The 115,343-nt window shown below is 66.0% G+C and carries 91 protein-coding genes, 2 tRNA genes and 2 pseudogenes (2 of these 95 running past the window's edge); 57 read left to right on the top strand and 38 right to left on the bottom strand.

Annotation, left to right across the window (positions count from 1 at the left end):
- From HT578_RS04650 to HT578_RS04615, 8 genes and pseudogenes are all read right to left on the bottom strand, one after another.
- Positions 1-3: the start of a VOC family protein gene (locus tag HT578_RS04650; RefSeq protein WP_213502352.1), read on the bottom strand. The gene continues 483 nt to the left of window position 1, outside the view; only the first 3 of its 486 coding nucleotides appear in the window; it begins with the start codon at positions 1-3; the stop codon falls past the left edge of the window.
- A gap of 192 nt (positions 4-195) precedes the next feature.
- Positions 196-1,410, bottom strand: coding sequence for an aromatic ring-hydroxylating oxygenase subunit alpha (locus tag HT578_RS04645; RefSeq protein WP_039392741.1), 1,215 nt, complete (start codon positions 1,408-1,410; stop codon positions 196-198).
- A gap of 168 nt (positions 1,411-1,578) precedes the next feature.
- Positions 1,579-2,841, bottom strand: coding sequence for an MFS transporter (locus HT578_RS04640; protein ID WP_239026479.1), 1,263 nt, complete (start codon positions 2,839-2,841; stop codon positions 1,579-1,581).
- Positions 2,842-3,126: 285 nt separating this feature from the next.
- Positions 3,127-5,529: a TonB-dependent receptor gene (locus tag HT578_RS04635; RefSeq protein ID WP_213502351.1), complete on the bottom strand. Its 2,403-nt coding sequence runs from the start codon at positions 5,527-5,529 to the stop codon at positions 3,127-3,129.
- Positions 5,530-5,827: 298 nt separating this feature from the next.
- Positions 5,828-6,474: pseudogene (gene istB, locus HT578_RS04630) on the bottom strand (IS21-like element helper ATPase IstB).
- Positions 6,475-6,588: 114 nt separating this feature from the next.
- Positions 6,589-8,075, bottom strand: a pseudogene (gene istA / locus HT578_RS04625) (IS21 family transposase).
- Between the two features lie 187 nt (positions 8,076-8,262).
- Entirely contained in the window at positions 8,263-9,684 is a 1,422-nt protein-coding gene (locus tag HT578_RS04620) for a sensor histidine kinase (protein ID WP_213502350.1), read from the bottom strand.
- Positions 9,681-10,346: a response regulator transcription factor gene (locus HT578_RS04615; RefSeq protein ID WP_213502349.1), complete on the bottom strand. Its 666-nt coding sequence runs from the start codon at positions 10,344-10,346 to the stop codon at positions 9,681-9,683. The genes HT578_RS04620 and HT578_RS04615 overlap by 4 nt, the downstream gene beginning before the upstream one ends.
- A gap of 115 nt (positions 10,347-10,461) precedes the next feature.
- On the opposite strand from HT578_RS04615, the gene HT578_RS04610 reads away from it, so the two are divergent.
- Genes HT578_RS04610 through HT578_RS04600 form a run of 3 tightly spaced genes read left to right on the top strand, consistent with a single transcriptional unit; the run spans position 10,462 to position 15,932 of the window.
- Positions 10,462-11,580 (top strand): efflux RND transporter periplasmic adaptor subunit, encoded by a 1,119-nt coding sequence (locus tag HT578_RS04610; RefSeq protein WP_213502348.1) that lies wholly within the window; start codon positions 10,462-10,464, stop codon positions 11,578-11,580.
- 4 nt (positions 11,581-11,584) lie between these two features.
- On the top strand, positions 11,585-14,689 hold the full coding sequence (locus tag HT578_RS04605; protein WP_213502347.1) for an efflux RND transporter permease subunit: 3,105 nt from the start codon (positions 11,585-11,587) through the stop codon (positions 14,687-14,689).
- The gene (locus HT578_RS04600; RefSeq protein WP_213502346.1) at positions 14,682-15,932 is read left to right on the top strand and encodes a TolC family protein; all 1,251 of its coding nucleotides are present in this window, start codon (positions 14,682-14,684) and stop codon (positions 15,930-15,932) included. Before HT578_RS04605 ends, HT578_RS04600 begins: the two co-directional genes overlap by 8 nt.
- Positions 15,933-15,949: 17 nt before the next feature.
- On the opposite strand, the gene HT578_RS04595 is transcribed toward HT578_RS04600, so the two are convergent.
- Entirely contained in the window at positions 15,950-17,239 is a 1,290-nt protein-coding gene (locus HT578_RS04595; protein ID WP_213502345.1) for an MgtC/SapB family protein, read from the bottom strand.
- Between the two features lie 203 nt (positions 17,240-17,442).
- Here HT578_RS04595 and HT578_RS04590 point away from each other — a divergent pair, with 203 nt between their 5' ends.
- Positions 17,443-20,229 carry a DUF3857 domain-containing protein gene (locus HT578_RS04590; protein ID WP_213502344.1) on the top strand — a complete coding sequence of 929 codons (2,787 nt, stop codon included), beginning with the start codon at positions 17,443-17,445 and terminating at the stop codon, positions 20,227-20,229.
- Here HT578_RS04590 and HT578_RS04585 read toward each other — a convergent pair.
- Positions 20,222-21,343 carry a zinc-binding metallopeptidase family protein gene (locus HT578_RS04585; RefSeq protein WP_213502343.1) on the bottom strand — a complete coding sequence of 374 codons (1,122 nt, stop codon included), beginning with the start codon at positions 21,341-21,343 and terminating at the stop codon, positions 20,222-20,224. The two genes, HT578_RS04590 and HT578_RS04585, sit on opposite strands and share 8 nt — an antisense overlap.
- A 246-nt stretch (positions 21,344-21,589) precedes the next feature.
- On the opposite strand from HT578_RS04585, the gene HT578_RS04580 reads away from it, so the two are divergent.
- The 4 genes from HT578_RS04580 to paoC all read left to right on the top strand — a co-directional run bounded on the left by HT578_RS04580 (position 21,590) and on the right by paoC (position 27,979).
- Positions 21,590-23,866, top strand: coding sequence for an FdhF/YdeP family oxidoreductase (locus tag HT578_RS04580; protein ID WP_213502342.1), 2,277 nt, complete (start codon positions 21,590-21,592; stop codon positions 23,864-23,866).
- A gap of 317 nt (positions 23,867-24,183) precedes the next feature.
- Positions 24,184-24,828 carry an aldehyde dehydrogenase iron-sulfur subunit PaoA gene (paoA, locus tag HT578_RS04575; RefSeq protein WP_213502341.1) on the top strand — a complete coding sequence of 215 codons (645 nt, stop codon included), beginning with the start codon at positions 24,184-24,186 and terminating at the stop codon, positions 24,826-24,828.
- Positions 24,825-25,781: an FAD binding domain-containing protein gene (locus HT578_RS04570; protein ID WP_213502340.1), complete on the top strand. Its 957-nt coding sequence runs from the start codon at positions 24,825-24,827 to the stop codon at positions 25,779-25,781. Before paoA ends, HT578_RS04570 begins: the two co-directional genes overlap by 4 nt.
- Positions 25,778-27,979, top strand: coding sequence for an aldehyde oxidoreductase molybdenum-binding subunit PaoC (gene paoC, locus HT578_RS04565; RefSeq protein ID WP_213502339.1), 2,202 nt, complete (start codon positions 25,778-25,780; stop codon positions 27,977-27,979). Before HT578_RS04570 ends, paoC begins: the two co-directional genes overlap by 4 nt.
- A gap of 197 nt (positions 27,980-28,176) precedes the next feature.
- On the opposite strand, the gene rlmN is transcribed toward paoC, so the two are convergent.
- On the bottom strand, positions 28,177-29,502 hold the full coding sequence (rlmN, locus tag HT578_RS04560) for a dual-specificity RNA methyltransferase RlmN (protein WP_213502338.1): 1,326 nt from the start codon (positions 29,500-29,502) through the stop codon (positions 28,177-28,179).
- A gap of 241 nt (positions 29,503-29,743) precedes the next feature.
- On the opposite strand from rlmN, the gene HT578_RS04555 reads away from it, so the two are divergent.
- Positions 29,744-30,415 carry an outer membrane protein gene (locus tag HT578_RS04555; protein ID WP_039392752.1) on the top strand — a complete coding sequence of 224 codons (672 nt, stop codon included), beginning with the start codon at positions 29,744-29,746 and terminating at the stop codon, positions 30,413-30,415.
- A gap of 81 nt (positions 30,416-30,496) precedes the next feature.
- Here the strand turns inward: HT578_RS04555 and HT578_RS04550 are convergent, their stop codons facing one another.
- Together HT578_RS04550 and HT578_RS04545 are read right to left on the bottom strand one after the other, a co-directional pair.
- Positions 30,497-31,006 (bottom strand): hypothetical protein, encoded by a 510-nt coding sequence (locus HT578_RS04550; protein ID WP_338422166.1) that lies wholly within the window; start codon positions 31,004-31,006, stop codon positions 30,497-30,499.
- A complete protein-coding gene (locus HT578_RS04545; RefSeq protein ID WP_039392753.1) occupies positions 31,003-31,497 on the bottom strand; it encodes a GreA/GreB family elongation factor in 495 nt (164 codons plus the stop codon). Before HT578_RS04545 ends, HT578_RS04550 begins: the two co-directional genes overlap by 4 nt.
- A 124-nt stretch (positions 31,498-31,621) precedes the next feature.
- On the opposite strand from HT578_RS04545, the gene HT578_RS04540 reads away from it, so the two are divergent.
- Positions 31,622-33,046: a glycoside hydrolase family 27 protein gene (locus tag HT578_RS04540; protein ID WP_213502337.1), complete on the top strand. Its 1,425-nt coding sequence runs from the start codon at positions 31,622-31,624 to the stop codon at positions 33,044-33,046.
- Positions 33,047-33,193: 147 nt separating this feature from the next.
- Here HT578_RS04540 and HT578_RS04535 read toward each other — a convergent pair whose 3' ends face one another.
- Positions 33,194-35,170: a lytic transglycosylase domain-containing protein gene (locus HT578_RS04535; RefSeq protein WP_213502336.1), complete on the bottom strand. Its 1,977-nt coding sequence runs from the start codon at positions 35,168-35,170 to the stop codon at positions 33,194-33,196.
- Positions 35,171-35,273: 103 nt separating this feature from the next.
- Here HT578_RS04535 and dapA point away from each other — a divergent pair, with 103 nt between their 5' ends.
- Both dapA and ltrA read left to right on the top strand, forming a co-directional pair.
- Positions 35,274-36,155 (top strand): 4-hydroxy-tetrahydrodipicolinate synthase, encoded by an 882-nt coding sequence (gene dapA, locus HT578_RS04530; protein WP_039392755.1) that lies wholly within the window; start codon positions 35,274-35,276, stop codon positions 36,153-36,155.
- A 630-nt stretch (positions 36,156-36,785) separates the two neighbouring features.
- A complete protein-coding gene (gene ltrA / locus HT578_RS04525; RefSeq protein ID WP_213502335.1) occupies positions 36,786-38,087 on the top strand; it encodes a group II intron reverse transcriptase/maturase in 1,302 nt (433 codons plus the stop codon).
- 64 nt (positions 38,088-38,151) lie between these two features.
- Here ltrA and HT578_RS04520 read toward each other — a convergent pair whose 3' ends face one another.
- Complete coding sequence (locus HT578_RS04520) at positions 38,152-40,140, bottom strand: alpha/beta hydrolase family protein (RefSeq protein WP_213502334.1); 1,989 nt, start codon at positions 40,138-40,140, stop codon at positions 38,152-38,154.
- Between the two features lie 279 nt (positions 40,141-40,419).
- On the opposite strand from HT578_RS04520, the gene smpB reads away from it, so the two are divergent.
- From smpB to recA, 5 genes are all read left to right on the top strand, one after another.
- Positions 40,420-40,902 carry an SsrA-binding protein SmpB gene (gene smpB / locus HT578_RS04515; protein WP_213502333.1) on the top strand — a complete coding sequence of 161 codons (483 nt, stop codon included), beginning with the start codon at positions 40,420-40,422 and terminating at the stop codon, positions 40,900-40,902.
- Positions 40,899-41,021: a hypothetical protein gene (locus HT578_RS22370; protein WP_277884191.1), complete on the top strand. Its 123-nt coding sequence runs from the start codon at positions 40,899-40,901 to the stop codon at positions 41,019-41,021. The genes smpB and HT578_RS22370 overlap by 4 nt, the downstream gene beginning before the upstream one ends.
- 47 nt (positions 41,022-41,068) lie before the next feature.
- On the top strand, positions 41,069-41,620 hold the full coding sequence (locus tag HT578_RS04510) for a DUF2062 domain-containing protein (RefSeq protein ID WP_052322448.1): 552 nt from the start codon (positions 41,069-41,071) through the stop codon (positions 41,618-41,620).
- Positions 41,617-44,082 carry a hybrid sensor histidine kinase/response regulator gene (locus tag HT578_RS04505; RefSeq protein WP_239026478.1) on the top strand — a complete coding sequence of 822 codons (2,466 nt, stop codon included), beginning with the start codon at positions 41,617-41,619 and terminating at the stop codon, positions 44,080-44,082. Before HT578_RS04510 ends, HT578_RS04505 begins: the two co-directional genes overlap by 4 nt.
- A 398-nt stretch (positions 44,083-44,480) precedes the next feature.
- The gene (gene recA / locus HT578_RS04500; RefSeq protein ID WP_039392757.1) at positions 44,481-45,554 is read left to right on the top strand and encodes a recombinase RecA; all 1,074 of its coding nucleotides are present in this window, start codon (positions 44,481-44,483) and stop codon (positions 45,552-45,554) included.
- Between the two features lie 294 nt (positions 45,555-45,848).
- Here recA and HT578_RS04495 read toward each other — a convergent pair whose 3' ends face one another.
- The 4 genes from HT578_RS04495 to HT578_RS04480 are packed head-to-tail and all read right to left on the bottom strand — an operon-like array spanning position 45,849 to position 48,986.
- Positions 45,849-46,103 carry a hypothetical protein gene (locus tag HT578_RS04495; protein ID WP_213502332.1) on the bottom strand — a complete coding sequence of 85 codons (255 nt, stop codon included), beginning with the start codon at positions 46,101-46,103 and terminating at the stop codon, positions 45,849-45,851.
- 16 nt (positions 46,104-46,119) lie between these two features.
- Positions 46,120-47,097 (bottom strand): threonine ammonia-lyase, encoded by a 978-nt coding sequence (locus HT578_RS04490; protein ID WP_213502331.1) that lies wholly within the window; start codon positions 47,095-47,097, stop codon positions 46,120-46,122.
- A 16-nt stretch (positions 47,098-47,113) separates the two neighbouring features.
- Entirely contained in the window at positions 47,114-47,752 is a 639-nt protein-coding gene (locus HT578_RS04485; RefSeq protein ID WP_213502330.1) for a class I SAM-dependent methyltransferase, read from the bottom strand.
- 4 nt (positions 47,753-47,756) lie between these two features.
- Positions 47,757-48,986: a BtaA family protein gene (locus tag HT578_RS04480; protein ID WP_213504033.1), complete on the bottom strand. Its 1,230-nt coding sequence runs from the start codon at positions 48,984-48,986 to the stop codon at positions 47,757-47,759.
- 235 nt (positions 48,987-49,221) lie between these two features.
- On the opposite strand from HT578_RS04480, the gene HT578_RS04475 reads away from it, so the two are divergent.
- The 4 genes from HT578_RS04475 (at position 49,222) to HT578_RS04460 (ending at position 53,815) form a co-directional block, all read left to right on the top strand.
- Complete coding sequence (locus HT578_RS04475; protein ID WP_213502329.1) at positions 49,222-50,433, top strand: saccharopine dehydrogenase family protein; 1,212 nt, start codon at positions 49,222-49,224, stop codon at positions 50,431-50,433.
- A 17-nt stretch (positions 50,434-50,450) separates the two neighbouring features.
- Positions 50,451-50,981: an O-acetyl-ADP-ribose deacetylase gene (locus HT578_RS04470; RefSeq protein ID WP_213502328.1), complete on the top strand. Its 531-nt coding sequence runs from the start codon at positions 50,451-50,453 to the stop codon at positions 50,979-50,981.
- 6 nt (positions 50,982-50,987) lie between these two features.
- The gene (locus HT578_RS04465; RefSeq protein WP_213502327.1) at positions 50,988-52,190 is read left to right on the top strand and encodes a carboxynorspermidine decarboxylase; all 1,203 of its coding nucleotides are present in this window, start codon (positions 50,988-50,990) and stop codon (positions 52,188-52,190) included.
- Between the two features lie 395 nt (positions 52,191-52,585).
- Positions 52,586-53,815 carry a type III PLP-dependent enzyme gene (locus HT578_RS04460; protein ID WP_039392764.1) on the top strand — a complete coding sequence of 410 codons (1,230 nt, stop codon included), beginning with the start codon at positions 52,586-52,588 and terminating at the stop codon, positions 53,813-53,815.
- Positions 53,816-53,892: 77 nt separating this feature from the next.
- On the opposite strand, the gene HT578_RS04455 is transcribed toward HT578_RS04460, so the two are convergent.
- The 3 genes from HT578_RS04455 to murI form a co-directional block, all read right to left on the bottom strand.
- Entirely contained in the window at positions 53,893-54,990 is a 1,098-nt protein-coding gene (locus tag HT578_RS04455; protein ID WP_213502326.1) for an NADH:flavin oxidoreductase/NADH oxidase, read from the bottom strand.
- Between the two features lie 155 nt (positions 54,991-55,145).
- Positions 55,146-56,360, bottom strand: a complete 1,215-nt coding sequence (hemA, locus tag HT578_RS04450; RefSeq protein ID WP_213502325.1) for a 5-aminolevulinate synthase — start codon at positions 56,358-56,360, stop codon at positions 55,146-55,148.
- A gap of 361 nt (positions 56,361-56,721) precedes the next feature.
- Entirely contained in the window at positions 56,722-57,567 is an 846-nt protein-coding gene (gene murI, locus HT578_RS04445) for a glutamate racemase (protein WP_213502324.1), read from the bottom strand.
- 161 nt (positions 57,568-57,728) lie between these two features.
- Between murI and plsY the strand changes: the two genes are divergently transcribed.
- From plsY to HT578_RS04425, 4 genes are all read left to right on the top strand, one after another.
- Entirely contained in the window at positions 57,729-58,310 is a 582-nt protein-coding gene (gene plsY, locus HT578_RS04440; RefSeq protein WP_213502323.1) for a glycerol-3-phosphate 1-O-acyltransferase PlsY, read from the top strand.
- Positions 58,311-58,329: 19 nt separating this feature from the next.
- Positions 58,330-59,481, top strand: coding sequence for a DNA-processing protein DprA (gene dprA / locus HT578_RS04435; RefSeq protein WP_213502322.1), 1,152 nt, complete (start codon positions 58,330-58,332; stop codon positions 59,479-59,481).
- Positions 59,482-59,659: 178 nt separating this feature from the next.
- Entirely contained in the window at positions 59,660-62,350 is a 2,691-nt protein-coding gene (topA, locus tag HT578_RS04430; protein ID WP_213502321.1) for a type I DNA topoisomerase, read from the top strand.
- A gap of 117 nt (positions 62,351-62,467) precedes the next feature.
- Positions 62,468-62,647 (top strand): hypothetical protein, encoded by a 180-nt coding sequence (locus HT578_RS04425; protein WP_213502320.1) that lies wholly within the window; start codon positions 62,468-62,470, stop codon positions 62,645-62,647.
- Positions 62,648-62,804: 157 nt separating this feature from the next.
- On the opposite strand, the gene HT578_RS04420 is transcribed toward HT578_RS04425, so the two are convergent.
- From HT578_RS04420 to lepB, 4 genes are read right to left on the bottom strand one after another with little or no spacing between them, the layout of a single operon-like run.
- Positions 62,805-63,839, bottom strand: coding sequence for an SGNH/GDSL hydrolase family protein (locus HT578_RS04420; RefSeq protein ID WP_239026477.1), 1,035 nt, complete (start codon positions 63,837-63,839; stop codon positions 62,805-62,807).
- A 46-nt stretch (positions 63,840-63,885) separates the two neighbouring features.
- The gene (gene era, locus HT578_RS04415; RefSeq protein ID WP_039392766.1) at positions 63,886-64,797 is read right to left on the bottom strand and encodes a GTPase Era; all 912 of its coding nucleotides are present in this window, start codon (positions 64,795-64,797) and stop codon (positions 63,886-63,888) included.
- A complete protein-coding gene (gene rnc / locus HT578_RS04410) occupies positions 64,794-65,462 on the bottom strand; it encodes a ribonuclease III (RefSeq protein ID WP_039392767.1) in 669 nt (222 codons plus the stop codon). Before rnc ends, era begins: the two co-directional genes overlap by 4 nt.
- 3 nt (positions 65,463-65,465) lie before the next feature.
- A complete protein-coding gene (gene lepB / locus HT578_RS04405; protein ID WP_213502319.1) occupies positions 65,466-66,341 on the bottom strand; it encodes a signal peptidase I in 876 nt (291 codons plus the stop codon).
- A 167-nt stretch (positions 66,342-66,508) separates the two neighbouring features.
- Here lepB and pgi point away from each other — a divergent pair, with 167 nt between their 5' ends.
- The 14 genes from pgi to HT578_RS04335 all read left to right on the top strand — a co-directional run bounded on the left by pgi (position 66,509) and on the right by HT578_RS04335 (position 83,038).
- The gene (gene pgi / locus HT578_RS04400; RefSeq protein ID WP_213502318.1) at positions 66,509-68,029 is read left to right on the top strand and encodes a glucose-6-phosphate isomerase; all 1,521 of its coding nucleotides are present in this window, start codon (positions 66,509-66,511) and stop codon (positions 68,027-68,029) included.
- A gap of 274 nt (positions 68,030-68,303) precedes the next feature.
- On the top strand, positions 68,304-69,650 hold the full coding sequence (gene gor, locus HT578_RS04395; protein WP_213502317.1) for a glutathione-disulfide reductase: 1,347 nt from the start codon (positions 68,304-68,306) through the stop codon (positions 69,648-69,650).
- A gap of 347 nt (positions 69,651-69,997) precedes the next feature.
- On the top strand, positions 69,998-71,524 hold the full coding sequence (locus tag HT578_RS04390) for an acyl-CoA carboxylase subunit beta (protein WP_213502316.1): 1,527 nt from the start codon (positions 69,998-70,000) through the stop codon (positions 71,522-71,524).
- A gap of 90 nt (positions 71,525-71,614) precedes the next feature.
- The gene (locus HT578_RS04385; protein ID WP_213502315.1) at positions 71,615-72,796 is read left to right on the top strand and encodes an acetyl-CoA C-acyltransferase family protein; all 1,182 of its coding nucleotides are present in this window, start codon (positions 71,615-71,617) and stop codon (positions 72,794-72,796) included.
- Complete coding sequence (locus HT578_RS04380) at positions 72,796-73,236, top strand: VOC family protein (RefSeq protein ID WP_213502314.1); 441 nt, start codon at positions 72,796-72,798, stop codon at positions 73,234-73,236. Before HT578_RS04385 ends, HT578_RS04380 begins: the two co-directional genes overlap by 1 nt.
- Positions 73,233-73,682, top strand: coding sequence for a methylmalonyl-CoA epimerase (mce, locus tag HT578_RS04375; protein ID WP_213502313.1), 450 nt, complete (start codon positions 73,233-73,235; stop codon positions 73,680-73,682). Before HT578_RS04380 ends, mce begins: the two co-directional genes overlap by 4 nt.
- A 147-nt stretch (positions 73,683-73,829) precedes the next feature.
- On the top strand, positions 73,830-74,459 hold the full coding sequence (locus tag HT578_RS04370; RefSeq protein WP_338422165.1) for an enoyl-CoA hydratase-related protein: 630 nt from the start codon (positions 73,830-73,832) through the stop codon (positions 74,457-74,459).
- Position 74,460: 1 nt separating this feature from the next.
- Positions 74,461-76,608, top strand: a complete 2,148-nt coding sequence (scpA, locus tag HT578_RS04365; RefSeq protein ID WP_213502312.1) for a methylmalonyl-CoA mutase — start codon at positions 74,461-74,463, stop codon at positions 76,606-76,608.
- A 27-nt stretch (positions 76,609-76,635) separates the two neighbouring features.
- Entirely contained in the window at positions 76,636-77,439 is an 804-nt protein-coding gene (locus HT578_RS04360; protein WP_213502311.1) for a heme-dependent oxidative N-demethylase subunit alpha family protein, read from the top strand.
- A gap of 20 nt (positions 77,440-77,459) precedes the next feature.
- Positions 77,460-78,734 carry an O-acetylhomoserine aminocarboxypropyltransferase gene (locus HT578_RS04355; RefSeq protein WP_213502310.1) on the top strand — a complete coding sequence of 425 codons (1,275 nt, stop codon included), beginning with the start codon at positions 77,460-77,462 and terminating at the stop codon, positions 78,732-78,734.
- 2 nt (positions 78,735-78,736) lie between these two features.
- Positions 78,737-79,789 (top strand): biotin synthase BioB, encoded by a 1,053-nt coding sequence (bioB, locus tag HT578_RS04350; protein WP_039392776.1) that lies wholly within the window; start codon positions 78,737-78,739, stop codon positions 79,787-79,789.
- Positions 79,790-79,854: 65 nt separating this feature from the next.
- Positions 79,855-81,876 carry an acetyl-CoA carboxylase biotin carboxylase subunit gene (locus HT578_RS04345; protein WP_213502309.1) on the top strand — a complete coding sequence of 674 codons (2,022 nt, stop codon included), beginning with the start codon at positions 79,855-79,857 and terminating at the stop codon, positions 81,874-81,876.
- Between the two features lie 3 nt (positions 81,877-81,879).
- On the top strand, positions 81,880-82,251 hold the full coding sequence (locus tag HT578_RS04340; RefSeq protein WP_213502308.1) for a tRNA-binding protein: 372 nt from the start codon (positions 81,880-81,882) through the stop codon (positions 82,249-82,251).
- A gap of 4 nt (positions 82,252-82,255) precedes the next feature.
- The gene (locus HT578_RS04335; protein WP_213502307.1) at positions 82,256-83,038 is read left to right on the top strand and encodes a thioesterase family protein; all 783 of its coding nucleotides are present in this window, start codon (positions 82,256-82,258) and stop codon (positions 83,036-83,038) included.
- Positions 83,039-83,044: 6 nt separating this feature from the next.
- Here HT578_RS04335 and HT578_RS04330 read toward each other — a convergent pair whose 3' ends face one another.
- The 4 genes from HT578_RS04330 to HT578_RS04315 all read right to left on the bottom strand — a co-directional run bounded on the left by HT578_RS04330 (position 83,045) and on the right by HT578_RS04315 (position 86,711).
- Positions 83,045-84,439, bottom strand: a complete 1,395-nt coding sequence (locus HT578_RS04330; RefSeq protein ID WP_213502306.1) for a peptide MFS transporter — start codon at positions 84,437-84,439, stop codon at positions 83,045-83,047.
- Between the two features lie 97 nt (positions 84,440-84,536).
- On the bottom strand, positions 84,537-84,722 hold the full coding sequence (locus HT578_RS04325; protein ID WP_039392781.1) for a DUF3008 family protein: 186 nt from the start codon (positions 84,720-84,722) through the stop codon (positions 84,537-84,539).
- 307 nt (positions 84,723-85,029) lie between these two features.
- Complete coding sequence (gene aroB / locus HT578_RS04320; protein ID WP_213502305.1) at positions 85,030-86,145, bottom strand: 3-dehydroquinate synthase; 1,116 nt, start codon at positions 86,143-86,145, stop codon at positions 85,030-85,032.
- Positions 86,136-86,711: a shikimate kinase gene (locus tag HT578_RS04315; RefSeq protein WP_039392783.1), complete on the bottom strand. Its 576-nt coding sequence runs from the start codon at positions 86,709-86,711 to the stop codon at positions 86,136-86,138. Before HT578_RS04315 ends, aroB begins: the two co-directional genes overlap by 10 nt.
- A 58-nt stretch (positions 86,712-86,769) precedes the next feature.
- Between HT578_RS04315 and HT578_RS04310 the strand changes: the two genes are divergently transcribed.
- Genes HT578_RS04310 through HT578_RS04300 form a run of 3 tightly spaced genes read left to right on the top strand, consistent with a single transcriptional unit; the run spans position 86,770 to position 89,754 of the window.
- On the top strand, positions 86,770-86,922 hold the full coding sequence (locus HT578_RS04310) for a hypothetical protein (protein WP_159108079.1): 153 nt from the start codon (positions 86,770-86,772) through the stop codon (positions 86,920-86,922).
- The gene (locus HT578_RS04305) at positions 86,919-88,838 is read left to right on the top strand and encodes a hypothetical protein (RefSeq protein ID WP_213502304.1); all 1,920 of its coding nucleotides are present in this window, start codon (positions 86,919-86,921) and stop codon (positions 88,836-88,838) included. Before HT578_RS04310 ends, HT578_RS04305 begins: the two co-directional genes overlap by 4 nt.
- A gap of 22 nt (positions 88,839-88,860) precedes the next feature.
- A complete protein-coding gene (locus HT578_RS04300; RefSeq protein WP_213502303.1) occupies positions 88,861-89,754 on the top strand; it encodes a tyrosine recombinase in 894 nt (297 codons plus the stop codon).
- A gap of 157 nt (positions 89,755-89,911) precedes the next feature.
- Here HT578_RS04300 and HT578_RS04295 read toward each other — a convergent pair whose 3' ends face one another.
- Entirely contained in the window at positions 89,912-90,082 is a 171-nt protein-coding gene (locus tag HT578_RS04295) for a Flp family type IVb pilin (RefSeq protein ID WP_084592196.1), read from the bottom strand.
- A gap of 126 nt (positions 90,083-90,208) precedes the next feature.
- Complete coding sequence (locus HT578_RS22125; protein ID WP_255352667.1) at positions 90,209-90,382, bottom strand: Flp family type IVb pilin; 174 nt, start codon at positions 90,380-90,382, stop codon at positions 90,209-90,211.
- Between the two features lie 59 nt (positions 90,383-90,441).
- Here HT578_RS22125 and HT578_RS04285 point away from each other — a divergent pair, with 59 nt between their 5' ends.
- From HT578_RS04285 to HT578_RS04275, 3 genes are all read left to right on the top strand, one after another.
- Entirely contained in the window at positions 90,442-90,969 is a 528-nt protein-coding gene (locus tag HT578_RS04285; protein WP_338422164.1) for an NUDIX domain-containing protein, read from the top strand.
- 37 nt (positions 90,970-91,006) lie between these two features.
- Positions 91,007-91,083 (top strand) — tRNA-Arg (locus HT578_RS04280).
- 49 nt (positions 91,084-91,132) lie between these two features.
- Positions 91,133-91,209: transfer RNA gene (locus HT578_RS04275), tRNA-Arg, on the top strand.
- 114 nt (positions 91,210-91,323) lie between these two features.
- Here the strand turns inward: HT578_RS04275 and HT578_RS04270 are convergent.
- Both HT578_RS04270 and HT578_RS04265 read right to left on the bottom strand, forming a co-directional pair.
- A complete protein-coding gene (locus HT578_RS04270; protein ID WP_213502302.1) occupies positions 91,324-92,628 on the bottom strand; it encodes a chloride channel protein in 1,305 nt (434 codons plus the stop codon).
- Positions 92,629-92,912: 284 nt separating this feature from the next.
- Positions 92,913-93,491 carry a hypothetical protein gene (locus HT578_RS04265; protein ID WP_213502301.1) on the bottom strand — a complete coding sequence of 193 codons (579 nt, stop codon included), beginning with the start codon at positions 93,489-93,491 and terminating at the stop codon, positions 92,913-92,915.
- 490 nt (positions 93,492-93,981) lie between these two features.
- Between HT578_RS04265 and HT578_RS04260 the strand changes: the two genes are divergently transcribed.
- Positions 93,982-95,544: a phospholipase D-like domain-containing protein gene (locus HT578_RS04260; RefSeq protein ID WP_213502300.1), complete on the top strand. Its 1,563-nt coding sequence runs from the start codon at positions 93,982-93,984 to the stop codon at positions 95,542-95,544.
- Positions 95,541-96,149, top strand: coding sequence for a GTP cyclohydrolase I FolE (gene folE, locus HT578_RS04255; RefSeq protein ID WP_039395128.1), 609 nt, complete (start codon positions 95,541-95,543; stop codon positions 96,147-96,149). Before HT578_RS04260 ends, folE begins: the two co-directional genes overlap by 4 nt.
- 87 nt (positions 96,150-96,236) lie before the next feature.
- Here folE and HT578_RS04250 read toward each other — a convergent pair whose 3' ends face one another.
- Positions 96,237-96,716 carry a peroxiredoxin gene (locus HT578_RS04250; protein ID WP_213502299.1) on the bottom strand — a complete coding sequence of 160 codons (480 nt, stop codon included), beginning with the start codon at positions 96,714-96,716 and terminating at the stop codon, positions 96,237-96,239.
- Positions 96,717-97,093: 377 nt separating this feature from the next.
- On the opposite strand from HT578_RS04250, the gene ahcY reads away from it, so the two are divergent.
- The 8 genes from ahcY (at position 97,094) to trxA (ending at position 110,122) form a co-directional block, all read left to right on the top strand.
- Complete coding sequence (gene ahcY / locus HT578_RS04245) at positions 97,094-98,500, top strand: adenosylhomocysteinase (RefSeq protein ID WP_039392789.1); 1,407 nt, start codon at positions 97,094-97,096, stop codon at positions 98,498-98,500.
- 152 nt (positions 98,501-98,652) lie between these two features.
- Positions 98,653-101,010 (top strand): sensor histidine kinase, encoded by a 2,358-nt coding sequence (locus HT578_RS04240; protein WP_213502298.1) that lies wholly within the window; start codon positions 98,653-98,655, stop codon positions 101,008-101,010.
- Positions 101,007-101,471, top strand: coding sequence for a tRNA (adenosine(37)-N6)-threonylcarbamoyltransferase complex ATPase subunit type 1 TsaE (gene tsaE, locus HT578_RS04235; RefSeq protein WP_213502297.1), 465 nt, complete (start codon positions 101,007-101,009; stop codon positions 101,469-101,471). Before HT578_RS04240 ends, tsaE begins: the two co-directional genes overlap by 4 nt.
- Positions 101,468-102,466 carry an aminoglycoside phosphotransferase family protein gene (locus HT578_RS04230; RefSeq protein WP_213502296.1) on the top strand — a complete coding sequence of 333 codons (999 nt, stop codon included), beginning with the start codon at positions 101,468-101,470 and terminating at the stop codon, positions 102,464-102,466. Before tsaE ends, HT578_RS04230 begins: the two co-directional genes overlap by 4 nt.
- Positions 102,463-103,188, top strand: a complete 726-nt coding sequence (locus HT578_RS04225) for a nucleotidyltransferase family protein (protein ID WP_039392793.1) — start codon at positions 102,463-102,465, stop codon at positions 103,186-103,188. The genes HT578_RS04230 and HT578_RS04225 overlap by 4 nt, the downstream gene beginning before the upstream one ends.
- Positions 103,181-106,225 carry a double-strand break repair protein AddB gene (gene addB, locus HT578_RS04220; RefSeq protein WP_239026475.1) on the top strand — a complete coding sequence of 1,015 codons (3,045 nt, stop codon included), beginning with the start codon at positions 103,181-103,183 and terminating at the stop codon, positions 106,223-106,225. Before HT578_RS04225 ends, addB begins: the two co-directional genes overlap by 8 nt.
- The gene (gene addA / locus HT578_RS04215) at positions 106,222-109,722 is read left to right on the top strand and encodes a double-strand break repair helicase AddA (protein ID WP_213502295.1); all 3,501 of its coding nucleotides are present in this window, start codon (positions 106,222-106,224) and stop codon (positions 109,720-109,722) included. Before addB ends, addA begins: the two co-directional genes overlap by 4 nt.
- A gap of 79 nt (positions 109,723-109,801) precedes the next feature.
- Positions 109,802-110,122: a thioredoxin gene (gene trxA, locus HT578_RS04210; RefSeq protein ID WP_039392795.1), complete on the top strand. Its 321-nt coding sequence runs from the start codon at positions 109,802-109,804 to the stop codon at positions 110,120-110,122.
- A 67-nt stretch (positions 110,123-110,189) separates the two neighbouring features.
- On the opposite strand, the gene HT578_RS04205 is transcribed toward trxA, so the two are convergent.
- From HT578_RS04205 to argJ, 3 genes are read right to left on the bottom strand one after another with little or no spacing between them, the layout of a single operon-like run.
- The gene (locus HT578_RS04205) at positions 110,190-110,999 is read right to left on the bottom strand and encodes an inositol monophosphatase family protein (protein WP_213502294.1); all 810 of its coding nucleotides are present in this window, start codon (positions 110,997-110,999) and stop codon (positions 110,190-110,192) included.
- Positions 111,000-111,022: 23 nt separating this feature from the next.
- Positions 111,023-111,646: a glutathione S-transferase family protein gene (locus tag HT578_RS04200; protein ID WP_213502293.1), complete on the bottom strand. Its 624-nt coding sequence runs from the start codon at positions 111,644-111,646 to the stop codon at positions 111,023-111,025.
- Between the two features lie 13 nt (positions 111,647-111,659).
- Positions 111,660-112,886, bottom strand: a complete 1,227-nt coding sequence (argJ, locus tag HT578_RS04195) for a bifunctional glutamate N-acetyltransferase/amino-acid acetyltransferase ArgJ (protein WP_213502292.1) — start codon at positions 112,884-112,886, stop codon at positions 111,660-111,662.
- A gap of 83 nt (positions 112,887-112,969) precedes the next feature.
- On the opposite strand from argJ, the gene HT578_RS04190 reads away from it, so the two are divergent.
- Positions 112,970-113,290 carry a hypothetical protein gene (locus tag HT578_RS04190; protein WP_239026596.1) on the top strand — a complete coding sequence of 107 codons (321 nt, stop codon included), beginning with the start codon at positions 112,970-112,972 and terminating at the stop codon, positions 113,288-113,290.
- Positions 113,291-113,426: 136 nt separating this feature from the next.
- Positions 113,427-115,343: the 5' portion of a preprotein translocase subunit SecA gene (secA, locus tag HT578_RS04185; protein ID WP_213502291.1), read on the top strand. 831 nt of this gene lie beyond the right edge of the window; only the first 1,917 of its 2,748 coding nucleotides appear in the window; its start codon is at positions 113,427-113,429; the stop codon falls past the right edge of the window.

Here is a 115,343-nt window from a genome sequence, read left to right as displayed (position 1 = left end):
CATGTGCCGGTATGCTCCCCTTGGCTGGCATGTCGTGGCCTCGTGGGTAGCCAGAGGTCACGTATGAAGGCTGGAGCGGGCACGCACGAAAGCTTGATCGGCAGCGACCGGAGCCTGTCTTGGTCCGCAAAGAAAACGGCGCCCGGACAGGCCGGACGCCGCAAAGTTGGGAGGGTATCCAGTGAAGGATCAGGTTCAGCCGGACGATCCGGCACGAAGGCGGGTGACGGGCGCGGAGGGGCCGCGGCGGCGGTCCCATTCGGCCCAGTAGCGATCGACCAGCCAGACGTTGAGGAGGCGTTGGGCGCCCTCCTGCCAGGAATAGCGGCCGCGCGGTGCATGGCGTGAGCGCAGGCCCTGCTGGACGAGCTCGTCGACGTGGAAGTCCTGCGCGACGATGCGCTCCACCGCCTCGTCGGTCATTTTGACCTTGAGGTCGTAGAGCGGGTCCTCCATCGCCTCGGGCGCCATCAGCGTACCGATGGTGAGCGCGTGCGAGTTCGCAGACCTGGGGTCCATGATGAGGTAGATGACGCTGTCGTTCAGCACGACCAGGCTGAGGCTGGGCGGCAGGTTCACGAAGAGCAGGCGGTTCTGCTCCTCCTCGGTCAGCTTGGGGAAAACCGGGAAGATCGACTTCTGCGTTGCGTTGAACCCGGCGTTCTTGTGGAGCGTGCCGTTGAGGCGATAGTAGCCCGCGCTGTCGGCCGGGACTTCGGGGAAGGTGGCAAGGCCGCTCGGGATGAAGTCATGGAGCGGCCCGGCATGAAGACGGCTGGCGTGGTAGCCGTCGTTGTTGTTCTCCAGCATGACCTTCCAGTTCCAGGGGAACACGGTGGGTTCTTCGGGCCGGGGGCCGCGCAGCGAGGCGAAGTCGTAGTTGGCCACGACATCCTCCAGCGCGGCGAGACGCGGGGTGAGGGGCTCGGCTTCGGGATCGAGGTTCACGAAGATGAAGCCGTGCCAGATTTCCATGCGAATCTCGGGCAGCGAGGCGGCCTTCTTGTCGAAATTGCAAGTGCGGCTCATCGCGGGCGCGCCGACCAGCGTGCCGTCGAGGTCGTAGGTCCAGTGGTGGTAGGGGCACACGAAGGCGCGGGTGTTGCCGTGGCCTTCGGCGACCAGCATGGCGCGGTGCTGGCAGACGGAGGAGAGCGCCTTGATCGTGCCGTCACGCGTCTTGCACACGATCATCGGTTCATCGGCGCGGCTGACGGTGAAGAAGTCGCCGGGCTCCTCCAGCCATTCCGCGCGCCCGACGCAGAGCCATTCGTGGGCGAAGACGGCTTCCATCTCGAAGTCGTGGAATTCCTCGCTCGCGTAGCATTCGCGCGGCAGGGTCTCGGCCTCCAGCGTATCCAGCTTCGAGCTGGCGAGGCTGTCGAAGAACTGGTCGGTGAGGAGTGTCATGCGTGCCTGTTCCCGTCGTTGTGGTCTGGTGCGGCCTTCATCTGGCGCACGAGGGCGCCGGGCCGATACGAGGGAGACTAGAAAGGCAAGGGCGCGCAGGCTTTACCCAGCGCGCCCTCATTCTTGGCAAATGTGATCCTGGAGACAGGTCCGCGTCGAGGGGGCGCCTTATTCGGCGGGTTCCAGCTTGAGTGCGGGCGCGTCCTGGGTGTCTTCGCTCTGCGCGGCGCCCAGCGGGCGCGGGGCCTTGAGGAAGAGCAGCGCGATGATCGCGGCGGCGAGGAGGAGCCCGGAAAAGACCACGATGGCAGGCGCATAGGTGCCGGTGACATCGGCGACGCGTCCCGCCCCGATGGGGCCGAAGACGGCGAGTGTGGAGGCGGTCGTCACCATGGCGGTCATCGTGCCCGCGAGCCGTGCGCCGAAGTAGCGCAGCAGCAGGATGTGGCCCGAGAGCCAGGCCATGCCCCAGCCCGCGCCGAACACGATGGCCGCGGCAATGGCGATGGCTACGCCGGGCGCGTAGGAGAGGAGCGCCATGGCAAGCGCCTGGAGGACAAGGCCGCCGATCAGGATCAGGCGCGGCGAGACCCGCTCGCAGATGGCGCCGGTCACGCCCTTGGTGCCGGTTCCGGCAAAGGCCAGGAGGCTCATCGCGATGGCGCCCGGCGCCGCGCCGTGTCCCAGGTTGGCAATGTGCGCGACCAGCAGCGAGTGGGTCGCGGTGACGACCGTCTGCACGACGGTGAGGATCACCGCGAGGATGAGGAAGGTGCGCGTCAGCAGCGCCTGGCGCACGGTGTATCCGCTGTCCGCGATAGTGCCGCTGGCCTCGGTGTCTTCCTGCGTTTGGGCTGTGGTGGCGACGGCCTCGGTGTCGCGGATGCAGACAAAGCAGATGAGGCCAAGGACGGCGGCGGCCACGGCCATGACCATCCAGTGCAAGCGCCAGTCGCCGGTCGCCCCGGCAATGGCGCTGACGATGAGGGGCCCCGCGATGCCGCCCGAGGAGCCGACCATGAAGTAGAACCCGATCATCCGGCTGGAGGTGCGCGGAAACCAGTTGGCGAGGAGATAGACCGCAGGCGAGGGCGCCAGCAGGGTGAAGCCGGCCCCCATCAGCGAGGTCGCGACGAAGAAGAAATTGAGGTCGTTGATGACCGAGGCCATCGCGAAGCCGCCTGCCAGCACGAGCGCGCCCAGGACCATCGTCAGGCGCGTCCCGATGGTCTTCATCAGGTAGGGTGGCAGCGGGCTGGCAAGCCCGCAGGCAAGGCCCAGCAGGGCAAAGCTGAAGCCGGCCGCCGCCGCCGACCAGTCGAGCTGGTCAACCATGATGTAGAGGACATAGCCCAGCGAGGTGAAGGTCGTGGCCGTCACGAAGAAGAACGCCAGCGAGGCGGCAATCATGACCTGTGCGTTGCGGGGCATCGTATCTCCTGCTTACAGCTTCGTCCCGGCTTCGTGGCCGGGATTCGTGTGGCAGCATGTTCCCGAACTGGCGGGGTGCACTCTTGATGGTGTGCGCCTCAACACTTGATCCGGCAGTGGTTTCAGCTCTGGTGTCCTTGCGTGCGACAGGGGCGGGGCGCCTAGGCGTGTTTCCAGCCCCATGACGCGCTGCAGCGTCTTATGCCGCACTTGCGCACAAAAGGGAACGGGCGCGAGGAGTCTTGCTCCCCGCGCCCGCAGACCGGCCATTGCGGACGGTCTGGATCAGAAGGTGTAGCCGAACGAGAGGATGAACTGGCGCGGGGGAATGTAGGTCTCCATCACCTGCGCGCTGCCGTAGGGATCGGAGAAGCGCGAGTTCACGCCGTTCGTGTCGAACAGGTTGATGACGCGGAACATCATCGAGAAGTTCGTGTCCTCGGGCTCGTACTTCACCATGGTGTTGACCTGGGTGTAGGAGGAGGCGAGGTCGGTGCTGGCATCGTTGAAGACGCGGTACTGGTACTTGCCGCGGTAGATCGCCTGGGCGCGGGCGGTCAGGTTACCCGGGCCGACCTTGTTGGTGTAGGTCGCGGCCAGCGTGCCCTGCCAGCGCGGCAGCTTGGGAATGCGGTTGCCGTTGATGTTGGCGCGCGCGCCATCGCGCACGACCGAGGCGTCGTAGTAGTTGTTCCAGAACAGCCAGTCGCCGTAGCCCGCTGCGTTCTGCGCCGCCGCCGCCGCCGCCGGATCGAGCGCGTAGTAGTCCTCGGTGAATTCACCCTCCAGCCACGAGCCAGAGGCATCGACGCGGAAGTGTTCGGTCGGCGCCCACTGGGCTTCGAGTTCGATGCCGTAGACGCGCGCCTTGGGCGCGTTGGAGATGCCCTCGCCATAGAGCACGGGGTCTTCCTCGAGGAACTGCATGTCCTTGTAGAGATAGAGGAAACCCGATGCGTTCAGCTGGAGCGTGTCGTTCGCGAAGCGGTTCTTGGTGCCGATCTCAAAGCTGTCGACAGTCTCCTTGGTATAGGTGGGCTGGACCGAGTCCATGAGGCCCAGCGCCAGGCCGCTGCTGCCCGCCGAGGCCGCCGAGTTGATGCCGCCCGGCTTGAAGCCGCGCGTCCAGCTGGCGTAGACCATGTTTTCCGGCGTGATCTGGTAGTCGAGCGCGACCTTGCCGGTCCAGGCCTTGGTCTTGCGGTTGCCGGTGTAGGCGGGCTGGAGATAGGCGCCCGAGGACTGGCTGGCAGAGCCGCCCGACACGCTGTCCGACATGCCCTGTGCCTTGTCGTGGTTGTAGCGCACGCCAGCGGTGAGCGCGAGCTTGTCGGTCAGGTCGTAGGTCGCCTGGGCGTAGACGGCCCAGAGGTCACGCTCGATCGAGGAAAGTTCCGCATAGGCCAGGTTGCCCACCAGCGGGTCGTCCCAGGGCGTGGTCAGGGGCAGGGCGGGCTGGATGATGTTGTCGTCGGCCGCGCGGTACTCGTTGATGTACTGCTCGTTGTCGGAATGCAGGTAGACACCGCCCGCAACCCAGCTCAGCGGACCCGAGCCGTTGGAGGTGATGTTGAATTCCTGGCTCCAGCTTTCCGTGTCCGACTGCCACAGGGGCACGTGGTCGTAGTTGGAGTAGGTCCAGCTGTCCGGGTTGTAGGTGACGGCCGAGAAGGTCGCGGCATCGAGGCCGTCGGCGTCCCAGGCCTGGATCGAGTGCAGCTTCTGGTAGCCGGTGATCGACTTGAACGTGGCGAACGGCGCCTCGTAGCGGATCGTGCCGGTGTAGAGCTCGGTTTCGACCAGCGAGCGGCCCGGGTAGTCCTGGGTCAGGATGCGCGGATCGTCTTCGGGGTCGAGGATGTTCTTCTGCGCCGGGCCGTTGGTGTCGGAGTGGAAGTTGATCGCGTTGAGAGTGATCGAGAAGTTGGCCGTGGGCGCCCACTTTGCGCCGAGGCGCCAGCCGTACTCGTCCTGATCATCGAGATCGTAGCTGTCCGTGCCGGGGACCTTGGTGGCCTTGGCATAGCCATCGTGCTTGGTCATCTGGAAAGCGCCGCGCACGGCCAGCGTGTCGGTGAGCGGCACGTTGAGCGCTGCGCTTGCTTCCTTGTAGGCGTAGTTGCCGAAGCCACCGTTGGCATAGCCGGTGACCGCATCCATCGTCGGGTCGACCGAGACGACGTTGATCGTGCCGCCGGTGGAACCCTGCCCGAACAGCGTGCCCTGGGGCCCGCGCAGGACTTCGACCTGGGCGACGTCGATGAAGGCGGCCGAGGCGGCGATCGAGTTGAAGATGTAGACGCCGTCGATGTGGTAGGAGACGCCGGGCTGGGTGTTGGTGTTCTCGGGTGTTTCCGAGCCGATGCCGCGGATCGAGATGATGCGCTCACCACCGCCCGAACGCGCAACGACAAGGCCCGGGACCGAGCCGTTGAGGCCCGTGATGTCGGTGATATTGGCGGCCTTGAGGTCCTCGGCGCTGATCGCCGAGACCGAGAGCGGTGCGTCCTGGAGGCTGACCTCGCGGCGCTCGGCGGTCACGATAATGTCGTTGAGGCCGGTCGTGGCCGGTGCCGCGGCGGGCGCTGGTGCCGGCGCGGCCTCGTCGGCCTGCGCGGTCCCGGCCGTGAAGGCCATCAGCGAAACACTGCAGGCCAAGGCCCTGGCGAAATGCATCTTCGTCAACATGAAAGCTCCCCAAACCATGAATCTAATGGCAGTCCCGTGGTGGCGGCCGCTGGTTTTGTGGTTTGGCCGCTTACCGGGGAAGCTGGCGAGAATTGGCCCGTGCGGTCTTGTGCGCGTGCGAATAAGTAGTTGACTGTAGACCCTCGTGGAGATGTCGTTTCGGGCATCCCTCGGGTGTCAACGGCGGAGCAAAAGTCGGCCATGGGGCGGCGTAAAACCAGGCCATCGTGTTACACGCCGGGGGGAGTGGCGTGAGGGCGTAGCCCGAGGGCCACTCCCCCCGGCATTGGCTTGCTTTTCAGGGTCTGATTTTGGCCTTGCGGGCCCGGCTGTGAGCGAGGCGATAGCTTTCGCCGTTCATCTCGAGGATGCTGACGTGATGGGTCAGGCGATCGAGGAGCGCGCCTGTGAGACGCTCGGATCCGAAGGTTTCGGTCCATTCGTCGAAGGGCAGGTTGCTGGTGATCAAGGTGGAGCCGCGTTCGTAACGCTGGGAGATCAGCTCGAACAGCAGTTCGGCGCCGGTCTTGGAGAGCGGTACGAAGCCCAGTTCGTCGATGATGAGCAGTTTGTATCCGACCATCTGCTTCTGGAAGCGCAGGAGACGCCGCTCGTCGCGCGCCTCCATCATTTCGCTGACCAGCGCCGCCGCAGTGGTGAAGCCCACCGACAGCCCTTTCTGGCATGCTGCCAGTCCGAGCCCCAACGCTACGTGCGTCTTTCCGGTGCCCGATGGCCCCAGAGCGATGGCGTTCTCACGCCGCTCGATCCACTCGCAGCGCGCCATCTCGAGCACCTGCATCTTGTTGAGCACGGGATGACGGTGAAGTCGAAGCTGTCGAGGCTTTTGACGGCGGGGAAGCGCGCGGCCTTGATGCGCCGCTCGACCATACGACGCTCCCTGTCGATCATCTCCATCTCGACAAGGCGGGCGAGGAAGCGGATATGATCGACGCCTTCAGCGGCACATTGCCGGGCGAGCTTGTGGTGCTCTCGCAGGCACGTAGGCAGCAGGTGCCTTGAGATTGTGAGCGAGAAGAAGCTCCGGGGTCTGATCGCTCATGCGGCCTCCTGCTGGTCGGAGAGCAGGCTCAGATAGGCTCTGGCAAAGGTCTTCTCGACCGTTGTGCGTGGCAGGAAGGGATAGACGTCCGTGTCCAGCCCGGCGGTACGCGTTCGACCCGGCACAGGGCGAGGTGCTTGACGGCATCGAAGCCGATGGCGCCAAGATCAATGGCCTGTTCCACCGCCGCACGGAGATCGGCGAGGGTGAACGTTTCCAACAGGCGCAGCACCTGTACATATTCACGCCTGCCATGCTTGTGCATGCGGCCTTCCATCAACCGCTGCAGTGTCGTGAACGCTTCGGGCAAATCCCAGCCCTGCAAAGGCGCGGCACGGTCGAATGCGTTGATCTTCTGCTCGATCAGCGGGAGATAGTGGAGCGGGTCGAAGATAACCTCCTCGCGGGCATAACAACGAGGATGACGGGCGATGACTTCGCTGCGGCAGCCGACCACCACCTCATCGACATAGGCCCTGATCCAGACCTCCTGATGGCCCAGGCCACCGGAACCGAATAATCGTTGGTCCTGTAGCGCACCGGGATTGCGAGGAGACCCGCCCGCTCGTCTGATCGCAGGCCTCGAAGGGTGTAGCGGGCAGAGGCTGCATGGCTGCCAGATCGCGTTGCAAGCGCTCACCGATCGTCTCGCTCTGTCCGCGCACCTTGTCCTGCTGGCGCTTGCGGCATTGCTCCTCCAGCCATAGGTTGAAGGCCTCCCAGGTCGGGAACTTCGGGATCGGCACCATGAAATTGCGGCGGCAGTAACCAACCAGCCCTTCCACATTGCCTTTCTCGTTCCTTGCCCGGGCGGGCATAGCGGTCGCGGATCACGTAATGCGACAGGAAAGCGCTGAACAGCGTGGCACGCTTACGCGTGCCGTCTGGCAGGATCTTCGCCACAAGGCAGCGATCGTTGTCATAGACGATCGAGCGCGGCACCGCGCCGAAGAACGCGAAGGCATGAACGTGTCCGTCCACGGGCCTCCGCCACCGCCGCCGGATAGGCCCGCACATAGCAGGCATCACTGTGCGGCAGATCGAGTGCGAAGAAGTAGGCCTTCTGCTGCACCCCGCCGATCTCCACCAGCGCTTCCCCGAAATCGGCCTGCGCATCCCCCGCCGGGTGGGCCAGCGGCACGAACATCTCCCGGCTGCGTTGCTCACGCTCGCGGATGTAATCCTTGATGATCGTATAGCCGCCGGTGAAACCATGCTCGGCGCGCAAGCGGTCGAATACCCGCTTCGCCGTATGGCGCTGTTTGCGCGGGACGCAGCGGTCCCCTTCAAGCCATCCATCAATGATCGCCACAAACCCGTCCAGCTTCGGACGCTGCGGGACAGATTGACGCCGGTAACCCGGTGGCGATGAAAACGACAGCATCTTGCGCACCGTGTCGCGCGACACATTGAAACGCTTCGCCGCCGCCCGCTGGCTCATGCCATCCGCGCAAGCCAAACGGACCTGAAGATAAAGTTCCACGCTGTAGATCCCCACACCTCCCTGACTTGGCAGAAAGGCTTCAAGGTGGACGACTTTTACGCCGCCCGCAGCAGGACTATCCCGCCGCTAGCGTGGTCGAATATTGCTCCGCCGTTCTCAGGTCAATGGGGCGGGGAAATGCGCGACAAGACGCGCAGTGTCCCGCCCCCGGACAGGCAGGCCTGCGTCAGTCGGTGTCGCCCGGGACGGGAATTTCCACGCGCGCTTCGAGGCCGCTCGGGGCATCGCTGCGCGGGGAAAGGGCAAGGTCCAGGCCATAGGCCCCGGCGATGTCGCGTGCGATGGCAAGGCCAAGGCCAGAGCCCGCCATGGCCGGATCGAAGCGCGAGCCGATTTCGAAGGCCTGCGCGATCTGTTCGGGCGTGAGGCCCGGGCCATCGTCCAGGATGCGCACCACGAGCAGGCTTCCCGTCGCCGTACCCCGTTGCTCGACGGCGACGAAGACCTTGCGCGCAGCCCACTTGCCCGCGTTGTCGAGCAGGATCGCGAGCAGCTCGGAAAGGTCCACCGGGTCGACCGGGAGGGCAAGGTCGGTCTGCTCGGACATGGCGACGGAGAAGGCCGTGTCGCGGTGCAGCCGCTGCATCGCGCTGACCAGCGGAGGGAGGACCTTGCCGATGCGGCTTACTGTTCCGGGACGCCGTGCGCTGGCCGTCGCGCGGGCGCGGGCGAGCTGATACTCGATCTGCTGGACCATGATCCGGCTCTGCTCCAGCAGCGTTGCGCCTGCCGCCTGCGTCGCCGGATCGTGGCTGAGGCGTTCGGCCTCGTCGGTCATCACCGCAAGCGGGGTACGCAGCGAATGGGCGAGGTTGCCCGCCTCCAGCCGCGCGCGCTCGACCGCGCCCTGGCTGTGCTCGATAAAGACGTTGAGGTCCGAGACAAGCGGGGCGATTTCGGTGGGGTAGGTCCCTTCCAGGCGTGCGGCCGAGCCCTCGCGCAGCCGCGCGCTGGCCGCGCCCAGCCGGTCGAGCGGACGCAGGCCGACGGCGACATACACGACGCCGGTCGTGCCCAGCAGCGCGGCGAGCAGCCCCAGCCACAGCCGCAGCTCGTGGTCGAAACGGGCGATGATGTCGTCAAGGATGCGCTCATCGGTGGCGATCACGTAATGGACATCGCCCACCCCCTTGGCCTTGCGCACGAAGCCGTAAGTGATGGTGGGGCCCGTGGGGCCGCTCTCGACGTGGTGGTGGATCGAACTGTCATGCGCGATGGAGGTGTCGAGCTCGCCGTGGGTGAGCGAGGCCGAGCGCAGCGGCGGATAGCCGTCCAGGCTGACCTGCCAGTAGAAGCCGCCATCGGGCACCGCGAAGCGCGGATCGGACAGCGGACGGTCGAGCCGGATGGTGCCGTCGGGCTCGATCCGCACAAGGCGGCCCAGTTCCCGGACGTGGACCTGGAGTTCATCGTGGTAGTTCTGCTCGACGTGCTTGGCGAAGAGGCGGGTCGCCGAATACCAGATCCCGGCGATGCCAAGCGCGATCCAGGCCAGCGAGGCGAGGAGCAGGCGAACCCGCAGCGAGCGCCAGTTCCAGCGCCCGCGCCTCGGGGTGTGCGCGGTGGTGCAGGCGGGGGAGTGGCTCATGCGCCGAACCTGTAGCCAAGCCCGCGCATGGTGTGAATGCGGCTCTTGCCGATCTTGCCGATCTTGCGGCGCAGGCGCGAGACCAGGACCTCGACCGAGTTGAGATCGTAATGGCTGGACAGATCGTAAAGGTGTTCGCCGATATCGGCCTGCGAGAGGATCTGGCCTGAACGGCGCACGAACAGGCTGAGCAGGCGGAATTCCTGTTTGCTCAGCGCAAGCGGCTCCCCGTCGCATTCCACCACGCGGCCGACCGGATCGATACGGATGCCGCTGTCCTCCAGCCAGGTTTCGCGCGCGCCATTCTCGCGCCGCAGGAGCGCGTGGAGGCGGGCGAGCAGTTCCTCGAAGCGTACCGGCTTGACCACGAAGTCGTCCGCGCCGGCATTGAGGCCGGCGACCTTGTCCTGCCAGCTGCCGCGCGCGGTCAGGATCAGGATCGGGCAGGTCACCTTGCGGCGGCGCCAGTAGTCGAGAAGCTCCATGCCCGAACCGTCGGGAAGGCCCAGGTCGAGGATGATGACCGCAATCTTGTCCATGTCCGGCCAGTCCTCGCCCTCGCTGCGCGAGCGCGCAACATCCACGGCAAAGCCAGCCGAGCGCAACCGTCCGGACAGGCGCTCGCTCAGTTGGTCATCGTCTTCCACCAGAAGTGCGCGCATGGCCGCTGTTCTCCCTTGGCTGGGCTACGGCCTCATCGGCCTGTCCTCGTGAACCTGTCAATACGCCGCGAAACTGACAGGGTCCTGTCAGGTTGGAGGCGCATTTCAGGAGACCATGAACAGGACCACTCTTGCCGGCCTCGCCGCCGCCGCGCTTGCCCTTGCGGGCGGTGTCTATTTCGCCTTGCGCCCGGACTCCCGGGTCGAGGAGCGCTCCGAGGCGGCGCAGGATGGCCCTGCGGGTGCCCTGAGTGCCGCGCAGGTCAAGGCGCTGGGGGTTCGGACCGAGGCGGCCGTGCGCGCCGAGGGGGTGCCGCTGGGGACGGTCCCGGCGCAGGTGACGCTCCCGCCGCAGGCGAAAGTTGCCGTGACGACGCCGTTCACCGGCACGGTCGCGCAGCTCTTCGTGCTCGAAGGCGAGAATGTCGCGCGCGGGGCGCCGCTCGCGGTGGTGCGCGCGGCCGATGCGGTCCAGTTCAGCGCGGCCTTGCAGCGCGCCCGCGCGGATCTCGCGCTTGAACGGGCGCGGGCGCAGCGGCTGGAAACACTCGCCAAGGAAGGCGTCGTGGCCGGAGCCCGCGCGGACGAGGCGCGGGCCAGCCTGCGCCAGTCGCAGGCAACCGTCTCGGAAAACCAGCGTCTCCTCGCGCTCGCCGGGGCTGGGGCGGATGGCACCGTGACCTTGCGCGCGCCGATTGCCGGGCGCGTCGCCCATGTCGGCGTGGAAACCGGCGGCGGTGTCGGCGGCGACGAGGCCCCCTTCGTCATCGAGAATACGGCGGCGTTGACCCTCGATCTCCAGTTGCCCGAGCGGCTGGCGGGCAAGGTGCGTCCCGGAATGGACGTCGAAGTGGCTGTGCGCGGTGGGGAAGGTCTGCCGATTACCGGACGCATCGTGTCGGTTGGCGCCTCGCTCGATCCCCAGACACGCTCGATCCTGGCCAAGGCGCGGCTGGACGATACGACTGGCCTGGTGCCCGGGCGCGGGGTCATGGCGGTTATCCGCGATCCCGGCGGCGCGGGAGAGGGGGTCTCCGTCCCCGTGTCCGCCGTTACCCGGATCGGCGAGGCGGACGTCGTCTTCGTAGCGCAGAAGGGTCGTTTCGTGCGCCGTGATGTGCAACTGGTCGCCGAGGCCGGTGGGCGTGCCCTCGTGGCCGAGGGGCTGAAGGCCGGAGAACAGGTCGCGACGCACGGCGTGGCCGAACTCAAGTCCCTTCTGGCGGAGCAGTAAGGCCATGTTGCGCACCCTCGTCGAACGGGCGCTGGCCTGGCGACTTGCCATGCTCGCGCTTGCAATAGCGCTGGCCGGGCTCGGCACCTGGTCGTTCCTGCGCCTGCCTATCGATGCCTTTCCTGACATCTCCAGCACGCAGGTCAAGATCATCATGAAAGCGCCGGGCATGACGCCCGAGGAGGTCGAAAGCCGGGTCATCACGCCTATCGAGATGGAGATGCTGGGCATTCCGAGCCAGGCCACCCTGCGCTCGGTCGCCAAGTACGCCATCGCCGACATCACCATCGACTTCGACGACAGCGCCGACATCTACTGGGCGCGCACGCAGGTGGCCGAGCGGCTGAACGGCATCATGGGCGACCTGCCCGAGAACGTGTCGGGTGGGATGGCGCCGATCTCCACGCCGCTCTCGGACATGTACATGTTTACGCTGGAGGGGCCGCAGAGCCTCGCCGAGAAGCGCCGCACGCTTGACTGGGTGATCCGCCCGGCATTGCGCACGGTGCCCGGCGTTGCCGACGTCAACGCGCTGGGCGGCCGGGTCGAGACGTTCGAGGTTGCGCCGGACATGAGCGCGCTGGCCGCGGCCGGGCTCACCATTTCGGATCTTGCCGAGGCCGTCGAGGCGTCCAACCGCAACGATGGCGCGGGCCGCCTCGATACGGGCGAGGAGGCGCTGATCGTGCGCTCCACCGCGCGGGTGGAGACGCTGGACGATCTCGCCGCCGTGGTCGTGCGCAGCGACGGGCAGCGCGTGGTGCGCGTGAGCGATGTCGCCGATGTGCGCACCGGCAGCCTGACCCGCTACGGCGCGGTCAGCAAGAACGGCACGGGCGAGGCGGTGGAAGGCCTTGTCATCGGTCTTCGCGGGGCCGACGCGGCGCAGGTTGTCGACGGTGTGAAGGCGCGCTTCGAGGAACTTCAGCCGAGCCTTCCCGAGGGCATGAAGGTGGCGGTCTTCTACGACCGTTCGGACCTCATCGAACGGGCCGTCGGGACGGTCGAAAAGGCGCTGCTGGAGGCAACCATCCTGGTCGTCATTCTCCTCCTCCTGTTCCTGGGCGATGTGCGTGCCTCGCTGATCGTGGCGCTGGCGCTGCCCATGGCGGTGCTCCTCACCTTCATCTTCATGCGCGCGATCGGCCTCACCGCCAACCTCATGAGCCTTGGCGGCATCGCGATCGCGGTGGGCATGCTGGTGGATGGCGCGGTCGTTGTCGTCGAGAACGTGGTGGAGCGGCTTTCCGACCCGAAGCATGCCAAGAACGGCAAGCTTTTCAACGTGCTCGTCGCGTCTGCCGAAGTGGCCAAGCCGGTCGCCTCGGGCATGGCGATCATCGCGCTGGTCTTCCTGCCGCTCCTCACGCTGCAAGGCCTGGAAGGCAAGCTTTTCGCGCCCGTCGCCATGACCATCGTGCTCGCGCTGCTGTCCGCGCTGGTGCTCTCGCTGACGCTGGTGCCGGTGCTTGCCTATTTCGTCCTCAAGGTGAATGCCGAGGGGCATGCGCACGAACCCTGGCTGATGCGCAAGCTCAGCCCGCGCTACCATGGCCTGCTGGCAGGCGCCTTCGCGCGGCGGCGGCTGGTTTACGGGGTGGCGGGGCTCTCGCTCGTGGTCACCGTCTTTGCCTATAGCCTGACCGGCAAGACCTTCCTGCCGACGATGGACGAAGGCTCGGTCATCGTGCAGCTGACCAAGCTGCCCTCGATCTCGCTCGAACACAGCGTCGAGGGCGACATGAAGGCGCAGCGGGTGATCCTCGAAAAGGTGCCCGAAGTGCGCGCGGCGATTGCCCGCGTGGGCTCGGACGAGCTGGGTCTCGACCCGATGAGCCCCAACGAGACCGACACCTTCCTGGAACTTGCCCCGCGCGAGGAATGGCGCGTGGCCGACAAGGAGTGGCTCATCGGCGAGATCCGCACCGCGCTTTCCGCGCTGCCCGGCATCGAGCCCAGCTTCACTCAGCCCATCGACATGCGCATCTCCGAAATGCTCACCGGCTCGCGCGGGGACCTTGCGATCAAGGTCTTCGGGCCGGACCTGGCCGAGCTCTCGCGCATTGCGGGCGCCATCCAGGGGCGCCTCGAAGCCATCCGCGGGACCAGCGAGGCGATGACGGTCGCGAACGACAGCGTCGACTACCTCCAGCTTGCCGTCGACCGCGTCGAGGCGGGGCGCGTCGGCATGCCGGTGAGCGACCTGCAGGACGCCATGCGCGCCCAGATCGAGGGCGTGCACGCGGGCGTGGTCGCGCAAGGCATCCGCCGTGTCCCCATTGTCATTCGCGGCGAAGGCGAGGGGCTGACCGCGCAGACATTTGCCGACACGCTCTACCGCTCCCCCAGCGGCCATCTCGTGCGAGCGAGCGATGTCGCGCACGTCGCCCGTGTCGAGGGGCCGGTGAAGCTGGAGCATGAGAACGGCTCGCGCTTCGCGCTTGTCCAGGCCTTCGTCTCGGGCCGCGACCTTGTCGGCTATGTCGAGGAGGCCAAGGCCGATATCGCGCAGAACGTACCGCTTCCCCAGGGCTACCGCATCGTCTGGGGCGGCCAGTTCGAGAACCAGCAGCGCGCTTCGGCCCGGCTGATGGTGGTGCTGCCGATCTCGCTGGTGATGATCTTCGTGGTTCTCTACGCGACGCTCCATTCGCTGCGCGCTTCGCTGCTGATCCTGGCGATGATCCCCTTCGCGGTGGTGGGCGGCATGGTCTCGCTTGCGCTCTCGGGCGAGTATCTCTCGGTGCCCGCCTCGGTCGGCTTCATCGCCCTGCTCGGTATCGCGGTGCTGAACGGGCTCGTCATGGTCAGCTACTTCCGGCAACTGCGCGAGGAGGGCGTGCCTCTCGCCGAGGCCGTCCGGCGCGGTGCGGAGCGGCGCCTGCGCCCCGTTCTTATGACCGCGACGATTGCGGCTTTCGGTCTTGTTCCGCTGCTCTTTGCCAGTGGTCCGGGTTCGGAGATCCAGAAGCCGCTCGCCATCGTTGTCATCGGCGGGCTCGTCTCCTCCACGCTGCTGACGCTGATTCTCCTGCCCATGCTCTACGAACGCTTCGGGGAGAACCGTGCCGAGAGCCGCGCCGAAGAGGAGGAGAACGCCCATGCGTAAGCGTCTTACCATGACCGCTGCGCTGGTCCTGACCCTGGCTGCACCAGGGGGCCACGCGCAGGAGGCAGGCCTGCCCGACCTCGCCCAGGTCCAGGCCGCGCTCGATGCACACCCCTCGGTCCAGGCCGCGCAGGCCCGCAGCGGAGCCGCGCAGGCCCAGGCCCGCGCGCTTGCGCGCGGCAGCCATGAAGTGACCTTCCAGGGCAGTTACATGAACCGCTCGGTCACACGGGAGGGGACATACGACGAGTTCGACGCACAGCTCATGCGGCCCTTCCGTCTTCCCGGCAAGGCGCGGCTCGACAAGGAGATCGGCAGTTACGGCATTGTCGCGGCCCAGAACCGGGCCGAGGATGCGCGCCATCAGGCCGCAACGCTTCTCAACGACAGCTGGTGGGACTGGCTGGGCGCGGCCGAGGAAGTGCGCATCGACCGGCAGGCCGTGGCGAACTACGAGACGCTGCTGAAAGCCGTGTCCCGGCGCGTGGAACTGCGCGATGCGGCCCAGCTCGAGACCGATCAGGCCGAAGCGAGCCTGGGCGCGGCGCGGCTCGCCCTCCAGCAGTCGGAAGGGCGCGCGGCGCTTGCCCGCACGCGCCTGAGGGCCCAGTTTCCCACGCTTGCTCTGGAGGGCGAGGCGCCTTCGGTTCCCGTGCCGGTGCTGCCCGAAGCGGGCATTGCCGCGCTCGGCCAGAAAGTGATCGAGCACAGCCACGAGATCGCGGCGGCGGACGCGGCGGCGGGCGGCGCGGACGCTTCGGCGGCGCGCGCCCGGGCCGAGCGCACGGCGGATCCGTCGCTGGGCTTTCGCGTCTTTTCCGAGCGCAGCGGCGAGGAGCAGGGCGCCGGTGTCCTCTTTCAGATGCCTCTGGGCGGCGGGCATCGTCGGGCGCTCGCCGATCAGGCGGAGGCTGAGGCCAGCGCCGCGCGCGCCGATGCCATGGCAACCCGCTTTGCCGTCACCGGGATGGCCGAGGCGGACATGTCCGAGGCGCGCTATCGGCACGCGGCCTGGCAACGTGCGCGCGAGGGCTTGAAGGCGCAGATGGCGGCGCTCCTGAAGCTGCGCATCGGCCACAAGGCGGGCGAGATAGACCTCTCGGACGAGCTTCTGGGCGAGCGGCAGGTCCACGACGCCCTGCGCCAGGAAGTCCAGGCACGGGCCGAGGCGATGCGCGCGCTGACCCGGCTGCGGCTCGATGCCCACGCGATCTGGATCGGCGATCCGGCGGAACGCGACTAGAGGCGGGCGCGGCCCGTTCAGCGAAGGAGCGGGATTGCGCCCAAAACCAGCGTGACCAGCAACACGGCCAGGCTAGCGAGGAGCGCCAGCCCGGCGCGGCGCCCGGCGCGAGGACCTGCGTTGACGAAGACGAGGACGGTCTTGAAGGCCATGTTGCTGGCCACGGTCCCGGCAAGTGCGAGAGAGGTAATGGCCGAGGCGACCGCGCCTTGTGGCAGCGTGGAATAGGCCACCATCGCCGCATCGACGTCGAAGCTTCCCGCGAGGAACAGCGAGAGCCCTCCGCCCGCTTCGCCGAACTGGTCCTGCGCCCAGCGCACCAGGAGCGCCGCGCCTGCAACGGCCAGAAGAAAGCCGAAGGCGGGGAGCAGTTCGAAGGGCTTGCCCCCTTGCGCGGGGCTGCTCGCGCCCGAGCTCGTCTCGCGGCGCCAGACAAGACCCGAGACGAGGAAGGCGACCAGGAGAGCAGGCCCGAGCAGCCCGGCAAGGCGCATCAGGATGTCGGGCGCGAGGACAGCGGCGAGGATCAGCACGCGCAGGTACATCACCGCCGAGGCCAGCGCGATGCCGGTTGCGAGCGGGCCCTCGCTCCCCTTGCGCAGCTGGCTGGCGAAGGCGGCGGTGACCGCGGTCGAGGAATAGGCTCCGCCGATGAGCGCCGTCGTCAGCGTCCCGGCCGAGGCGCCGATGGCGCGCCGCGCGATGTAGCCGGCAATCGAGAAGCCGGTGATGAGGATCACGACGAGCCAGAGCTGGAACGGGTTCCAGGCGGCATAAGGACCCATGTTGCGGTCGGGGAGGAATGGCAGGACGGCCACCGCGATGACCGCAAAGCGCACCAGCGCGCGCATTTCCTCCGGGCTCAGCGCGCGCAGCAGGGCATGGGCCTGCTGCCGGGCCGAGAGGAGAAGCGTGGCGATGGCGGTCAGGGCCAGCGCAAGGGCGGGGTATCCCGCTCCTGCAAGAAGCCCGAGGGCGATCGTCATCAGGGCGGCGACGGGCGTGGTCGCATCGAAAGTGGGGGCGGCCCGGCGCGAGACGAAGAAGGCGCCGATGAGAAGGGCGAGGAGGGCGCTGAGAAGCACGGCGCCCAGGATCGCGGAAACCGCGAGAGAGATCGCTGCGACGAGGCCCCCGCAGGTGCCGATCAGCGCGAAGGTGCGTACTCCTGCGACCCGGCTGCCATCAGCGGCTTCGCGCTGGCGCCAGCCGCGCTCGATGCCCACCAGCAATCCCGCGGCGAGCGCCGCCAGAAGGTGGCTGGCAAGATCCAGCTGGCTGTTCCAGTCCACGGTCTCGATTGGCACGCGCATTCTTCCCTGGTGACTGTCTGGAACGATCCGCTTCCCCTAGGCCGGATCGGACCTGGGTGAAAGCGTCCTGTATACTTGGCGAAATAGTCCTGTAGTCCTGTGACTTGTGCAATAGTTTAACCCCAAGTTGGAGGTGAGCCGCCTTGCCTTGGCGCGGCGTTCTTGCCACTCTTCGTCCGAGTAATTCTTGAGGGGGTATGATGCGGTTTGTTTCTCTGTGCCTGGCCGGGGTTTCGTTGCTGGCGGCAGGTACGGCCATGGCGGGTGAAGAGGTGCTCTATGCGCCCGCGCCCGATTGGGTCGAGGAAGTCGATGCAGACGTCATCGATACCTCGTCCTCGACCCCGCTGGCGCTCTACGACATGCAGCAACGCATCGAGGATGGCACGCTGTCGATCTATGTCGACCGGGCCTTCAAGCTCGATGCGCCCCAGGCGCTGACCCAGGCAGGGACGAGCACCGCCTCGTGGCTCCCGGACAAGGGCGATCTCACCATCCACAGGGTCGAAATCCTGCGTGGAGACAAGCGCATCGACGTGCTGGAAGGCGGCGCGAAATACACCGTTCTGCGCCGTGAGACCCAGCTGGAAAAGCGCACGCTCGATGGCGCTCTGACCGCCACGCTCGCGGTGCCCGGGCTTGAACTGGGCGACGTGCTGCGCATCGCCTTCACCCAGTCGGTCAAGGACCCCACGCTCAAGGGCGAGGTCCAGATGACCAACGTGCTGTTCGCGGCTCCCACCGAGGCGGGCTTCGCGCGCGACATCGTCTCATGGCCCGAGGATGAGGACGTGCGCTGGAAGACCGGTCCCGTCGACGTCGCGGTGGAGGAAACCAGCAAGGGCGGCGAGCACCGTCTCACCGTCGCACTTCCGCTCCCCGAGCCCGAGGACATGCCCTCCGATTCGCCGGTCCGCTACCGGCGCCCCGCGCTGATCCAGGCCGGGACCTTCTCGTCCTGGGAGGACGTCTCGAGCATCTTCGCGCCGCTCTACGATCCGGCAGGGCGTATTGCGCAGGGCAGCGCGCTTGCGGGCGAAGTCGCGACGATCCGCGCGGCGAGTGCCGATCCGCTGGAACGCGCCGCGCTCGCCACCCGCCTCGTCCAGGACAAGGTCAGTTACCTGATGAACGGGATGGCCTCGGGCAACTACGAGCCCCAGGCCCCCGACCAGACCTGGCAGCTGCGCTACGGCGATTGCAAGGCCAAGACGCTGCTCCTGCTTTCGTTGCTCCATGAACTGGGTATCTCCAGTGAAGCCGTGCTCGTCCACTCCTCGGCCAGCGATGCCATTCCCGACCTTCTGCCCATGCCCAGTGCCTTCGATCACGTGCTGGTGAAGGCGAACATCGGGGGGACCGACTACTGGCTCGATGGCACGTCGGCGGGCACGCGCATGAGCAACATTGCCGACACCCCGCCGTTCCGCCACGTCCTGCCGATCCGGGCCGAGGGGACGGGCGTGATGGCTCTGGCCCCGCGTGTCCCTGCGACCCCGCAGGCCTTCGTCAAGCTGACGTTCGACGAGCGGGGCGGGATCGATCTGCCCGTGCTCGTCACCGCCCGGGCGACGCTGTCGGGGCCGGTGGGCGTGGGTCTTGGCGCTGTCATCAAGCAGGTTGGAGAGGACCAGAAGGACGAATTGATCGACCAGTTTGCCTCCTCGACGCTCGAAGGTCTGGTCGTGACCGAAGGTTCACTTTCCTTCGATGAGGAGCAGGGCATCGCCCATGTCGATGTCAGCGGCATCCGCACCACCGCATGGAGCCGGCAGGGCTCGCGCAAGCGTCAGGACTTTGCGGACCTGCCAAGCCAGGACGTCGACTTTTCGCCCGACCGCGCCCGACCGGCCTGGCGCGAGATCCCGGTCGATACCGGCGCGCCGACGCTGCAGGTGACCGAACTGACCGTGCTGTTGCCCGAGGATGAGGACGGCTATCTCCTGCGCGGGCGCCCCGAGCTCGACATGAGCTATGGCACCACCCATTTCGTGCGAAGTGCGCAGCTGGAGGGACAGACCCTCACCGTGACCGAGCGGGTCGAGGGGCTGGGCGGCGAAGTGCCGAGCGAGGCCATCGCGGCCGAGAAGGGCAAGGCCGCCCGGATCTCCAATTCGGCGATCTTCCTCCTCGCGCCCGGCGATGCGGTGCGCCAATGGCAGCTGCCCATGCCCGCCTACGAGGGACGGCTGAAACCGTACGAAGAGGCCTACGCCAAGGTGATCGCGCGCGAACCGGACAAGGCGTTTGGATATATCAACCGCGCGCTGTTTCGCTGGCGCACGGCGAACCTCGAAGGCGCACTGGCCGATTATGACAAGGCCCTGGAACTCGACCCGGCTGCGGAAACCTACCGTTCGCGCGGTTCGGTCCTGTTCGCCATGGATCGCTTTGAAGATGCTCTGCCCTCCTACCGCCAGGCGTTTGAAATCGATCCGTCCTCGGCTTCCGCACTTGGCCTCGCCGGTGCACTGGGACGCAACGGCAAGGTCGAGGAGGCGCTGGCGCTGCTGGACGAGTACGATGATTACGGCACCCAGCATCCCCAGTTCGTGGATCTGCGCGCCGAGGTCCTTGCCTATGGCGGCCGCGCGGAAGAAGGTCTTGCCGCCATCAACGAGTTGATCGAGGAGCGTCCGGGGCAGGGGTACCTCTACAACAATTCGTGCTGGTACCGTGCGCGCTTCAAGGTGGGTACCGAGGGTATGATCGAAACGTGCGACAAGGCGGTCGAACAGTCCTCGAGTGCCGCCGCCGCGCTTGATAGCCGGGCCCTTGCCTGGTTGCAGTTGGGAGAGCCTGCCAAGGCTCTCGCCGATGCCGATGCGGCCATCAACCTTGCGCCTGACCAGACGTCAAGCCGGTACTTCCGTGCCGTGGCCCAGCAGCGGCTGGGCGATGACAGCGGCAAGGACTTCATCGCCTACATGGATCGCTTCTGGCCCGGCCAGGCCCGCGATTTCGCGTTCTACGGCCTCAAGTAGTCGTCACGGACCGGGGCTTTACGCCCGCCGTGACGCGGTTCTTCGCAACGAGGCGGGCGATGAAGTCGAGCTTGGCGACGATGGTATCGGACAGGCGGAAGGGGTAGAGGTCCCCGGTCCCCATGGCGCGGTTCATGGAGTTCAAGGCGAAGGCGATCGGCTCCATGTGCCGGGCGAGCGTTGCGGCGTCGGCGCGGTAGGGATCGAAACGGACCTCGATATCGTTGCCGGGCGCGGCATTGGTGCTTTCGCCGGGCAGGTGCAGCGAGAGGTCGAAGCTCTCGGCCGTCGCCTGCAGGTCCACCATGTGGAGATAGTGCGCCCAGGTCTCGGCGAAGTCTTCCCAGGGGTGCGATGTCGCGTAGTAGCTGACATAGGCGTCGGTCCAGACGGTGTTGCCGTTGCCGTTGTAGTGCTCGGCCAGTGCCTGCTGGTAATCGATCCGCTCATCGCCGAAGATCTCGCGGAATTCGGCGAGGCAGTCCGGATCGGTCTCGACCAGGCGCGACCAGTAGTGGTGGCCGACTTCGTGGCGGAAATGGCCGAGCAGCGTGCGGTAGGGCTCGCCCATGTTCTGGCGGATGCGTTCGCGCTCGGCATCGTCCGCCTCGATCAGGTTGAGCGTGATGAGGCCCGAGGCGTGCCCTGTCATGACCTGTGGTGCCTCGTCGTTCTCGGCCGCCGGGTCGTAGAGGAAATCGAAGGCGAGGCCCTGGCGCCCGGGCGCTTCTTGCGCCTTGGTCTCCAAGGGCAGGCCCAGCTTCAGAAGGGTGTGGACCATGCGCCGCTTGGCCGCCTCGATCCGCGCCCAGCGCGGCGGCACGGAGGGTTCGGCAAGATCGGGGATCGTGCGGTTGTGACGGCAGGCCCGGCACAGGTGCGAGGGCTCGTCCGGTTCCACCAGCCAGTTGCAGATCGCGTGCGCATTGTTGTTCGCGCAGACCACCACCTCGCGCGCGCCGCCGTCCTCGCCGCGCCAGCGCGTGGCCCCGTCGGTCAGGTGGCGGAAGGCGTCTATGACCGGATCGTAGCCCAGCGTGGCCTGGCAATGTGGGCACAGGCGCGCCTCGAAATGGATCGGCTGGTGGCAGTTGGGGCAGGCAAAGGCGTGCATGGACACTCTCGTTCCCGAAACAGGGCGTCTTGAAAAGCGGCGGGGCGCCGTCTCGTGGCTCGCATAACGCATGGAAGGCGCGTAAGGTTCGCGAAGAGATGAAGGGCGACGCGGCAGAGCGTTCTGCGCGGCAAGGTGGCAGTTCCTATACCATTGGAATGCTTACCCCTTGCGGGCTCTTTGCGAAACGTGGAACCAACGCTAGGCATCGCGCATTGCGCGCACAGGACGATCGGGAGAATACGAATGACGAAGGCCCCCAAAGTGCAGGGTTACAAGGGTTCGGCAGGGGGCTGGGGATCGCTCAAGGGTATCTCGCGCATCGAGCGCTCGCAGAAGGCGGGGCCTTCCGTGCTCGACACTCTGCGCCAGCTCAACAAGCCGGGCGGCACGATGTGTACCTCGTGCGCGTGGGTGAAGTCGGAGAAGCCCAAGCCCTTCGAATTCTGTGAAAATGGCGCCAAGGCCACCTTGTGGGACCTGACCACTGACCGCTGCTCGCCCGAATTCTTCGCCCGGCACACCGTCAGCGAACTGGCGATGTGGTCGGACTACGAGCTGGAGATGGAAGGGCGCCTGACGCACCCCATGCGCTACGAGCCCGAGGTTGATCGCTACGTTCCGACCAGTTGGGAGGAGGCGTTCAAGGCCATCGGCGCCAAGCTGCGCACGCTCGACCCCAAGGGGGTGACTTTCTACGCCAGCGGCAAGGCCGCGCTTGAGCCCAGCTACCTCTACGCGATCTTCGCGCGCATGTACGGCCACAACAACCTGCCCGACAGCTCCAACATGTGCCACGAGACGACCTCGGTCGCGCTCAAGAAGGTTGTCGGATCGCCGGTCGGCACCTGCCAGATGGAGGATTTCGAGCACTGCGACGCGATCTTCTACATGGGGCAGAACCCGGGGACGAACTCTCCGCGCATCCTCCATCCCTTGCAGAAGGCGGTGAAGCGCGGGTGCAAGATCGTCGTCTTCAATCCCTTGAAGGAAAAGGCACTTACCGAGTTTCGCAGCCCCCAGAACCCGCTGCAGATGACCTTCGGCAAGGCCACGAAGATGAGCCAGCTCTACCTGCAGGTGCGCCCGGGCGGCGATATCGCGGCGCTGATGGGCACGATGAAGCGCGTTCTCGAACGCGACGAGGAAGCCAAGGCGCGCGGAAGCCGGCGCGTTCTCGACACTGCCTTCCTCGAACAGCACACCAACGGCCTTGAGAGCCTGCTGGAGAAGCTGGCCGCCACGAACTGGGATGAACTGGAAGAGGCCAGCGGCGTCACCCGCGCCGAGATGGAAGCCGCTGGCGACATCTATGCCGATGCCACGAAGGTCATCGGCATCTACGGCATGGGCCTGACCCAACATGTCCACGGCAACCAGGCCATCGGCATGCTGGTCAACCTGCTGCTGCTGGGCGGCAACATGGGCCGTCAGGGCGCCGGCTGCTCGCCGATCCGCGGGCACTCCAACGTGCAGGGCCAGCGCACCGTCGGCATCACCGAGAAGGTCGCGCTCGCCCCGGTCGCGAAGTACCGCGAGGTGCTGGACCTGGAGACGCCGCAGGAAGACGGGCACACCACCGTCGAGTTCCTGGAGGCGCTGCTGGCGGGCACCAACACCGGCTTCATCGGGCTGGGCGGCAATCTGGCACGCGCAATCCCCGATCATGACCGGGTCTATCCGGCCTGGCGCAACATGGAATTGACCGTCCACGTCGCGACCAAACTCAACAAGACGCACTGCATGCCGGGCAAGGAAGCCTGGCTGCTGCCCTGCCTTGTCCGCGCCGAAGAGGACATCCAGGCGACCGGCAACCAGTGGGTCTCGATGGAGGACAGCTTCAGCCACGTCTCGGCCTCCAAGGGCAAGCGCAAGCCCGCCAGCGAGCACCTGATGAGCGAGACCGCGATCATCTGCGAGATCGCCAAGGCCACGCTCGATCCGAACCCGAAGTGGCAATGGGACGCCTGGCGCGGCGACTATGCGCGCATCCGAGACCTCATCGCGCGGACCTATCCTGATCAGTTCTACGAGATGAACACGCGCATGCACGAGCCGAGCGGCTTCTACCGGGGCAATCCGGCGCATGAGCGGATCTGGAAGACCGAAAGCGGCAAGGCCGAGTTCACCACGCCCAGCGTTCTCAACGCCTGCGGCATTCGCGGCAATCCGGGCGGTATGCACCTTGTCACGCTGCGCTCGAACGACCAGTTCAACACCACGATCTACGGCTTCTCCGACCGCCTGCGCGGGCTGGAAGGCAACCGCATGATCGTGCTGGTCAGCCCCGAGGAAATGGCACGCCTGGGCCTTCACGAATACCAGCAGGTCTCGCTCGTCACCGAAGTGGACGACAATATCGAGCGCCGCGTTTCGGGCTTGTCGGTGCGCGCTTACGATCTGCCCAAGGGGGCGGTGGTCGGCTACTTCCCCGAGCTCAATCCGCTGGTGCCGCTGTGGTACCATGACGAGCTGGCCAAGGTCCCCGCAAGCAAGGGCATTCCGGTCCGTATCGAGCCCTGAGGGCGCCCGTGCGCCGCCCCGGTGCGGGCGACTCATCGCTGCGATGAAAAATTTGCAGTGTCGTTTCGCGCGCAATTGCGGAACGAAGGCGCCTCACGCGCATTAGCACATGCGAGGGGCCCCGGACCTTGATGGGGTTCGGAGCCCTTTCGTTTTTTGGCACCGGAGCCACGTGCTTGCGATGCCTGCGGGCACACAGACAGGAAAATACGCGCATCGGGCGCATGAAGACGGGTCGCCTGCGCCTTGCAAGGAGGCGTGGACCGGGTTTCGCTCCCGAAAATACGTGCGCGGCACAGGACGGAGAAGCTTTCCCGATGGATCAACCCGACTATTTCTCGGTGTCCCGGCGCGGCGTGCTCGCCAGCGGCGCGGCAGGGCTGGCAGCCGGATCGATTTCGCCACAGGTCGCCTTTGCGGCCTCCACTCCCGTCGCGGAAAGGGCTATCGCGATGCAGACCGTTTCAATGCGGATCAACGGCAAGAGCGAGACGCTCGAACTCGACACGCGCACCACGCTGCTCGACGCTCTGCGCGAGCACGTCAAGCTGACCGGCACCAAGAAGGGCTGCGATCACGGCCAGTGCGGGGCCTGCACGGTGATCGTGAATGGCGAGCGCATCAATTCCTGCCTCAGCCTTGCGGTCATGCACGAGGGCGATGAGGTCACCACCATCGAAGGCCTCGGTACGCCTGAGAATCTCCACCCCATGCAGGCTGCCTTCGTGAAGCACGATGGCTACCAGTGCGGATACTGCACCCCGGGCCAGATCTGCTCGGCTGTCGCGGTCCTCAAGGAAATCACCGATGGCGTTCCCAGCCACGTCAGCGCCGAACTGACCGGACCGATGGAAGCCAGCAACATCGAGATGCGCGAACGCATGAGCGGCAACATCTGCCGCTGCGGCGCCTATTCCAACATCGCCGAAGCCATGGCCGAAGTCGCAGGAGCGCGCGTATGAAGCCCTTCAGCTACGAACGCGTTTCGAGCCCCGCCGAAGCGGCCGCCGCAGCGGCGCGGGCAGGCGGCGCCAAGTTCATCGCCGGGGGGACCAACCTCCTCGACCTGATGAAGCTCGAGATCGAAACCCCGCGCCATCTTGTCGACGTGACGGGAACCGGGCTCGATGAGATCACCGAAACCGACGAGGGTGGCCTGCGCATCGGTGCGCTTGTCAGCAACACGGCGCTGGCCAGCGACGAGCGGGTCAAGCGCGACTACGCCGTCCTTTCGCGCGCCATTGTGGCGGGTGCCTCGGGGCAGCTGCGCAACAAGGCGACGACGGGCGGCAACCTGCTCCAGCGCACCCGCTGCCCCTATTTCTACGACACCAACCAGGCCTGCAACAAGCGCAAGCCCGGTAGCGGCTGCGCGGCCAAGGAGGGCGTCAGCCGCCAGCTTGGCATTGTCGGTGTCAGCGATGCCTGCATCGCGACCTATCCGGGCGATATGGCCGTGGCGCTGCGCGTGCTCGACGCGGTGGTGGAAACGGTCAAGGCCGACGGCACGACCCGCGCCATCCCGCTGGGCGAATTCCACCGCCTCTGGGGCGACACCCCGCACATCGAGACCGTGCTGGAGCCGGGTGAGATGATCACCGCGGTAACCCTGGCCAAGCCCCTTGGCGGCACGCATATCTACCACAAGGTGCGCGACCGCCGCTCCTACGCCTTCGCGCTGGTTTCGGTTGCCGCCGTGCTTGACGCGGATGGCAAGGGCCGGGTGGCTATCGGTGGCATCGCTCCACGCCCCTGGCGTGTCGAGGCGGCCGATGCAGCGCTGCCTGATGTGAAGGCTGCCGCGCGCGCGCTAACGCAGGGGGCCAGCCCCACCGATCAGAACGCGTTCAAGATCGCCCTTGTCGAGCGCACGCTCGCGGGCGTCATGGCCAAGGCACGAGGAGAGGCGGCATGAAGTACACCACCCCCGCAGGCGACACCGTCATCGACCGCCAGCGCGTTGTCGGTCAGCCCACCACCCGTATCGATGGCCCGCTCAAGGTGACCGGCCACGCGCCCTACGCCTATGAGCGCCACGACGTCGCGGCGAACCAGGCCTATGGCTATATCGTGCCCTCGGCCATCGCCAAGGGCCGCGTGCGCAGCATGGATCTGGCCGAGGCCAAGGCGCAGCCCGGCGTCATCACCATCCTGACGACGACCGAGGTCGACGAACTTCCGCTGGGCATGGGGCACACCGTGCCGCTGTTCGGCGGTTCGGAAATCCGTTTCTACCACCAGGCGCTCGCGCTCGTGGTGGCCGAGACCTTCGAGCAGGCCCGCGCGGCGGCCAAGCTCGTGCGCGTCGATTATGAGCGCACGCCTGGCAACCACGATTTCCACGCACTTGCCCCCGATGCCCCGCTCGTCGAAGGCTCGGACGGTCCCGACGTCAGCAAGGTCGGTGACTTCGAGGCGGCCTACGCCTCGGCGCCGGTCACGATCGACGTGACCTACGAGACCCCGCACGAGAGCCACGCGATGATGGAGCCTCACGCCAGCATCGCGGCGTGGGAGGGTGAGAAGCTCACCATCTGGACGTCGAACCAGATGATCGCCTGGAGCAAGCAGGCGGTTGCCGAGATGCTCGATCTCGATCCGGCCAATGTCCGTCTGGACAGTCCGTTTCTGGGCGGCGGCTTCGGTGCCAAGCTGTTCGTGCGTGTCGATGCGGTCGTGGCCGCGCTGGCCGCGAAGAAGGCGGGCCGTCCGGTCAAGGTCATGCTCGACCGTCCGCTGGTGTTCAACAACACCACGCACCGTTCGGCCACGATCCAGCGCCTGCGCTTTGGCGCCGAGCGCGATGGGCGCCTGACCGCGATCTCGCACGAGTGCACCTCGGGCAATCTCGCAGGCCAGGAAGGCGAAAACGGCGTTGCCCAGACACGCCTTCTTTATGCCGGGGCTAACCGCTACACCGCGCAGCGCATTGCCCGGCTCGATCTGCCCGAAGCGAACGCGATGCGCGCGCCGGGCGAGACGGCGGGTCTCATGGCGCTGGAAGGCGCGATGGACGAGCTGGCCGAAAAGCTGGGCATGGACCCGGTCGAACTGCGCATCGTCAACGACACACAGGTCGATCCCGAGACGCCCAACCGTCCCTATTCGAGCCGCATGATGGTCGAATGCCTGCGCCGCGGCGCCGAGGCTTTTGGCTGGGACATGCGCAACACGACGCCGGGCGGCATGCGCGAAGGGCGCTGGCTGATTGGCCACGGCATGGCCGTGGGCTTCCGCAATTCGGTCCAGATGAAGTCGGCGGCGCGCGTGCGCCTGTCGGGCAACGGCAAGCTGACGGTCGAGACCGACATGACCGACATCGGCACCGGCTCCTACACCATCCTTGCCCAGACCGCGGCGGAGATGCTGGGGCTGCCGCTGGAGGACGTCACCGTCACGCTGGGCGATTCCGACATGCCAGCCTCGTGCGGTTCGGGCGGCCAGTGGGGCGCGCAGAACTCGACCTCGGGCGTCTATGCGGCCTGCGTGAAGCTGCGCGAGGACATCGCGGAGCGTTTCGCGATGGACCCCACCACGGCGGAATTTGCCGATGGCGAAATCCGCGCCGGGGGTGAGAGCTGCAAACTCACCGAGGCCACCGCCTCGGGCGAGATCGTGGCGGAAGATTCGGTCGAGTACGACGAACTTTCCCAGAAGTACCAGCAGTCGACCTTTGCCGGGCACTTCGTGGAGATCGCGGTCGATGCCTACACGGGGGAGACCTACGTGCGCCGCATGCTGGCGGCCTGCGCAGCCGGGCGCATCCTCAACCCGATCTCGGCGCGCAGCCAGGTGATCGGCGCGATGACGATGGGCGTGGGCGGCGCGCTGACCGAGGAACTGGCGGTCGACACCCGCTTCGGCTTTTTCGTCAACCACGACCTTGCCGGGTACGAAGTGCCGGTGCACGCCGACATCCCGCACCAGGAAGTGATCTTCCTCGACGAGCTCGACGCCATTGCCTCGCCGATGAAGGCCAAGGGCGTGGGCGAACTGGGCCTGTGCGGCGTAGGCGCGGCGGTCGCCAACGCGCTCTACAACGCAACCGGCGTGCGCGTGCGCGAGTACCCGCTGACGCTCGACAAGTATCTCGACAAGCTGCCCGCTGTCTGAGAGGGCAGAACGTACGAAAAAGGGCGGTCGGAGTGATCCGGCCGCCCTTTTTGCATGGCTGGGGAATAGATCCGAGGGCCATCGCCCTCGGGCTCCCCAAACTGTCTAGCTCACGGCCCGCGCGCCACCTTGGCCGAGACTGGTGAGGTCGCCCATTTTGGGGTCAAGGGGTGATGACCCCTTGAATCCTGTCTTCATTACTCGGGAAGCTGCGCCAGTTCCTCGACCACTTCCTTGTCCTTTTCGGCGTAGAGGCGGTCGATCTCGGCGCGGCTCATCTTCTTGGCGGCGGTCTTGAGCTGGCCGCAGGCCGCGTCGATGTCGCGCCCGCGCGGGGTGCGCACAGGTGCCGAGATACCCGCCTCGAAGACGATGTTGGAAAACGACTTGATGCGCTCGGGCGTCGAGCATTCATAGGCCGCGCCCGGCCAGGGGTTGAACGGGATGAGGTTCACCTTGGCGGGCAGCTTGTACTTCTTGAGCAGGCGGACCAGTTCGCGCGCGTCCTCGTCGCTGTCGTTCTTGTCCTTGAGCATCACGTATTCGAAGGTGATGCGCCGCGCGTTGCTGGCGCCGGGGTAGTCGGCGCAGGCCTGCAGCAGGTCCTCGATGCCGTACTTCTTGTTGATCGGCACGATCTCGTCGCGCACTTCCTTGGTCACCGCGTGAAGCGAGACTGCAAGGTTGACGCTGATTTCCTGGCCGCAACGTTCGATCTGCGGGATCACGCCCGAGGTCGAGAGCGTGATGCGGCGGCGCGAGAGGGCAAGGCCATCGCCGTCCATCACGAGCTTGAGCGCATCGCGCACGTTGTCGAAGTTGTAGAGCGGTTCGCCCATGCCCATCATCACGATGTTGGTGAGCAGGCGCCCGTCCGCGCTGTACGAGCCTTCATCCTCGTCCTCGTCGAGGCCTGCCATGGTGGCAAGGCGCGTGTCCGAGGCGGACTTGGGCCATTCGCCCAGCGCGTCACGTGCGAGCATGACCTGACCCACGATTTCGCCCACCGTCAGGTTGCGCACGAGGCGCATCGTGCCGGTGTGGCAGAAGCGGCAGTTCAGCGTGCAGCCGACCTGCGAAGACACGCACAGTGTGCCGCGGTCCGCATCGGGAATGAAGACCATCTCGTAATCGTGGTTGTCGGCGGTGCGCAGCAGCCACTTGCGGGTGCCGTCACTGGAATGCTGGGCCTGCACGATTTCCGGGCGGCCGACCACGAAACGCTCGGCCAGCCAGGGGCGCATGGTCTTGGCGATGTCGGTCATCGCCTCGAACTCGGTCACGCCGCGGTGGTAGAGCCAGTGGTAGACCTGCTTGGCGCGCAGCTTGGCCGCCTTCTTGTCGAGACCGGCGGTCTCGAACAGTTCGGCGATGCGGGTCTTGGGCAGGCCGATGAGATCGGTGCGGCCATCTTCGCGCGGGGTCACCCCGTCGACCAGCGTCGGGCGCGGGACGGGCATCGGTTCGTTCGGGCCGGGGATCGTCATGATCCCCCCGGAGGGCAGGGAATTCGTGTCTGTCATGATTGAGCCCGCCTATACCCGATTTGGGGCCCGAGCGAAAGATGGCCTCGCGAACGCCGCTTCTGCCCCTTCCGTTCCCGGAATCCATCGCGCCCAAAATGCGTCTCGTCGATCCAGTGTGGCCTAAAAACATCAGTGATTTCGTTGTCTTACGTTAATGAAACTGCCTGGCTCGCTCTCGCATTTGACAGGTCCATGCGGGTCGCAACCTGCAACAGGACAACAAGACTGGAGTTTGAGAATGAAGAAGATCGTGTTTGCTCTCGCCGCCGGAACCACCGCGCTCGCAACCCCCGCGATGGCGCAGAATGTCGGTCCGGTCGGTCCCTTCGAGGGTTTCCACGTCGAGGCTCTGGGCGGCTATGACCGCGTGGAAGCCGGCAGCAGCATCGATGACATGCCCCAGTTCGACAACGACGAGGGCATGGATGGCTTCAGCTACGGCGTGGGCGCGGGTTACGACCTCAAGATTGGCGAACGCTTCGTGGTCGGCCCCGAGGCGGAAATCACCTGGTCGACCGGCGACACCGATTTCGAGGACGGCAACTTCGGTGGCTTCGGCATCGGCGATGTCAGCGCCAGCCGCGACATCTACGCGGGCCTGCGCGCGGGTTACATCGTCAGCCCTTCGACCATGATCTACGCCAAGGGTGGTTACACCAACGCCAAGTTCGACGTGAACAACGCGTTCGAAGGCACCCGCTACGAGCGCGATGTCGACGCCGACGGTTGGCGCATCGGTGCCGGTGTCGAGCAGGCGGTGACCAACAACGTCTTCGCGAAGGTCGAGTACCGCTACTCCAATTATGGCCGCGCCGAGATCGACTATGGCGCCGACATTCCCGACAGCTCGCGCTTCGATGTCGACTTCGACCGTCACCAGGTCATGGCCGGCGTGGGCGTGCGCTTCTGATCTGAACCGGTTTCACGACCACCGAGCGGAAAGGGCGGGATCGAAAGGTCTCGCCCTTTTTCGCTTTGGGGCGTCCCGGCATCAGCGCAGGCGCGCGCAGCCCAGCAGAGCGGAGTCGATGGCCGAGGCGGCGCCCTGAAGCTCCCAGGTATTGGAGAAACGCCCGCCCTTCGCGCCGGTCGCGCTCAGCGTCATGCGCGGCGCGGCGCGCATGGCCGCGATGATCGCCGCGTTCTCGGCATCGTCGACAGGCCAGGCATCGCCGCCGCCGCCGATCAGGCGAAAGCGCTCCGATCCGATCCGAAGCGAGATCGCGCTGTCCTTGGCCATCGCGCGCGAGACGCGGAAATGCAGCTGGTTGCGCTGTCCGCGCTTGGGCCAGGTGCCGATCGCGGCAAACGGCTCGTAATCGCGCCAGAGCTGGCTGGGTGCGGCCTTGGCAATGGCATAGCAGCGCGGCACCACCGGATCGCGGAACACGCCCCAGTCGCCATAGAGCCCCAGGCTCTCGCGCGCCGAGGCCGGTGTGGCGAGCGCTGCGCCACAGACCGCCCCCAACAGAGCCAGGACCATCGACCTGGCGCGTGTCACGGCAGCCGGTCTTCGGGGTAAGTGATGGTCATGACTTCCCATTCCTTCGCGCCCGACGGCAGGCGCACCGTGCGCAGGTCGCCGATGGCCGCGCCGCGAAGCGCCTTGGTGAGGGGGGCGCTCCAGCCGATGCGGCCCTGGCTGGCGTCCTGCTCATCGTCCCCGACAAGGGTCACGACCATGCGTTCGTCGTCCTCATCGGCCAGTTCGACAGTCGCGCCGAAGAAGACCTTGCCCCGCTCGACCTGGCGGGCCGGGTCGATCACGCGCACCTTCTTCATGCGCCGGGCGAGGTAGCCCAGTTCGCGGTCGATCTCGCGCATGCGCTTGCGGCCGTAGAGGTAGTCCCCGTTTTCCGAGCGGTCGCCGTTGCCCGCGGCCCACGAGACGATCTCGACGATCTCGGGGCGCTCCTTACCCAGGAGGTGGTCGTAGCGCGCGCGCAGGGCGGCAAATCCGGCAGGGGTGATCGGCGGGCCTTCGGGTTTCATGGGCCCCGTCATACGGCGCGGGAGAGGCGGGGCCAAGATGGCTTGCGATCTTCGTCCCCGGCTTGCGATCCGGTTATTAGTCGGACAAAAGGTGCGGGAGAGTTCACGGGAGCAAGGACCGGACATGACGAAGACGAGCATCGACCTTTCGCGCCGCAAGGCCCTCCAGGCCGCAGCGGGCCTTTCCGGCGTCGTCGCGGGCGCGGTGTCGCTGTCTGCCCTCGCAGCGACAGGGGCAAAGGGGCAGGCGAAAGGTGGCGCGGGTGCGCAGGCGGGCACGCTGGCCCCGGTCACCGATCTCGCGCCGAGGCCGCCGATGGGCTGGAACAGCTGGAACAGCTTTGCGGGCACGATCAACGAGGAGCAGTGCCTTGAAACGGCGGCCATCATGGCCGAGAAGCTGCTGCCCTTCGGCTACGATGTCTTCACCGTGGATATCCAGTGGTACGAGCCCGACGCGACGAGCTACTCCTACAATCCCAACCCGGTGCCCGCGCTCGATGCCCATGCACGTCTCCAGCCTGCACCCAATCGCTTCCCGTCCGCCAGGGAGGGGCAGGGCTTCGCGCCGCTGGCCGCCAAGGTCCATGCACTCGGTCTCAAGTTCGGCATCCACGTCATGCGCGGGATCGCGCGCCATGCCGTGAAGCTGGACCTGCCGATCGAGGGCACGCCCTACACCGCACGCGACATCGCCGATACCTCCAGCGTCTGCCCATGGAACCCGGACATGTACGGCGTCGACATGACCAGGCCCGGCGCGCAGGAGTACTACGACGGGCTTTTCCGGATGTACGCGAGCTGGGGCGTCGACTTCATCAAGATGGACGACATGAGCCGCCCCTACGATGCCCATGCGCCCGAAATCGAGGCGGCGGCCAAGGCCATTGCACGTTGCGGCCGTCCGATGGTGCTCAGCCTCTCGCCGGGCGAGACGCCGGTGCCGCGTGGAGGCCATGTGCGCCAGCACGCGCAGATGTGGCGCATCTCGGACGACTTCTGGGACGATTGGGGCCTGCTTGCCGCGCAGTTCACCCGGCTCGAGAACTGGAACATGTGGATGGGGCCGGGCTCCTGGCCGGATGCTGACATGCTGCCGCTCGGGCGCCTCGCGCTGGGTGACCGGGACACCAAGTTCACGCCCGACGAACAGGCCACGCTGATGACGCTGTGGTCGATCGCCCGCTCGCCGCTCATCATGGGCGGGGACCTGCGCTATCTTGATGCGGCGACCCTGGCGCTGCTGACCAATCCCGAGGTGCTCGGCGTCAACCAGAACTCGACCGCGAACGCGCCGCACTTCCTGGAGGACGGCCTCAAGGTCTGGACGGCGCGGGACGAGCGCGGTTTCGCGATCTACCTGGCGCTCTTCAACCTCGCGCCCGAAGCGCGCGAAGTTTCGGTCCCGCTCGACAGGGTGGGGCTTGTCGGCAGCTTCGTGCTGCGTGACCTCTGGGAACGCCAGGATAGGGGCGATGTGAAGGGCGCGGTCTCGGCGCAGCTGCCGGGGCACGGGGCGAAGCTTTATAAACTGACGCCGCTGGTTTGAAGACGAAAAGGATCATTCCGAGGGCCATCGCCCTCGGCCTCCCCAAACTGTCGACCTCACCTTTTGCGGGCCGCGCTGGCTGAGATTGGTGAGGTTCCCAGTTATGGGGTCAAGGGGCGATGGCCCCTTGAATCGTCCTTCTTTTTCTTAACCCGGCGTACGCTTGCCCATGAGCTTCGAGGTCAGGTTGGGGCCCCGATAGTCCGCCTTGTCCGGGTACATGGCATCGTAGACGGTCGCGTTCTCGAGCACGCGCATGACGTAGTTCTTGGTCTCGTAGAACGGGATCTGCTCGATCCAGTCGACCCATTCGATCTCGCCCTTGCGTGGATCGCCGTTGGCGCGCAGCCACTTGTTCACGTTGCCCGGCCCTGCGTTGTACGCGGCAATCGCCAGCGGACGGGCGCCGCCGTAGTAATCCATCATGCGCGCGAAGAAGCCGGTGCCCAGCTGGATGTTGTAGACCGGATCGGCCGTCAGCTTGTCGACCGAATAGGAAAGGCCCAGCTTGCCCGCGGTTTCGCGCGCGGTTGCGGGCATGAGCTGCATCAACCCGCGTGCGCCGGCATGGCTGATTGCGTTCTGGGCAAACTGGCTTTCCTGCCGGGTGAGGGCGTGGGCCATGGTCCAGTCCGCGCCCGAAGGGATTGGCATGGTCGGGAAGGCGACGGCGCCGAAGGCATCGTGGCCTTCGCCGTGCGCGCTCTGGCCCAGGATCACGGCCAGGTCGCGCCGGCCGATCTCGCGGGCAAGGTCGGCGACGAGCTTGTGCTCGACCTCGGTCTCGGCCTGGCCTGCGATCTCGCGGAAGAACTGGACGCCGGTGCGCCACTCGGCGCTGCGGGCCACGTCACGCACGGCCTTGGTGATGGGCCTGGCGTTGAATTCGGCGCGCTGGGCCGGTGTGGGCTGCGCGCTGGAGCGGGTATCGAGATCGGGCAGCGGACGGCCAAGGCGTTCGAGCGAGAGCTGGCCGTAGAAATAGTGCGGGTACTGCGCGGCCATCTCGAAGTAGCGGCGTGCGCCGCTTTCATCGCCCGCCTTGGAGAGCGCGCGTCCGGCCCAGTAGAAGCCCTTGGAGCGGGTGCCGGGTGTCTGCGCGGCTGCACCGTATCGGTAGAACAGCGGCGCGGCGCGGCGCGCATCGCCCAGCGACCACAGCGCCTTGGTTCCGCCCAGCCATACCAGCGAAGTGTAATCGTCGCGCAGGCGGTAGGAGAGACGGGAGATGTCGGTTCCGGGCGCGAAGGCATCGTCGATCGAGGCGGCGATGGCGACCGCGTTCGACGGGCCGGTGCCGCGTGCGGCGGTCAGAAGTTCGCGCACCCATTTTTCGGGCTCGGGCACCGGCCCGCGCAGCTTGGGGCGATCGACGAGAAAGGCGATCGCGCCGGGCAGGTCGCCGTTGCGACGCGCCTGCGAGACGCGGTTGAAGGCGTAGCCGGGATCGGTCGTGACATCGCTGGGAAGATCCAGGCCGAGCGTGCCGGGCGCGGTTCCCTGGAGCAGGGCGAGGCGCTCCATGAAAACGGCGCGGCGCGCAGGGGAGACGAACGAGATCTGCCGTTCGGCCTGCGGTGTCTGGCCCTGCCACAGGAGCGCATCCATGCGCGCGTCGTGATCGGCCGGGGTAAACTGGTTCCGGTAGAGGGAGAGCAGGGTGGTTTCCGCGTTCTCGGTCAGGTCGCCGCCGCGCCAGGCCGCGCGGGCCTTGTCGAGAGCGTCGTCGCGGCGCACGGCGGCGAGCGCGGTGGCATAACGGCCAGCCGCTTCGTTGCCGAGCGGAGGGAAGCGGTCAAAGAAGGAGAGCACGGTGCGCGGCTCAGGCGATTCGCGCAGCATCGCCTTTTCGGCGTAGCCGCGAATCTTCTCTTCCTGCGGATAGCCCGGATAGGTGAGCAGGAAGCTGGCGTAAGTCCCGAAATCGAGTCGGTCGCTGGCCACCACGCGGCGCCAATCGTCGATTGATTGGTGGACGCGAATGTCGATGTCCTGGGACTGGCGGGCCCGCGCAAGGTCCCATTCCCGGGCCTCCTGGGCCGTTTCCTGGGCCATGGAGGGCGAGGGGAGTGCGCCGAGCGCAACCGTCGCCAGGAGAGAAGAAACTCGCAACATACTGGACATCGTGGAGGGTGGCTCCTTATCAGGCCCTGAACGTAAGGCTTGGCGGCGGGACATGTTCCCGCTGGCTGATCCGAACACTTGCGCATCACTAGGGGTAAAGTCCATGTTCTCGGGGTCCATACCGGCACTTGTCACACCGTTTCGCGACGGTGCGTTCGATGAAGCGGCGTTTCGCCGCCTGGTCGACTGGCAGATCGAAAGCGGTTCCTCGGCGCTCGTGCCGTGCGGCACGACGGGTGAGAATTCCACGCTTTCCAACGCCGAGCACCACCGCGTCATTGAAGTCTGCATCGAGCAGGCCGCGGGCCGGGTTCCGGTCATTGCGGGCTGCGGCAGCAACGACACGATGAACGCACTTCTCCACATGAATTTCTCGAAGAAGTGCGGGGCCACCGCGGCCCTCGTGGTCGCGCCCTACTACAACAAGCCGAGCCAGGAAGGCCTCTTCGCGCACTTCGCCTATCTGGCCGAGCATGCCGAGCTGCCGATCCTGCTCTACAACGTGCCGGGCCGCACGGTCTCGGACCTCAAGCCCGAGACCGTGTGCGAGCTGGCGCGCCGCTATCCCGGCAAGATCATCGGCATCAAGGATGCAAGCGGCGACCTCAGCCGCGTGACCGACCACCGCATGGGGATCGGCAAGGACTTCTGCATGCTTTCGGGCGATGATGAACTGGCGCTGCCCTTCAACGCGGCGGGCGGTTCGGGCTGCATCTCGGTGACGGCGAACGTCGCACCGGCCCTGTGCGCCGAGTTCCAGGCGGCCTGTGCGGCCAATGATCTGGCCCGTGCGCGCGAACTCAACGACAAGCTCTACCCGCTGCACTACGCCATGTTTGAGGACAGCTCGCCGGGGCCGTGCAAGTATGCGCTGGCGCAGGTCCACGACTGGATGGAGAACGAACTGCGCCTGCCGCTCGTCCCCTGCAACGACACCGCCCGCAAGGCCGTGGACGAAGCGCTGGTTCACGCCGGACTGCTCTGAGCCTACAGGCCAGACACTGAAAATGAAAAAGGGGGCGCCGCAAGGTCGCCCCCTTCTTTGTGTGCCGGGCACGGCGTTGATGCAGGAGGTGTAAGTCCTTTGCAGGCCTGCTGGTGGGAACTGCTAGCTGAAGGCAACTGCGTCGCCGCGAGGCGGGGTGGGGAGGAAGCCGGAGGCAAAGCTCGGAGCTGACGAACAGGAATCGGATAGAAGGCCGGTGCGGCGGGATAACCCAGCAATGGATGGGGATGTCCGATAGCCAGACAGACGCGCGCATTGGTAAATCCGGCAGCGACCGAGTGAAGGATCAACGTCTTACCCCGGGAGATCTCCTGGCCTCTCCGGACGATCCGGAGAACAGCGGCAGTGATGTTGCTGGATGGGCCCGGAGAAGTCAGCAGCGGTCATAGTAGCGGGCGCAAGCCGGCGAAGGACCAAATTCGGTACCCAAGGAGCAAGACTGGGCACATTCGATGGGTGTGGAGCGGCAGCAAGGTAGCGGGAAGCAGCAGGACTTCTTCGATGAAGCCCTGAAGGCATCGCTTGGCCACGACGTCACCGGCAAAGGCGGAACTGGCGCTGGGACGATCGAGGAGCGGCAATCACCCACGGCATGGGCCGAGCCTCGCCTTGACGCGTTACGTGATGGAGGAGGTGGCCAGCTCGGCCAACCTGAACCAAGCCTACAAGCGGGTGAAAGCGAACAAGGGGGCGCCGGGCGTGGACGGGATGACCGTCCCCGACCTGCGTGACTGGATTGCAGGAAACCGTGAGAGGCTGATCGCCTCGTTACTCGACGGTACTTACCGTCCAAGCCTGGTGCGCGGAGTTGAAATTCCCAAACCCGGCGGGAAAGGTGCGCCAGCTGGGCATTCCGACGGCTGTCGACCGGCTGGTACAACAGGCGATACTGCAAGTCCGGATCCCGTCCTTGATCCGACATTCTCGGCATCGAGTTTTGGGTTCCGCCCCGGACGCGGCGCACACGATGCGCTGCGTCAGGCCCGGGACTATGTGCGGGACGGCTATGCGATCGTCGTAGACCTCGACCTGGAGAAATTCTTTGATCGGGTGAACCACGACATCGTCATGGCCCGTCTGGCCCGGCACATCGCCGACCCACGCCTGCTCGTCATCATCCGCCGGTTTCTACAGGCCGGGATGCTGTCGGGTGGTGTGCACGTCGAACGGCAGGAGGGGACCCCGCAAGGCGGCCCTCTCTCGCCGCTGATCGCTAACCTCATTCTGGATGACCTCGACAAGGAGCTCGAACGCCGGGGCCACCGGTTCTGCCGCTACGCCGACGACTGTAACATCTATGTACGGTCACAGGCAGCGGGGGAGCGCGTCATGGCTTCGGTTACCGCCTTGCTGGAAGGCAAGCTCCGACTCCGCGTCAATCAGGCCAAGAGCGCGGTTGCACACGTCCGGGAACGTACCTTCCTCGGCCACCGTCTGACAGCGGGAGGCTTTTTGAGCATAGCGAACAAAAGTCTCACGCGGCTGAAGGAGCGGCTCAGGGCGATTACGCGCCGCAACCGAGGCATCAGCCTCGCGGCGATGATCGCACAGACCAATGCCTTCACTACAGGGTGGGTCACCTACTACCGACACGCCCGGGCTCAGACGGTTTTGCGCGAGATCGACAGCTGGCTCCGGCGCAAGCTTCGCTGCGTCCGGCTCAAACAGTGCAAGCGCACCATGACGATCGCCACTTTCTTAAGGGAAAACGGCGTCCCAGAATGGCAGGCTTGGATCTTCGCGCTCTCGGGAAAGGGCTGGTGGCGCCTGTCGGGCAGCCCTCAGGCCGCCCACGGCATGCCCAACGCATGGTTCGATCAGGCAGGTCTCTCAAGCCTCGCTCTCCAACATGCCGCCTTAAACCGTACCGGAAACCGCCGTGATACGCAGTACGTACGTCCGGTGGTGTGAGAGGGGGGCGCCGTGAGGCGCCCCCCTACTCGATTTCGGGATCAGTCCGCCGGCTTTTTCGGGATCAGTCCGCCGGGTTGTGCCTGGCCACGAAGCCGACCACGGCTTTCAGCATGGCCTTTCGGGTCTCGGCGCGCGAAAGCCAGTGGTCCTCTTCGTCGAGCACCACGACCTCATGGGGTTTGCCCGCATCCTTGAGCGCATCGGCCATCTTGCTGCTCTGTTCGAAGGGTACGACTGTATCGTCCTTGCCGTGCACAAGCAGGATCGGGGCGTCGGCATCCTCGGCATGGCGGCGCGGCGAGATCGCATCGAAATCGCCCCTGTCGCCCAGGTCCTCCTGGAGGGAATTGCGTACCATGCGCGAGCCTCCGCTCTCGTAGACGTCGGTGCGGTACATGAGAGAAATGTCCGAGACCCCCGCGACCGAGGCCGCGCAGCGGTAGAGGCCCTGTTGCAGCGTGACCCCCGCGAGCGCGGCATAGCCGCCGTAGCTTGCGCCCACGATGCAGGCCCGTGTTGGGTCGATGATCCCTTTCTCGGCGAGCGCTTGTACGCCATCGGAAATGTCGGTTTGCATGGCGCGGCCCCACTGGCCATGTCCGGCATTGCGCAGTTCGGCCGTTCGGCCGGTCGAGCCTCGAAAGTTGGGCTGGAATACGGCATAGCCGCGTGAGGCGAAGGCCTGGGCCCACCAATCGAAGCCGACCTCGTCGCTGGCGTGCGGACCGCCGTGGGGCAAGACCACAAGCGGCAGGTCGCGCGCCTCGCGGCCCGGAGGCAGGCTGAGCACGCCATCGAGCTTTAGGCCGTCCCCCGCGGTGTATGCGAACGCGGAAACCGGGCCGACCTGCGCGGTGTCGATTGCGGGGCGGTCGTTGCCAATGGCTTCGGCCCTGCGGCCGGGAACGTCGACCCAGTACCAGGTGCCGCTGTCGGCGTTGCCTTCGGTATGGACAAGCACCTGGTCGAGGTTCGCCGTCCAGTCCTGGAGGCGAGGGTTGCGACCGGGAAAGGCCTTGAAGATCAACGCCAGCTTGGTGTCGAGCTGGGGATCGAACATGACCGTCTTCGCGCTCTCGCCCGCTTCGCGGTAGCCCATGATCTGTCCGTTGCGCGGATCTGTGTACAACCGTTCGATGGCGATATTGGGCAGGTATTCGACGGGTTCGCCGCCTGCGAGGGGAACCTCGAACCAGCGGTCGCGGCCTTCCTGGTCACGCAGCCCATAGACGATGGTGCGCCCGTCCTTGCCAAAGGCGATGAGGCCCGCGCCATGGGTCGGATCATTGCCCCGGGCCAGTTCGTCGCCCTGCGCATTGACGATGTCCCAGGCGCCGGTGCGGGTATTGATGTCGAGCGTGGCTGCGACCACGCCCTGGCCGTCGACCAGCCAGTCGCGCCGGTGATCCTCACTGGCTGCGCGCGCGGCAAGGTCTACCCGGTTGCGAGCCAGATCCACGGCGTAGAGTGTCGGGCGGCCGTGGAGGAACTGCGGATCGCCCATCCCGCGTACACCCAGTTCGATCCCCCCGTAGTAGCCGATGGTCCTGCCATCGACCCGGCGGATGCCATGCGCCCCGCGCGTGGTGTCCGCGACCCTGCGCGTGTTGCCAAAGACAAGCCCGGTGGCGTTATCGGGATTGAGCGGAACGATGATCGTGCCGGTCATCTCGTATTTGGACGCGGTGAAATTCATGCCCAGCGACACCGTCGCCGAGTTGGTGATGAGGATCGTCTCGTCGTCGGCCCAGGTCAGGCCTCGAAACTTGTTGGTGCCCATCGGTACGCGCTCGATCGGCTGGATCTGCGAATCGAGAACGACCAGCCAGAACTGTCCGCCGGAGTAGCGGATCGAGGCGGTCCGGGTGCCGTCCGGCGATATGGCGATGTCGACAACAGCGGGAAGGTCGCCATAGGCATCGAGCGCGGGCGGCTCGGGCGCTGCGGCGAGGGCGGACGCGGAGCCCAACGTCGGCACGGCGGCGATAAGAAGACCGGCGCCCACGAAGCGCGCCACCGTGCACCGAATCTGACGGCTGTATGCTGGCATATCGAAAAAAGATCCCCCTGGCCGGTCCCCCATGGCCGCCACGGTCAGATTAGCCTGGCCCTTTCTGAAATCCAGTCTCACTTTCATGAGCTTGATAGAGCGGCGGAGGGGGGGGCTCTTCATGTGGGGAAGGGCGTGCCCTGTCCGCCAGGCGAGAGGCTGCCGGCCTTGCCCCGGGCAATTTTCGGCAGGCGCGTGAGGGGCATGTCCTCCCAAAGTCGGGCTAATCGTTTTCAGCCGTTTCTTTTTGCCGCGCGCATCACTACATGCGCCTTCACCATGGCACGTCCGCAACGCACTACATTCGACAAGACCAAGACCGTCGCCGAAAACCGCCGGGCCCGCTTCGATTACCATATCGAGGAAAAGTTCGAGGCCGGAATCGCGCTGACAGGCACCGAGGTGAAGTCCCTGCGCTTTGGCGAAGGCTCGATCGCCGAATCCTACGCCGAGATCAGCGGCGGGGAATGCTGGCTGATCAACGCCAACGTGCCCGAGTTCAGCCACGGCAACCGGTTCAACCACGAGCCCAAGCGTCCGCGCAAGCTCCTGCTGCACGAGCGCGAGATCGCGCGCCTGCAGGGCGCGGTGGAGCGCAAGGGCCTGACCCTGGTGCCGCTCTCGGTCTACTTCAACAGCCGGGGGCGTGCGAAAGTCGAACTCGCGCTCGCCAAGGGCAAGAACGCCGCCGACAAGCGCAACACGGTCAAGGAGCGGGACTGGAAGCGCGAACAGGGCCGCTTGCTGCGAGAACACGGATGATCACCGCCTTCGGGCGCCAGGCACGCCGGTTTGACCGGCAGGCGCCGGCCCAGGATCAGATCGCGGCCATGAGCCGCGCGGACCTGCGCTTGGGTCTTGAGAGCGGTTTGGTCTCGTGAGCCAGGGATCTCTCCTCCACCGGATTTCGGCGGCGCTGCAAAAGCGCATGCCGAGCCGTGAAGACGTGGCGGGGAACAAGTGGCTCGCGCCGGTCGCGGGACGCGCGCTCAGCCCCGAGCTCTGGCGCTTTACCCGCCGTTCGGTGCCACGCGGCGTGGCGCTAGGCCTGTTCGCAGCCTTCATCATCCCGATCGGGCAGATCTTCCTGGCCTGCCTGCTGGCCTTTCCGGCCCGCGCGAACGTGGCGGTCGCCGCGCTCCTCACTTTCGTGACCAACCCGCTGACCCTGCCCTTCTGGTTCGTGGTCGCGAACCGCGTCGGGCACTTCTTCCTGAAGCCGGGAAGCGCCGATGAGGTGGTGCAGGCCGCCGCGCAGGGCAGCAGCGTGTGGAACGATGTCAACTGGTTTGCCCATTCCGCAGGCCAGGCCGCGCTCGGCTTCGTCATCCTTGCCATCGTCAGCTCGGCGCTGGGCTATCTTGTCGCGGGTTGGGTATGGCGGTACTGGATCGGGCATAAGCAGCGCGAGCGCCGCCTGCGCAAGCCGGGCAAGCGTGGGCGCACGCCGCCGGACATGAGGACGGAACAGGACGAGTGATCTCAGCCGAGGATACGCCGCAGCCTGCAAACCGCCGCTCCCTGATCGATGTGCTGGTCGTGGTCGGTGCTCTTGCCGCCAGCCTCGCCCTGGTCTGGGTCCTGGCCCGCGATCCAGTGCTCAGCGCGGTCTTTGGCGGAGCCATGCTCGTTTTTGCAGGACTGGCCTTCGTTCTGTCCCGGCGCGGCGGCGAAGTCGCCAGCCCCGATTTTGCCCAGCCCGACTGGTCGGTGACGGTCGCCGCGATCGAGCGTCCGGACGTGGCCGTCGCGATTACCGACAGGGCCGGGCGGCTGACTTGCGCCAACACCATCTTTGAGAGCCAGTTCGGGGTCGCGAGCGCGCCGCCGATGCTAGCGCTCGATGCGGCCTCGCAGGAGCGCCTCGCCCAGGCGACGCGCATGGCCCTGCGCGACGGACAGGCCACGTGCGATGTCGCGGCCGAGGCCCCGGCTGGGCTCGGTGCTCCGCTCTGGACCGCGCAGCTGCGCCGGGCCGGGCGCGGTGACGATTTCCTGATCTGGACCTTCACGCCCCAGTCCGCGCCCGATCTTGTCGGAGGCTTCGCGCAGCATCTCGAAGGCGGCCTTGGCCGGGGGCTGGCACGGGGGGGAATCGCCGCCGCGCTGGTCGAGCCGGATGGCACGATCCGCGCGGCCAGCGCGCTCTTTGCCGAACAGGCGGCGGGCGATCCCGAGGCAAGCCTTGCCGGAACCGACTTCATCGAACTTCTCGCCCGTGACGAGAACGACACGATCAGCTGGGCCCGCAGCGAAAGCCATGGCGAGCCGATGGTTCTCTACGCCGTGCCGGTCGCCGATCCCGATACGCCCGACCCGCTCGACGAGACGACGACGCCGTCGCTGATGCTGGCGGTTCCCGCCTCGCAGGGGATCGGCGCGCGCGCCGGAGGCAGCGGGGCTTCACCGCACCTGGAAGCGCTTCTGGCGCAGCTTCCGCTGGGGCTTGCCATGGCGGATCGCGATGGCCGCCTGCTCTTTGCCAATTCGGCGTTCATGCGCGCGGCTGGCCGTGAGGGCGAGGACGCACCGACTTATCCCACCGACCTCGTCGTGCGCGAGGACAAGAGGGCGCTCTCCGAGGCGATCCGCCGCTTTGCGCAAGGTCCGTCCAGCGCAGGCGACATTGCCGTGCGCCTGTCCGCACAGGCGGAGGATCCGGTCTCGCTCAGCCTTGCCGGTGTGCGGGGGCTGGGCGATGCGGCGGTTCTCCTGGGGCTCACGGATACCTCGGAGGAAACCCGGCTCAAGCGCCAGGTCGCGCAGGCGACCAAGATGCAGGCCGTGGGCCAGTTGGCGGGCGGTGTTGCCCACGATTTCAATAACGTGCTGACCGCTATCCTGGGCACCTGCGATCTTATGCTGATGCGCCATACGCCCGGCGATTCCGACTACGACGACATCCAGCAGATCCGGGCCAATTCCAACCGGGCGGCCTCGCTGACGCGCCAGCTTCTTGCCTTCTCGCGCCAGCAGACGCTGCGCCCGGAAGTGCTCCAGCTGCCCGACGTGGTGGCCGACGTCTCGCAGATGCTGCGCCGCCTCATTGGTGAGAAGATCGAACTGGTGGTCAAGCACGACCGTGATCTGGGCCCCGTGCGCGCCGACCCCACGCAGTTGGAGCAGGTGATCGTCAACCTGTGCGTCAATGCGCGCGATGCGATGCAGGGGCGCGGCGATGGATCGGGCAAGCTCACCCTCTCCACCCGCAAGGTCCTGACAAGCGACGCGCGCACCTCGCGCAGCGAGATCATCCCGGCGGGTGACTACACCGCGCTTATTGTCGAGGATACGGGCGGCGGCATTCCGCCCGAGGTCATCGGCAAGATTTTCGAGCCGTTCTTCACCACCAAGGAGCAGGGCAAGGGCACCGGCCTTGGGCTCTCCACCGTCTATGGCATCGTCAAGCAGTCGGGCGGCTTCATCTTCGCCGAAAGCGAACCGGGCAAGGGCACGCGCTTCGTGGTCTACCTGCCCGTCTACCATCCCGCTCCGGGCGCGCAGGTGGAGGCCGACGCACCCGAAGCGCAGGCCGAGACCGAGCCGAGCCAGTGGGCCGGGGGCGGGCGCATCCTGCTCGTCGAGGACGAAGTGACCGTCCGGATCATCGCCGAGCGTGCGCTGGTGCGCCAGGGCTACGAAGTGACCTGCGCCGAGGATGGCGAGGACGGCCTTGCCAAGGTCGAGGACGTGATCGCGGCCGGGGGCGGATTTGACCTGGTCGTCTCCGACGTCGTCATGCCCAGCCTCGACGGACCCGGCATGGCGCGCGAGATCCGCGCCATCGTGCCGGGCATGCCGGTGCTGTTCATGTCCGGCTATGCCGAGGAGCAATTGCGCAAGGAAATCGGGCTCGCCAATGCCTGGTTCATGCCCAAGCCGTTTTCGGTGCAGCAGCTCTCCGAAAAGGTCGGTGAGGTTCTCGCCCGCACCGCAAAGTAGCGCCGACTCCGCGCGCCTCTGTTCGAAACTGTGGAAACGGACGGTTCGTGGATCCGTGTCGCTGTGGCCATGATGTGCGGGCCTTGGTGACCGGTGCTGGCGGGCTGTGAGTGGCGCAAGTGGGCGAAGGCGTACAGGCGATCATCCGAGGGTGGTGGAGGTGTGCGCCGCCGAAAAGTCCCCGTTTCGGAAGGTTTAGGAGCGGGGTTACGTGCGGCCAGAGCGTGCGTGCCTGCGCCATGTGGATGGTCGATGCGGCCCGCTGCACGCCCACCGGCAGGCGGTTAAAATTTGTTCAAATGCAGATGTTCTCATCTTGTTCGCGGAGAACAAATGGAATACATAGTCCTCGGTGACGTTGACCTTTCCGGTCAGCCCGGTAGCACAGGGGAAGTTTTATGGCTGCTCAGCTCAAGCTGATCCAGGAAGGCAAGGAAAAGGACGCGATGGACCGTCAGAAGGCGCTCGACGCGGCACTCGCACAGATCGACCGTGCGTTTGGCAAGGGCTCGGCTATGAAGCTGGGCTCGAAGGAAACGATGCAGGTCGAGGCGATCTCGACCGGCTCGCTGGGGCTCGACATCGCACTCGGCATCGGCGGCCTGCCCAAGGGCCGCGTGATCGAGGTGTACGGCCCGGAAAGCTCGGGCAAGACCACGCTCGCGCTGCACGTCATTGCCGAGGCGCAGAAGAATGGCGGCACGGCGGCGTTCGTCGATGCCGAGCACGCGCTTGATCCGGTCTACGCCAAGAAGCTGGGCGTGGACATCGATGAGCTGGTCGTTTCGCAGCCGGACACCGGTGAGCAGGCGCTGGAGATCACCGACACCCTGGTGCGCTCGAACGCGATCGACGTGCTGGTGGTAGACTCGGTCGCCGCGCTCGTTCCCCGCGCGGAAATCGAAGGCGAGATGGGCGACAGCCACGTCGGCCTCCAGGCCCGCCTGATGAGCCAGTCGCTGCGCAAGCTGACCGGCTCGATCAACCGTTCCAAGTGCATGGTGATCTTCATCAACCAGCTGCGCATGAAGATCGGTGTCATGTACGGCAACCCGGAGACGACGACGGGCGGTAACGCGCTCAAGTTCTACGCCTCGGTCCGTCTCGACATTCGTCGCACCGGCCAGATCAAGGATCGTGACGACATCATCGGCAACTCGACCCGCGTGAAGGTGGTGAAGAACAAGGTGGCCCCGCCCTTCAAGCAGGTCGAGTTCGACATCATGTACGGCGAGGGCATCTCCAAGATCGGCGAGATCCTCGATCTGGGCGTGAAGGCGGGTATCGTCGAGAAGTCGGGCTCGTGGTTCAGCTACGATTCGATCCGCATCGGCCAGGGCCGCGAGAACGCCAAGAATTTCCTTAAGGAGAACACGGAAGTCTGTGATCGGCTCGAGAAGGCGATCCGCGGCCAGCGCGAAGGCCTCTCCGAAGAGATGATGGTCGGCCCCTCGGCAGAAGACGAGGAATAAGGCTTCCCGTACCTTCGCCGCGAAGCGGTGGAAGGCATGATCAAAACGAAAAGAGCCCCGGCTGCAAAGTCGGGGCTCTTTTCGTTTTGCCGTGATCGGGCGGGACGAAGTTCGGGAATCGAGGAGCAAGAGAACAAGAAGGAATTCATCCAAGGGGCCATTGCCCCTTGACCCCGGAATGGGCGACCTCACCGCCTCCAGCCACGGTGGCGCGTCAAAGGTGAACTCGACAGGTCTGGGAGCCCGAGGGCAATGGCCCTCGGCAATCATCCCTTCACACCTTGTGGACCTGCCTCAGGAACTTCGATCCAGCAGGTCGAGGAAATTGCGGGCCGCCTCGCGTTCGGCCTCGTCCTTGAAGGCCACGTCGAGGTCGGGGGCCTGTCCGAACATGTGCATGAGCGCCCAGAGCGCGAAGCGGCGGCCGGGGTCTTTCTCCATGCCCAGGTCCACCTTCATCTTTTCCAGTCCGCTCTCGAGCGCGCCGGGGCTGATGGTGGTGGGATCGTCGGTGCCGAAGTAGCGGCGCAGTTGGTCGTTGAAGTCCATGGTGTGGGCTCGCGTGTCAGTCGTTGGAGGTCAAGACCTTTGCGAAGGCTTGTGTATCGGTATTGCCGCCCGAGAGGACGACGGCGGTCTGCGGGCCGACCTCGACTTTGCCCGCAAGGACGGCAGCCAGCGCGGCCGCGCCGCCCGGTTCGACGACGAGGCGGAGTTTCTCGAAGGCGAGGCGCTGGGCGCGGCGCACTTCGGCCGGGGTGACGGTCAGCCCGAAGGGGCAGTGCAGCGAGAGCACCGCGAAGTTGATGGGGTGCGTCGCGGGTGTCTGCAGCGCATCGCACGCCGTTGGCGGCGCGTCGGGCCCGACGGGCAGGATCTTTCCGGCGGCAAGGCTGCGGCAGACATCGTCCCAGCCTTCGGGCTCAACCGGGACGATGGCTGCGTCCGGGCAGGCAAGTGCAAGGCCCGCAGCCAGGCCGCCGCCGCCGCAAGGGGTGACGATCCGGTCGGGGCCCAGCCCGGTCATGTGTCCCATCTGCGCCGCGATCTCGATCCCGACCGAGCCCTGGCCCTCGATCACCCAGGGGTCGCCGAAGGGATGGACGAGCGTAGCCCCGCGCTCGGCGCAGAGTTTGCGGGCGACTTCGTCACGATTGACGCCGCCGGGGCGGTCGTAGAGCACCACCTCGGCGCCAAGTGCGCGCGTGTTGGCGAGCTTCACGGCGGGCGCATCGGTGGGCATGACGATGGTGGCGGCAATACCCAGCTTGCGCGCGGCCCAGGCGATGCCTTGCGCGTGGTTGCCGCTCGACACGGCAAGAACCCCGCGCGTGCGGGCCTCGGCGTCAAGATCGGTCAGCCGGTTCCAGGCGCCTCGAATCTTGAAGGCGCCGATGGGCTGCAGGCATTCGGCCTTGCACCAGATCGTGGTGCCTTCGATGTCGAGGGGGAGCAGGGGTGTCTCGGGCAGGATCTCGGCCACCTTGCGGGCGGCGAGTTCGACACCTTCGTGCGTCGGATGGCGTAGATGGGGCTCGGTCATGCCCCGTCTCATAACCTCAGCGCGTCAGCCGCACCAACTGGTAATAGCGCATGGGGCCATCCTGAATGCCACAGGCAAGCCCATGGGCATGGGCCAGGTCATGGGCAACATCGGGTAGCGCATGGCGCGGGCTGACATGGAACTTCATGAGCCAGGCCCGAAGCGCGCGCCGGGCGGGTTGGGGAAGGCCCGCCGCATCGCCAAAGTCGACAATATGGAGTGAGCCGCCCGGGGCGAGACAGGCGGCCGCGTGGGCCACGCAGGACTGCCAGTCCGGGATCATCGAGATCGCATAGGAAAGGACGATCCGGTCGAAGCCCTCCCGTCCAAACAGCGCGACGGGATCGAAAGTCGTCGCATCCCCGAGCGCCAGTTCGCCCTGACCGCCCAAGCGTTTGCGCGCGCTCTTGAGCATCTCGCGCGAGATATCGAGGCCGAACGGGCGGACACCGGGCCAGGCCTGAGTAATCTGGGCAAGGTTGCGCCCGGTTCCGCAGCCCAGTTCCAGGACGGCCATCCCGGGCTCCGCGTCCAGTTCGCGGATCAGCCGGTCGCGCCCGAACAGGTAGTACTTGCGCGTCAGGTCGTAGATCGGCCGCTGCCAGCGGTAGATCGTGTCCATCAGGCGCGCGTGATCGCGGGGCTGGCTGGCCATGGTCCTATCCCTTGCGCACGTAGAGGTGGACGCCGCCGTAGATCGAGGAGCGGTCCGCCTCGGTCGCGCGGCGCGATTCGTCCTCGCGGTAGTCCCAGCAATCGAGAATGGCGTCGGGCACCCGGCCCGGCAGCAGCGTGGGCTCGGCCGCGGTGCGGAAAAGGACGCGCGCGCCCGGCGCAGCGACGCGGGTCATCTCGTGCCACAGGTCGGTGAGCTGGGTGTCGCTCATCCAGTCCTGCGCATCGAGGAGGATGAAGCGGTCGAAGGCGCCATGATCGCTCGCGCGCACGGTCTCGGTGAAATTGGCATGTTCGACCTGCACCCGGTCCAGCCGGTCGCGGACAGCCTGGATATTGTCGCGCTGGAGGTAGGGCGGGAGCGGCGCCTCGCAGGTGCGGCCATAGCCACGCGAAAAGGCCTGCCAGGCAAAGTAGTTGTCGTTGACCGGAAAGCCGCAGGCGAGCTTTTCGAGGCGCGCGCGCAGGACATCGGCCATGCGCTGCTCGCCGCCCAGGGCGTCGTACTGGGCCGGCGGAATGCCAAGGCCGAAGAGCGAGGCGGGATGGTTGGTAAGCCAGCGCACGAGACGGCGCTCGAAGACGGGGGCGAAGCGCTCGTCGAACAGGCGGCGCTGTTCCTCGACGCTTTCCGCGCCCAGGATCTCGGCGGGATCGAGGCGATAGAGGCGCGCGATCATGTGCGCGGCTCCGATGAACCCGCCGAGCAGGCCCTGCTTGTAGATCCCGCGCGTGAAGGCGCGGATACGGCGGCGCCCGACAAGGTCACGCCCTTCCCAGTAGCGGCGCGTCGTCTCGTCGAGGTGCGGGGCGAGCCGTTCGCGGTAGATTGCGACATTGCCCGGATGGTCCGCCTCGGCGATGAACCGGCGCAGTTCGGCGTAGGTGGTGAGTTCGCGGATCGCGACGTGCTTCAGCTTGTTGAGCGCAACGTGCGCGGTGTTGAGGTCCACCACCGTTACCGAGGCCGGGTTTGCGGTGAGGTAGGACAGCGCGTTGCAGCCCCCGCTTGCAATGGTGAGGATGCGGCTGTCGCTCTCGAGCGCGAGCGCCTCCATGTCCGCGACCGGGTCCTCCCAGATCTGGGCGTAGACCAGCCCCTTGAAGGCGAGCGCGAAGGCCTTGTCGAGCAGCCTGGCCCCCGCGCGCGCTTCGCGGCGGACGACGGCGCCGTCGATCAGGTTGGCTTTCGTGGCGGTGGCGGGAGCGGTCATGCGGGAGGTCACGGGCAGGATGTCCTTTGCCGATGCGAGAATGTGTCGCGTCTCATGACCGCTGTGCCGCCTTCGCGTGACCGCGCGATGACGTCTTGGGGACGCTTTATGACAGCTGCAAAAGCGCACCTGCATGCACCTTGATGTGCAAATCGGGGAGGGCGCGCAGTTGAGTTGTCACGCAGGACCCTTATATGCGGGCCTTTCCCCGGCTCGCGGCGAAGGAGAATGACAGGTGAGCAAGGTTCTGGTTATCGGCGCAGGTGGCGTCGGCTCGGTCGCGGTCCACAAGATGGCCATGAATCCCGATATCTTCAGCGATATCCATCTTGCGAGCCGCACGGTCTCCAAGTGCGAGGCGATTGCCGAATCGGTCAAGGACCGCACCGGCGTCACGATCAACACGTACGCCATTGACGCCGACGACGTGGCGGCGACCTCGGATTTGATCCGCCAGATCGGCCCCGAACTCGTTGTCAATCTCGCGCTGCCCTACCAGGATCTTGCGATCATGGATGCGTGCCTGGCGACCGGCGTCAACTACATGGACACCGCGAACTACGAGCCCAAGGACGTGGCCAAGTTCGAGTACCACTGGCAGTGGGCCTACCAGGACAAGTTCAAGGAAGCCGGCCTCACTGCCCTCCTGGGTTCGGGTTTCGATCCGGGCGTGACCAGCGTGTTCGCGATGTGGCTCAAGAAGCACAAACTGAAGACTATCCGCACGCTCGACATCCTCGACTGCAACGGCGGTGACCACGGCCAGGCCTTCGCGACCAACTTCAACCCGGAAATCAACATCCGCGAAGTGACCGCGCCCGCGCGCCACTGGGAGAACGGCGAGTTCGTCGAGACCCCGGCGATGGCGAACAAGCAGGCCTTCGACTTCGAGGCTGTCGGCCCCAAGAACATGTACATGATGTACCATGAGGAACTGGAAAGCCTCGCCAAGTTCCTGCCCGAGATGGAACGCGGCCGCTTCTGGATGACCTTTGGCGATGAGTACATCAAGCACCTCACCGTGCTGCAGAATGTGGGCATGACCCGAATCGATCCGGTCCTGTACAACGGCGTCGAGATCGTGCCGCTGCAGTTCCTCAAGGCCGTGCTGCCCGAGCCCAGCTCGCTCGGCTCGACCACCAAGGGCAAGACGAACATCGGCGACATCGCGACCGGCGAAGCGCTCGACGGCTCGGGTGAGAAGACGTTCTACATCAAGAACATCTGCGATCACGAAGACGCCTTCGAGGAAACCGGCAACCAAGCCGTCTCCTACACCACCGGCGTTCCCGCAATGGTCGGCGCGGCCATGCTGCTGACGGCCAAGTGGAAGGGCGAGGGCGTGTTCAACATGGAGCAGTTCGATCCCGATCCGTTCCTGGAGATGCTGGGCGAGCAGGGCCTGCCCTGGACCGTCGAGGAACTCGCCGAACCGCTGCCGTTCTGATCGCGCGCGGCGCGTCGATGGAGCTGGGCGGCACCCGTGTCGAGGTCTGGCAAGGGGATATCACGCAGCTGGCGGTGGATGCCATCGTCAACGCGGCGAATTCCTCCTTGCTGGGCGGTGGGGGCGTCGATGGCGCCATCCACCGCGGCGCGGGGCCGGAACTCCTGGCCGAATGCCGCGAACTGGGTGGCTGCCCGACCGGCGAAGCGCGCTTGACGGGAGGCTACAAGCTTCCCGCGCGCCAGGTCATCCACACTGTAGGGCCGGTCTGGCATGGCGGTGGGCAGGGGGAGGCAGAGCTTCTCGCCCGATGCTACCGCTCCAGCCTGGACCTGGCCCGCGGTGCGGGGCTGCGCACGCTGGCGTTCCCGGCAATCTCGACCGGGGTCTATGGCTATCCCGCGGCGATGGCGGCCAAGGTCGCGGTTGGAGCGATCGCCAATCTGCTCCGGGAACATCCCGGAGCTTTCGACACTATCTTGCTGGTCGGTTTCGACCACGATGCCACGGCCGTGCTCCGCGCGGCGCTGGCCGCGTTGGAGAACTAGGGAAACATGGAAACCAAAGCCGGTGATCCGGGCGCCTTTGCCCATTTCGATCTGTCGCGCGTCGACAGCCCTGCCTTCGTCGTCGATGCGGCCAAGCTGCGCGCGAACCTTCAGATCCTGCAGGACGTGGGCGAGCGTTCGGGCGCCAAGGTGCTTTCGGCGCTGAAGGCGTTCTCGATGTGGTCGACCGCTCCGATCATCGGGGAATACCTCGATGGCGTATGCACCTCGGGGCTATGGGAAGCGCGTCTGGCGAGCGAGTTCTATGACGGCGAGATCGCGACCTACTGCGCGGCCTACAAGCCCGATGAACTGGACGAGATCCTGCGCCTCTCGGACCACGTGATCTTCAATTCGCCCCAGCAGATCGTGCGCTGCTCGGCGATCATCGCGAACGCGCGGGCGCGCGGCGAAACCTTCGATATCGGCCTTCGCATCAACCCGATGCAGCCCGAGGGCGAAGTCGCCAAGTACGATCCCAGCGCCCCGCATTCGCGTCTGGGCTTTCCCATCGACCAGCTCAGCGAAGAGCATGTCGAGCTCGTCGACGGCATCCACTTCCACAACTTGTGCGAACAGGGCTTCGGCCCGCTCGACCGCACCTGGGACAAGGTGTTCGACTACCTCGAACCCTTCTTTGGCCAGCTCAAGTGGATCAACGTGGGTGGCGGCCACCACATCACCCGCGCCGATTACGAGCGCGAGGAACTGATCACCTTCCTGTCCGATATGGCCGAGGATACCGGCGCGGAAATCTACATCGAGCCGGGCGAGGCCGTGGCGCTCGATGCGGGTATCCTGGTCGGCACCGTGCTCGACACCGGGTGGAACGGCATGCCGGTCGCCATCGTCGACATTTCGGCGACCTGCCACATGCCCGATGTGATCGAGGCGCCCTACCGCCCGGCCATGCTGGGCGAGATCCCGGCGGCCGATCACGGCATGGTCGATGAAGGCGAAGGCGGGGCGATCCGCCTGGGGGGGCCTTCGTGCCTCGCGGGCGATGTCATCGGCGACTACCGTTTCCCCAAGGACCCGCAGCCGGGCACGCGCTTCGCGTTCCTCGACCAGGCGCACTACTCGATGGTCAAGACGACGACCTTCAACGGGGTCGCGCTGCCCTCGATCTGGCTGTGGGATTCGGAAACCGATTCGCTCGAGTGCGTCCGTCGCTTCGACTACGAGGATTTCCGTAACAGGCTCAGTTGAGCTTTGGTTGAAACGCGCGCCAAGGCCTGTTAGGCGCGCGCCCTTCAACTGGTCCCGGACAGGGGCCGGGTGGGCACGTGCCCCGCGAATCGTGCGGAGCGACTCGTTAAGTTCTGCGTTTGGAACGGCTGATAGAGTCGCTTCTAGGCGCATGACGGGAGCGGCGCCGCGCGGATCCATGGTCTGCAACATCGTGTTGTTACGGAAAGGAAAAATTTGGCTGATTGGCAAGCTCTCGTACGTGTGAACCGACATTTGTGACGGTTTCGTGAAATCTTTGGTTTTTCACTTGCGATTCAGCGCATCAGTCTTATATCCGCCCCTCGCTGCCCCATGGGGACTTCCAAACCGCAAGGCAGCTTTGTCGCTAACAATTTCGCTGGGGGTCCCTTGAATTGCTCCAACATCTCGACGCACCGGCCGTAGCGCGCGAAATCGCGCCTGACGAACCCGTTATCCTGAACCGCCCGCACGCTGCGGCGCGCGCCGCTCGATTCTTCGCGACGAAGTTTCCGGGCCGCTCGCTCTATGCGGTCAAGGCCAATCCCTCGCCCGATCTGATCCAGATCCTGTGGGACAACGGGATCACGCATTACGACGTCGCCTCCATCACCGAGGTGCGCATGGTGCGCGCGACGCTTCCCGAAGCGACGCTGTGCTTCATGCACCCGGTCAAGACGGCGAGCGCGATCCGCGAGGCCTATTTCAAGCACGGTGTGCGCACCTTCAGCCTGGATACCCAGGAAGAGGTCGACAAGATCGTGGCCGCGACCACTGACGAGAACGGTGTGCGCGCGAAGGACCTGCGCCTGTGTGTGCGCCTGCGCGTCTCCTCGGAATATTCCGAGCTCAGCCTTGCCTCCAAGTTCGGTGTCGATCTTGTCGATGCAGGCCAGCTGCTCCAGTCGACCCGCCAGGTCGCGGACTGGCTGGGCGTGTGCTTCCACGTGGGCAGCCAGGCGATGACCCCGTTCGCCTATGTCCAGGCGCTCGAGCGCGCGCGCGCCGCGATTGCCGATGCCGGTGTCGTGATCGACATGATCGACGTGGGTGGGGGCTTCCCCTCCAGCTACCCGGGCATGGAACCGCCGCCGCTCGAGGATTACTTCGCGATCATTCACCGCCACTTCGAAGCGATGCCGATTGCCTACAACGCGGAGCTGTGGTGCGAGCCCGGTCGTGCGCTGTCGGCCGAGTACAATTCGCTGATCGTCAAGGTCGAGAAGCGCCGCGGGGAAGAGCTGTACATCAACGACGGGGCCTATGGCGCGCTCTATGATGCGGCGCACGTGGCCTGGCGTTTCCCGGTCCGCCACATCCCGCGCGATGTCGACAACGACAATGCAGCGATGGACGCGGCCGAACTGGAAGCCTTCTCGTTCTACGGCCCGACCTGCGACGATGCGGACTTCATGGAAGGTCCCTTCATGCTGCCTCCGGGCATCAAGGCGGGCGACTGGATCGAGGTCGGCATGCTGGGCGCCTATGGCGCGGCGATGAAGACTGCGTTCAACGGCTTTGGCGGCGCGGAAGTCGTCATTGTCGAGGATGAGCCGATGGCCAGCCTCTACACCGGCGATCGTGCGGACCCGCGCGTGTCGGACAACGTGGTCTCGCTGCGCTGAGGCGTCGCGCTCGAACGGAATGAAAAAGGCCCCCGGAACCATGTGTTCCGGGGGCCTTTTTGGTGTGGCTATGAGCCTTACGCGGAGAACAGGTCCTTGAGGCGATGGGGCTGGCAGCGCAGGTACTGCGGGGCGGCCTTGACCTGCGCGCCAAGCGCGGCGGCGGCGTGCCAGGGCCAGCGCGGGTCGTAGAGAACCGTACGCGCCAGCGCGATCATGTCGGCATCGCCCGTCGCGACGATGGCCTCGGCCTGCTCGGGTTCGGTGATGAGGCCGACCGCGATGACGGGGACGTTCACGGCCTCCTTGACGGCGCGGGCCAGCGGTACCTGGTAGCTGGGGCCGACGGGGATCTTCTGGTCCACGTGGAGACCGCCCGAGGAAATGTGCATGGCGGCAACCCCGCGCGCTTCCAGTGCCTTGGAGAAGGCCACGGACTGTTCGATGTCCCAGCCGCCCTCGACCCAATCGGTGCCCGAGATGCGCATGGTGACGGGCTTCTCCGAAGGGAAGGCGGCGCGCACGGCGTCGAAGACCTCAAGCGGGAAGCGCATGCGGTTTTCCAGGCTTCCGCCGTATTCGTCGGTACGCGTGTTGGAGAGCGGCGAGAGGAACTGGTGGAGCAGGTAGCCGTGCGCGCCGTGAAGCTGGATGGCATCGATGCCAAGGCGCGCAGCGCGCACGGCGGCCTGGGCAAAGGCATCGCGAAGACGCGCCAGACCCTCGGTGTCGAGGGCGGCGGGGGCGTTGTCATCGGCGGAGAAGGGAATGTCCGAGGCCGAGACGGTCTGCCAGCCGTTCGCCGCGTCAGGCGCGATCTGGCCGCCGCCGTCCCAGGGCTTTTCGCAGCTGGCCTTGCGGCCTGCGTGGCCGAGCTGGATGACGATGGGCATGTCCGACCAGCGCCGCACCGATTGCAGCACCTTGTCCATCGCGGCTTCGGTCGCATCGTCCCACAGGCCGACGTCGGCGTAGGTGATGCGCCCTTCCGGGCTGACTGCGGTGGCCTCGATGGTGAAGGCGCCCGCGCCCGATTGGGCGAGCTGGCCGATGTGCATCGCGTGCCAGTCGGTCATGCAGCCATCCTGTGCCGAGTACTGGCACATGGGGGCGATGACGATGCGATTGGAAAGGGTGAGATCGCCCAGCGTGATCGGCGAGAAGAGTTTTGCCATTGGGTCCTCGGATCAACGGGCCGCGAGAGGCGCGGACCTTGCGTGACCCCCTAGATGGGACCTGGCTGGCATAAGGGAAGGGGGCGGGCCGGAAGTTATCCGGCCACGCCCAAAAGGAATTTTCTGACGTGAAGGGGGCTGGGGCGCAGGTGCGTTCAGGCGGCCTTGCGCATTTCCAGGCGTTCCCAGATCTCGACCAGGGCGCGCGTGAGATGGTCCATCATTTCCTCGGTGTGTGCAGGGCCCGGCGTGAAGCGCAGGCGCTCCTTGCCGCGCGGCACGGTCGGGAAGTTGATCGGCTGCACGTAGGCGCCGTATTCGGCGAGCAGGATGTCGCTGATCTTCTTGGCCTTGACCGGATCGCCGACCATCAGCGGCACGATGTGCGTGGTCGAATTCATGACCGGAAGACCCGCTTCACGGAACTTGGCCTTCATCATTGCGGCCGACTTCTGCTGCGCCTCGCGCTCGACGCTCGAGCTCTTGAGGTGCTTCACCGAGGCGAGCACGCCCGCGACCAGCACCGGCGAGAGCGAGGTCGTGAAGATGAAGCCCGGCGCATAGGAGCGGATGCAGTCGATGATCTTCTGGTCGGCGGCGATGTAGCCACCCATGACGCCGAATGCCTTGCCCAGCGTACCCTCGATGATGTCGATGCGGTGCGCGGCCTTGTCGCGGTCGGTGATGCCGCCGCCGCGCGGGCCGTACATGCCCACCGCGTGAACCTCGTCGATGTAGGTCAGCGCGTTGTACTTTTCGGCGAGGTCGCAGATCTCGTGGATCGGGGCGACGTCGGCGTCCATCGAATAGACCGATTCGAACGCGATCAGCTTGGGCAGCGCGGGGTCGGTCTCGGCCAGCAGTTCCTCGAGGTGTTCAAGGTCGTTGTGGCGGAAGATCTTCTTGGGGCAGCCTGCGTTGCGGATGCCGGCGATCATGCTCGCGTGGTTCAGCTCGTCCGAGAAGATCACGCAGCCCGGCAGCAGCTTGGCGAGCGTGGACAGCGTCGCATCGTTCGAGACGTAGCCCGAGGTGAAGAGCAGCGCGCCTTCCTTGCCGTGCAGGTCGGCCAGCTCGGATTCCAGCTCGATATGGTAGTGGGTGTTGCCGCCGATGTTGCGCGTGCCACCCGAGCCCGCGCCCACGTCGTGCAGCGCCTCTTCCATGGCCTCGATCACCTTGGGGTGCTGGCCCATGGCAAGGTAGTCGTTCGAGCACCACACCGTGATCGGCTTGGGGCCATTGTGCCCGGCAAAGCAGCGGGCGTTGGGGTAGGCCCCCTTGTTGCGCAGGATATCGATGAAGACGCGATAGCGACCTTCGGAGTGAAGGCGATCGATCGCCTGGTCGAAAATCTGATCGTAGTTCACGAAAGCCTTGTCCTGCTCTACGCCGTCATGCCTTTTGCTCTGCGCCGGCTTAACCTTTGCCTCTATCCGTCCCCCGGTCCAGTCCTTTCGGGACTTTCCCATGGAAAGACGAACTCTACCCCGTATCGCGGGCCAATACATTATCCCTTGGTCCATGACCAGAACGTTGTCCCATATAGACGTATCGACTTTGTACGGAAGTGGACGCCTTGTCCTAGCCGTGCTGCCGGTTTTCTCCCGATTTGCGAAAGCTTCTGTGGCTCTCTGCGTGACTGTGCCTATTGCCGCGCTGTGACTTGCAAACATTGATCGCCATCAAGGTTTGCAAGGAGTTTCAATCTGAAGGGCCCTTGGGCCGGTGTCAGAAGTGTTCGATGCTCGCCAGCCCGAAGCGGGCAAGAGCCGTGCTGTAGGCGCGTGCGGCCACAGGATCTCCGGTGAAGAGCGCGCGGTCGGGCGTGCGGCGGGCAAACGCCTGCCCATGTGTCAATCGGGCGACCTGTCGTGCGATCCCCTGTGCGCCGTGGACGAAGCGCACATCGGGCCCGAATGCGGCGGAAAGTTCCGGTTCCAGAAGCGGGAAATGGGTGCAGGCCAGCACCACCGTGTCGATCCGCTCGCCGCCGGGCATGGCGCGCAGAGCCTCCACCGCACGCGAAATGGCGGCGGGATCGACGCTCTCGCCGCGCAGCTTGGCCTCGGCGGCATCGACCAGTTCGGGCGCGCCGTGGCGCAGGAGCTGCTGGTCGGCGGCAAATTCGCGTTCGAGCCGGTCGACATAGCCCTGCCGGATCGTCGCCTGGGTGCCGAGAAGGCCGATGACCCCGCTTTGCGTCATCGCAGCCGCCGGCTTTATCGCGGGGACGGTGCCCACGATGGGTGTTTCGAGGACTTCGCGCACCATACCGAGCGCAATCGTGGAGGCGGTGTTGCAGGCAATGCAGATGAGCCGGGGGCGAAAGCGCTCGGCCATGCGGCCAAGAAGACCGGCCACGCGCGCGGCAATCTGCGCTTCGGTCTTGGTGCCATAGGGCAGGCCGGCGGTGTCGGCGGCGTAGAGAATGGGAGCCTCGGGCAGGAGATGGCGCACTTCGTCAAGGACGGTGAGACCGCCCACGCCCGAATCGAACAGCAGCACGGGCGCGGCTGCGTCGAGCCCTCCGATATCCGCCTTCACCGTGTCCGCTTCGAGAATTTCGCCTGCCATCACCTTGCCTTGAGCCCACTAGGCTACCTTGAGCCAAGCTCCAGTTAGCCGCGATAGCGCGCATGTCGCAACGCGGGAAGCGGCAACTGGTCGCACCAGCGCGGCAGTTGCGCGCGCAAGATGTCTTCGCCTTGCCTTCCAATCGGGCTATGGGGCGCGCCATGGATTGGATTCTTGCTCTTCTTGTCGGCTACGGCTTCGGCTCGGTGCCCTTCGGTCTCATGCTCACCCAGCTTGCCGGGATGGACGATTTGCGGTCCATCGGCTCGGGCAATATCGGGGCGACCAATGTCTTGCGCACGGGCAACAAGAAGCTCGCCGCTGCAACCCTTCTGCTTGACCTCGCCAAGGGCCTGGCGGCGGTGGCGATGACGTCACTGCTCTGGCCGGAGTGGACCTGGCTGGCCGCGCTTGGCGCCTTCTTCGGCCACTGCTTCCCGGTCTGGCTCAAGTTCAAGGGCGGCAAGGGCGTGGCGACCACGGCGGGCATCGCCTTTGCCTACGCCTGGCCCATCGGCCTTGCCTACGCGGTGGCCTGGATCGGCCTCCTTGCCGTGGTGCGCATTTCCTCGGTTGCGGGGATCAGCGCGGCGGTCATCGCGCCGCTCGTCGCCTACCTTGTCGGTCAGAACGAGGCCGCGATGGTGCTCGGGGTTATTGCCCTTGTCGTCCTCTTCCAGCATCGTGCCAATATCGACCGCCTGATCGCGGGGACCGAACCCAGGGTGGGCAGCAAGAAGTAGAACGTATCTGCGGGGGCGAATGGACGAGGCGAAGGAGTCTGCGGGCACGGTCGGGAAGGAACGGCTGCAACTGAGCCAGGAGGAAGCCTTCGCGCGCATCCGCCTGCTGCGCTCGCCCAATGTTGGGCCCGTCAGCTACCGCCAGCTTCTGGGCAGATTCGGCACCGCAATCGCCGCGCTTGAGGCGCTGCCCGATATCGCCGGGAAGGGGGGCAGGCGCTACACCGCCGCCCCGGTCAAGCGCATCGACGCAGAGACGAGCGCGATGCGCAAGCTGGGCGCGCGCTATCTCTTCCACGATTCGCCGGACAATCCCCCCTTGCTTGCGCAAGTGAGCGGCGCTCCGCCGATCCTGACCTGTCTGGGCGATCTTTCGCTCATGCATCGCCCCAGCGTTGCCATGGTCGGCGCGCGCAACGCCTCGGCCGCCGCGGTGCGTCTGGCGCGCGATTTCGCCTATGGTCTGGGGCAGGCGGGTTTCACCGTCGTCTCGGGACTTGCCCGGGGTATCGACGGGGCCGCGCACCAGGGCGCGCTCGCCGCGGGCGGCGCGACCGTGGGCGTGATCGCGAGCGGCATCGACATCGCCTATCCGCCCGAGCACGAGGCACTTCAGGCCGAGATCGTGGAAAAAGGGCTGGTGCTTGCGGAACAGCCCTGCGGAACCGAGCCGCTGGCACGCCATTTTCCGGCCCGCAACCGCATCATCGCCGGGCTCTGTGCGGGCACGCTGGTGGTCGAGGCCGCGCCCAAATCGGGTTCGCTCATCACCGCCCGGCTGGCGGGCGAGATGGGGCGTGAGGTGATGGCGATTCCCGGCTCCCCGCTCGATCCGCGCGCCCACGGCTGCAACGGTCTCATCCGCGACGGCGCGGTGCTGGTCCAGTCGGTCGAGGACGTGTGCGAACTCATCACCGCCTTCGACGGCACCAGCCCGCGCTCCACCTTCCGGGAGGACGTGGCGGAATGGGACTTCACCGAGGACGTCGCGCCAGTCGATGACCGTCCGGCCGAAATCGCCGATCTCCTGACGACTGCGCCCGTCGCCGTGGACGAACTCATCCGCCAGACCGGCGCAAGCCCGTCGGCTGTGCAACTGGCCCTGCTCGAACTTGAACTGAGCGGACGCCTGATCCGCCACGCCGCGGGCCGGGTCAGTCTATCCGGCTAGGCGGACCCGTCGGGCGCATCCGAGCCTTGTGCCTCGCGGGCAGGGTCCCCACTTTTGCCATCGCGCCGTCACGCATTGGTGCTTGACGAACGGTTCATCCGATTCCCACCCTATGCGTACACACATACACGTGTATGTGCATGCGCACGCACGTGAGGGGCATACTAGAAAGTCTGAAATGCAGCTTGTTATCGTCGAGTCACCCGCCAAGGCCAAAACCATCGAGAAGTATCTCGGCAAGGACTACAAGGTGCTCGCCAGCTACGGCCACGTCCGCGACCTGCCGCCCAAGGATGGCTCGGTCCGCCCGGACGAAGGCTTCGAGATGGACTGGGAGCTTTATGGCGACAAGCAGAAGCAGGTCCGCGCCATCACCGATGCGGCCAAGGAAGCCGACCGCCTGATTCTCGCGACTGACCCTGATCGCGAAGGCGAGGCCATTTCCTGGCACGTGCTGGAGCTTCTCAAGAAGCGCCGTGCGCTGCCCAAGGAGGTGGAGCGCGTCACGTTCAACGCAATCACCAAGGCGACCGTCACCAAGGCGATGCAGGAGCCGCGCGAGCTCGATCAGGACCTGATCGACGCCTACCTCGCGCGCCGTGCGCTGGACTACCTGTTCGGCTTCACGCTGTCGCCGGTGCTCTGGCGCAAGCTGCCCGGCGCCAAGTCGGCAGGCCGCGTGCAGTCGGTGGCGCTGCGCCTGATCGTGGACCGTGAGCGCGAGATCGAGGCGTTCAAGCCCCAGGAATACTGGTCGGTTGCGGCGCTGATGGCGCACGATGGTACGGACTTCACCGCCAAGCTCGTCCAGTTCGAGGGCGAGAAGCTCGACCGCCTGTCGCTGGGCGAGGAGGGCGTCGCGATGCGCGCCAAGGCGGCGGTCGAGAACGGCGCCTTCAAGGTCGAGAACGTCGAGACCAAGCCGCACCGCCGCAACCCGCAGCCGCCCTTCACCACCTCGACCCTGCAGCAGGAAGCCGCGCGCAAGCTCGGCTTCTCGGCCAGCCAGACCATGCGCGTGGCGCAGGGGCTCTACGAGCAGGGCGCGATCACTTACATGCGTACCGACGGCGTGCAGATGGACCCGAGCGCGATCCAGGACTGCCGCAAGGCCGTTGCGGACCGGTATGACGGGCATTTCCTCCCCGACAAGCCGCGCCACTACGAAACCAAGGCGAAGAACGCGCAGGAAGCCCACGAGGCGATCCGCCCGACGGACTTCACCAAGGACAAGCTGGGCTCGGGCGATGCGGGGCGTCTCTACGACCTCATCTTCAAGCGCGCGATGGCGAGCCAGATGGCCTCGGCACAGATGGAACGTACGACCGTCACTCTGCGTGATGGAACGGGCCGCACCGAACTGCGCGCCTCGGGCCAGGTCGTGAAGTTCCCGGGTTTCCTGGCCGTCTACGAGGAAGGCCAGGACAACAAGTCGGACGATGATGACAGCGGCCTGCTGCCCTTCATGAAGGCGGGCGACATGCCGGCCAAGAAGGACGTCACCGCCGAGCAGCACTTCACCCAGCCGCCGCCGCGCTTTTCCGAAGCCAGCCTCGTCAAGCGGCTGGAGGAGCTGGGCATCGGGCGCCCCTCGACCTACGCGGCGACGATCCAGGTCCTGAAGGACCGCAACTACGTGCGGACCGAAAAGAATCGTTTCTTCGCCGAGGAATCGGGCCGGCTTCTCACCTCGTTCCTGCAGCGCTTCTTCGAACGCTATGTCGCCTATGACTTCACGGCGGGCATGGAAGATGAACTCGACGACGTCTCGGACGGCCGCCAGGCCTGGAAGGACCTGCTCGAAGCGTTCTGGCGCGACTTCAAGCCCAAGTCCGACGAGATCATGGAGCTGAAGCCCTCGGACGTGACCAAGGAGCTGGACACGTTCCTGTCCGACTTCCTGTTCCCGCCCAAGGAGGATGGCTCCGACCCGCGCCAGTGCCCCAAGTGTGCGGACGGCAAGCTGGCGCTGCGCGGCGGTCGCTACGGGGCGTTCATCGCCTGCTCGAACTACCCCGAGTGCAAGTTCACCCGCAAGTTCGCGCAGGCCGGTGCCAGCGGCGAACAGCAGGACGATCAGGAACTGGGCACCCACCCCGAGACGGGCGAGGAGATCCTGCGCAAGGTCGGGCGCTTCGGTCCCTACATCCAGATGGGTGAGGGCAAGGACGCCAAGCGCGCCTCGATCCCCAAGGACATCGACGAGCTCGATCTGGACTGGGCTGTCAAGCTGCTGAGCCTGCCGCGCACGGTCGGCACGCACCCCGAAACGGGTGAGGAAATTGTCGCAAACATCGGTCGTTATGGGCCGTACCTCTTGCACAACGGCAAGTACGGCAAGCTCAAGACTACTGCGGATGTGTTCGAGACGGGCATGAACGCAGCGGTCTCGATCCTGGCTGAGGCGGCCGCGGGCCGGGGCGGCGGGCGCACCAAGGCCGAGCCGATCAAGGTCCTGGGCAAGCACCCCACCAGCGACGGCGAGATGAAGGTCATGTCGGGCCGCTATGGCCCCTACGTGACCGACGGCACCTACAACGCCACGCTCCCGCGCGACAGCAAGCCCGAGGACCTGACCGACGCCGAGGCCATCGCCCTGATCGACGCGAAGGCCGCCAAGGGCCCGCCCAAGGGCAAGAAGAAGGCACCGGCGAAGAAGAAGGCCCCCGCCAAGAAGGCCGCGCCGAAGAAGGCCGCGCCGAAGAAGGCCGCGGCGAAGAAGGCGGACGAGGGTGAGGGCGAAGCTGCGCCCAAGAAGGCTCCGGCAAAGAAGGCGGCCCCGAAAAAGACGACGGCCAAGAAAGCCCCGGCGAAGAAGGCTGATACAGCGGGCGAGGATCAGGGCGACGATGTGCCCTGGGACGCGTAACTTTCGCGAGATCACGCAGCGGATGGCGCCTTTGGGCCGTCTCCGCTGCGCCGGTCGCATCGGGCGCTTCGGCGGCCCCAATCATGTGAGGCCCGTCAGCGGGCCGGAAAGCAGGCCATGAGCAACAAGATCGCCAAGCACAAGCAGCCCTGGAAACCGGAAGAGCTGCAGAAGCTGCAGATGCTTGCGGGGAAGGGCAAGGGCCTCAAGGAAATCGCCAAGGCTCTCAATCGCACCGAGGAATCGACCAAGGATGCGGCGCGCCAGCACGGGTTTTCCATCGCGAAGGCGCGGTAAAGGCGAAACAAGACGTTTCCGAGGGCCATTGCCCTCCGGCTCCCCGAACTGGCGACCTCACCTTCCTTGCGTGACCGTGGCTGAAAGACGTGAGGTGGCCCGTTCCGGGGTCCAAGGGGCGATGGCCCCTTGAGAAGTTCTCTTTATCTTCTTGAAATCAGCCGATTGCGGCCGCGCTGTCCTGGCTCTGTACCTCAGGCGCATCGTCGTACGCAGGCGGGTTGATTTCCTTGATGCCGCTGTTGATCAGCCACCACGAGATGTCCTGTGCGGTTGCGCGCATGCCCGCGAGGTTGAGGTGCCACTGGAGGCCCAGGCTCCCGTCGTAGCCCGCCGGTGAACCGATCATCCAGGCGTTTTCGCCATCGCACGGGGTGTGCCCCTTCGAGGCAATGTTCATTTCCACGACCAGGACACCGCGTTCGCGGGCGATCTTGTCGGTAATCTCGCCAAGGCGCTTGCCGATGGTGCGCACGATGGCGGCGTGTTCGGGGCTGACAGGCGTCGCCTCGCACAGCTGCCCAGCAGGGGGCAGCGGGGTCAGGTACTGGACGAGCACGATCTGCGCTCGCGGGGCCTGGCTGCGCACACGGCGGATGATCTCGTTCATCTGCATTTCGACGCGCGCGTAGTCGACGTTCTGGGGCGTGCGCACGGCGTTGCACGTGCGCGGCTTGGCTCCAGGAGCGCGGTTTGCGTTGCGGAAGTGGCAGGTCGCCGAGAACAGGTTGCCGATGTAGTTGAGATCGTTGCCGCCGATGGTGATCGTCACCAGTCGGGTCTGGGGCGTGACCGCCTCGATCTGGGGGGCGATTTCCTTCCACGGGCCCAAGATGTTCGTCGTCATCGCACCCGAGCAGGTGCGGTCGGTCAGGTTCAGCCCGAAGCGCTCGGCAAGGAGCGTGGGATAGTTGTTCTGGCTCTGCCCGCAACGCGGATAAGGGCCGGGCTTGGCCGGGCGCAGGCCCGGCCCCGCCGAGAACGAGGAGCCCATCGCTACGTAGCGCTCGCCTTCCAGGCTCACGGGTTCGGGCGGCGGGGGAGCCTCGAGAGTGACGACAGGTTCGGGCGTAGTCGGTTCGACACGCACGGGCGCCTTCGTCTGGGCCTGGGCCGCACTCATCGAAAGCGCGCAGGCAGCGGTAAGCAGCGCGGCCAGCTCAAGGCGGCCCGCGCGGGAAAAGAACGTCATCGTGCCTCCTGAAAGGGAACGCGGGTAAAAGTCTGGCTGGAAACGCTTAGCGGACCCAGTCGAGCCCGATTTCTTCGTAGATATCTTTCGTTTCGGCCCAGTTTTCCTCGACCTTCACATGGAGGAAGAGGTGGACCTTCTGCCCCAGGATCTCGGCGAGTTCCTTGCGGGCGGCTTCGCCGATGGCCTTGATCTTGGCACCGCGCTTGCCCAGCACGATGGCGCGCTGGTTGTCGCGCGTGACGACGATCTGCTGGCGGATCTCGACCGAGCCGTCCTTGCGCTGGGTGTAGCTTTCAGCCCGCACCGCGCTGTCGTAGGGCAGTTCCTCGTGGAGCTGGCGGTAGAGCTGTTCGCGTGTGACCTCACAGGCGAGCAGGCGCTCGCTGGCGTCCGAGACCTGTTCCTCGGGGTAGTGCCAAGGGCCTTCGGGCATGAGCCCCGCAAGGTGCGCCTTCAGTTCCGGCACGCCGTCCCCGGTGAGGGCGGAGACGAAGTAGACTTCATCGAAAGTGACCGCAGCTCCCAGTTCCTGGGCGAGCTTGAGCAGCGGTTCCTTGGCGCAGGCATCGACCTTGTTGAGGACGAGGATCTTGCGCTCCGAACGCTCCTTCAGCGTCTCGAGCAGGGGCTCCAGTTCGTGGCGACGCTGCTTGATCGGGTCGACCACGAGCAGGATCGCGTCGGCTTCTTCCGCGCCTTCCCAGGCCGCGGCCACCATCGCGCGGTCGAGCCGGCGCTTGGGCGCGAAGATGCCGGGCGTGTCGGCCAGGATGATCTGGACCTTGCCTTCCAGGGCAATGCCCATGAGGCGCGCGCGGGTGGTCTGCGCCTTGGCCGAGGTGATGGCGACCTTCTGGCCGACAAGGGCGTTGACCAGCGTGGACTTGCCCGCGTTGGGCGCGCCGATGACGGCGACAAGGCCGCACTTCTCCGCGCTGTTTTCGGGCGACGTCATGCAAACTTCCTCATGAATTCCTCGGCCGCGCGGGTTTCGGCATCCTGCTTGGAATTGGCCGTGGCCTGCGCGCGGCCCACATTGTGAATAGCAACCTCGACGGTGAATTGCGAGGCGTGATCGGGGCCGGAGCGGTCGAGCAGCTTGTACTCGGGCATGCGGCGGCGGTTGCCCGCGGCCCATTCCTGAAGCGCCGACTTGGGGTGCTTGCGCTGGCCGGTCTTGCCCTCCAGCGTCTTGGCCCAGAGGCGCCGCACCATGGCCTGTGCCGCTTCGAAACCGTGGACGAGGAAGCAGGCGCCGATGAGCGCCTCCATCACATCGCCCAGGATGTTCTCGCTGTCCTCGCCGCCGTCGTCGCGTGCCTGCTTGCCAAGGCGCATGTGCGGGCCCAGGCCCAGGCCACGCGCTATGACGGCGCAGGTTGCGCGGCTGACGAGTGCGTTGAGGCGCTGCGACAGGCGGCCTTCGGCCTCGGCGCTGTGTTCGTAGAGCCACTCGGCAATGGAGAGGCCCAGGACCCGGTCGCCCAGGAACTCCAGGCGTTCGTAGTTGCGCTTCTCGCCGGTGCTGCCGTGGGTGAGGGCGGCAATCCAGATCGCCTCGTCCGCGATGGGCTGGCCGACCGTCTCTTCGAGAAAGCGGCGGGTATCGTCAGTGAGCACGGATCAGAAGGTCCCACCGATGCGGTTCCAGCGCGCGGCCGTGAACCAGGTCCAGGGCAGCAGCCAGTTGGCCGAGCCGTCGGTCGAGAACATCATCAGCGCGGCCTTGCCGACCAGGTTTTCCTGCGGGACAATGCCGATGCCGCCGCCTTCGATCGGCGGGAAACGGCTGTCGAGCGAGTTGTCGCGGTTGTCACCCATGAGGAACATGTGGCCTTCGGGCACGATGTAGGTGCCGGTGTTGTCCTTCTCGCGCGGGCCCATGTCGAGCACGTTGTAGCTGACCCCGTTGGGCAGCGTTTCGCGGTACTGCGGGTAGCGGCAGGCGGACGAGCCATCGGCGCGCACGATCTCGAAACGCGGCTCGACGCAGGGGAGGCGCATTTCCGTCTTGGCGGAATCGCGCATGTTCTGCGTGACGGGCAGGATGAAGTCGTCGATGCGTTCCTTGGGCACGGGCGTGCCGTTGAGGATGACCTGGCCGCCCTGCATGCGGATTTCGTCGCCGGGCAGGCCGATCACGCGCTTGATATAGTCGAGGTCGTTGCCCGGGGGCGCCTTGAAGATGACGACATCGCCGCGTTCCGGCTGGCTGGCAAAGACGCGTCCCGGGATCAGCGGCGCGCTGAATGGCAGCGAGTACTTCGAGTAGCCGTAGGACCACTTCGAGGCGAACAGGTAATCCCCGATCAGCAGGCGTGGCAGCATCGATTCGCTGGGAATGTTGAAGGGCGAGATGATGAAGCTGCGCAGCACGACCACGCCCAGGACCAGCCAGAACAGGAACGCGAAGAAGTTCTCGTCCTTCTTGGGCTTTTCGTCAGGCTTGGCCGCTTGGGGCTGGGGCGCCGTGTCGGGAACGCTGTCGGTTTCGCTCATGCCCGACCCATGTTGCGCGAGGCCCCAAAGGTCAAGTGAATTGCCGAGGAGCGGCCAACTTGGCTCGACCGGGGACAGGCGCGTCGCCGCTCTTGTGAAACGGCTTGGTTTTCGCATCTGCAATAACCATAAGGCGATCCAAATGCGCCATGAACGAGGAGACTGGCATGACTGACGCGATCTGGGACGCTCTCAAGGGGCTTGCAAAACCGAGCCTGACCGAGCTCTTCGATGGCGATTCGCAGCGCCTCGACAAGCTTTCGACCCGCTTCGAGCTGGGCGAGGAAGAGACGCTGGGCGAGATCCGATTCGACTGGTCGAAGACCCACCTCGACGACGCGCACATCGCCGCGTTCGAGGAACTGGCGGGCGCCATGGACTTTGCCGGGCGGCGCGCGGCGCTGTTCGCGGGCGAGATCGTCAACCCGACCGAAGGCCGCGCGGCCGAGCACACCGCCCAGCGCGGGGTGGGCAAGGAGGAGAGCGTCCAGCTGGCGCTCGACTACCACCACAAGACCGCCGCCATCGTCGAGGCCATCCTGCGCGGCGCGATGGGCGAGGTGAAGCACCTCATCCACGTGGGTATCGGCGGTTCGGCGCTGGGCCCGGCGCTCGCGGTCGACGCGCTGGCCGAAGAGGGCTCGCTGGTTGACGTCCATGTCGTCTCCAACATCGACGGGGTTGCGCTGGAGCGCGCGCTGCGGGCCTGCGATCCGCAAACCACGATGCTGGCCATCGCGTCCAAGACCTTCACCACCATCGAGACCATGACCAACGCCGAGAGCGTGATGAACTGGTTCCGCGAGAACGATGTCGAGGACCCTTATGGCCGCGTTGTCGCGCTGACGGCGTCGCCGGATAAGGCGGTGGAATGGGGCGTCGATGAAACCCGCATCCTGCCCTTCTCGGAAAGCGTGGGCGGGCGTTATTCGCTGTGGTCCTCGATCGGCTTCCCGGTCGCGATGGCACTGGGCTGGCCGGACTTTGCCGAGTTCCTCGCGGGCGCGGCTGCCATGGACGAGCATTTCCGCGACACCGACGGGGCGGACAACCTGCCGCTGCGCGCGGCCTTTGCCGACCAGTACTATACGCGCCTGCGCGGCTGCCAGACCCGGGCGGTCTTCGCCTACGACCAGCGCCTGGCGCTGCTGCCCGACTATCTCCAGCAGCTCGAGATGGAATCGAACGGCAAGAGCGTGAAGGCGGACGGCACCCCCGTCGAAGGGCCGACCGCGCCGATCACCTGGGGCGGCGTGGGGACCGATGCGCAGCACGCGGTGTTCCAGCTTCTCCACCAGGGCACGAACCTCGTGCCCGTGGACTTCATCGCCTGCATTGCACCGGGCGATGACCTGGCCGAGGACCACCACCGCATCCTGCTCTCCAACTGCTTTGCGCAGGGCGCCGCGCTCATGGCGGGCAAGGCGAGCGACGACGCGGCGCGCGCCTATCCGGGCGACCGTCCTTCGGCGACGATCCTTCTCGACGATCTGACGCCCGCCACCTTCGGCGCGCTGGTGGCCTTCCATGAACACCGCACGTTCGCGAACGCGGTGCTCATGGGGATCAACCCGTTCGACCAGTTCGGCGTCGAGCTGGGCAAGGCGATTGCCAAGCAGATCGAGAAGGGGGGCACTACCTTTGATCCCTCGACCGAAGCGCTGCTCCAGGCCGCCGGGATCGCGTGAAGTAAGGTAGAGGATGCAAGGGGCCATCGCCCCTTGACCCCGGAATCGGCGACCTCACCGTTCTGCGCCAGCGTGGCGCGGGAAGAGTGAGGTTGCCGTTCTGGGGAGCCCGAGGGCGATGGCCCTCGGAATCCTTCCTTCTTGCATCGTTTCGATTGTTTGCTAGGCAAACAATAAGGGCGCGCGGTTGTCAAAGGGACCTGTCCCGGCCCATATGCCGCGCAGCGATCCATAGTCTCGAATGCAAGGCCCACGCGCCGGGAGCGACCAGCAGATGTCCGAATACGATTACGACCTTTTTACCATTGGTGCCGGTTCGGGGGGCGTGCGCGCCAGCCGCGTCTCGGCAGCCCATGGCGCGCGCGTGGCGGTGGCCGAGGAGTTCCGCGTGGGCGGCACCTGCGTGATCCGCGGCTGCGTGCCCAAGAAGATGCTCGTCTACGGCGCCCACTTCGCCGAGGATCTGGAGGACGCCAAGCACTTCGGCTGGGAGATCGGTGAAGCCAGGTTCGATTGGGTCAAGCTGCGCGACAATGTCCTCAACGACATCGACCGCCTGAACGGCCTCTACAAGCAGACGCTGGAGAACAACGGCGTCGAGATCTTCCATGAGCGCGCGACGATCACCGGCCCGCACGAAATCACGCTCTCGAGCGGCGAGGTGAAGACCGCCAAGGTCATCCTCATTGCCACTGGCGCGCGTCCCTTCGTGCCTGGCTTCGAAGGGCACGAACACGGCATCACCTCGAACGAGGCGTTCCATCTCGACGCCATTCCCCAGCGCGTCCTGATCGCGGGCGGCGGCTATATCGCCAACGAGTTCGCCGGGATTTTCAACGAGTTCGGCGCGAAGGTCACCATCATGAACCGCTCGGACCAGATCCTGCGCGGCTATGACGAGGCCATGCGCGACCGTCTGCTGCAGATCTCGCTGGCCAAGGGTATCAACTTCCGCTTCCAGGCCGAGTTCGAGAAGATCGAGAAGAACGCGGACGGCTCGCTCAAGGTCTTCATGACCAACCATGATCCGATGGACGTCGACTGCGTGCTCTACGCCACGGGCCGCGTGCCCAATGTCGAAGGGCTCGGCCTTGGCGAGGTGGGTGTTGCGACCAACGATCGCGGCGCCATCGCGGTGGACGAGTACAACCGCACCAGCGTCGAGAGCATCTACGCGGTGGGCGATGTCACCGACCGCATCCAGCTCACCCCGGTCGCGATCCGCGAGGGCCAGGCTTTTGCCGACACGGTCTTTGCCGGCAAGCCGACCACGGTCGATTACGGCTGCGTCCCCTCGGCCGTGTTCAGTCACCCCCCGATTGCCTCTGTCGGCATGACCGAGAGCGAGGCGACCAAGGCGTTCGGATCGTGCACGGTCTACACCAGCGATTTCAGGCCGATGAAGAACGCGCTCGCGCATCGTAACGAGCGCGCGCTCTACAAGATGATCTGCGAGCCCGAGACCGGCAAGGTGCTGGGCCTGCACATGATCGGTCCGGATTCGCCCGAGATCATCCAGGTCGCCGCCGTGGCGGTGAAGGCGGGGCTCACCAAGGCGGACTTCGATGCGACCGTCGCGGTCCATCCCACCATGTCGGAGGAACTGGTCCTCCTGAAGTAGGGCGCGTCCGACGGGGGCCACCTCGCCGCAGATGCGAAGCGATGGGCGAAACGGGGCAGGGGGCAACTCCTGCCCTTTTTCGTGCGCGCACGTGCATGAAACGATACACTGTTTCGCGCAAAGCCGCGCAAGCGCACCGTTTGCGCCTGCCAGACGGGAAGATCGCTTGCCGGATATTGTCCGGCTAGAATACGATTTCTGTTTAACCGGGCGATTAAAACTGTTGACCTGAGCGCTATGACCTGCCTTAGCACGCGCAGAAAAAGTTTTGCTCGTACCACCATGGACCGTTCCGCAGCGGGGCCATTTCCGCCGTGGTCTGGGACAGCACTGCCAAGGGAAGTCGGATGTCAGCCAATATTGCCGAACTGGAGAAGCGTCGTGCCGGTGCCAAGATGGGCGGAGGCCAGCGCCGCATCGATGCACAGCATGCCAAGGGCAAGCTGACCGCACGCGAACGCCTGGAAGTTCTCCTCGATGAGGACAGCTTCGAGGAGATGGATCTCTATGTCGAGCACGATTGCATCGATTTCGGCATGGAAGAGCAGAAGATCCCCGGCGATGGCGTGGTGACCGGCTCGGGCACGATCAACGGGCGCCTTGTCTACGTCTTCAGCCAGGACTTCACGGTGTTCGGCGGTTCGCTTTCGGCGCGCCACGCGCAGAAGATCTGCAAGGTGATGGACGCGGCGCTGAAGGTCGGCGCGCCGGTGATCGGCCTCAACGATTCGGGCGGTGCGCGCATCCAGGAAGGCGTGGCTTCGCTGGGCGGCTATGCCGACGTGTTCCAGAAGAACGTTCTGGCCTCGGGCGTGGTGCCGCAGCTCTCGCTGATCATGGGGCCGTGCGCGGGCGGCGCGGTCTATTCGCCCGCGATGACCGACTTCATCTTCATGGTGAAGGACAGCTCCTACATGTTCGTGACCGGCCCGGACGTGGTCAAGACGGTCACCAACGAGGTTGTCACGCAGGAAGAGCTGGGCGGCGCGATCACCCATTCGTCCAAGACCTCGGTCTCGGACCTTGCGCTGGAAAACGACATCGAGGCGCTGCTGGCCGCGCGCGAATTCATCGACTTCCTGCCCGCCTCGAATCGCGATGAAGTGCCCGAGCGCCCCAACGCGGACCCCTGGGACCGCCTTGAGCCGAGCCTCGACACGATCATTCCGCCCTCGGCCAACCAGCCCTATGACATGCACGAAGTCATCCGCAAGACGCTGGACGAGGGCGAGTTCTTCGAGATCCAGCCGCTTCACGCGGGCAACATCCTGTGCGGCTTCGGCCGGGTCGAGGGCAAGACCGTGGGCATCGTCGCCAACCAGCCGATGGTGCTGGCGGGCGTGCTCGACATCAACGCGTCCAAGAAGGCCGCACGCTTCGTGCGTTTCTGCGATGCCTTCAACATCCCGATCATCACCTTCGTCGACGTGCCGGGCTTCCTTCCGGGCACCGACCAGGAGCACAACGGCATCATCAAGCACGGCGCCAAGCTGCTCTTCGCCTATGGCGAGGCGACCGTGCCCAAGATCACCGTGATCACCCGCAAGGCCTATGGCGGCGCCTATGACGTCATGGCCTCCAAGCACCTGCGCGGCGATCTCAACTACGCCTGGCCGACCGCCGAAATCGCGGTGATGGGCGCCAAGGGTGCGGTGGAGATCATCTTCCGCGGTCTCGACGCCGATGGCATTGCGGCCAAGACCAAGGAATACGAGGACCGCTTCGCCAACCCCTTCGTGGCGGCGAGCCGGGGCTACATCGACGAGGTCATCTACCCGCAGTCGACCCGCAAGCGCATCGCGCTGGGCCTTCGCAAGCTGCGCAACAAGAACCTCGAGAACCCCTGGAAGAAGCACGACAACATTCCGCTCTGAGGCGGGCCATCGTCCGGGCGCTGGCGCGATGCCGGAAAGGCCGCGCCGCGTCCGGGGCGAACCATCATTTGAAGAGGATAGAGGGCACTCATGGAAGAGATCTACATCGTCAGCGGTACGCGCACGGCGGTCGGCACCTTTGGTGGCAGCCTGGCCTCGTTCCGTCCGGCGGAGCTTGGCGCCATCGCCATCAAGGAAGCCATCGCCCGTGCCGGGATCGAGCCTGACCTGATCGAGAACGTGGTCGTGGGCACGGTCGTCCCGACCCAGCCCAAGGACGCATACGTGTCGCGTATGGCGTCGGTGAACGCGGGCGTGCCGATCTCCTCGCAGGCGATGAACGTCAACCGCCTGTGCGGCTCGGGCCTGCAGGCCATCGTCTCGGCGGCCCAGGCGATTGCGCTGGGCGAGCACCAGTTCGCCGTGGGCGCGGGCTGCGAGGTCATGTCGAATTCCACCCACATGACCAGCGCGGTGCGCAAGGGCGTGAAGATGGGCGGCGTCACCTTCGAGGACGGCATGCTCGGCGCGCTGACCGATCCCTTTGACGACATCCACATGGGCGTCACCGCCGAGAATGTCGCCGCGCAGTGCCAGATCACCCGCGAGGACCAGGACGCGCTGGCGGTCGAGAGCCACAAGCGCGCCGCGAACGCGATCGAGAAGGGCTACTTCAAGGACCAGATCGTCCCGGTCGAGATCAAGACCCGCAAGGGCGTGACTGTCTTCGACACTGATGAGCACGTGCGCGCCGACGCCACGCTGGAATCGATGGCCAAGCTCAAGACCGTCTTCAAGAAGGACGGCACGGTGACCGCGGGCAACGCCTCGGGCATCAACGACGGTGCAGCTGCGGTCGTCCTGGCGAGCGGCAAGGCGGTGGCCGAAAAGGGCCTGAAGCCCATGGCCAGGATCCTGGGCTGGGGCCACGCGGGCGTCGAGCCCACGGTCATGGGCCTTGGTCCGGTGAAGGCGGTTCCGGTGGCGCTGAAGCGCGCCGGGCTGACGCTCGACCAGATCGACGTGATCGAAAGCAACGAGGCCTTCGCCGCGCAGGCTTGCGGCGTTGCCAAGGAACTGGGCTTCGATCCGGCCAAGACCAACCCCAACGGTTCGGGCGTGTCGCTGGGCCATCCGATTGGCGCCACCGGCACGATCCTCACCGTCAAGGCGATGTACGAGCTGAAGCGCACGGGCGGGAAGTACGCGCTCATCACCATGTGCATCGGTGGCGGGCAGGGCATTGCCATGGTCATCGAGGCCTGCGCCTGATGCAGCTGGGCCGGCTCAATCACGTAGGCATCGCGGTCCCCGACATGGAGGCCGCGCTCGCCCACTGGACGGGCGTGATGGGGGCAACCCATGTCCACGAGCCCATCGTGATCGAGCGGGCCGGCATCCTCATCCGCTTCCTTGATACGCCTGCGGGCGGGGCGATGAACGGCACGCAGGTCGAGCTGATCCAGCCGCTGCGCGCGGACAGCACGGTCAGCCCCTTCCTGGCCGAGAACCCGGGCGGCGGGCAGCATCACCTGTGCTTCGAGGTGCCCGACATCCACGAGGCCAAGGCCTGGTTCGAGGCCCAGGGCAAGCGTGTCCTGGGTGAACCGCGCCCCGGTGCCCACGGCCATCCGATCTTCTTCGTCCATGGCGATGACATGGGCGGCATCCTCACCGAAATTCTCGAAACTCCCAAGGAGCCTCAGCCATGAAGCTTGGCCGTCTCAACCATGTCGGCGTCGCGACGCCCGACCTCGATGCCGCCATCGCCTTCTACAAGGACGTGATGGGCGCGGCTGTCGTGACCGAGCCCTTCGTGCTCGAAAGCCAGAAGGTGCGCGTCTGCTTCGTCGAGACGCCGCAGGAGAGCGGAGCGCTGGGCACCACGGGCGGCACGCAGATCGAGCTGCTCGAACCCACCGATCCCGATTCTGCGGTCGGCAAGTGGCTGGCAAAGAACCCGCTCGGGGGGCAGCACCACATCTGCTACGAGGTCGAGGATATTGCCGAGGCCAAGGCCTGGTTCGAGGGGCAGGGCAAGCGGGTTCTGGGCGAACCGCGCGTCGGCGCCCACGGCACGATGATCTTCTTCGTCCACCCCAAGGACATGGGCGGCCAGCTGACCGAGATCATGGAACGTCCCAAGGGGGCGCACTGATGGCTGAGGTTCTCAAGGTCGAGCGGGAGGGCGATGTCGCCATTCTCACGCTCTCGCGCGAGGAGCGCCTGAACGCGCTGACCCCGCGTCTCATCACCGAACTGCGCCTCGCGCTGGAGACGAGCGTGGCTGAAGGCGCGCGCGCTGGTGCTGACAGGCGCGGGCCGGGCGTTCTCGTCCGGCGCGGACCTGCAGGCCGACGGCGAGGACGCACTGCCCGAGGACCTGGGCGAGATCTTGGGCACAACCTACAACCCGCTGGCGCGCACGCTGGCCGAACTGCCCGTGCCGCTGGTCGTGGCGGTCAACGGCCCGGCGGTGGGCGCAGGCATGGGCTTTGCGCTGGCGGGCGACATCGTCGTTGCCGAGCGCTCGGCCTACTTCCTGCTCGCCTTTGCCAACATCGGCCTTGTCCCCGATGCGGGCGCGACCTGGATGGTGGCCAAGTGCGTGGGCCGCGCGCGCGCCATGGAACTGGCGCTGCTGGGCGAAAAGCTCTCGGCCGAAGATGCGCAAGCCATGGGCCTCATCGCGCGCGTGGTCGAGGACGGGACCTCGCTGGCTGAGGCCAAGGCGCTGGCCGCCAGGCTCGCCAAGGGGCCGACGCGGGCGCTGGGGATGATCCGCAAGCAGGTCATCCACGCGCTCGACCACGATTTCGACCAGAGCCTCCGGATGGAAGCGGCGAACCAGAGCGATGCCGGCTTCTCCGAGGACTTCAAGGAAGCGGTCACCGCCTTCCGCGAGAAGCGCAAACCCGAGTTCAAGGGATTCTGAGATGAGCGACACACCCAAGCTGGACGACTGGAAGGCCCTTGCCGACAAGGAAGTGAAGGGCCGCGACCTCACCTGGAACACGCCCGAAGGTATCGCGGTAAAGCCGCTCTACACCGCCGAGGACGTGACCACCGATCCGGGCCTTCCCGGCTTTGCGCCTTTCACGCGCGGTGTGAAAGCCTCGATGTACGCAGGGCGCCCCTGGACGATCCGCCAGTATGCGGGCTTCTCGACCGCCGAGGAATCGAACGCCTTCTACCGCCGTAACCTTGCGGCAGGCCAGAAGGGGCTTTCGGTCGCCTTCGACCTGGCCACGCACCGTGGCTACGATTCCGATCACCCGCGCGTGACCGGCGACGTGGGCATGGCGGGCGTCGCCATCGACAGCGTCGAGGACATGAAGATCCTCTTCGACGGTATTCCGCTGGACGAGATGTCGGTCTCGATGACCATGAACGGCGCGGTTATCCCGTGCCTTGCCTTCTACATCATCGCCGCCGAGGAACAGGGCGTTGCGCCCGACAAGCTGACCGGAACCATTCAGAACGACATTCTGAAGGAGTTCATGGTCCGCAACACGTATATCTATCCGCCCGAACCTTCGATGCGGATCATCTCGGACATCTTCGCCTACACGGCGGACAACATGCCCAAGTTCAACTCGATCTCGATTTCCGGCTACCACATGCAGGAAGCGGGCGCGACGCAGGTCCAGGAACTGGCCTTCACCATCGCTGACGGCATGGAATACGTGAAGTACGGCGTGGCCTCGGGTCTCGACATCGACAAGTTTGCCGGCCGCCTTTCGTTCTTCTTTGCGATCGGCATGAACTTCTTCATGGAGATCGCCAAGCTGCGCGCTGCGCGCACCTTGTGGCACCGCGCGATGACGGAGCTGGGCGCCAAGTCCGAACGCTCCAAGATGCTGCGCACGCACTGCCAGACCTCGGGCGTCAGCCTGCAGGAGCAGGACCCCTACAACAACGTCATGCGCACCACCATCGAGGCGATGGCCGCGATGCTGGGGGGCACGCAGTCGCTCCACACCAACGCGCTGGATGAAGCGATCGCGCTGCCGACCGACTTCTCGGCCCGCATCGCGCGCAACACCCAGATCGTGATCCAGGAAGAGACCGGCATGTGCAATGTCGTCGATCCCCTGGGTGGCTCCTACTACATCGAGGCGCTCACCAGCGAACTGGTCGAGAAGGCCTGGGAGATCATCGAGCGCGTCGAGAGCGAAGGCGGCATGGCCAAGGCCGTGGCGGCGGGCTGGCCCAAGGGCATGATCGAGGAAGCCGCGGCCGGGCGTCAGGCCCGCGTCGACCGGGGCGATGACGTGATCGTGGGCGTCAACAAGTACCGCCGCGATCAGGAAGACCCCATCGAGACCCTCGCGGTCGACAACGCCAAGGTCCGCGCCAGCCAGATCGCGCGCATCAACAAGGTCAAGGCGGGCCGCGATGAGACCAAGTGCCGCGCCGCGCTCAAGGCCCTGACCGAAGGTGCGAAGGGCAAGGGCAACCTCCTGGCTCTGGCTGTCGACGCCGCGCGCGAACGCGCGACGCTGGGCGAGATCTCGGCGGCAATGGAAGAGGTCTTCGGCCGTCACGGTACGATGCCGACGCCGGTGAAGGGCATCTACGGCACGGCGTACGAGGGCGACAGCCGCTACCAGCAGGTGCTCGACGGGGTGGAGGCGGTTTCGCGCCGTCTCGGCCGCGCGCCGCGCCTGTTCGTCGCCAAGATGGGCCAGGATGGCCATGACCGCGGCGCCAACGTGATCGCTTCGGCCTTTGGTGACATGGGCTTCGACGTGGTCTCGGGCCCGCTCTTCCAGACCCCGGAAGAGGCCTGCAAGATGGCGCTCGACAACGAGGTCGAAGTGGTCGGCGCTTCCAGTCTGGCGGCTGGTCACAAGACCCTCATCCCCGAGATGATCGAGCACCTGCGCGAAGCGGGGCGCAGCGATATCAAGGTGGTGGCGGGCGGCGTCATCCCAGCGACCGACTATGACTACCTCAAGGAGCGCGGCGTCCAGGGCATCTATGGTCCGGGCTCCAACGTGGTGGAATGCGCGGCCGACGTGCTGCGCCTGCTGGGCCACAACATGCCACCTGCGGGCGAAGCGCTGGACGCGGCCGAGTAAGCGGCGGGCGGGCGCGGGATAGATACGATGACACTCGGTTTTTCCGTGGAGGCACTCCTCCCCCAGGCGCGGGTCGAAGGGCCCTTGCGCATGGGGCTGGTGCGCCTGCCTGAGGCTGAGTGGCTCGATCCCACGCCCGACCTCGCCGCGCGCGCGGAGGCCTTCGATGCGCACCCGCACAGTGTGATCGCGCGGCCCGAAGCCGCCGAGGCAATTGCCGAACTGGGCGGGTTGCTGGGTGTCGAGGGGGACCTTGAGACCTGCGCACGGGCCTGCTGGGAAGACCTGTGCATCATGGTTCAGGATGCCCCCGGCGTGCCGTTCCGTCTTGCCGCGGCGGCGGTCGCCTTTCCGACCGACTGGCGTCTTGAGGAGAAGATGGGCCTCTCCACAGCGGCGATCCATGCGCCCATCGGCAGGTATGAAGAGGCGCTTGCCAGCGGCGTCGACACGTTCTTGGAGGGCTTGCAGTCCTTCAATATCTTCGGGCGCACCAACGCTTTCGTGGTGGCGAGCGACGCGCTGCGCTATCTGCCCGACATGGCGCCCGAGGCCCGCTTTGCGCATGTAACTCCCGAAAACGCAGGGAGCACGCTCTTCGTGCGCTGCGAGCGTGAGGCGCTGCGCCGTCTCAAGCGCTCGCGCGCGATTGTCTTCACCATCGGCATCTACCGTGCGCGGCTGGACAGCCTGAGTGACGCGGCCCTGGCGCGCATCGCGCGTTCGGTCGAAGGGTTCGGGGCGGATGAAGCCGCGCGCCGCGCCGCGCCGCACTACGCCGATGCCCTGCGCGGCTACGCGCAGCGCCGCCTTGGCGAAACGGTTCAGTGACGAGAGGACAGGAGAGGGACATGACGCACAAGCTCGAGACCATGACCATCCACGCCGGCACCCAGCCTGACCCGGCGACGAACGCACGCATCACGCCGATCTACCAGACGGCAAGCTACGTCTTCGACAGTCCCGAGCACGCGGCCGACCTCTTCGCGCTCAACGAATTCGGCAATATCTATACCCGCATCATGAACCCCACCAACGGCGCGCTGGAAGGCAAGATCGCGGCGCTCGAAGGCGGGGTGGCAGCGCTCTCGACCGCCTCGGGCCATGCCGCGCAGTTCCTGGCCTTCCACACGCTGATGGAGCCGGGCTGCAACATTGTCGCGGCGAAGAAGCTCTACGGCGGCTCGCTCAACCAGATCGGGCACAGCTTCCGAAAGATGGCCTGGGATTCCAAGTTCGTGAACGCGGATGATCCCGAAGAAGTCGCGGCGGCCATTGATGACAAGACCCGCGCCGTCTTCATCGAAAGCCTCGCCAACCCGGGCGGTGTCGTCCAGGATATCGCGGCGATAGCCAGGGTCGCCCATGCAGCGGGCGTGCCGCTCATCGTCGACAACACCATGGCAACGCCCGCGCTCTGCCGACCCATCGAACACGGCGCCGATGTCGTCGTTCACTCGGCCACCAAGTTCCTGGGCGGGCACGGCAATTCGATCGCGGGCCTGATCGTGGACGCGGGCTCCTTCGACTGGAGCGTGGGGGACAAGTACCCCTACCTCTCCGAGCCCAACCCCAGCTACCACGGCAAGGTCTTTACCGAGGCGTTTGGCAACCTGGCCTTCATCCTCGCCTGCCGGGCGCTGGGGCTGCGCGATCTGGGGCCGACACTTGCGCCGCAGAACGCCTTCAACGTATTGACGGGCATGGAAACCTTGGCGCTGCGCATGGAGCGCCACTGCGCCAACGCGCTGCATCTGGCCACGTGGCTCCAGGCCCATCCCAAGGTCGCCTGGGTCAGCTACGCGGGCCTTCCTGAGAGTGACTATCACCAGCTTGCGAAGACCTATCTGGGCGGCAAGGGCGGCGCCGTCTTCACCTTCGGGGTCAAAGGCGGCTATGAGGCGGGCGTGAAGCTCGTGTCCTCGGTCCAATTGTTCAGCCATCTGGCCAATATCGGGGACACGCGCTCGCTGATCATCCACCCGGCTTCGACGACGCACAGCCAGCTGCGCGACGACGAACTGGTCGAGGCAGGCGCAGGGCCCGATGTCGTGCGCGTGTCCGTGGGGATCGAGCACATCGACGATATCGTGGCCGACCTCGCGCAGGCCCTGGAGCAGATTTGATTATGACCGACGCCCCCCACACCGCCCCCCGCAACGACTGGACGCGCGAGGAGATCGCCGCGCTGTTCGACCTGCCGTTCACCGAGTTGGTCTTCCGCGCCGCCGAGGTCCACCGCGCCAACCATAAGGCGAACGAGGTCCAGCTCTCGACGCTGCTCTCGATCAAGACCGGCGGCTGCCAGGAAGACTGTGGCTACTGCTCGCAGTCGGTCCACGCCAAGAGCGGCGTGAAGGCGACCAAGCTGATGGGCGTGTCGGAAGTTCTCCAGCGCGCCGCGCAGGCCGCCGACCAGGGTTCGACCCGCTTCTGCATGGGGGCGGCCTGGCGCAACCCCAAGGACCGCGACATGCCCGCCATCATCGAGATGGTGAAGGGCGTGCGCGCGATGGGTATGGAAACCTGCATGACGCTGGGCATGTTGACGGCCGAGCAGGCGGGCATGCTCAAGGACGCCGGGCTGGACTATTACAATCACAACATCGACACCTCGCCCGAGCGTTATGACGATGTCATCACCACGCGCACCATGGAGGACCGTCTCGACACGCTCTCCAACGTGCGCATGGCGGGCATGAACGTGTGCTCGGGCGGCATCGTGGGCATGGGGGAAACCCGCGCCGACCGCGTCGGCTTCGTCCACACGCTCGCCACGCTTCCCGACCACCCGCAGTCGGTGCCGGTCAACGCGCTTGTGCCGGTCAAGGGCACCGTGCTGGGCGACATGCTGGCCGATACGCCGATGGCCAAGATCGACGATGTCGAATTCGTGCGCACCGTCGCGGTCGCGCGCATCACCATGCCCCACTCGATGGTGCGCCTCTCGGCGGGCCGCGAATCCATGTCCGAGATGACGCAGGCCATGTGCTTCATGGCCGGTGCCAACTCGATCTTCACCGGCGACAAGCTGCTCACCGCCCCCAACGCGGGCGATGACAGCGACCTTGCCATGTTCGAACGCCTGGGCCTCAAGCCCATGGCGATCACCGAGACATCCGCCGATGTCGAAGCCAGCCGCATGCCCAAGGGCTGCGCGAAGCTCGAAGCGGCGGAATAGACGCAAACAGTACGCCAGGGACCGCTCGGCGAGAGCGCCTGTCCGGCAAATTGGAGGAAGAGGGTTTGTTCAAGAAGATCCTGATCGCAAACCGCGGCGAGATTGCCTGCCGCGTGATCAAGACCGCGCGGCGCATGGGTATCGAGACCGTGGCCGTGTACTCCGATGCCGACGCGCAGGCGCCCTTCGTCAGGATGGCGGATGAGGCGGTCCACATCGGGCCTTCGCCTGCGGCGGAAAGCTATCTGATCGCGGACAAGATCATTGCCGCCTGCAAGCAGACCGGGGCCGAGGCCGTGCACCCGGGCTATGGCTTCCTCTCCGAGCGCACCTCGTTCGCCGAGCCGCTGGCCAAGGAAAACATCGCCTTCATCGGCCCGCCCCCGGGCGCGATCGCGGCGATGGGCGACAAGATCGAATCCAAGAAGCTGGCGCGCGAAGCCGGTGTGAACGTGGTCCCCGGCTTTGTCGGCGTGATTGAGGACACTGAGCACGCGGTGAAGATCTCCAACGAGATCGGCTACCCGGTGATGATGAAGGCGTCGGCTGGCGGCGGCGGCAAGGGCATGCGCCTTGCCTGGTCGGAAACCGACGTGCGCGAAGGCTTCGAGGCGACCCGCCGCGAAGGTCTCAACTCCTTTGGCGATGACCGTGTCTTCATTGAGAAGTTCATCGAGAACCCGCGCCACATCGAGATCCAGATCCTGGGCGACAAGCACGGCAACATTCTCTATCTGAACGAGCGCGAATGCTCGATCCAGCGCCGCCACCAGAAGGTGGTCGAGGAAGCGCCGTCGCCCTTCGTCACCGACAAGATGCGCAAGGCCATGGGCGAGCAGTGCGTCGCCCTGGCGCGCGCGGTGGACTACCACTCGGCGGGCACGGTGGAGCTCATCGTCTCGGGCGCGGACCCGACGGGCGAATCGTTCTACTTCCTGGAAATGAACACCCGTCTCCAGGTCGAGCACCCGGTCACCGAGGCGATCACCGGGGTCGACCTTGTCGAGCAGATGATCCGCGTCGCCTATGGCGAGAAGCTGGCGATGACGCAGGACGACGTGAAGATCGAGGGCTGGGCCATCGAGAACCGCGTCTACGCCGAAGACCCCTATCGCGGCTTCCTGCCCTCGACCGGGCGCCTCGTGCGCTACAACCCGCCGGTTGACGGCTGGAGCGATGACGGCACGGCCAATGGCCGCCGGGGCATCGATGGCATCCGCGTTGACGACGGCGTCTACGAAGGCGGCCAGGTCTCGATGTTCTACGATCCCATGATCGCCAAGCTGATCACCTGGGGCGAGACCCGCGACGAGGCGGCCGACAAGCAGATTGCCGCGCTCGATGCCTTCGAAATCGAGGGGCTGGGCCACAACATCGATTTCGTGAACGCGATCATGCAGCACGAGCGCTTCCGTTCGGGCGAACTGACCACGGGCTTCATCGCCGAGGAATACCCCGAAGGCTTCCATGGCGCACCCGCTTCGGACGAGCTCAAGATCAAGCTGGCGGCCGTGGCCGGTTTCATCGCCGCCGCGCGCGCCGACCGTGCGCGCCGCGTCGATGGCCAGCTGGCGACCCCGCTCGATCCGCCGGGTGAATGGACGGTGACGCTTCAGAAGGTGCCCTACACCGTCGTCGTCGAGGAGGACACGATCCTCGTCAACGATGTCGAGGTGGACCTTGCGCTCGAATACACGCCGGGCGACCGCTTCATCGATGCCGACATCGATGGCGAGCCGATCACGATCAAGCTCGAGACCACGCGCATGGGCTTCAAGATGACCACGCGCGGGGCGATCCACACGCTTGACTGCCTGCCGACCCGCGTGTCGCAGCATTCCAAGCACATGATCGAGAAGATCCCGCCCGATCTCTCCAAGTACCTCATCTGCCCGATGCCGGGCCTGCTCGTCTCGCTCAACGTGGGCGAGGGCGACAAGGTCGAGACCGGACAGCCGCTGGCCGTGATCGAGGCGATGAAGATGGAGAACATCCTGCGCGCCGAAAAGTCGGGCACGGTCAAGGCGGTCAACGCCAAGGCGGGCGACAGCCTTGCCGTGGACGCGATCATCCTGGAACTGGAGTAACCCTTGCACCTCGACCACGACGCTGCGGCCGCGCCTGCAGAGACGATCGCCTTCGACGACTTTCTGAAAGTCGACATTCGCGTGGGGACCGTGGTCGAGGCCACGGCCTACGAGGGCGCGCGAAAGCCCAGCTACAAGCTCCTGATCGACTTCGGGCCCGGCATCGGGACGCGCAAGTCGATCGGGCAGGTCGCCGCGCTCTATGAATGCGAGGACCTGGTGGGCAAGCAGATCGCCGCGGTGGTGAACTTCCCGCCGCGCCAGATCGGCAAGGCGATGTCCGAGTGCCTGACACTCGGCTTTGGGGACGAGGAAGGGCGTATCACGCTCTTCTCGCCCGACACGCCCGTTCCCAACGGCGCAAGGTTGGCCTGAGGCGATGCCCGCGCTTGTCGAAATGCTCTCCGGCGCCGAGACGCTGGAGGACGGCTTTGCCCTTACGATCACGCCCGACTGGCAGCAGGGGCGCACCGCCTATGGCGGGCTGACCTCGGCGCTGGCGGTGGAAGCCGCGCGCCGGGTCCTGCCCGAGCCCTTGCCGCTGCGTTCGGCGCAGTTCTCGATGATCGCCCCGCTGGTGGGCCGTATCGAGGCGCGCGCAAAGATCGTGCGGGCGGGCCGCAATGCGGTCTGGGTGACAGCCGAACTGGTGGGGGAGAAGGGAACCGGGTTCCTCGCGAACTGCGTCTTCATGCAACCGCGCGAAAGCGTGCTGGCGCTGGGCGGCTATGCGCTACCCGATGGCCTGGTGCCGTTGGAGGACGCACCCGTCTTTGAAACCAAGGTGCTTCCGGCCTTCATGCAGATGCACTTCGACGTGCGCGTGGCTCTTCCGGCTGATCGCCTTCAGGAGGCGGACTTGTGCTGGTGGGTTCGCGTGCGCGAGCGTGAGGGGCTCGATGCCGATGTCGAGGCGGTGCTGCTGGGCGATGCCCTTCCGCCCGCCGTTCTCCCGCACCTGCCGCCGCGCACGCCGGTGAGTTCGATGCAGTGGCACGTCAACATGCTCAACACCGCGGCTCGGCCGCGCGATGGCTGGTGGCTGATCCGCTCGACCAGCCGCCAGTCGGGGCACGGTCTGGCGAGCGAGGACATCCTGCAGTGGGGCGAGGGCGGCACGCCGGCCGTGGCCGGCATGCAGTCCGTCGCGGTCTTCGCCTGACTGCGATCAGGCGGGGGCCTGATCGGCGAGTGTCTTGCCCAGGAACACCTTGAGCAGCGCGAAAGCAACGAGTCCGAAAGCCGCGCTCGCCACATGCAACAGCCAGAACTGCGTCGTGTCCATCGAGGAATACCATCCGCCCACGATGCCGATGGTCTTGTTCGCGGCGAAGAAGGCCAGATAGTAGATGCCCACGACCGTCGCGTTAAGCGCGCGCGGCGCGATCTTGGTGAAGAGCGCCAGGCTGACCGGCATCAGGTGGGCAAAGCCGATCGAGTTGAAGAGGTGGAACAGGACCGGCCAGAACAGGCCGATCTTCACGTCTGCCGGGGTCGTGGCCGAGGCGACGACAAGGCACAGGCCGCCCACGATCACGAAGACCGAGCCGATCACCATCTTGCCCAGTTCATCGGGCTCGGTACCGGTGCGCTGCGCGCGCCACTTCCAGAACCAGGCGACTGCAACCAGCATTGAGAAGGCAAGCGCGGCATCGATCGTGATCATCCACGAGGTCGGCACCTTGTGGCCGAAGAAGGTGAGGGCAAAACGTTCGTCGGCCCAGACGAGGTAGGCGTTGAAGATTTCCTGGTTGGTCAACATCGCGATGGCGAGCACGGGTACGAGCACGGCGAGAGTCGCGAGGCGCGGCACATCGGCGCGGGTGAGCTTCGCCCCGTCCTTGGCCGCATCGCCTCCCGTAGCGCTCTCGCCCGGCAGCCAGGGGCGGGCTTTCAGGTAGATGAGAAGGCCGATCACCATGACCACGCCCGCAGTGCCGAAGCCGTAGTGCCAGCCCAGCTCCTCGCCTGCGGTGCCCGCGACGAGCGGGGCGGCGATGACCGAGACGTTGATCGCGATGTAGAAGATCTGGAAGGCCATCGCGCGGCGCAGGTCCCCGGGGCCGTAGAGTTCGCCCACCTGGCTGGCGATATTGCCCTTGAACAGGCCCACGCCAATGACCAGCGCGATGAGCGCAAAAAGGAACAGTCCCTCGAACGCCATGAGGAAGTGGCCCACCGACATGATGACGGCGCCCGCGACAAGCGCCGCGCGGCGGCCAAGCCAGCGGTCGGCGAGGATGCCGCCCAGCACCGGGGTCAGGTAGACAAGAGAGGTGTAGTCGCCGAAGATCGCCGAGGCGAGCGGCTGGCCCTCAAGCCCGCTGTAATGCACCGAACGCAGCCAGGACAGGCCGACCACGTTGCCCACGTTCTCGGGCAGCAGCAGGTACTTGACCATGTAGAGCACGAGCAGCGTCTGCATGGAGTAGTAGGAGAAGCGCTCACACCCCTCGACGAAGGACAGATAGCCCAGGCCCTTGGGGTGGCCAAGGAAGGCGCGGTCGTCGCGTGAGGGTACTTCGTCGTGTTCGAAATCGGGTGTCGCTTCGGGGGCTGTCATGCAGGGGATGCTCGCGTAACTTTCTTATGATTGCGGGCACCATTACCACATGTTTGCGCAATGTCATGGGGGAGCCTTCCGGCACCTTTGCGTGCGCTCAGCCGTCCTTGCGTTCGGGCTTTCCACTGCGCCGGGTCGAGGCCATGTCCTCGAGTTCGGCCTCGCTCATGGTCTCGACCATCTCGCGCGAGGCGCCTTGCAGTTCGGACTTGGGCGTTTCGCCGCGCTTGGCCGAAAGGGCCGCGCCTGCAGCTTTCTGCTGGGCCTTGGACTGGGCTTTCATGGGATATCTCCTTTTGCAAAGGAGAATGCGGCAGGGCATCGGCCCGTTCCCGAAGCGGGGTATGGCACCCGGCACGGACGGCGGCAGGCCGTGGGGACCTGCCGCCTGTGCATGCCGCTGTCAGGGGGATTCGCGAAGTGGCATGCGCGCCGCTCCCCGATCGGGCCTCGGGGTCGGCCTACAGGTATACATACTCCCATTTCCTGACGGCTTTGCGAACAGCACGCGCGCACGGTCGCACGCCGCACACATGTCGTCGTCTTTTGGGGGTGGCGGTAGTTCAGGGGAACTTGGTGCCCCCTGAAAACTACTTAATCGGGCGGGCCAGTTCACTGTCGAGGAAGGGGGCTACATCGGAAAGGTCGACCTGCTTGTCGAGGTAGGTCTTGCCGATTCCCTGCATCAGGAGGAAGGGCAGGGTGCCCGCGTCCATCTTCTTGTCGTGGAGCATGTGGCGCACGAGCGCGGCGCCGTCGCAGGTAAGGCCAAGCTCGGCGATCTCGGCGCGCAGGCCGACCTCGGCGATGTGGCGGGCAACGCGCTCGGCACTGGCCGTGCTCATGTGGCCCAGACGCGCCGAGTAGCGCGCGGCGAGCACCATGCCGAGCGCCACGCCCTCACCATGGAGGAGCTGGCTCGAAAAGCCGGTTTCGGCTTCCAGGGCGTGCCCGAAGGTGTGCCCCAGGTTGAGCAGCGCGCGCTTGCCGGTGGTCTCGAACTCGTCCTCGGCCACGATGCGCGCCTTGGCGGCGACCGAGTGGGCGACCGCATATTCGCGCAGTGCGCCGTCGCCCGCCAGCATGGCGGGGCCGTTCGCCTCGCACCAGGCGAAGAAATCGGCATCGTCGATCAGGCCGTACTTCACGACTTCGGCGTAGCCTGCCAGCCGCTCGCGTTCGGGCAGGGTGTCGAGCACGGCAAGGTCGGCCAGCACCAGCGAGGGCTGGTGGAAGGCACCGACGAGGTTCTTGCCCGCAGGCGTGTTGATGGCGGTCTTGCCGCCCACGCTCGAATCGACCTGGGCGAGGAGCGTCGTGGGGATCTGGATGAACTTGCAGCCGCGCTTGAGGACAGCCGCGCAAAAGCCGGTCAGATCGCCGATCACGCCGCCGCCCAGCGCGATCACATGGTCGCGGCGCTCGACTTCGAGCGACAGCAGCCAGTTCACCGTGGCGGCCAGTTCGTCCCAGCACTTGGTCTGCTCGCCCGCAGGCAGGATGCGCCAGTGGACCTCGTGCCCGTGCGCGCGCAGCGAGGCCTCGACGATGTCCCCCCAGGCCGCGTGCACGTTCGCATCGGTGATGACAGGAACGGCGCGCTTGCGCAGAAAACCCCGGCACTCGGCACCGATCTCGGCAAGGAGGCCCTGGCCCACGCGGACCTCGTAGGGGCGCTGAGCGATGTCGACACGGATCACAGCCATTGGGTAAGTTCCTGCAAGACCTTGTTGATTGTCTGGACGTGGGGCCCTTGTCCGCTGACGATGTGGATCGGGGCCTGCGCGTAGAAAGGCTGGCGGGTCTCGCGCAGCCGGCTCAGGATCTCGCGCGGATCGCCGTTCTGGAGAAGGGGGCGGTTGTCCTTGCGCGCGGTGCGCTCGACCAGGGTATCGACGTCGCTGTCGAGCCAGATCGTGACCGCTTTTTCCAGGATGAGTGCGCGGGTTTGCGCGTTGACGAAGGCCCCGCCGCCCGTCGCGATCACGATGCAGCCTTCGTTCTCGGCCATGAGGCGGGCGATCACGCGCCGCTCACCATCGCGGAAATAGTCCTCGCCGTAAGTTTCGAAGATTTCGGGAATGCGCATCTGTGCCGAGCGTTCGATCTCGTCATCGGCGTCGACGAATGGGCAGTCGAGGATTGAGGCGAGGCGTTTGCCCACGCTCGACTTGCCGACTCCCATCATGCCGACGAGCACGATGGGCCGATCGATCTGGCGAGCGAGCGCGGATATCTCCTGCGCCGAGTAGCGGGTCTGTTGAACGTCCATTGCCCCACCGCCTATAGTTGCGCTAGGTCGCAGCGCAAGCATCGGTGAAGGAAGGCGAGTGACGATTAGAATGCGTGGGCGTTTGGCTCTGGCTATGGGGCTTGTCGTTCTGGCCGCAGGTGCGGTTCTGGCCGTCGCCTGGATCGATGCCGGCGAGATGCCGATCGAGGATCAGGTCGTGCCGGTTGCCGTGCCGGAGCTGCAGCCGTGAGGGCGGTCTATCTCCTTGCGGGCGCCGCGCTCAGCCTGACGTCGGCCTGGGCGGTTGCGCAGGATTCGCCTGAGTCGCTCCTTCCCAAGATGTTCCAGGATCCCAAGCCGGCCGCCACGCCAAGCCCGACGCCTGCGCCGCGCACGAGCGCGCGTCCGGCAGCGCGGTCCGCGCCAGGAGCCGCGCCAAGCCCAGCGGCGGTCGCGACGCGCCCCGGTCCGGCGCCGTCGCCGCAGCCTGGCCAGGGAGCGGTCGTCCAGCCCTTGCCGCAGCAGGCCGCGGCTGGAGATGATGCGCCCCGGAGTGATGACGGGCTCACCTTGAAGCGCCTTCCTACGCTCGAAGAACTGGCCAAGATGTCCCCGGAAGATTTCGAGGGGCTGATCGGGCGCAAGGTCGAGTTCGACATGCCCCCGCAGGCGCGCCGTGCGATGACCCACGTGGGCCTGTTCGATGCCGACGAAGGCGGTCTGGCCGCGGATTCGCTTCAGGGCGGCGATCCGGCGCTGCTGCGCCTGGCGCTTTCGGGCAATCGCGGCGCGCTGGTTTCGCGCTGGGGGCACATCGCGCTGCGCCGCGCGCTGCTTTCGCGCCTCGATGCGCCCGAGGGCATGAGCGCGCAGGATTTCCTGGCGCTGCGCGTGGCCCTGCTGGTGCGCATGGGCGAATATGACGCCGCCCGCGCGTTGTTGCAGGACATCGATATTGCGAATTACACGCCCGAGATCGGCGCGCAGGTGCTCGACGTCTATCTCGGCACGGCGGACATGACCGGCCTGTGCCCGATCATGGCAACGCAGGGCTCGATGCGCAGCGATGCCGAGTGGAACGTGGCGGGCGCCATCTGCGATGCGTTTCGCGGCAACAGCAACGCCGCGCTCTCCCGGCTCGATCGCGACATGACCCGCAAGGAAATGCCGCGCATCGACCTTCTGCTGGCCCAGCGCTATGCGGGCGCGGCGGGCAAGGCGCGCCGTGCGGTCACGATCGAGTGGGACAATGTCGCGGACCTCACCCCCTGGCGCTATGCGCTGGCGCGCGGGGTCGGCATCGCGCCGCCCGAATCGCTCATGGCCCCCACCGAGGGACGCTACGATGCGGCGACGGCCCTGGCGCCGATGCTGGGCCTGGAGCGCCGTGCGAAGGCCTCGGTGCGGGCAGGGGCCTCGGGTATCCTTTCGAACGCGGCGCTGGTCGATCTCTACGCGCAGCTTTACGCCGATCCCGATACGGGCAGCGCCTGGCAGGCCCGCGCGGAAAGCCTGCGCGATGCCTATGCGCTCCCCTCGTCGGCGGCGCGTATCGCGGCGATGCGTACGTTGTGGAGCGAACTGGACGACGATGGCAGCGCCTATTGCGGGCGGGTCCTGACCGCCGCGGCTGCCGCGCGCATCGCGCCGAGCGAGGATGTCGCCGCCGAAGCCCCGGCCCTGCTGGGCTCGATGCTGGCGGCCGGCTTCGATGCCAATGCGGCGCGCTGGGCGCCCGTTGTCGAAGGTGGCAGCGAGGGCTGGGCACTGATCGTGCTCTCGGCGCCCGGGGCTAACCAGAGCGCGTCGTCGGGAAGCCTCGACAGCTTCATCGACGAGGACGCGAGTGCTGGCAAACGCAAGGCCGGGTTCCTCGTGGCCGGGCTGGCCGGGCTGAACCGCATCGATCGCAGCCGTGCGATGGGCTATTCGAACGATCTGTCCCTGGCTCTCGATGGCGAGACGCGCTGGACGCGGGCCATCGATGCGGCAGCTGCGCGCGGTGATGGGGCGAGTGTGGTGATCCTGGCAGGCTTTGGCATGCAGGGGGCCAACTGGCGCCAGATGACCCCGCGCTATCTCTACCACATTGTGTCGGCCCTGCGCGAAGTCGGGCTTGAGGCCGAGGCGCGCATGATCGCGGCCGAGGCGGTCGCGCGCACCTGATCGCGACCGGCGTGGGGGCGTGATGGCACCGCGGGAGGATCCGCTCGAGGCGTTCCTCACGATGATGGCCGCCGAGCGCGGTGCGGCCGCCAACACGCTTGCGGCGTATCGCAGGGACCTGGAGGGCGCGCGCTCGGCGCTGGGGGACCTGGCCGGAGCGGACGCAGAGGGGCTGGCCTCGCTGGCTGAGCATTGGGCCTCGCTCTCGGCCTCCAGCCTTGCGCGCAAGTGTTCGACCCTGCGTCAGTTCTACGGGTTTCTCGTCGATGAGGGGCTGCGCGAAGACGATCCTTCGCCCGCCTTGCCGCGCCCACGCACGCGCCGTCCCTTGCCGCGGCTGCTCTCGCGCGAGGATGTGATGCGCTTTCTCGCGCAGGCGGAGGACGAGGCGCACAGTGGCGAGAGCGGACCCGTTCGCCTGCTGGCCTTGCTGGAGCTGCTCTATGGCTCCGGGCTTCGCGCAAGTGAGCTGGTGGCGCTGCCTTTGGCCGGAGTGCCCCGCGATACGCCGTTCCTGCATGTTCAGGGCAAGGGTGGGCAACAGCGCATGGTGCCCGTCAGCACACGTGCGCGCGCGGCTCTCTCGCGCTGGCTCGCGGTGCGCGGGGAGGCGGCGGGGTCGCGTTTCCTGTTTCCTTCACGCGGAAGTTCCGGGCATCTGACCCGGATTCGCCTCTTTCAACTGTTGCGGGACCTGGCTGTTCGCGCCGATCTCGATCCGGCGAGGGTTTCACCGCATGTCCTGCGTCATGCCTTTGCGACGCATCTTCTGGAGGGCGGGGCAGATCTGCGCGTGCTCCAGACGCTGCTGGGCCACGCCGATATCGCCACGACCCAGATCTACACCCATGTCGACAGCGCACGGCTCGTCGCGCTGGTCAACGAGAGGCATCCCCTGGCTCGGCGACAAGCTTGAAAGGCGCAGATGATCGGGGCTGCGGACGGCTCCTTGTAAAGTCTGCCGACACATGTGTGCAGCCGATACACAAAAACGGGCGGCAGGATGTCCTGCCGCCCGCTTCTGTTCCCAGTTACGCCAATAATGGCGAACTGGAAGGCCGGAGCCTTCGGAATTAGTTCGCGTTGGCGAGCGTGTCCGAAGTGGTGTTGAAGGTGTTGCTCAGGTTGGTGCCGAGGCTGGTCATCGCGGTGATCGCGGCAACGGCGATGAGGGCAGCGATCAGACCGTATTCGATCGCGGTGGCACCTTCTTCGTTGCGACGCAGCTTGGTGAGGAACTTCATGAATTGTCTCCTGATGTAAAGCAGTCTTGTGTACCCGGTCCGGCGCGGCCTCACTTTGTCTCAGGCTTGCCGAACGTGTTGATTGGTAGGTTGGAATAGTTGAAAAATGTTTAAGTCTGCAGAGACCTAGCCCGATGATGAGATGGCTTCGGAGGTCTTGTCGTTGACGTTGCCCCACATGCCGATGGTCTCGTCGGCGACGCTCTGCATGGCCACCACGATGACAAGGGTAATGAGGCCCATGATCAACCCGTATTCGATTGCACTCGCGCCCTGGGCGTCGCGAAGCAGGGATTGCATTCTGGTCAGGGGGAGCATCGCGGCCTCAGACCTCGTGATGATTGGAATGACGTCGAAATTTGCGGATTGAGCTTAAGGATTCATTAAATGAAGGCGGGAAAGTGGAAAAAAATCTGACACCGCTCGTGGTGGTCGCCGTGGCGCTGGTCGATGCGCAGGGGCAGGTCCTCATGCAGCAACGCCCTGAGGGAACGATGCACGCGGGCCTCTGGGAGTTTCCGGGCGGTAAGGTGGATCCCGGTGAGAGCGCCGAGGAAGCCGCTGTGCGCGAGATGCACGAGGAGCTGGCCGTAAGGCTTGATCCGGCATCTCTTGTGTCTGTGGGGTTCTCCAGCGGCCTTCTGGGCGCAGAGAACGCGGGAGGGGCTGCAAGTGCGGCATCCGGGCGCAGGGCGCTTGTCCTGCTTCTTTATGCTGCACGCGCCTGGGAGGGGGCTCCGGTCTCGCAGGAGGGCGGCCAGGCGCAATGGTATGCGGCTCAAAGCCTTGGTGAATTGGCCATGCCGCCGCTTGATTACCCGCTGGCCGATGCCCTTAAGATTTGGCTGAAACACGATTTTTCAGAAAAATATGCAGATAGGTGTTGACCGACTCCGATTCCTTTTCTAGAGGCGCCTCTCCAACGCGCCCGTAGCTCAGCTGGATAGAGCATCAGACTACGAATCTGAGGGTCGGACGTTCGAATCGTTCCGGGCGCGCCATTTTCTCCGAATGGCTTGTTGGAGTACATGGAGAAACAAAAGTGCATGCGCGCCCGTAGCTCAGCTGGATAGAGCATCAGACTACGAATCTGAGGGTCGGACGTTCGAATCGTTCCGGGCGCGCCATTCACTTCCCAGCGTTGATCGCATCAAAAAAGCCGCATCCCTCGGGAGTGCGGCTTTTTTGTTGTCTGCGCGCGTGAAGAACCTCCCGGGCCCGGGAGGGGCGAGGGCGGGCGCTCAGGCCTGCCGCTCGCGGTTGTCCTCTCCCTGGCGCAGGAAGCCCTGCGAGAGCCCGTGGTAGAGCTTGGTCTGGCACACCAGCTTGCTGGCCGCATCGGCGATGATGGCGGTCAGGAAGAGGGGCAGGATCATGCCCCGGTTGGCGGTGGTCTCCATGAGGATGATGACGGCCGTCAGCGGGGCGCGCACGACGCCCACGAAGTAGCCGGTCATGCCCAGGAGGACGACCGCAGGCATGGCGTCGTCGGGGAACGCGAACGTGAGCAGTTCACCGAAACCCGCGCCCACGGAGAGGGAAGGGGCGAAGATGCCGCCCGGGGCTCCGGAGACCGCCGTTGCGGCAGTCGCCAGGAACTTGGCGGGGCCAAACCAGCCCGAGGGCGTGGATTCGCCCTCGATCATCAGCTTGGTCGTTTCGTAGCCCGTTCCCCAGGTCGCGCCGCCGGTGGCCACGCCCACGATGGCGACAACAAGGCCGCAGGCAAAGGCCGAGACCACCGGGCGCTTGCGGATGGCCTGGAAGACCGGGTGCCCGCTGCGCGCGAAGGAGAGCATGATGCGGGCAAAGAGGCCACCGGCAATGCCGCCCAGGATTCCGGCGACCGGCGTGATGAGGAGCACCGAGGTCAGTTCCAGCGTCTCATGCATGACGCCGAAGTAGACATAGTCGCCTGCGATGCCGAGCGAGACGAGACCGGCGATGACCACCGCGCCCATGACGAGGACGGCGACGCGCTGCTCGAACGCGGAGGCAAGCTCCTCGATGGCGAAGGCGACACCGGCCAGCGGCGTGTTGAATGCCGCCGCGACACCGGCCGCGCCGCCTGCGATGAGCACGCCTGCGGTCATCGGCACGCGCATCACCTTGTGGCAGGCGACCATGATGGCCGCCGCGATCTGGACGGTGGGTCCTTCACGCCCGACCGAGCCGCCCACGAGCAGAACGCCGACGGTCAGCAGCAGCTTCACGACCGCGGTGGGGATCGTGAGGAGGCGGGTGTAGGCAAGGTCGAGGTTCTTGGTCGCGGCCATGACCTGCGGAATGCCCGATCCGCGCGCCGCCGGGCTCACCCGGTTGGTGAACCACACGATCGCGGCAAAGCCGCAAGGCGTGAGCGCAAGGGTCAGGTAGATATTGTCGGACTGGAAGCGGGTGAACAGTTCCTGTGCCTTGTCACCCATCCAGGCAAAGGCAATGGCGATGAGCCCCAGGATGATCGCGCCGATGGCGGTGGCAATGCGGCGGCGGGCAAGGTCGAGCGATGAGTCGAAGCTATGAAGAGCCTGTAGAATGCGTCTCATGCGCGCAGGGAAGGTCAACGCGGGTCCAATCGTGATTATAAGGGGCTTGCAGGTCTCGTGCAGGTTGTTGCCGGGACAATTCCTGCGCCCTCTTGCTCCAAACCTACGATGAATCGCAAGGTATTTCCCCGGATTTCCGCGCGCAGGTGTCGGTGTTGCAAACTATGCAACGTGCCGGTGGGGCACTTTTCGGAACGGACCCACCAAAAAGGGCCGGGATGGTCTGTCCATCCCGGCCCCCCGTTCATCCGTGAGCCTCCAGCCCGGGGCTGGAGCCGCGAACCTTATTCGGCTGCGGGGCTTTCTTCGGCGGGCGCGGCCGGAGCCGAACCACCGATGGCCTGCGCGAAGTCGGCCGCGGTCATGCCGATGGCGAGCGAGCCGTCGGGCATGAGGCCGATGTTGGCCTTCTTGAACAGCGCGGTCGCGCCATCGCCGTTGGCGAGTTCCATGGTCACGTCCTCACCCTCGAGCTTGGCGATGGTGCCGAGCACCTGGCCGTCGCTGCTCTTGATCGGGGCATCGACGACCATGGCGGCTTCCTTGGCCTGGCCGGATTCGGCCTTGGCACCCATGACGGCGGATTCGAGCTGCGCCTTGGTCATGCCGATCGTCAGGCCCTTTTCGCGCATGGCGAAGGCCTTGGTGGGAAGGCCGGCACGGGCCACGCCCGTGTTCACGGTAACCACGTCACCCGCAACGGCTTCAACGGCGCCGACTTCGTTCCCCTCGGGATCGAAGACCTTGGCGCCCACCGTCGGGGCGACCGTCTCGGCTGCGGGAGCCGCAGCGTCCTGCGCCACGGCGGCGGCGGGAGCCAGGCCCGCAGCGAGGATCGCGGCGGCGATGAGCGAATTCTTCATGGTGTACTCCTTGTTTGCTCCACGAGGCCAGTTGGGCTCGACTTCACGGAGGGTTGCCCCGGGATAACGCAGGGCCGTGCATTTGGGTCCGGCTCAAGTTGTCCGGACAACGAACGCCGTCCGAATTACGAACCGCGCGAGGCCGCGCCGGGCAACAACGTGCTGCACTGCGAATGGGCGACCAAAGGTGGTGCATATGTTGCACACCGCTAATGGATGACCGCTGAACGGCTCCAGATCAACCGCTAAAATGACACTTTTTCACGGCTCGCTGTTCCAGGTCCTGGCTCTCTGCAGGCCATGACCTTGAAACCGCGCGTGGCGCAGGGGGCGTCTCCAATGTGCGCGCAGGTGGTATCCGCACTGCAGTATGCTGCGGTGCACAATTATCGTAAGGGAAGGGCCCGGATCCCCTTTGCAGGGGGGAACATTCCGGTATGTCGGCACTTTAGGGATCAGCATTCGGGCGCAGCAGGATATGGACATCGCAATGGACGAGGAGGATCACACGGGCCTTGGAACGGACCTGGAGGAGGTCTCCGGCCCCTCGGTGTGGCGCTACGCCATGGCGCGCAAGGCACACGTTGTCATCGATGCGGACGATTATTTCAAGCTCGTGCGCGAGGCCATGGAGGCGGCGCGCCAGCGGGTCTTCCTGATCGGTTGGGACTTCGATTCGCGGATCCTGCTCTCCGATGGGCGCCGGTGGTGGCAAAAGGGGCGCAAGCACCGTTTTCCGGCGCGTCTGGGCTCTTTCATCCTGTGGTTGGTGGACCACAACCCGGACCTGGAAGTGCGCATCCTCAAGTGGAATTTCGCGCTCTTCAAGTCGCTGTTCCGGGGGACCATGCTGGTCGATCTGCTGCGCTGGGCGCGGCGTGACCAGATCGACTTCAAGTTCGATGCCGCGCATCCGCTGGGTTGCAGCCACCATCAGAAGATCGTCGTCCTCGACGATGTCTTTGCGGTGTGTGGCGGCATCGACATGACGACGGACCGCTGGGACACGAGCGAGCACCTGCCCCACGACACCCGCCGTCGCCGTCCGACCGGGCGCCTTTACGCGCCCTGGCATGACATCACGATGATGATGGAAGGCGAGATTGCCGGCGCGCTTGGCGAATTGGGGCGCGACCGCTGGGACGTGGCGGGCGGCAAGCCGCTCGAACCCTGCAAGGCGCAGGAGGAAAGTCCCTGGCCGGAAAGCCTGCACGGTGAATTTCGCGACGTCGAACTGGGCATCGCGCGTACGCGCGCGAAATATGGCGACTGCCCGCAGGTCAGCGAGATCGAGGCTCTGTTCGTGGAGCAGATCCGCTCCGCCCGGCACTTCATCTATGCCGAGACGCAGTACTTCGCCTCGCGCGTTATCGCCGAGGCCATCTGCGAGCGTCTCATGGAAGACGATCCGCCTGAGATCATCATCGTCAATCCCTTCACCGCCGATGGCTGGCTGGAGCAGGTGGCGATGGATACGGCACGAACGCGGCTTCTTGAGATCGTGCGCGAGGCCGATCACGCCGGACGCTTCCAGCTCTACTATCCGGTCGCGAGCGACGGGACGCCGATCTACGTCCATGCCAAGCTGACGATCATCGATGACCGTATCCTGCGCATCGGTTCGGCCAACATGAACAACCGTTCGATGGGGCTCGACAGCGAGTGCGATGTTTTCCTCGACCTGGATCGGCCCGCCAACGCGGGACGGCCCGAACTGGCGCAAACCATCTGCAAGGTGCGCCAACGCCTGATCGCCGAGCACTGCGCGCTCGACATGGACGAGGCGGCGCGCCGCCTGAAGGAAACCGGCTCGATGCGCGCGACGATCGATGGCCTGAACGAGGCGCGCGGAAATCAGGGGCGCCGACTGGTTCCTCTGCCCCTGAAAGAGCTCTCCGATGCCGAGAAGAAGCTGGGAGACAGTGCGCTCCTTGACCCGGAACGTCCTGACGAAATGTTCGAGCCGATCGAACGTCGCGGGTTGTTTCGCCGGAAAGGGGCTCTAATGCGGGTGCGCCTGAAAGAAAGATGGAAAAGGAGAAGGCGCAGATGAGCTGTCTGGACGAGCCGGACATGGACAATCCGCTCGGCAAGCCCGATGTGCCGGAGCACGTCCAGGAGGCCATTCGCACCCTGATCGGCTGGGCGGGCGATGACCCGACCCGCGAGGGGCTGCTCGACACGCCCAAGCGCGTGGCGCGCGCCTGGCTGGAATATTGCCAGGGTTACCAGGAAGATCCTTCGATCCACCTGTCCCGTGTCTTCGAGGAAGTGGGCGGCTACGATGAGGTCGTCCTGCTCAAGGACATTCCGTTCCAGTCGCACTGCGAACACCACATGGCGCCGATCCAGGGCAAGGCGGCCATCGCCTACCTGCCGCGCGACCACGTGGTTGGCATCTCGAAGCTCGCGCGCGTGCTGCATGGATATGCGCGCCGCCTGCAGATCCAGGAGCGTCTGACTGCGGAAGTCGCGCAGTGCATCTGGAATCACCTCAAGCCCCACGGCGTGGCCGTGGTGATCGAGGCCCAGCACGGCTGCATGACCGGTCGCGGCGTGCGCACGCCGGGCGTGGGCATGATCACCAGCCGCATGATGGGCACGTTCCTGGAAGATGAGCGCAGCCGCAAGGAAGTGCTTAGCCTGATGGGCTACTGATCCTTCACCAGACGCCATCAACGAACGAAAAAGGGGCGGCGCACCATAGGTACGCCGCCCCTTTTTCGTTTCGGACAGGATCCGTGCTCAGAGCTTGCCGAGCATGTATTCCGCCGCGCTTACCTCGAAGGTGCCCGGGGCCTCGACGTTGAGCTGCTCGACCACGCCGTCGTTCACGACCATCGAGAAGCGCTGGCCGCGCGTGCCCATGCCGAAGCCCGAGCCGTCCATGGTCAGGTCCAGCGCCTTGACGAGGTCGCCGTTGCCGTCGGCCAGCATCGTGACGTCGGACGAACCGGCGGCCTTGCCCCAGGCGCCCATCACGAAGGCGTCGTTGACGGCGGTGCAGGCGATCTCGTCGATGCCCTTGGCCTTGAGCTCGGCCGCCTTGTCGACGAAGCCGGGAAGGTGCTTGGCCGAACAGGTCGGGGTGAAGGCGCCCGGGACCGAGAAGAGCGCGACCTTCTTGCCCGCGAAGTAGTCGGCGCTCTGGACCGGCTCGGGGCCGCTCTCGCCCGCCTTCATCAGCTTCACGTCGGGAAGTTTGTCACCTACGGCGATGGTCATGCGTTCATCCTTCTTGGCATGGGTGTGCGGTTTCGCGTCCCCGATATAGGCCGGGCAGGGCGCCCTGCAATGCCCATGCGGTTCTGAAATCGGGAAACTCCGGGCCCGTGCGGATGGCGCTCGAAAGCGAGCGTGCATTTTTCCGGGATAGCGCTGAGCCGCTCGCGAGGTCCGGAATGATGCGTCTTTGCAAGGTGGCCCTGCGCGGTGGTCCCGCGCGGTCATGGTGGCGCTGAGTGGTGGTGCATTCAGGGTGGATATAAAGATGTCTTTATATTCGGTTTGCGTTTTGGCCGGGGGTCCTTTAATCCCTCACCAACCGCCGGCGCTTTCGGGCGTCGACATCATTCACACGATCATTCCCCAGGAGTTCCCTCGTGGCCACAGCTGATACCGCCGTTCACGACTACGCCATCGCCGACATGTCGCTCGCCGATTACGGCCGCGCCGAAATCGCGATCGCCGAGACCGAAATGCCGGGCCTGATGGCCCTGCGCGAGGAATATGGTGCACAGCAGCCGCTCAAGGGTGCGCGCATCACCGGCTCGCTGCACATGACGATCCAGACCGCCGTTCTCATCGAGACGCTGGTCGCGCTGGGTGCCGAAGTGCGCTGGGCGACCTGCAACATCTTCTCAACCCAGGACCACGCCGCGGCCGCGATCGCCGCGCAGGGCATCCCCGTCTACGCCATCAAGGGCGAGAGCCTGTCCGACTACTGGGACTACGTCGGCAAGATCTTCGACTGGGGCGATGACACCGCCAACATGATCCTCGACGATGGCGGCGATGCCACCATGTTCGCGCTGTGGGGCGCACGCGTCGAAGCGGGTGAAGACCTGTTCGAGCCGAGCAACGCCGAGGAAATCGAATTCGTCCGCTCGCTCAAGAAGTTCCTCAAGGAAAAGCCGGGCTACCTGACCAAGTCGGTCCAGGCCATCAAGGGCGTTTCGGAAGAGACCACCACCGGCGTGCACCGCCTCTACCACATCGCCAAGCAGGGCAAGCTCCCGTTCCCGGCGATCAACGTGAACGACTCGGTTACCAAGTCGAAGTTCGACAACCTCTACGGTTGCCGTGAATCGCTGGTCGACGCGATCCGCCGCGCCACCGACGTCATGCTCTCGGGCAAGGTCGCCTGCGTTGCCGGCTTCGGCGATGTCGGCAAGGGCTCGGCCCAGTCGCTGCGCAACGGCGGCGCCCGCGTTCTCGTCACCGAAGTCGATCCCATCTGCGCGCTCCAGGCCGCGATGGAAGGCTTCGAGGTCGTCACCATGGAAGAGGCCGTGACCCGCGCCGAGATCTTCGTGACCGCGACCGGCAACGAAGGTGTCATCACCGGCGAGCACATGAAGGGCATGAAGGACAAGGCCATTGTCTGCAACATCGGCCACTTCGACAGCGAGATCCAGATTTCCGCGCTCGACAACTACGAGTGGAAGGAAATCAAGCCCGGCACCGACCTCGTCACGCTGCCCGACGGCAAGCAGCTGCTGATCCTCGCACAGGGCCGCCTGGTGAACCTGGGCTGCGCCACCGGTCACCCCAGCTTCGTGATGTCGGCCAGCTTCACCAACCAGACGCTGGCGCAGATCGAACTCTTCACCAAGTCGGAAAACTACAAGAACGACGTCTACGTTCTTCCCAAGGTCCTCGACGAGAAGGTCGCCGCGCTTCACCTCAAGAAGCTGGGCGTCAAGCTGACCGAGCTTTCGCAGCGCCAGGCCGACTACATCGGCGTGCCGGTGGAAGGCCCGTTCAAGCCCGACCACTACCGCTACTGATTTCGGACGGGCAGCCAGTCTGCCCAACCGTTTTGCAGGATGAAGGGGCTGCGCGAAGGCGCGGCCCCTTTTTCGTTATCCGGCACAGTTTTGAGGTGGCCGGGCGGAGAGGGCATTGTCTTTGCGCGCCGTGCGCACCATAGCCAAGGGTGATGGAGACTGATCGTTTTCTGCCCCTCGTGATCGGCATTCTGCTCGCGGCCTGGACGCTGGCGGCGGCCTGGGCGATCCTCGTTGCGCGGCGCCGCCAGAAGCGTGCCGAAATGCAGCTTCGCTCGGCCCGCCGGCTTGCCCGGATGATCGAGGAGAGCCCCGCGCTGCCCTTGCTGGTCCGCTCGGACGGCCGGATCGAAGCCTCGCCCCGGCTGGCGCAGTGGCTCGGGCTCGATTCCGTGCCGCAGTACCTGACCGAACTCGACACCGGCGAGCGGGGGCTGCCCGCCGACAAGCTGACCGAACTGGCCGAAGCGGTGCGCCGCACCCAGAAGACGGCCTCGCCCTTTCGTCTGGCCGCGACGCCGCGCAATTCCTCGCGCAGCCTGGCCTTGCGTGGGCACCTGGCCGATCCGCAGGTTTCGCCCGGCGGCGCGGCGCTGGTCTGGGTCTTCGACTTTTCCGAAAGCGAGAGCGAACTCAGCCGCTTGCGCGAAGAGGCGGCCCGTGCGCGCGGTGATTTCAGTGCGCTCGTCTCGCTGATCGAGGCTGCGCCGATGCCCATGTGGTTCCGTCGTCCCGATGGCGCGCTGCAACTCGTCAACCGCGCCTATGTCGACGCCGTGGGCGGCCAGAGCGCGGAACAGGTCGTCAACGCAGGGATCGAACTGATCGAGACGGTCGAAGGCTTTACGCCGGGCGATGTCGCGCTGCAGGCGGCCGAGCGCAACGTGCCGGTCGAGCGCGTGGTCTCCACCACCATCGACGGCGAGCGCCGGGCGCTGCGCGTCTCCGACCTCCCACTCGGCGGCGAGGGCGTGGCGGGCTATGCGGTTGATATCGAGGATATGGAAGAGCTCTCGCGCTCGTTCCGGGCGTTCCGCGATGCGCAGCGTGCGCTGCTTGATCAGCTTTCGGCCGGTGTCGCCCAGTTCGACCGCCAGCGCCGCTTGTCCTTTGCTAACCAGCCTTTCCAGCGGGTGTTCAACCTGCCTGCCAGCGCCGAGCACGATCCACCGGCGTTCGAGCGTCTGCTCGATGCCGCGCGCGATGCCGGGCGTGTGCCCGAAGTGCGCGACTTTCCGGCCTGGCGCCGCGAGAAGACGGCCTGGTTCCTCTCCGACGCCACCCGTGAGGAAGCCTGGACCCTGCCTGATGGCACCTACATGCGCATTGTCGCGCAGCCGCTCCCCGATGGAGGGCTGCTCCTCATCGCCGAGGATCGTACCGAGCAGCTGCGCCTCTCGGCCATGCGGGACACGCTGCTGCGCACGCGCACGGCCATCGTCGACAGCCTGTTCGAATCCATCGCCGTGTTTGCGCCCGATGGCCGCATGCAGATCTGGAACCGGCGCTTTGCCAACGACTGGGGGTTGGAGAGCGATTTCCTCGACACCCACCCGCACGTCGAGACCTTGCTCAAGAAGATCGCGCCGCGCCTTCGCCGCGGTGCCGAAGCGGAGAAGGTGGGCAACGTGGTGCGCGCCTCCACGCTTGATCGGACGCAGAAGGGCGGGCGTATCGCGCTTTCCGACGGGCGTATCCTCGAATTCGCGGGCGTTCCGCTGCCGGACGGAAACGGGCTTCTGGCCGTCCTCGACATCACCGATTCGCAAAAGGCCGAGGATGCCCTGCGCGAGAGCAACGCCGCGCTCGTCGAGGCCGACGCGATCAAGACGCGCTTCCTGGCGAGCATGAGCTATGAGTTGCGCACCCCGCTCACCACCATCGGCGGCTTTGCCGAGATGCTGGACGCGGGCATCGGCGGAGACCTCAACGACAGCGGCAAGGAATACCTCGCGGCGATCCTGGCTTCCGTCACGCAGTTGGGCGAACATATCGAGAGCCTGCTCGACCTCTCGCAGAGCGAGGCGGGCATGTTGCCGCTGCGCAAGGAGCCGCTCGATCTCATGCCGTTCCTGCGTCAGGTGGCCGAGGAGAGGGTGGGGCGGCTCGACGCCATGGAGCTCACGCTCGACCTGCGCGCAGATGGCCTGCTGCGCCCGATCGAGGCGGACCGCAAGCGCCTTGCCCGGGCTGTCGGCGCGCTGCTCGATAACGCCATCGGCGCTTCGCCCAAGGGTGGGCGCATCCTTTTGCAGGCCACACGCAAGAGAAATGCGGCAGGTGCCGACGTCGTGCGTATCCAGGTCGAGGACAAGGGCGCAGGCATGGACGGGCGCACGCTCGCCCGCGCGCTCGATGGGATGAAGGTAAGCGCGGACGGCAAGAGCGTGGAGCGCCGGCAGGGCCTCGGCCTGCCGCTCGCCCGCCAGCTGATCGAGGCGCACGGCGGAACGCTTACTCTGCAATCCGAACCTGGCCAGGGCACCCAGGCCCTCGTGGAGCTGCCATGACAACGACACTCGAACTTCCCGACCTTGCCGCCATGGAACGGCTGGGCAGGACGATTGCCGAGGCGCTACGTCCCGGCGACGTCGTCGCGCTCGAAGGCGGACTTGGCGCGGGCAAGACCACCCTTGCGCGCGCCATTGTCGCGGGCCTCGGCCACGAAGGCGAGGTTCCCTCACCCAGCTTCGCGATCATCGAGGTCTACGAGCCGGGGCCGGACGGCACGGGTGTACGCCTGCCGCTGGTCCACGCCGACTTCTACCGCCTCGAACATCCTGACGAGGCTTACGAGATCGGTCTGGAAGAATACCGCGAGGGCGCGGCGCTCATCGCCGAGTGGCCCGATCACGCCGGTGGCTTTGAACATGAGCCGGCTTGCCTCACGCTTGCGCTCGAAGTTGCGGATGCCGGGCGCATCGCCATTGCCCGGGGTGGGGCGGATTGGCTAGGGCGGATGCCGAAATGACAGACGCTGGTGTGACAGGCCCTGAAGGGCTCGATTCGTTTGTGGCCAAGGCTGGCTGGGGGGACGCGCGCGTGGAGCCGCTGCCCGGCGATGCCTCGTTCCGCCGCTATTTCCGCCTGCGCCGGGGTGAGGACGCCTCGGCCATGCTGATGCACGCGCCGCCGCCCAACGAGGATCCGGTGCCCTTCCTGCGCGCCGCGCGCTGGCTTGATGACAATGGCCTGCGTCCCCCGCGCATCCTGGCCGAGGACGCCACACAGGGTTTCGTGCTGCTGGAGGACTTCGGCGATGCACGCGTGCGCGATTACCTCGATGAGTGGCCGGGCGACGAAATGGCGATCTACACCGGCGCGGTCGACGCGCTGGTCCAGCTCCATGACCTCCCGGGCGGCCCGTTCAACGACTACACGCTGAGCGAATACCTGCGCGAGGCGAAGCTCTTTACCGAATGGTACGTGCCCGCGCAAAAGCTCTACGTCGATGTCGAAGGCTACGCCAAGGCCTGGGAGACGGTACTGGCCGATCTCCTGCCGCGTCAGCGTCCGGGCGTCGCGGTGCTGCGCGATTACCACGCCGAGAACATCATGCTCCTGGGCTCGCTGGAAAAGCAGGGCCTGCTGGACTTCCAGGACGCGCTGGTCGGGCACCGGGCCTACGACCTCGTCTCGCTCTTGCAGGACGCGCGCCGCGACGTCTCGCCCGAAGTCGAGCAGGCGATGATCGCGCATTACGTGCGCGCGACGGGCTGTGATCCGGAGGTGCTCCTGGCCGACTACGCGCGCCTTGGCGCCCAGCGGAATGCCAAGATCGTGGGCATTTTCGTGCGCCTGTGGAAGCGCGATGGGAAGCCGCGCTACCTCGACATGATCCCGCGCGTATGGGCGCATCTCGAACGCGATCTCGCGCACCCCGCGCTCGCCCCCGTGGCGGAGTGGTTCGCCGCCAACATCCCGGCCGAATTGCGCCAGGCCAAGGGCGGGAGCTTCGCGCTGTGAGCCGCGCCCCCCTTGCCAGCGATACCGCGATGATCCTGGCCGCAGGCCTGGGCAAGCGGATGCGTCCGCTCACCGCGACCCAGCCCAAGCCGCTCGTGCGCGTGGCACACAAGGCGCTGATCGACCACGCGCTCGACAAGCTCGAGGCGGCGGGTATCGCGCAGGCCGTGGTCAACGTGCACTATATGGCCGATGCCCTGGAAGGGCATCTGGAGGTGCGCAAGGCAGGCCCGAAGACGGTCATTTCCGATGAACGCGCGCAGCTTCTGGAAACGGGCGGGGGCATGGTCCATGCGGCCGACACGCTGCCCGATCCCTTCTTCTGCCTCAACAGCGACAACATCTGGCTCGATGGCCCCGAGAACGTCTTTGCCGACCTTTCGAACGGCTGGGACCCGGAGCGGATGGACGCGCTGCTCCTGATGGTGCCGCACGCCCGCGCGCGCAATTACCGGGGCGAGGGCGACTTCCACCTCGACGCCGAGGGCCGCGTTTCGCGCCGCAAGCCGGGCCGTGTCGCGCCCTTCATCTACACCGGCATCCAGATCGTTTCGAAGCGCCTCCTGCGCGAGGCGCCTGAAGGCCCGTTCTCGACCAATATCCTGTGGAGCCGCGCCATCGAGGAAGGCCGCCTGTTCGGCATTTCGCATCAGGGCGAGTGGTTCGAGGTGGGCGAGCCCGGCGCGATCAAGCCGACCGAAGAGTATCTCCTTGGTGCCTGATCTGTTTGCGGCGGGGGACGAGCCTTCGCCCAGTGTCTTTTCGATTGCCGCCCACCGCGGGTTTGCCGATGCGCTCGTGGCAGGTCTCGTGCCGCGCTACGCCGATGCGGATCTGGGCCTTGCGCGCCTGACCCTGCTGCTCCCCAGCCGACGCACCGTACGTACGGTGACCGAGGCTTTCGTGCGCTATGCGGGCGAGCAGGGCATGGGCGCCGAGACCGCCGATGGTGCGCGCGCGCCCACGGGCATGCTGCTGCCGCGCATGGCGGTGGTGGGCGATCTTGATCTTGACGAGGCGCTTGGGCCCTTGCTCGATCCCCTGGGCGCGGCGGACATTCCGCCCGCCTGCGATCCCACGCGCCGCTGGCTGCGTCTTGCCCATTACCTGCGCCATGTCGAAGGCGATGCGGCGGGCAAGGGGCCTGCGCTTTTGCGCCGTGCGTTCGAACTTGGCAGCACCATGGATCGGCTTCTGGTCGAAGGCATTGCGCCGATCGACCTTCTCTCCGACGAGGTCGTGGCCATCGTTGGTGACCTCTCGAAGCACTGGGAGGACAACACCCGCAGCTTCCTCAAGGTCCAGCAGTTCTGGATCGCGGAACTGGCAGGGCGCGGCGAGATCGACGCGCCCGAGCGGCGCAACCGTCTCTTCGCCCACGCCGCCGAGAGCTGGGCGGCGAACCCGCCCGAATTCCCCATCGTCGCGGCCGGTGTCACCAGCGCCTCGCCTGCACTTGCCCGCCTCCTGCGGGTGGTGAGCGAACTGCGCGATGGCGCGGTGATCCTGCCCGATCTTGACCTCGGCCTCGATGCGGAGGTCTGGGAGGAACTGGGCAGCGCCGGCAAGCCCGCCGAGCCCGAGGACCCGCCGTTTGGGCGCCACGATGCGGTCACGCACCCCCAGTATCACCTGAAGCTCCTGCTCAACCGCATGGGCCTGTCGCGCACGGACGTGCGACCCTGGCACCGTTCGGGGATGGCGGCCTCGCCGCCCGAGCGCAAGGCGGCGATTTCCAACCTCTTCCTGCCGCCGCGGGCCTCGGCAGCCTGGGTGAGCCTGCCCGCCGACAAGCGCCGTCTTTCCGACGTGCGGCTGATGGAGAGCGTCCATCCCGGCGAGGAAGCGCAGGCCATCGCGCTCCTTATCCGCGTGGCGCTGGAAACCCCAGAGCGCCGCGTCGCGCTGGTGACACCCGACCGCGGCCTTGCCGCGCGCGTTGTCTCGCATCTTCAGCGCTGGGGGATCACGGCCGATGACACCGCAGGCCAGCCCCTGCCGCAGACGGCGGCGGGCCGTCTCTTCCTGCTGCTGGCCGAAGTTCTGGCCGAACAGGGCGCTCCGGTTCCGCTCATCGCACTCCTCACGCATCCGTTTGCGGGGAGCGGGGAGGGCCGTGCGCGCTGGCTCGAATCCGCGCGCCGTCTCGATTTGGCGCTGCGCGGGCCGCGTCCGGCCGCCGGGCTCGCCCCTCTGGCTGCGCTCGCCAAGGAAAACCGGCTCGGCACATGGTGGGAGAAGGTCGAGGCCTGCCTTGCGCCCCTGTTCGAACTCTACGCCGCCGAACCGCTTGAAAAGGCGCTGGGTGTCCTCACCGAAGCGGCCGAGGCGCTGTGCGGTGAGAACCTGTGGACCGGCGCGGATGGCCGCGCGCTCAGCGCCTTCATCGAGGAACTGCGCGCCGGAGCTTCGGCAGCGGGCACGCTTGTCGATGCGCGCGATATCCACGCGGTGCTGCGCGACGCGATGGACCGTACCTCGGTGCGACCGCCCTGGGGCGGGCATCCGCGCGTGTCGATCTACGGTCTTCTCGAAGCGCGTATGAGCCGCGCCGATCTCGTCATCTGCGGGGGCCTCACCGAGGGTGTCTGGCCTGCCAGTCCGTCGCAGGATTCGCTCCTGCCGCCAGCTGTCTTGCGCGCTCTGGGCGTGCCGGGCGCGGATTTCCGCATCGGTCTTGCCGCGCACGACCTTGCCGCTGCACTGGGCGCACCCGAGGTGGTGCTGAGCTGGGCGCAGCGCGATGAGGGCGGTCCCGTCATCCCCTCGCGCTTCGTCCTGCGCGTGAAGGCGATGCTGGGCGATCAGGTCGGGCGTCATCTGGAGCGTGAGATCCCGCGCCTCGCCCGCCTTATCGACGACGCGCCGCGCGCCGCGCCCCATCCGCGCCCGCAGCCCATGCCCAGCGCCGAGCAGCGTCGGGTCGCCGTCTCGGTCACGGGGCTCGACCGCCTGCGCGGCGATCCCTACCAGTTCTACGCCAGCGCGGTCCTCAAGCTGCGCAGCCTCGACAGCCTCGATGCCGAGCCGAGCGCGGCCTGGCGCGGCGAGATCGCGCACCTCATCATGCAGAAGTGGCACGAGGCGGGCGAACCAAAGGAGGGCCTCCACGCCATTGCGCAAAAGGTGCTCGACGATGAGAGCGCCCACCCGCTGATGCGCGCCTTGTGGTGGCCGCGCCTGTCGGCCGCGCTGGAGACGTTCGAGGGCCTTGTCCTTGCGGGCAAGGAAGAAGGCCGCGAGGTTCTGGGCGTGGAGAAGTGGGGCCGCATGGACTACCGCGACGTCACGATCCTGGGTCGCACCGACCGGCTCGACCGCAAGGCCGATGGCACCATTGCGGTGGTCGATTACAAGACCGGCCAGCCGCCCTCGGGCACGCGCGTCGAAGAGGGCTTTGCGCTCCAGCTTGGCGTCACCGGTCTCATCGTAGAGGCGGGAGGCTTCGAAGGCGTCGCCGGAGAGGTTACGGGCTTTGAATACTGGTCGATGGCCAAGGCCAAGGACGGCTCGATCGGCTACATGAACGAGCCGGTGCGCGAGGGCCGCAAGAAGTCGGGGCTCGTGCGCGAAGAGTTCCTCGACCGCACGCGCGAGTACCTCGACGATGCGCTCAGCCGCTGGATTCTGGGCAACGAGCCCTTCACCGCGCGCCTCAACCCCGACCTCGATCTCTATTCCGATTACGACCAGCTGATGCGCCTCGACGAATGGATCACGGGGCTGGGCAAGCCCGCCCGGAAGGAGGACACCCCATGAGCGGTCCGGCCAAGGTCTACCCGCTGCACGGCAACCAGATGCCCGCGGTGAACCCGCTCGACACCGTCTGGCTTTCGGCCTCGGCGGGGACGGGCAAGACGCAGGTGCTCTCCTCGCGCGTGCTGCGCCTGCTGCTCCAGCCGGGGATCTCCCCCTCGCAGATCCTGTGCCTGACCTTCACCAAGGCGGGCGCAACCGAGATGGCCGCGCGCATCAACGGCACGCTCGCCGAATGGGTCCGCATGGAGGATGTCGAGCTTTTCCCGCGCCTCGAAGCCATCGGCGCGCCGACCGATGGCGCGACGATGGCGCGCGCGCGCACGCTCTTTGCCGCCGTGCTCGATTGCCCGGGCGGCGGGCTTCGTATCGACACCATCCACGCCTTCTCGCAGTGGTTGCTTGCGACCTTCCCGCTGGAAGCGGACCTCATTCCGGGCAGCCGCCCGATGGAGGACCGCGAACGTACGTTGCTCGCCAAGCAGGTTCTCGCCGATCTCCTGGTCGAAGCCGAGGAGGACCCGCTCGGCGATCCGCAGCTGCTCGATGCGATCTCGGCGCTGTCGCTGCGCCATGGTCCCGATGCCGTGGTCGGCTTCCTGCTGCGCTGCGCAGGCGCGCGCGAGGTCTGGTTTGGGCCCGGAAGCTGGCAGGCGGGCGACATGCGCGCACATGTCCTGCGCCTCCTCGACCTTCCCCCGCAGGCCGACGCCGACATGCTGGCCGAGCTGTGCTCGGACGCGCGTTTCGACGTGGCTTCGCTGCGTCGCTGCATGGAGGTGAACCACGAGTGGAACACCAAGACCGGCCTTGAGGCGGTCGACCGCATCAGCGAGTGGCTGCTGGGCAACCCGACCCAGCGCGCGGCCTCCATCGACGAGATGGCCAAGGCCTTCCTCACCCAGAAGGGCGAGCCCAAGGCCAGCAAGTCGCAGGACAAGATCGAGCCTTCCTATCCCGACTATGCCGCGCGCGTGGTGGCGGGGATCGAGGGCGTGCGCACCTTGCGCGCGATGCTCGACCTTGTCGATCATCTGGTCCCGTCGCTGCGTCTGGGCCGCGCCTTTGCGATTGCCTGGGACGAGGCGAAGAGCCGCGAGGGCCTGATCGACTTCGACGATCAGATCCGCCGCGCCGCCTCGCTTCTGAAGGACAAGGCCCAGGCCGACTGGATCCGCTACAAGCTCGACCGCCAGTTCGATCACATCCTTGTCGATGAGGCGCAGGATACGAACGAGCAGCAGTGGGACATCATTTTCGCGATGGCCGAGGAGTTCTGGGCGGGCGCGGGCCAGCACGAGGACCGGCTGCGCACGCTCTTCGTCGTGGGCGACTACAAGCAGGCGATCTTCCGCTTCCAGGGCACCAGCCCCGAAAACTTCCGCAAGGCCGCGGGGCGCGTGCGCAACCTGATGCGCGCCGCCGCGCGCAATGCCGCGCAGCTGCGCGCCGAATACGAACCGCGCGAGATGCAGGAACTGGGCCTCGAACGCAGTTTCCGGACAGCGCAGCCCGTCCTCGATTTCGTCGATCAGGCGATTGCCGGGATCGGCCATGAACGCTTCGGCCTCGACCGGGCTGCGCAGCGCCACCAGGGCGAGGAGCGCCCGGGCTACGTCGCGCTGTGGCGTCCGGTCGGTTTCGACACGGGCGAAGAGGAAGAGGCACCGGAGGATCCGGGCGAGGGGGACGAAGGCGAGGAGACCTGGCTCTCCGGCCCCAACCGCCAGATGGCCGACCGCATCGCGCAGCAGGTGCGCGAGTGGCTCGACCCGCATGGCGATGGCTTCACGCTTTCCAAGGGCAAGGTCCGCCGTGCGACGGCCGGCGACATCATGGTGCTGGTGCGCCAGCGCAAGGAGCTGGCTGGGCTCATTGTCGCACGCCTTCATGCCGCGGGCGTGGACGTGGCCGGTGTCGACCGTCTGCGTCTGGGCGCGCCGCTGGCGGTCAAGGATCTGGTCGCGGCGCTGCGCTTTGCAGCCCAGCCGCTCGACGACCTGAACCTGGCGAGCCTGCTCGTATCTCCGCTCGTCGGCTGGAGCCAGGAACAGCTGCTTGCCCATGGTTACCGCGACAAGCACGTGCGCTTGTGGGACCACCTGCGCGCCTCTTCGGACGCCGAGGTCGGACGCACGTTGCTCCAGCTGGGCGAACTGCTTGCGCTGGCCGATTACGAACCGCCCCATGCGCTCTTGCAGTGGCTGCTCGTTGGCCCTTGGAGGGCGCGGCGCAAGCTGATCGCGCGGCTGGGCAGCGAGGCGGGCGATCCCATCGATGAGCTGGTCAACGCCGCGCGCGCCTATGCCGTCACCGATACGCCCAGCCTTGCGGGTTTCCTCGCCTGGTTCGAGGCAGGCGATGGCGAGCTGAAGCGCGAGGCGGACAACGCAGGCGGGCAGGTGCGCGTGATGACCGTGCATGGCTCCAAGGGCCTGCAGGCGCCCATCGTGATTCTGGCCGACGCCACCGGCAATCCCGAAAGCGCACGCGAAAGCGGGGTTTCGTTGCCCGATCCGCGCGACAAGAACCGGCGGATCCCGTTCCCCCCGCTCTCCAAGGCGGAGAAGGTGGGCCCGGTCGCCGAAGAAATCGCGCAGGCGCGCGAGGCGGACGAGCAGGAGCACTGGCGCCTCCTCTACGTCGCCATGACCCGCGCCGAGGAAGCGCTCTTCGTGGGCGGCGCGCTGGGCCCGCGCGACAAGGGCCAGCCTGCCTCCAAGAGCTGGTACGCGCAGCTGCGCACGCTGTTCGAAGAGCAGGAGGAAGAGGTCGACGCGATCTGGGGCGGGGCCTTCACGCAAGGTTCGTTGGGTCCCTTCGTGCCTATGCGCGCGGCACCGGCCGAGCTTCCCCTGCGTGCGCCTCTGCCCGAGTGGACCGGGCGTGTTCCAGCCGCCGAACCGCGCCCGCCGCGCCCGCTCGCGCCCTCGGCGCTGGGCGAGGAGGATGCGCCCGATCCGCCGTTTCCGCCGGGCGCCGGGCAGCAGGCCGCGCGGCGCGGCACGGTGCTCCACGCACTTCTGGAGCGCCTGCCCGCGCTCGCGCCTGAACTGCGTGAGGCCGAGGCCGAACGCTGGCTCAAGCGCAACGCGAAAGACCTGCCGACAGAGATGCGCAGTGCGATCCTGGCCGATGCGCTTGACGTGGTGGCCAATCCTGCGTGGGCCGAGATCTTCGGGCCGGACAGCCTTGCCGAAGTGCCGGTGGCCGCCATCGTCGGCGGACAGGTGGTGGCGGGCACGATTGACCGGCTTGTGATCGGGCCCGACCGGGTGCGGCTGGTCGACTACAAGACCTCGCGCCGTCCGCCCGCTTCGCTGGGCGAGGTTCCGCGCGGGGTTCTGCGCCAGATGGCGGCCTATGCCGCCGCACTCGAACAGACCTTCCCGGGGCGCGATGTGGAGGTAGGGATCCTCTACACGTCCAGCCCGCAGCTTATCGAGGTGCCCGCCGATGTGCTCGAGGCGCACAAGCCCGCCTTGGCGGCAACGCAGTAAAGCTTTCGATCCCAGCCGTTGCCAGCGGCGGTTTCATCCCTAGATTGACGATCAAACACCGTTTCGAGGAGTTCTCCCAATGCCCACGATTGCCGTAACCGATTCCAGCTTCGAAGATGACGTCCTCAAGTCCGAGACGCCCGTTCTCGTCGATTTCTGGGCCGACTGGTGCGGTCCGTGCAAGATGATCGGCCCGGCTCTCGAAGAGATCTCGGACGAGCTCGACGGCAAGGTCAAGATCGCCAAGATGGACATCATGGCCAACACCGAAGTGCCCGGCCAGATCGGCGTGAAGTCGATCCCGCTGATGGTGCTGTTCAAGAACGGCGAAGCCGTCGCCCAGAAGCTGGGTGCCGCGCCCAAGAACGCTCTCAAGGGCTGGATCGAAAGCGAGATCTGATCGCACCGATTCCAAGCGCCCGACAGGGCCTTACCGGACCCCTTCCACGCCTTGGCGCGGGAGGGGTTCAGTGCATCTGGAGAGCAAGCTTGGCGAAGTCCGCCCACAATTCGGGCGAGGCCGCGCCGACCAGATCGCGGCGCTCGTATTCGTCGACGCGGTACGGGGTGCCGTCGGGGCGTGCGGCCATGCCGCCTGCCTCGTTGAGGAACAGGACGCCCGCCGCGTGGTCCCAGGGGAGCGTGCGGTTGAACATCGAGACATCGTTGGTGCCCAGCACCAGGCGCGGGTACTGCTCGGCCGCGCAGCGCGGGATGTCGACGAGCGTGTAGTGCGGCGCGGCCAGCGCCATGAATTTCTCGCGCGTGCCCTCTTCCATGAACAGCGTCGAGATTGCCGCGACGGGCGGCGTTTCGCCGCTGGTGCGTGCGCTAATGCGGTAGTCGCCGATATGCGCGCCCTTGCCCAGACTTGCGTGGCAGAAGCGTCCGGTCAGCGTGTCGAGTATCCAGCCGCCGATGGTCTCACCCTTGTCGGCGAGCGCTACGAGGACGCCGAAAGGCGCTTTGCCCTGCGAGAAGTTCATCGTCCCGTCGAGCGGATCGACGATCCAGCACAAGTTGTCCTTGAGCTTTTCCATTACCGTGGGATCGGCGGCGACGGCCTCTTCGCCCACGACGCAGGCTTCGGGCAGGATCTGCGAGAGGCGCGCGGTCAGGATCGCCTCGCTCTCTTGGTCGGCGATGGTGACGACATCGTTCACCCCCTTGTCCATGATCTGGTCGAGCTCGAGCTTGCGGTAGCGCGCCTTGATGGCCCGGTCCGAGGCTTCGCGCATCACCGTCTCGACGGCGCGGGTCAGGGCAGGGGTGATCATGGGAGGGACCTTTCGGGTCTGGCTCAGGAGAGGGGGAGGGCGACGTGCTCTCGGTAGGCCGGGCGTTCCAGCAGGCGCTGGTACCAGGCATGGACGTGCGGCAGGTCGGCGGTTTCGGGTGCGAGCGTGAACCACGAGTGGATGAACGGGCCCATCGCGATGTCACCGACGCCGATCTGATGGCCTGAGAGCCACGGCGTTGTCGCAAGCTGCGCGTCCAGCACGGCCAGCAGTCGCTCACATGTGGCTTTCGAGGCGGCAATCGCGGCGGTGTCGCGCGCCTCTTCGGGCGTGCGCACGAGGCCAAGGTACATGTCCTTCTGCGCCGCGCCGTAGCCGGTCTGCCAGTCCATCCAGCGCTCGGCGAGGGCACGGTCGATGGGATCGGCAAGGTACCAGCGCGGGCCACCGTATTCGGCGGCCATGTAGCGCACGATACTGTTCGATTCCCACAAGGTCAGCTTGCCGTCCGCGATGGTCGGGATCAGCCGGTTGGGGTTTTGCGCAAGGTATTCCTCGGAAAAGCCGAAGGAGCCGCCCATGTCGATGCGTGTGAAGGCGAGGCCCAGTTCGGCCGCGAACCAGACGACCTTCTTCACGTTGTGCGAATCGGGCCGCCCCCAGATGCGGAAGAAAGGCTCGGTCATGGGGCGCTGTGCCTTAGCTGCGGTAGTCGGCGTTGATCGAGATGTAACCGTGCGTGAGGTCGCAGGTCCACACCGTCGCCTGGCCTTCGCCAAGGCCCAGGTCCACCTCGATGGTGACATCCTGGCCCTTGAGGTGGGCGGCGACCGGCGCCTCGTCGTAGTCGGCCAGCGGCAGGCCTTCCTTTGCGGCCCAGGTGCCGCCGAAGCCGATGGAGAGCGTGTCGCGGTTGGCCGGTTCGCCCGCCTTGCCCACGGCCATGACGACGCGGCCCCAGTTCGCGTCCTCGCCCGCAATGGCGGTCTTCACCAGTGGCGAGTTGGCAATCGCCATGCCAACCTTGCGCGCGCTCTCGTCCGAAACCGCGCCCGTCACCGAGACGGCGATGAACTTGTTGGCACCCTCGCCATCGCGCACGACGAGGTGGGCAAGCTGGCGGCACACGTCCTGGATGGCGGCGGCAAAGGCATCGGCGCCCGGGCTCTGCGCGGTGACGAGCGGCGCATTGCCCGCCTTGCCGGTCGCAAAGGCGAGCACGGTGTCGCTGGTCGAGGTGTCGGAATCGACCGTGATGCACGAGAAGCTGCGCAGGTTCGCGGCCGAGAGGCATTCCTGCAGGAAGGCCGGTTCCACCGCGGCGTCGGTGAAGATGTAGCCCAGCATCGTGGCCATGTCGGGCGCGATCATGCCCGAACCCTTGATGATGGCGCCCAGCGTGACCTTGGTGTCGCCGATCATGGCCGTGGCGCTCGCGCCCTTGGCGAAGGTGTCGGTCGTCGCGATGGTGTTGGCGGCCTCTTCCCAGGTGCACGGCGCGGCGGAGAAGGCCTTTTCAACGCCCTCGCGCGCCTTGTCCTTGGGGAGCGGCACGCCGATCACGCCGGTCGAGGAGACGAACACGTCCTCGCGCGCGCAGCCCAGGTTTCCGGCCACCTGATCCATGATCTGCTCGACCGCCTCGCGCCCGCGATAGCCGGTGAAGGCGTTGGAATTGCCTGCATTCACCACCAATGCGCGGGCGGTGCCCCGCTTCACGTTCTCGCGGCCGATCTCGACCTCGGACGAACAGCATAGGTTCTTGGTGAACACGCCGGCGACCGCGGTCCCCTCGGTAAAGGTCACGTAGGTGAGGTCGCAGCGCCCCCAGTCCTTGTACCCCGCGCGCACGACATGCGGGGTCACGCCTGCAATGGCAGGCACTTCGGGGAAGGGCTGGGCGAGCGGGCTGACGGGATGACTCATGGCAAAAGCGCCTAGCGCATGGCCCCGCAAGGTCAAGTATCGGCGAGGAAGCGGCCGAAATTTGGGACCAATTGCGCTTGGTAGTGGACAGTGGTGATGAGGGTTACTATCTCCCCGGCATGGCCAATCGCCTGCTATTGACCCTGCTTGCCCTTCTGACGGGCCTTGCCGCCCATGCCGAGGCGCCGCAGGCGCGCGCCGGTCAGGTGCCTTCCGCGCAGCAGGTGGCGCTTCTGGTCGAGACCGGACAGGCCCGGGCGCCGCGCGCGCCCGTGGCGCTGGCCCGTCTTCCCGAACCGGGGCTTCGCAATACGCGCCTTGTCGCGCTTTCGGCCCAGCCGGGACAGCCCGCTGCGCCGCGCGTTCGGGCCGCGCAGACCGGGATCGACCGCGCGCGCGAGTAACGCGGCCCACCAACATGAATTTCGCCGCCCCACCGGAGCGGCCTTTTCCGCGTGCGCCTGGTGTCCTGTGTGAGGGACTTTCGCGCCGCGTGATCATCGCATTTTCCAGATTCTCCTAAAAACAGGGATTCCCGCCATGCTCGGCGCACTCGTCAAGAACATCTTCGGCTCGTCCAACGAGCGCCACGTCAAGTCTCTGCGCAAGGTCGTCGACCAGATCAATGCGTTCGAACCCGCCATCGAGGCGATGAGCGATGAGGAACTGGCCGCCCAGACTCCCAAGTTCCGCGAGATGCTCGCGAACGGCTCCACGCTCGATGACCTGCTTCCCGAAGCCTTTGCCACCGTGCGCGAGGCTTCACGCCGCGTCTTTGGCATGCGCCACTTCGACGTTCAGATGATCGGCGGCATTGTCCTGCACCGCGGCGAAATCGCGGAAATGCGCACGGGTGAGGGCAAGACCCTGGTGGCAACGACCGCCACCTACCTCAACGCGCTGGAAGGCAAGGGCGTTCACGTCATCACCGTGAACGACTACCTGGCTCGCCGCGACGCCGAGGAGATGGGCCGCCTGCACAATTTTCTCGGCCTCACCATCGGCGTCATCGTTCCCAATCTCGACGAGTTCCAGCGCCGCGAGGCCTATGCCGCGGACATCACCTACGGCACGAACAACGAGTTCGGGTTCGACTACCTGCGCGACAACATGAAGCATGAGCGCAGCCAGATGGTGCAGCGCGACTTCAACTTCGCCATCGTCGACGAGGTCGACTCGATCCTGATCGACGAGGCGCGCACCCCGCTCATCATCTCGGGGCCCACCGACGACAAGTCCGAGCTCTACATCGCGGTCGACGCGGTGGTGAAGCAGCTCTCGGACGAGGATTACGAGAAGGACGAGAAGACCAAGAACATCACGCTGACAGAGGACGGCGTGGAGAAGGTCGAGCGTATTCTCGAGGCCGAAGGGCTGCTGGAAGGTTCCAACCTCTACGACGTCGAGAACACGCAGGTCGTCCACCACCTCGACCAGGCCCTCAAGGCCGTGGTCATGTTCAAGCGCGATACGGACTACATCGTGAAGGACGACAAGGTCGTCATCATCGACGAGTTCACGGGCCGCATGATGGACGGACGCCGCTGGTCGAACGGCCTGCACCAGGCGGTCGAGGCCAAGGAAGGCGTCAAGATCGAGCCGGAGAACCAGACACTCGCCTCGATCACCTTCCAGAACTACTTCCGCATGTACCCCAAGCTCTCGGGCATGACCGGTACGGCTGCGACCGAGGCGGCCGAGTTCTTCGACATCTACAAGATGAACGTCGTCACCATCCCGACGAACAAGCCGATTTCGCGCATCGACGAGGAAGACGAGTTCTACAAGAACACGATGGACAAGTTCGCGGCGATCGCGAAGCTGATCCGCGACAAGCATGAGAGCGGCCAGCCGGTGCTGGTGGGCACGGTCTCGATCGAGAAGTCGGAACTGCTCTCGGACTTCCTCAACAAGGAGGGCGTCAAGCACTCGGTCCTCAACGCCCGCTTCCACGAGATGGAAGCGCACATCGTGGCGCAGGCAGGCCGTCTGGGCGCGGTGACCATCGCCACCAACATGGCCGGGCGCGGCACCGACATCCAGCTGGGTGGCAACCTTGAGTTCCGGATCGAGGCCGAGCTTGCCGACATGCCCGAAGGGCCTGAGCGTGAAGCCGGTGTCGCCCGTATCAAGGAGGAAATCGCGGCCGAGAAGGCACAGGTGCTGGAAGCCGGCGGCCTGTGCGTGATCGGCACCGAGCGCCACGAAAGCCGCCGTATCGACAACCAGCTGCGCGGCCGTTCGGGCCGTCAGGGCGACCCCGGCCTTTCCAAGTTCTACCTGTGCCTTGAAGACGATCTCCTGCGCATCTTCGGCCCTGACACGCTGTTCTCCAAGATGATGAACAGCAACCTTGCCGATGGCGAGGCGATCGGTTCCAAGTGGCTTTCCAAGGCCATCGAGACGGCGCAGAAGAAGGTCGAGGCGCGCAACTACGAAGTGCGCAAGCAGGTCGTC

Source organism: Novosphingobium decolorationis (assembly GCF_018417475.1).
Classification (GTDB): Bacteria; Pseudomonadota; Alphaproteobacteria; order Sphingomonadales; family Sphingomonadaceae; genus Novosphingobium; species Novosphingobium decolorationis.
Note: the sequence above shows the minus strand (reverse complement) of the source record. Positions and strands in the feature narration are given on the sequence as shown.

Coding starts and splice junctions, on each gene's coding strand:
- HT578_RS04645 (WP_039392741.1), bottom strand. CDS start 1,410: ATGACACTCCTCACCGACCAGTTCTTCGACAGCCTCGCCAGCTCGAAG.
- HT578_RS04640 (WP_239026479.1), bottom strand. CDS start 2,841: ATGCCCCGCAACGCACAGGTCATGATTGCCGCCTCGCTGGCGTTCTTC.
- HT578_RS04635 (WP_213502351.1), bottom strand. CDS start 5,529: ATGTTGACGAAGATGCATTTCGCCAGGGCCTTGGCCTGCAGTGTTTCG.
- HT578_RS04620 (WP_213502350.1), bottom strand. CDS start 9,684: ATGAGCCACTCCCCCGCCTGCACCACCGCGCACACCCCGAGGCGCGGG.
- HT578_RS04615 (WP_213502349.1), bottom strand. CDS start 10,346: ATGCGCGCACTTCTGGTGGAAGACGATGACCAACTGAGCGAGCGCCTG.
- HT578_RS04610 (WP_213502348.1), top strand. CDS start 10,462: ATGAACAGGACCACTCTTGCCGGCCTCGCCGCCGCCGCGCTTGCCCTT.
- HT578_RS04605 (WP_213502347.1), top strand. CDS start 11,585: ATGTTGCGCACCCTCGTCGAACGGGCGCTGGCCTGGCGACTTGCCATG.
- HT578_RS04600 (WP_213502346.1), top strand. CDS start 14,682: ATGCGTAAGCGTCTTACCATGACCGCTGCGCTGGTCCTGACCCTGGCT.
- HT578_RS04590 (WP_213502344.1), top strand. CDS start 17,443: ATGATGCGGTTTGTTTCTCTGTGCCTGGCCGGGGTTTCGTTGCTGGCG.
- HT578_RS04585 (WP_213502343.1), bottom strand. CDS start 21,343: ATGCACGCCTTTGCCTGCCCCAACTGCCACCAGCCGATCCATTTCGAG.
- HT578_RS04580 (WP_213502342.1), top strand. CDS start 21,590: ATGACGAAGGCCCCCAAAGTGCAGGGTTACAAGGGTTCGGCAGGGGGC.
- paoA (WP_213502341.1), top strand. CDS start 24,184: ATGGATCAACCCGACTATTTCTCGGTGTCCCGGCGCGGCGTGCTCGCC.
- HT578_RS04570 (WP_213502340.1), top strand. CDS start 24,825: ATGAAGCCCTTCAGCTACGAACGCGTTTCGAGCCCCGCCGAAGCGGCC.
- paoC (WP_213502339.1), top strand. CDS start 25,778: ATGAAGTACACCACCCCCGCAGGCGACACCGTCATCGACCGCCAGCGC.
- rlmN (WP_213502338.1), bottom strand. CDS start 29,502: ATGACAGACACGAATTCCCTGCCCTCCGGGGGGATCATGACGATCCCC.
- HT578_RS04555 (WP_039392752.1), top strand. CDS start 29,744: ATGAAGAAGATCGTGTTTGCTCTCGCCGCCGGAACCACCGCGCTCGCA.
- HT578_RS04545 (WP_039392753.1), bottom strand. CDS start 31,497: ATGAAACCCGAAGGCCCGCCGATCACCCCTGCCGGATTTGCCGCCCTG.
- HT578_RS04540 (WP_213502337.1), top strand. CDS start 31,622: ATGACGAAGACGAGCATCGACCTTTCGCGCCGCAAGGCCCTCCAGGCC.
- HT578_RS04535 (WP_213502336.1), bottom strand. CDS start 35,170: ATGTCCAGTATGTTGCGAGTTTCTTCTCTCCTGGCGACGGTTGCGCTC.
- dapA (WP_039392755.1), top strand. CDS start 35,274: ATGTTCTCGGGGTCCATACCGGCACTTGTCACACCGTTTCGCGACGGT.
- HT578_RS04520 (WP_213502334.1), bottom strand. CDS start 40,140: ATGCCAGCATACAGCCGTCAGATTCGGTGCACGGTGGCGCGCTTCGTG.
- smpB (WP_213502333.1), top strand. CDS start 40,420: ATGGCACGTCCGCAACGCACTACATTCGACAAGACCAAGACCGTCGCC.
- HT578_RS22370 (WP_277884191.1), top strand. CDS start 40,899: ATGATCACCGCCTTCGGGCGCCAGGCACGCCGGTTTGACCGGCAGGCG.
- HT578_RS04510 (WP_052322448.1), top strand. CDS start 41,069: ATGCCGAGCCGTGAAGACGTGGCGGGGAACAAGTGGCTCGCGCCGGTC.
- recA (WP_039392757.1), top strand. CDS start 44,481: ATGGCTGCTCAGCTCAAGCTGATCCAGGAAGGCAAGGAAAAGGACGCG.
- HT578_RS04495 (WP_213502332.1), bottom strand. CDS start 46,103: ATGGACTTCAACGACCAACTGCGCCGCTACTTCGGCACCGACGATCCC.
- HT578_RS04490 (WP_213502331.1), bottom strand. CDS start 47,097: ATGACCGAGCCCCATCTACGCCATCCGACGCACGAAGGTGTCGAACTC.
- HT578_RS04485 (WP_213502330.1), bottom strand. CDS start 47,752: ATGGCCAGCCAGCCCCGCGATCACGCGCGCCTGATGGACACGATCTAC.
- HT578_RS04480 (WP_213504033.1), bottom strand. CDS start 48,986: ATGACCGCTCCCGCCACCGCCACGAAAGCCAACCTGATCGACGGCGCC.
- HT578_RS04470 (WP_213502328.1), top strand. CDS start 50,451: ATGGAGCTGGGCGGCACCCGTGTCGAGGTCTGGCAAGGGGATATCACG.
- HT578_RS04465 (WP_213502327.1), top strand. CDS start 50,988: ATGGAAACCAAAGCCGGTGATCCGGGCGCCTTTGCCCATTTCGATCTG.
- HT578_RS04455 (WP_213502326.1), bottom strand. CDS start 54,990: ATGGCAAAACTCTTCTCGCCGATCACGCTGGGCGATCTCACCCTTTCC.
- murI (WP_213502324.1), bottom strand. CDS start 57,567: ATGGCAGGCGAAATTCTCGAAGCGGACACGGTGAAGGCGGATATCGGA.
- plsY (WP_213502323.1), top strand. CDS start 57,729: ATGGATTGGATTCTTGCTCTTCTTGTCGGCTACGGCTTCGGCTCGGTG.
- dprA (WP_213502322.1), top strand. CDS start 58,330: ATGGACGAGGCGAAGGAGTCTGCGGGCACGGTCGGGAAGGAACGGCTG.
- topA (WP_213502321.1), top strand. CDS start 59,660: ATGCAGCTTGTTATCGTCGAGTCACCCGCCAAGGCCAAAACCATCGAG.
- HT578_RS04425 (WP_213502320.1), top strand. CDS start 62,468: ATGAGCAACAAGATCGCCAAGCACAAGCAGCCCTGGAAACCGGAAGAG.
- HT578_RS04420 (WP_239026477.1), bottom strand. CDS start 63,839: ATGACGTTCTTTTCCCGCGCGGGCCGCCTTGAGCTGGCCGCGCTGCTT.
- era (WP_039392766.1), bottom strand. CDS start 64,797: ATGACGTCGCCCGAAAACAGCGCGGAGAAGTGCGGCCTTGTCGCCGTC.
- lepB (WP_213502319.1), bottom strand. CDS start 66,341: ATGAGCGAAACCGACAGCGTTCCCGACACGGCGCCCCAGCCCCAAGCG.
- pgi (WP_213502318.1), top strand. CDS start 66,509: ATGACTGACGCGATCTGGGACGCTCTCAAGGGGCTTGCAAAACCGAGC.
- gor (WP_213502317.1), top strand. CDS start 68,304: ATGTCCGAATACGATTACGACCTTTTTACCATTGGTGCCGGTTCGGGG.
- HT578_RS04390 (WP_213502316.1), top strand. CDS start 69,998: ATGTCAGCCAATATTGCCGAACTGGAGAAGCGTCGTGCCGGTGCCAAG.
- HT578_RS04385 (WP_213502315.1), top strand. CDS start 71,615: ATGGAAGAGATCTACATCGTCAGCGGTACGCGCACGGCGGTCGGCACC.
- HT578_RS04380 (WP_213502314.1), top strand. CDS start 72,796: ATGCAGCTGGGCCGGCTCAATCACGTAGGCATCGCGGTCCCCGACATG.
- mce (WP_213502313.1), top strand. CDS start 73,233: ATGAAGCTTGGCCGTCTCAACCATGTCGGCGTCGCGACGCCCGACCTC.
- scpA (WP_213502312.1), top strand. CDS start 74,461: ATGAGCGACACACCCAAGCTGGACGACTGGAAGGCCCTTGCCGACAAG.
- HT578_RS04360 (WP_213502311.1), top strand. CDS start 76,636: ATGACACTCGGTTTTTCCGTGGAGGCACTCCTCCCCCAGGCGCGGGTC.
- HT578_RS04355 (WP_213502310.1), top strand. CDS start 77,460: ATGACGCACAAGCTCGAGACCATGACCATCCACGCCGGCACCCAGCCT.
- bioB (WP_039392776.1), top strand. CDS start 78,737: ATGACCGACGCCCCCCACACCGCCCCCCGCAACGACTGGACGCGCGAG.
- HT578_RS04335 (WP_213502307.1), top strand. CDS start 82,256: ATGCCCGCGCTTGTCGAAATGCTCTCCGGCGCCGAGACGCTGGAGGAC.
- HT578_RS04330 (WP_213502306.1), bottom strand. CDS start 84,439: ATGACAGCCCCCGAAGCGACACCCGATTTCGAACACGACGAAGTACCC.
- HT578_RS04325 (WP_039392781.1), bottom strand. CDS start 84,722: ATGAAAGCCCAGTCCAAGGCCCAGCAGAAAGCTGCAGGCGCGGCCCTT.
- aroB (WP_213502305.1), bottom strand. CDS start 86,145: ATGGCTGTGATCCGTGTCGACATCGCTCAGCGCCCCTACGAGGTCCGC.
- HT578_RS04315 (WP_039392783.1), bottom strand. CDS start 86,711: ATGGACGTTCAACAGACCCGCTACTCGGCGCAGGAGATATCCGCGCTC.
- HT578_RS04300 (WP_213502303.1), top strand. CDS start 88,861: ATGGCACCGCGGGAGGATCCGCTCGAGGCGTTCCTCACGATGATGGCC.
- HT578_RS04295 (WP_084592196.1), bottom strand. CDS start 90,082: ATGAAGTTCCTCACCAAGCTGCGTCGCAACGAAGAAGGTGCCACCGCG.
- HT578_RS22125 (WP_255352667.1), bottom strand. CDS start 90,382: ATGCAATCCCTGCTTCGCGACGCCCAGGGCGCGAGTGCAATCGAATAC.
- HT578_RS04270 (WP_213502302.1), bottom strand. CDS start 92,628: ATGAGACGCATTCTACAGGCTCTTCATAGCTTCGACTCATCGCTCGAC.
- HT578_RS04265 (WP_213502301.1), bottom strand. CDS start 93,491: ATGAAGAATTCGCTCATCGCCGCCGCGATCCTCGCTGCGGGCCTGGCT.
- HT578_RS04260 (WP_213502300.1), top strand. CDS start 93,982: ATGGACGAGGAGGATCACACGGGCCTTGGAACGGACCTGGAGGAGGTC.
- folE (WP_039395128.1), top strand. CDS start 95,541: ATGAGCTGTCTGGACGAGCCGGACATGGACAATCCGCTCGGCAAGCCC.
- HT578_RS04250 (WP_213502299.1), bottom strand. CDS start 96,716: ATGACCATCGCCGTAGGTGACAAACTTCCCGACGTGAAGCTGATGAAG.
- HT578_RS04240 (WP_213502298.1), top strand. CDS start 98,653: ATGGAGACTGATCGTTTTCTGCCCCTCGTGATCGGCATTCTGCTCGCG.
- tsaE (WP_213502297.1), top strand. CDS start 101,007: ATGACAACGACACTCGAACTTCCCGACCTTGCCGCCATGGAACGGCTG.
- HT578_RS04230 (WP_213502296.1), top strand. CDS start 101,468: ATGACAGACGCTGGTGTGACAGGCCCTGAAGGGCTCGATTCGTTTGTG.
- addA (WP_213502295.1), top strand. CDS start 106,222: ATGAGCGGTCCGGCCAAGGTCTACCCGCTGCACGGCAACCAGATGCCC.
- trxA (WP_039392795.1), top strand. CDS start 109,802: ATGCCCACGATTGCCGTAACCGATTCCAGCTTCGAAGATGACGTCCTC.
- HT578_RS04205 (WP_213502294.1), bottom strand. CDS start 110,999: ATGATCACCCCTGCCCTGACCCGCGCCGTCGAGACGGTGATGCGCGAA.
- HT578_RS04200 (WP_213502293.1), bottom strand. CDS start 111,646: ATGACCGAGCCTTTCTTCCGCATCTGGGGGCGGCCCGATTCGCACAAC.
- argJ (WP_213502292.1), bottom strand. CDS start 112,886: ATGAGTCATCCCGTCAGCCCGCTCGCCCAGCCCTTCCCCGAAGTGCCT.